We start from the raw sequence: 115,343 nt of genomic DNA on the forward strand, positions 1-115,343 counted from the left end.
CCCAGTCGACCAGCTCGCAAATCCGCCTCAGCACCGGGCTCCCTTTTCCTCGCCGCGACACCAGCGCGTCCGCAAAACTCGGTTGCCCAACCTGTCGATATGCCATCCCGAGCCCCCTCCGAACCTAGGCCCTATGGAATCGCTGATTCGCCTTTGTGCAAAGCTCTCGCTTGCGGGAGAGGTGAACAAATCAGCCCGCGAGCGCGCCTTGCACGGCGGCGATGATTCGTTCCTGGTCGGCTTCAGTCAAATAAGCGTGCATCGGCAGGCTGATGACGTCCTGCGACAGGCTCTCGCAAGCAGGCAATCCGCCCTCGGCGACCGGGTAGTGCTTGTAGGCGGTCTGCTGATGCATCGACTTGCCGTAATAGATCGCGGTCGGCACGCCCTGGGCCTTCAGCGCGGCGGCGAAGCCGTCGCGATCGGTGCCTTTGGGCAGGCGGATCGTGTACTGCGCCCAGACCGAGGTGTTGCCGGGCGCGAGGCGCGGCACGGTGACGACGTTGGACAGGCCGCGCGCGTAGCGCTCGGCCACCTTGTTGCGGGCGGCGATCTCGTCGTCAAAAATCTTCAGCTTCTCGATCAGGACCGCGGCCTGCATGGTGTCGAGCCGGCCGGTGAGGCCGAGGCGGACGTTGTCGTATTTGTCGACGCCCTGCCCGTGCACGCGGATGCTGCGCAGCGTGGCCGCGAGCTCGTCGTCATCGGTGAAGATTGCGCCGCCGTCGCCGAAGCAGCCGAGCGGCTTTGCCGGGAAGAAGCTGGTCGCCGTGGCGTGCCCAAGCGTGCCGAGCTTGCGGCCCTTGTAGCTCGCGCCAAACCCTTGCGCGGCGTCGTCGAGCACGAACAGGCCTTCGTCCCTGGCGATCTCGGCGATGGCGTCGTGATCGGCGGGCTGGCCGAACAAATCGACCGGAATCACCGCGACCGGCTTGAGGCCGGCCTTGCGGGCGGTCGCGATGCCGCGCCTCAGCGACTCCGGGCTCATGTTGAAGGTCGTCTCATCGACGTCGACATAGACAGGCGTCGCACCGGTCCGCGCCACCGGCGAGGCGGTCGCGATGAAGGTGAAGGACGGACACAGCACGGCATCGCCGGGCCCGACATTCTTCGCCATCATCACCATCAGGATAGCGTCGGTGCCGCTGGCGCAGCCGATGACGTGCTTGGCGCCAGCGTAGGCCGCCAGCTGCTTCTCGAGCTCGAAGACTTCGGGTCCATTGACGAACTGGCAATGGTCGAGCACGCGCTTGACGGCGGCATCGAGCGAGGCGCCGAGCCGGCGGCGCTGCGAGGCAACGTCGATGAAGGGAATGGGTTCGGAACGCAGATGCTGGTTCATAGTCTGGTTCTTGGCGCCTTCTTGAGTGGTCGGCATGGAAAAGAGATCAGCCGGCGACGCGGCGCGGAGCCTTGCGGGCGGGCGCCGCGGCGGCGGGGCGCGACGGCGTCTCCAGGCACTGCGTCGCGATCTCGAGGCTGGCGACGCCTTCGTCGCCGGTCACCGCCGGCGTCTCGCCGTTACGCACGGCCTTGAGGAACGCGATCAGCTCGGCGCGGAGCGGCTCGTCATGGCCGACCGGCAGATGCCGCATCGAATAGCTGCCATCCGGCTTGAAGCCGAAGCACTCGGTGACCTGGCGCGTGAGCAGGTCGCCCATCACGTATTTGTCGCGCGTGGCGACCGTGACGCTGCGCGCCTTGAACGGCGTCAGCCAATTGGTGTTGATGTGGGCAAGCACGCCGTTGGCGGTGCGGAACTGCAACAGCGCGATGTCCTCGCGCTCGGCCACCGCGCTCGACAATTGCGGCTGCACCTCGACGATGTCGGATTCGGTGAACCAGCGGATCAAATCGATATCGTGCACGGCGAGGTCGATGACGACGCCGACATTGGACATGCGCGGCGGGAACGGGCCGACGCGCGTGATCGCGATGGAGAGAATGTCCTCGCCCGCGATCGCCTGCTTGACCGCGGCGACCGCCGGATTGAAGCGCTCGACGTGGCCGATCATCAGCGTGACGCCGGCCTCTCGCGCAGCGGCGACGATCTCGTGCCCCTCCTCCACCGTCGAGGCAATCGGCTTCTCGACCAGCACGTGGATGTTCTTGGCGATGCAAGCGAGCGCGATCTCGTGATGCAGATGGGTCGGCGCAGCGATGGTGACGGCATCGACGCCCGCGGCGAAGAGCTGGTCGAGCGTCTCGAAGCTTTCGCAATCGGCGAGTTCCGTCGCCCGCGTGCGATGCGCCGGCGAGGGATCGACGACGCCAACGAGGTTGACGCCAGGCAGGCCGCTAAGCACGCGCGCATGGTTGCTGCCCATCACGCCGGCACCAATGACGCCGACGCGCAAGCCGGCCTTTGCCGGTGCAGACCCTTTGGAACTCATCTGAGCAAACCCCGATTCAACGCAAATCCCCGGGCCGCTTCTAGCACGGACGCCACATTTGTGGCGAATGCCGCCCTTGCGGGCCGGACACGATTTGATTCAAAAAGTTACACGTTCCCCGGGCCTTAAGCCGAAAAAGATACCGCTTCTCGGCCCGGATCGCGTGATTCGGAGTTTGCTGGTTACGACCTTTGATAGTCGTCTTCAATCCGGATGATGTCGTCTTCCCCGAGATAAGAGCCGGTCTGGACCTCGATCAGCTCCAGCTGGATCTTGCCGGGATTCTCCATCCGGTGGACGGCGCCCATCGGGATGTAGATGGACTCGTTCTCATGCACCGTTTTCACGGCCTCGTTGACGGTGACCTGGGCGGTGCCCCGCACCACGATCCAGTGCTCGGCACGATGGTGATGCTTCTGCAGCGACAGCCGGCCGCCCGGCTTCACCACGATGCGCTTGACCTGGTGACGCTCGCCATTGTCGACGGATTGATAACTGCCCCAGGGCCGGTGCACCTTCAAATGCTCCTCGGTGACCTTCGGCGCGACCGCCTTCAACTTCGTCACCAGACGCTTCAGCCCGTTGGCATCCTTCTGCCGCGAGACCAGGATCGCGTCCGCGGTGGCGACCACGACGAGATCGTCGACGCCTTCGAGCGCGACCAGCGCTGAATCGGTGGTGACGTTGCAGTTGCGGGAATCCTCGAACACGGCGGTGCCGTGTGCGGCGTTGCCGTGCGTGTCCTTCTCGGACAGCTCCCACACCGCGAGCCAGGAGCCGACATCGGACCAGCCGCACGACACCGGCACGACGGCGGCGCGCGCGGTCTTCTCCATCACGGCATAGTCGATCGAGATCGCCTTCGCCGCGCCGAACGCCTCGGGCTCCAGCGTGACGAAGCCGAGATCGCGGCCGGCATTGTTGACGGCGTTCGTGATGGCCTCGACGCTTCCCGCATCGACCCTGCGATATTCGTCGAGCAGCACGGCGGCCGGGAACATGAAGTTGCCGCTATTCCAGAGATAGCCCGAATTGACGTAGTCGGAGGCCTTCACCGCGTCCGGCTTCTCGACGAAGCGCGCCACCGCATGCACCTCGCCGGAAATCACCTCACCCGGATTGATGTAGCCGTATTCGGTCGCCGGCCGCTCCGGCTTGACGCCGAAGGTGACGATGCGCCCGGCATTCGCGGCCGCAAGGCCCTCGCGGCAGGCGGCGACGAAGGCGGCATTGTCCTGCACCACGTGATCGGCGGCGAGCGCGAGCACGATCGCTTCACTGGCGCGGTTCTGCGCGAACACTGCGCCTGCGGCGATCGCAGGGCCGGAATCGCGCCGCATCGGCTCGAGGATCACGTCGGCCTCGATGCCGATCTCGGCGAGCTGCTCCAGCACCATGAAGCGATAGGACGCATTGGTGATGATCACAGGTCGATCGAACAGTGAGGGATCGGACACGCGCAGCAGCGTGTCCTGGAAGGTCGAGCGCGTGCCGAACAGCGGCAGGAATTGCTTGGGGCGCACCTCGCGCGAGGCCGGCCACAGCCGCGTGCCGGCACCGCCGCACATGATCAGGGGGATTATGCGTTTGTCCATCGTGATCTCAAACCTTGAAGTAGTCCCGATACCAGGTGACGAAATTATGGACCCCATGCTCGATCGGCGTTGACGGTGCAAAGCCGGTGTCGCGCATCAAATCCTCGACATCCGCGAACGTTTCCAGCACATCTCCCGGCTGCATCGGCAGCAATTCTTTGATCGCCGTCCGGCCCAGCTCCCGCTCCAGAAGACCGACGACGTGCATCAGTTCCTCCGGATGATGATTGCCGACATTGTAGAGCTTAAACGGCGCATTTGCGGCAGACGGATCGTTCGCAGGCACGAGATCGATCAGCCTGGATACGACACGGGTCACATCATCGATATAGGTGAAGTCCCGGCGCATCTTGCCATGGTTAAAGAGCCGGATCGGCTTGCCCGCCATGATGGCGTTCACGAACAGGAACATGGCCATGTCGGGCCGGCCCCACGGGCCGTAAATGGTAAAGAAGCGCAGCCCCGTGACCGGCAGGCGATAGAGATGGCTGTAGGACTGCGCCATCACCTCGTTCGCCTTCTTGGTCGCTGCATAGAAGCTCACGGGATGATCGGTGCGGTCCGCAACCGCAAATGGCAGTTTTGTGTTGGCGCCGTAAACGGAGGATGACGAGGCGTAGACGAGATGACGACAGCCGTTGTTGCGGCAGCCCTCCAGCACGTTGAGAAAGCCCACAAGATTGGAATCGGCGTAGGCGTGCGGCTGCTCGATCGAGTAGCGCACGCCGGCTTGCGCCGCGAGATGCACGACTTTGGCAAAACGATGTCGCGCAAACAGCGCCGCCATCGTCCCGCGGTCGGCGAGATCGGCCTCGACGAAAGAGAAGCGGGGCTCGCCCCTGAGCAGCGCAAGGCGCGCTTTCTTCAGCGCCGGATCGTAATAGCTGTTGAGATTGTCGAGCCCGACGACGGCATGGCCTTCGCCCAGGAGCTGCCGGGCGACGTGAAAGCCGATGAAGCCGGCGGCACCCGTGACCAAAATCGCCTGATCCGTCATCCTGTTCCCCGGGATCCCTTGCCCGATCCTGTTTAGCCGCCAGCTTGATGGGGTCGCAATAGGCTCCCTGTTTCGCGCGGGGGCTTGTTCATGACGCCCTTAACGACGGCTATTGCAAGATCGGCGCCAAGACCATACCAAAGCGGCCGAATTCGGCGCCTCGCGTCGGGTTGCCTCAAATCTTCGCAAACCCTGTTCATGCGAGCGAGATGCGCCGAATCCTGCTGTCGACGGCCAAAATCCTGATTTCCGCGGCGCTGCTCTACCTGGCGCTGCGCAAGGTCGACCTGTCCGAACTGTTTTCGCGCTTCACCGTGACCAGCCTGTTCTGGATCGGCGTGGCGATCGCGGTCACGTTCCTGCAGATCTTCATCGGCGCGCTGCGCTGGCGCGAGATCAGCGCCGTCTGCGGCGCGCCGCTCGGGCTCGACCGCGCCATGCGCTACAACGTGATCGGCTCGTTCTTCAACCAGACCCTGCCGTCCGCGATCGGCGGCGATGCGGTCCGGCTGTGGCTGGTCGCGCGCGCCGGCGCCGGCTGGCGTGCGGCGACCTACTCGATCTTCGTCGACCGCGCGATCGGCCTCATCGCGCTCGCGATCGTGATCGTCGCGAGCCTGCCCTGGAGCTACACCCTCATCACCGATCCGCACGGGCGCTCGGCGCTGCTGCTCGTCGACCTCCTGGCGCTCGCCGGCGGCGTCGGCTTCCTGATTTTCGGCGCGCTGAAATGGCGCTGGCTGAAGACCTGGTGGGCGACGCATCACATTCACGCCTGCGCCGTCATCGCCAATCGCGTCATCTTCAGCCGCACCCGCGGCCCCGTCATCGCAATCCTGTCGATCCTCATTCACGTGCTGGCCGTCGTCATCGCCTGGTGCGTCGTGCAGTCGATTGCGGCACCGGTTCGCTTCAGCGACGTCTTTCTGCTCGTGCCGCCGGTGATGCTGATCACGATGATGCCGATCTCGATCGCCGGCTGGGGCGTGCGTGAGGCCACGATGGGCCTCGCGTTCGGTTTCGCCGGGCTTGCCGCCAACGAGGGCGTCAACGTCTCGCTGCTGTTCGGCGCCGTGTTCTTCATTGTCGGCGCATTCGGCGGCCTGGTCTGGATCCTCAGCGCGGAGAAAGCCGCGCAAGGGTCGGCCCCGATCGGAGTGCCGGAGTGAGCTCGGCCGCCGAGGCGCTCGCCGGCGCGCCCTTGCTGCTTGCCGCTGCGGTCGCCGCGCTGATCTCGGCGCTCGTCACCTGGACCAGCCGCCCCCTGCTCCAGCGCTACGCACTGGCGCGGCCGAATGCGCGGTCCTCACACCGCATCCCGACCCCGCAGGGCGCGGGCATCGCGGTGATCGCCGCGACTCTGCTCGTCGCCTCGTTCTGGGGGGCCTCGGCCAATGTCGCGATCCCGCCGGCGCTGGTCGCCGCGACGGTCGTGATCGCGCTGGTCGGCTTCGCCGACGACATCGTGTCGCTGCCGGTGCTGGTACGGCTGGTGCTTCAGGCAGCCTGCGTCGGCGCCGTGGTGTTCACCGCGCCCGAGACCGCGCGCATCGTGCCGGCGCTGCCGCTTGCGCTGGAGCGCGGCCTCATCATCCTTGCCGGAGTCTGGTTCGTGAACCTCGTCAATTTCATGGACGGGCTCGACCTGATGACGGTGGCGGAAGTCGTGCCGGTCACCGCTGCGCTGCTGCTGCTGGGAATGCTCGGGGATCTCCCATGGCCGGCCGTGCTGATCGCCGCCGCGCTGTGCGGCGCCATGCTCGGCTTTGCGCCGTTCAACCGTCCCGTCGCAAGAGTCTTCCTGGGCGATGTCGGCAGCCTGCCGATCGGCCTCCTGCTCGGCTGGTGCCTGCTGGAGCTCGCCTATCGGGGACAGCCGGCTGCGGCGCTGCTGTTGCCCGCCTATTATCTTGCAGATTCCACCATCACGCTGTTTCGGCGCATCATCAGGCGTGAACCGTTCTGGTCGGCACATCGCACCCACTTTTATCAGCGTGCAACCGACAACGGATTCACGGTCAAGCGGGTGGTCGGCGAGGCATTCGCGCTCAATCTCGTGCTGGCATTGCTCGCCATCGCCACCGTTCGCGCCGGGTCGATGACGATCACGATCGTCGCCTTGTTCGCTGGGGCGGGAGCGGTCGCCCTCGTGCTGCGGCGTTTCTCTCGCGCTCAGGCGTCCTGAGCCTCCAGCGCGCGCCGCAGCCCCTCGTCGAGCGAGACCTCCGGCTGCCAGCCGGTCGCGAGCGCCTTGGAGATGTTGAGCTCGAGCGAGCCGATCAGGCTGTCATGCGTATCCTGCCGGCCCATCACGCTGAGCAGCGTCGAGAGCAGGCCCGGCGGCATGCCGAACAGATGCGGGCTCTTGCCGGACGCAATGGCCAGGCGCCTGATGAATTCGGGCGTCGAGACCTGTTCCTTGTCGGCCACCAGGAAGATCTCGAAATTGCTGGCGGGATCGGGATGGCTGAGCCGGCGCAGGATGAACGACGTCAGGTTCTGCACGGCAAGGAAGGCGCGCTGATTGCTGATCGCCGCAAAGGGCAGCGGCAGCCCCAGGCTCACCGCGCGCGTCAGCAGCGCGAAATTGCCCTTGGCACCCGCGCCATAGACCAGCGGCGGCCTGATCACCGAGATCTTGATGTCGCTGTCGCGCGCCAGCGTCCTCAGGCCTGCCTCGGCCGCGGCCTTGGACATGCCGTAGAGGCCGCGCGGCGTCAGGATGTCGTTTTCGCTGAACGGCGCGCGGCCTTCATTGCTGCGGCCGTGAACGAGAACGGTGCTGATGAAGACGAATTGGCGCACGCCGGCCGTCGCCGCCGAGCGCGCCAGATGCAGCGTGCCGGCGATGTTGACGTTGCGGTAGAGCTGGACTGCGTGCTCCTCGTGCTTGTGGTGCACGCGCGCGGCGAGATGGACGACGGCGTCGACGCCTTCCAGCGCGGCCTGCCAGTCGGTCTCGGGACCGATCGTCTCGATCACGACCTCGCCGTCGACGCCTTCCGGGCTGCGGACCGCGCGGCGGACCGACCATCCCCCGCCCTCGAGCGCCGGCACGAGATGACGGCCGACGAAGCCGCTCGCTCCCGTCACCAGCACGACCGGTTTACGCTCGCTCATCGCTGCTCCGAAAGGTCCGGGTTGCGCAACAATTCGTCGATCAGCGCGGCATAGGCGTTCATCGCGGTCGTCCTGTCGAACCGCGACGCCGCCTTCACCGCACGCGCCGCGATGGTGTCGTCGTCGGAACGGAACGCGGCGCGGATCGCTTCGGCGAGCCGGTCGGCACGGCCCGGTGGCACGACCCAGCCGAGCCTGCTTTCCACGACCGTCAACGCGGCCTCGGCCTCCGGCTCGGACACCAGCACCACGGGACGGCCGACCGCCAGCAGATTATAGAACCGGCTCGGCACCGACACTCCCGCAACGTTCTTCCGGTACGGAATGATCCAGAGATCGGCGGAAGCCAGAAACGCTTCAAGCTCGGAATCCGCGACGCGGCCGACAAAGGAGACATTGGACAGGTTCGCCGCCGCCTGCAACTGCTTCAGCCGCTCGAAGCCGATGCCCCAGCCGGACAGCAGGAAGTGAATGTCCGCCTCGTCCTTCAGAAGCCGCGCCGCTTCGAACACGATCTCGGGATCATGGGTGAAGCCGAGATTGCCCGACAGGCCGACGATGAAGCGCGCGGGAATAGCCTTTCGGAACGGATTGTCCGACGTGACCGGCCGCGGCGCGGGCACGAGCGTGGCCCAGTTCGGGATGAAGCGGATCTTGCTCCGCCTCATCCCGGAATAGCTGAGCAGCGGCCGCTCCGCGTCTCGGCCGATGGTGATGACGGCATTGAGCGCGCGGAACATCAGGCTGTTGGCGGCGCGCATCATCAGCGTCACGAACGAGCCGGGCTTCAAGAGGCCCGCCATCACCAGCACGTCGGGAAAGAGGTCGTGCATGATCAGCGCCGAGCGCGCGCCCTTGACCCTGGCTGCCGCCGCCACCGCGTAGGGCAGCATGAACGGCGCGGTGACCGTGAGCACGACGTCCCCTCGCCTCAGCTCCCGCACCAATGCGAAGAACGTGCGCGCCGCGAACAGGAGCTCTGACGCGCCGCGCCGCACCAGCGCCGCCTTGCCCGCCATGCGGTTCCTGATCGCAACGACGCGCGGCTTGCCCGGACCGGTCTGCGCGGCCGGCAACGCGCCCGGCGAGCCCGAGAGCACGACGACCTCGTGCTCGGTGGCAAGACGGCAGGCGATCTCGGCCATGATCGCCGCCGTCGTGCTCGGGTCAGGCGGGTAATGCTGGCTCGCGACGACGATCTTGCCGGAAGGCTGCATGATCAGGCCGCGGTCGACCCGAATTCGGGCACCGCGTCTTTCAGGATGGTCCTGATGGTGGCGCGATCGTCGCGCGCGATCGCCTGCTCCAGCGCCGCGATCCATTTGCGCAGCGTCTGCATCGGCGGTTCGTTCGGCTGCGCGGCCATGATCCCGGCGACACCGATCTCGCGAGTCGGCTCCTCCGAGGCGAACAGGATCTCGTGCAGGCGTTCGCCCGGCCGCATGCCGGTGAACACGATCTCGATGTCGTAGCCGGGTTGCAGTCCGGACAAGCGGATCATGCGCTCGGCGAGATCGACGATCTTCACCGGCTGGCCCATGTTGAGCACGTAGACCGAGACGTCGGGACGCTGCGTTCCGAGCGCGTGCGTGGCCGCGGTGATGACGAGATCGCAGGCCTCGCGGATAGTCATGAAGTAGCGGACCATGTCGGGATGCGTCACGGTCACCGGGCCGCCGGCCTCGATCTGGGCCTTGAACTTCGGCACCACCGAGCCGTTCGAGGCCAGCACGTTGCCGAACCGGACCGAGATCAGCCGCATCGGCGGCTTGGCCCCGCGCGCCCCGGCGGCGAGGTCGTGATCCAGCGCCTGGCAGTACATCTCGGCGAAGCGCTTGGTCAGGCCGAGCATCGACACCGGCTCGATCGCCTTGTCGGTCGAGATCATCACCATCGCCTCGGCGCCGGCCGCCACGGCAGCATCCGCAACGTTGATCGAGCCGAAGATGTTGGTCTTGACGCCTTCGCTCCAGTCGCGCTCGAGGATCGGGACGTGCTTGAGCGCCGCGGCGTGGAACACGATGTCCGGCTTGAACTCCGCCATCAGGCGCGTGATGCGCTCGCGATCGCGAATGTCGGCGATCCGCCCTGCGATCTCGGCTGCCGCGCCCTGCGCGGCCAGCGCCTCCGTGACCGCGTAGAGCGCCGGCTCCGAGTTTTCCACGATCAGGAGCCGCGCGGCGCCGAAGGCGACGACGCGCTCGCAGATCTCCGAGCCGATCGAGCCGCCGCCACCGGTGACGATCACCGCCTTGCCGTTGATCAGCGCTTCCAGGCGCGCATAGTCGATCCTCTCGCTCGGCCGCAGCAGGAGGTCCTCGACCGCGACGGCCGTGAGCCGCGGCGTGTCGCCGCTCTCCAGCGAGGGCATCCGGTTGACGATCACGCCCAGCTTGCGCGCCCGCATCAGGATCGATTCCGGATGGGCTTCCGGCTCGAATGCCGACGGCGTCATGACGAGGCGCGCGATCGGCTTGTTGCGCTTGGCAAAGTCCGCGACGACGTCCTCGACGTCGTCGATGCCGCCCAGCACCGGCACGTTGCGGATGAACTGGCCGCGGTCGGAGCTCGACGGCGACAGCACGCCGACCGGCCAGATGCGCTTGATCGCCCCGCTCTCGATCCCGCGCAGCAGCACCTCGGCATCCGCGGCGCGGCCGATCAGCAGCGTCGGCGCGGCATGATCGGTCCTCGCATGACGGCGCACCCGCGTATAGCGGAAGTAGCGGTAGGCCATGCGCAGCGCGCTGAGGAAGGAGATCTCGAGGAACCAGTAGAGGACGATCGTCACCTTGCCGAGGAAAAAGGCGCCGCGGACGTTGGGGGCAACAAAGATGTAGTCGAGCACGAGCAGGGCGACCGTCAGCACGGTCGCGACGCGGATGATGTTCAGCGCGTCAGGCAGCGAGATGAAGCGCCATTTCGTCGTGGTCAGGTTAAAGACGAAGAACACCACCACGCTGAAGGCGAGGAAGTAGGGCAGGATCTGGAACAGCAGCGGCAGGCGGTCGTAGAAGTAGTCGCCACCCTCGAAGCGCAGATAGAAGGCGGCAAAAAGCGCTGCCGTGGTCGCCAGCAGGTCGTGGAGCGCGATCATCAAATTGCGCAAGGTGAGATGCGAAAGACGCGTCATCCGCCGACCGATGAAAACCCAGTTAGATGCAACCTGACCGCGCTGATAGCCCATCTGGACCAGACTTGCCAGCCGCGCGACCGCTCAGGAACCGGCTTCCCCCATCTTCGCCTCGACCTGTTGTGCCCGGATCACCATGCCGCCGGCGACGCCGACGCCGATGACGTACATCCAGCCCTCGTGGAAGTCGAACAGATGCGAGTTGAACAGCGAGGTGAAGACGTTCTGCACCACGACCAGGAGCCCGATCCAGTTGGCAAGCCCGTCGCCGCGAAACAACCGGAGATGCAATATCCAGATCGCGTAGAGAATGGCGATGCCGATCACGCCCCATTGCACGGCAACGTTCAGCGTCTGATTATGCGGATTGCCGATCACCTCGGCCGACGCCTGATACTGGCCGGCGGGCGTCGCGGCGCGTTCGAACAATCCGCGCGTCGAGCCGGTGCCGTGCCCCACGATCGGCGCCTCCGCGAAGAAGCCGAGCGACTTCCGCCAGAATTCGAGCCGCAGGCCCGCCGAGGTCGGCTCGCCCTTTTCCATGTAACGCGTGTAGTCGTCGGAGAACCTCTCGGCGGTATGGCGCAATTGCGGCGAGGCCTGCCAGGCGAGAACGGCGCCGACGAGCAAAGCAGCGGAGATGAGTGCGATACTGCGCCATTTGAGGTGAAGCAGCGCGAACACGCCGAACATGATCGGAACGGTGACGAGCGCGGTGCGTGACACCACCACGAACGCCATATTGATGAAGAAGCTCAGCGCCAGCGCCGCAAGCAGCCCGGCGAACCAGTAGCGCTTCTCGCGCACCAGCATCACGATCGGATAGGCAAGCGCGACCGCGCAAAGCGTGAATTCCTGGCTCTGGTCGATGTAGTTCTTGACGAAGATGCCGCGTTCGGCCGGATCGGTCTTGAGCGCGAGGTTCGGGTAGAAGGCGACCAGCCAGGACATCACCGACAACAGGGCGCAGGACACCAGGAAGGCGATGAATATCCAGTGGCCGCGCGGCGAGCGCTCGAAATGATAGAGCAGGACCGGCAGCACCAGCAGCTTGACGGTCGGATTGACCGCATAGAAGCGCGCGCCCCAGGCCGCATCCGACCAGAGTGTCCCCACCAGCGCGAGCAGGACCAGCGCGATGGGGGCCACACAGATCGGACGCTTCAATGATTGCAGGAACGCGCGGACGTCGAGGAACGGCACCATGCAGAGCAGCATCAGCGCGTTGAAGATCCCGGCAAGCGAGGTCGACCAGGGCAGCGAGGCCGCGGTCAGGACCGCGAATATATCGACGGTCTCGCGCCAGGCAGCGGGGCTGCGCAGACGGCGAAGCAACATTTCGCTGGCCGTTTCGCGTGCGAGCGCCGTCACTTGCTCCCTCCCCGCGCGCGATGCACCAGGGCCGTCGTGCTGAAGCCCTGCAGGATGTCGACCAGCACGACCACCCCGCCCGCGGCCTCGACCACCTCGTGGCCGACGACCTGTTCGCGGGTGTAGTCACCGCCCTTCACCAGCACGCCGGGCTTGATCCTGGTGATCAGGTCGATCGGCGTGTCTTCCGCGAAAATGACGACGAGATCGACGGCTTCCAGCGCGGCGAGCACCTCGGCACGCGCGCGCTCGTCCTGCACCGGACGATCGGCGCCCTTGAGGCGCCGCACCGAGGCGTCGCTGTTGAGCCCCACGATCAGGCGGTCGCAGGCGGCGCGCGCCGCGGTCAGCACCTTGACGTGGCCGGGATGGAGGATGTCGAAACAGCCATTGGTGAAGCCGACGCGGTGGCCCTGCCTCTTCCATTCGGCGAGCTGCGCATCGAGCGTATCAGGATCGAGCACGATCTTCTCCTCGGCCGCGAGAGTGGCATGCGGCAGGATCTTTCGTCGCAGCTCGGCCGCGCTGACGCTGGCGGTGCCCTGCTTGCCGACGGCGACGGCGGCGGCGGCATTGGCCACGCGCAGCGCCGTATCCCAGTCCGCGCCGGCCGCAAGCGATACCGCGAGGGCGGCGGCGACGGTGTCACCGGCGCCGGAGACGTCGCGCACCTTCACCGGGAAAGCCGGAACGTGAACGGCCCCGCCATTGCGCGGCACCAGCGTCATGCCGTGCTCGCCCTGCGTGACCAGGATCGCCTCGCAATCGGCGAGCCGCATCACGTCCTCGCTGGCCTCGACGATGCTCTGCACCGTCTCGGCGCGGCTGCGGGTCGATTCCGAAAATTCCTTGCGGTTGGGCGTGAGCAGCGTGGCGCCGCGATAGATCGCCCAGTTCAGGCTCTTGGGATCGACGATCACGGGCTTGCCGAGCTTTCGCGCGGCGTCGATGGTGTGGCGGATGACGCGCGCCGTCAGCACGCCCTTGGCGTAGTCGGACAGCAGCACGATGTCGGCGCGCGCGATCTGCGGCAGGATCGCGTCGATCAATTTCGTTTCGATGTCATCGGAAGCCTGCGCCGCCTGCTCCCAATCCGCGCGCAGCATGTGCGTGGAAAAATGCTCGGAGACGAAACGGACTTTTCGCGTGGTCGGCCGCGAGGGGTCGCACACCAGCACGCTTTCGACGCCGGCTTGCTCATCGAGCGCCGCCTTGAGCCGTGCACCGGCTTCGTCCTCGCCCACGAGGCCGACGAAGATGCAGCGTGCGCCGAGCGAAGCGACATTGCGCGCGACGTTGCCGGCGCCACCGATGTGTATCTCGCTGCGCTGGGCGGCGATAACAGGCGCCGGCGCTTCCGGCGAGATCCGCGACACCTCGCCATAGACGAACTCGTCCAACATGATGTCGCCGATGCAGAGTACCGTGCGGCCTGCGATCGTTTGCGCGAGGGCGTCGAAATCGAGAATGGGCGTCGGCATGGTCTGAAGGGCCTCAGCGAAAGCGATCGGGCCGGTCGAGATAATCCCCGACATAGGCCTTCACCGCGTCCTCGAGCGTCGTGAAGCCGCCGTTATAGCCGGCGCGGAGCGGACGATCGACCTCGCTCTGGGTGAAGTACTGGTAAGCGCCGCGAATGCTCTCGGGCATGTCGATGTATTCGATGTTGGGCCTGGTGCCGAGCGCGGCATAGGCGGCCAGCATGAGGTCCTTGAAGCTGCGCGCCTTGCCGGTGCCGACATTGAACAGGCCGGACACCGACGGCGTCGTCAAGAGCCACATGATGACGCGCACGACGTCGTCGACATAGATGAAATCGCGGCGCTGGTCGCCGTGGGCGATACCCTCGCGGTGCGACTTGAACAGCTGCACGACGCGGCCCGCTTTGACGTCGTCGAAGCGGCGCGCCAGCACGCTCATCATCGATCCCTTGTGGTATTCGTTCGGGCCGAACACGTTGAAGAATTTCAGGCCGACGCATTGCGGCGGGAGCGGATCGCCGTTCGCGACGCGCCCGGCGACCGCGAGATCGAACATGTGCTTGCTCCAGCCGTAGAGATTCATCGGCCGAAGTTTCTTCAATGCCGGCAGCGAACCGTCGTCGTCAAAGCCGGCCTCGCCGCCGCCATAGGTCGCCGCCGAGGAGGCGTAGATGAACGGCACGGCGCCCGCCGTGCACCAGTCCAGCAGGCGCGTCGACATGCGGAAGTTCGTCTCGAACACGAGGTCGCCGTCGGTCGCGGTGGTCGCGGAGATCGCCCCGAGATGGATCACCGCGTCGAGCTTGCGGCCCTTCAGCCAGTCGAGCAGCTCGGCCGGCGGGACGATATCCACAAGCTGACGCTTGGCCAGATTCCGCCACTTGCCGTCGTTGCCGAGCAGGTCGCAGACCACGACGTCGCTGCGGCCGGCCTCGTTCAGCGCGGCCACGACATTCGATCCGATAAAACCGGCCCCGCCGGTCACCAGCAACATTCCACCTACCTGCCCAATTTTCTTAAGGTCCGACCCTGCCGTAGCGCATCATCCGCGAAAGTGTAAGCATTTTGGCCAGGCGCTTTGGACTCGCGCACTGTCTGCTTTACGTCCCGGCCGGGAGCGGCTAACCGAACCGCCACATCAGCTCGCCTTCGGCCCTATTAACGAATGAACCAAGATTCGCAATTTAGTGGAGATGCAGATCGGGACGATACACGCCCGATTCTGATCATTCCCTACATGTGGATCGGCGATTTCGTCCGGAATCACACCGTGGTGCGGGTCCTGAAGGAGCGCTGGCCGAACCGGCCGGTCGATCTGCTGACCACGTCCTTGTGCGCCCCGCTGGTCGACTACATGCCCGGCGTGCGCGAGGGAATCATCTGGGACCTGCCGCGCGGCCGGCTGGCCGTGGGCCGGCAGCTCGGCCTGGCAAAGCTCCTTCGGGAACGGAACTACGGCACCGCCCTGGTGCTGCCCCGGACCTGGAAGGCGGCTATCGCGCCTGCGCTCGCCGGTATCCCCGAACGGGTCGGCTTCGTCGGCGAGTTCCGGTTCGGCCTGCTCAACCGCTGGCGCTGGGGCGAGAAGAAGCTGCCGCGCTTCATCGACAAGAATGCCGCCCTGGCCCAGCCCGACGGCGCGCCCCTGCCTCCGGAATGGCCGGTGCCGCAGCTGCGCGTCCCGGCCGAGGAGATCGCCGGCTGGCGCGAGGCCATTGGCCTCAGCGCCGGCGCCGCCGTGGCGCTCGCCCCCGGCTCGGTCGGCGTCTCCAAGCGCTGGACCTATTATCCCGAAGCCGCCCGCCTGCTGGTCGAGCGCGGGCTCGAGGTCTGGGTGGTCGGCGGCCCCGCCGAAAAGGGCCTTGCCCAGGAGATCGTCGCCGCCGGCGGCCCGGGGGTGCGCGATCTCACCGGCACCGATCTGCGCAACGGCGTGCTGGCCATGGCCGCGGCCGGCGTCGCGATCTCCAACGATTCCGGCCTGATGCACATCGCGGCCGCGCTCGGCACCCCCACCATGGGCATCTTCGGCCCGACCAGCCCGTACCTCTGGGCCCCCCTCAACGGCCTCGCTGCGACCGTGGTGCAGGACAAGAGCGTGCTCTCGTGCCAGCCCTGCCAGAGCACGATCTGCAAGATGAACGACCACCGCTGCATGCGGGATATTGCGGCGGCGGACGTGGTGGAGATTGCGCAGCGGGTGCTGAGGGAGGCGGAGGCAAGGGCGATGACGTGAACGGACGCTCAAAAATGCTTAGGCAGCCCAGCCTGTTTCAGGACTGCATTCGCTGTGTGCCGAGATTTGATGTTGTTATCGACCGTAAAGCGGATACCTGAAACGGGGCTTTCCTGAATCTCGTGATCGCCACGCCCATGTCGAACAAGGAAGCATCCTTCTCCAGAATTCGTTTCAATTCCGGAGTGAAGCTTTTCATGCGGCTTCTTTTGCGGAACCAATCTTGATCCGTTTGGAGAAGCTGGCAATCACTTCGACGGGGATTTCATATCCCTCGGCAGCAGCGTCATCTTCCAAGAGGTCGCGAATGAGGCCGGGCAGCTTGGCATCGAGCTCATCGAGGCTCGCGGCTTCTGTGACGAGCCCCGGAAGGTCCGAGCTCTCGGCAGTCCACACAGATGCTTCGCTATCCCAAGTCGCTCGAACGACGACGAGATGGCCCATTTTCGGCGTTCCCTTTGCGGCGATTTCCTTCATCAAACCAGTCCTCATCGGTCATAGCAACCGCATAGCAAACAGAGTGCCAGACAACGCATTAATCTCCAGTTAGTCTCGCCAGTGCTGGGAAAATCCGCTTTCATGACTTAATCAACTGATTGATATGCATTTTTTGCCGCACCCCAGTTGTGGAATTATGCCAAGGGTGACGGCTTCTCCCGCCCTGATGAGTTCTCTGAAGGTGGGGGCCGGCACAAACCTGGAGGACTTGCGACGGTGGATATCTAGACCTGTTTTGCCCGACGAGTCAAATTGATTTCGTAAAATCCGCAATGGATGAAGCTCTCCGCCAAGCCATTGATTTTTCTGTCCCCGTCTACTGTGCATGGGGTTGTTTTCGCACTTTTTGCTTGGCGGTCGCGAAAAGACCGCTTTAGAGCAGCGGCCGATAGACCTCGCCGATCCGCGCCGCTTCCGCATCGAGGCTGAACCGTTCGAGCACCCGCGCCCGCCCGCGCTCCCCCATCGCGGTCGCTGCCGCCACATCGCGCATCAGCGGCTCGAGCGCGGCGACCAGTGCCTCGGCATCACCCGTCGGGATCAGCATGCCGCTCACGCCATCCTCGACCACCAACTCGGCCGCGCCGGCACGTGCGGCGACGAGCGCGCTGCCCGCCGCCATCGCCTCGATCAGCGTCAGGCCAAATCCTTCGTTGCGCGAGGTGAAGGCGTAGATCGTCAGTCGCTGGTACCAGCGCTGCACCTGCTCGATCGGCAATTCGCCGGTGATGACGATGCGCGCTTGCAGGCCGGCAGCCTCGATGCGCTTCTTCAAGTCGTTGGCAAAGGGCGTCTGCTCGGGCGTGACCTGCCCGACGATGACGGCGGTGAACTCGGGATAGCGCGGCAGCAAGCGGCACATCGCATCGACGAACACATCGGTGCCCTTCTGCGCGCGCACGCGGCCGAAGCAGCCGATCGCGTAGCGGCCCGGCAGCGCGGCTTCCGCGAACGCCGCGGCGCGATCGGTCGGCGGCGCATAGACGTCGGTGTCGACGCCGTGCGGGATCACTGTCGCCTTCACCTTCAGGAACGAGGCCGAGAGATCTGACGTCGCGATGATCGCGTCCATGCGCCGGATCAGCCAGCGCGTGATCCAGCTGTGATGCCGCTGCGCCGCCGAGGTGAACACGAGTTTCAGCGGCCAGCCGAGCGCGCGCAGCACGACGCCCGCGATCATCTCGTTGTTGCGGCGCGCATGCCAGATCACGGGCCGCTTGCGGCCCCACAATTTCAGAAAATCGGCAACGCTCAGCCGCGCGATCCCCTCCGGCGCGTCCGAGCCGAACCAGGCGGCGCGATACAGCCTTGCCAGCCGCGGCGCCACCATCCGGTTGGTCGCGGTGACCCCGGAATAGCGCCTGTGCAGATTTGGCACGATCACGTCGAGATCGCCGGGGAAATTCGCCACGTCACACTCCGTTTCGCAAAGTCCCTATACGCAACATTAAGCATAGTGACCAGTTCAGCCGCGCCGATACCCCCTCTTCACCACGCAAGCGCTAGCTTGGCGCGTTGATCGCAGACGGGTGAGATCATGACTGTGCTAGTCACCGGCGGCGCCGGCTATATCGGAAGTCACACGGTCCTGGCGCTGGCGGAAGCCGGCGAGGACGTCGTCGTGATCGACGATCTCTCCACCGGCTTCTCCGCCTATCTGCCCGAAGGCGTGCCGCTGTTCATCGGCGATGCCGGCGATGAAAACCTGCTCGAAGGCGTGATCGCCCAGCACGACATCGAGAGCATCATCCATTTCGCGGGCTCGGTCGTCGTGCCGGATTCGATGCGCGATCCGCTCGGCTACTACCGCAACAATTTCATGACCGCGCGCAACCTGCTCAACGTGGCGGTCAAGCGCGGCATTGGCCGCTTCATCTTCTCCTCGACCGCCGCGGTCTACGGCAATCCGGACCAGGTGCCGGTGCCCGAGCACGCGCCGACGCGGCCGCTGTCGCCTTACGGCTCGTCGAAGCTGATGACCGAGATCATGCTGCACGACGTCGCCGCCGCCTACGGCATGCAGTACGTGACCTTGCGCTATTTCAACGTCGCCGGCGCCGATCCGCAGGCGCGCATCGGGCTCGCCACCGTCGGCGCCACGCATCTGCTCAAGATCGCGGTGGAGGCCGCCACCGGCCAGCGCGCCAAGATCGACGTGTTCGGCACCGACTACCCGACCCCCGACGGCAGCTGCATCCGCGACTTCATCCACGTCACGGACCTCTCGCAGGCGCATCGCTCGTCGCTGGCTTATTTGCGCAATGGCGGCGCCTCGACCACGCTCAATTGCGGCTATGGCCGCGGCTATTCGGTGCTGGAGACCATCGACGCCGTGCGCCGCGTGTCGGGCCGCAGCTTCGCCGTGCAATACGCCCCGCGCCGGCCCGGCGACATCATGACCATGGTCGCCGACACCAGCCGCATCCGCGGCCTGCTCGACTGGCGGCCGCAATACGAGGACCTCGAGACGATCGCGGCCCATGCGCTGGCCTGGGAGGACAAGCTGTTCCGCGAGCGCCACGGCGAGCTCCGCCACGCCGCCTCGGCCTAGAATCATCCCAAGCGCAAGCCCTTAATTGGGCTTGAAAAACCCGGCTTGAGCGGGCACAGAGGCCCATCGATCCCTGACGCGCGGGCAGGTTTTGTCCTGCGCCGTCAATGGACACCGGATGGCCCAGTTTCCAAAGAAAATCACCGACGATCCCTATGCGGCAGCGGTCCTGATTCGCCGCCTGATCACGGAACAGGGGATCGTCTACTGGCGGCGCTACCTCGTTGCCTTCGCGCTGATGGCACTCGCCGCCGGCGCGACCGCTGCTGCGACCTATGTGCTCGGGCAGGTCATCAACCAGGCCTATGTCGACAAGAACATCCCGGGCATCGCGATGTTCTCGGGCATCACGGTCGCCCTGCTGTTCATCAAGGGCGTGGCGACCTACGGCCACATGGTGATCCTGACCAAGATCTCGAACGCGATTCTCGCCACCAACCAGCGCCAGCTGTTCGCGAAACTAATGCGCGAAAGCGTCGGTTTCTTCTCCGAGCGGCATTCGTCCGAGTTCCTGGCGCGCCTGACGGCCGGCGCGAAATCCATCACCGACGTCCTCAACATGCTGGTCAACGCGATCGGGCGCGACCTGTTGATGCTGCTCGCCATGATCGGCGTGATGGTGTGGCAGGATCCGCTGATGTCGTTCATCGGCCTCGTCGCCGTGCCGCCGGCGATGCTGGTGCTGCGCAAGCTGGTGAAGCGCATCAAGGGCCTCGCCTTCAACCAGTTCACCGGCACCGCCGACATCATGGAGACGATGCAGGAATCGCTGCAAGGCATCCGCACGGTCAAGGCGTTCACGCTCGAAGACACCATGCAGAAGCGCATCGACGAGAACATCGCGATCGTCGAGCGCAACGCCAACAAGATGGCCCGCGTCGCCAACCGCTCCAACCCGCTGATGGAGATGCTCGGCGGCTTCGCCGTCGCCGGCTGCCTGATGTACGGCGGCTACGCAGTGGTCGCGCTCAACGCCACGCCGGGCGCGTTCTTCTCCTTCATGACCGCATTCCTGATGGCGACCGAGCCCGCCAAGCGGCTGGCACGGCTCAACATCGATTTGAACAGCCAGCTCGTCGGCGCGCGCATGCTGCTCGAGGTCGTCGACAGCCCCGCGAGCGAGCAGTCCGACGAGGACAAGCCGGCGCTGAAGCTCTCCGATGCCCGCATCGAGCTGCGTGACGTCAGCTTCGCCTATCGCTCGGGCGAGACCGTGCTCAATCGCATGAGCTTCACGGCCGAGCCGGGCAAAGTGACCGCACTGGTCGGCCCGTCCGGCGGCGGCAAGTCGACCGTGCTAGCGCTGCTCTTGCGCTTCTACGAGGTGACGCAGGGCGACATCGTCATCGACGGCCAGTCGATCTCCTCGGTCTCGCGCAAATCGCTGCGCGCGCAGACCGCCTATGTCGGCCAGGACGTCTATCTGTTCCGCGACACCATCCGCAGCAACATCGCCTTCGGCAAGCCGGGCGCGAGCGAGGACGAGATCATCGAGGCGGCGAAAGCAGCCTGCGCGCATGACTTCATCATGGGCTTCCCGCTCGGCTACGACACGCCCGTCGGCGAGCACGGCACGCAGCTCTCCGGCGGCCAGCGCCAGCGCATTGCGGTCGCGCGGGCGCTGCTCAAGAACGCGCCGATCATCCTGTTGGACGAAGCCACCGCCGCGCTCGATTCCGAATCCGAGCGGCAGGTGCAGGAGGCGATCGAGCATCTCTGCCAGAACCGCACCACCATCGTGATCGCGCATCGCCTGCACACCATCATGCACGCGGACAGCATCCTGGTGGTCGAGGGCGGCGAGATCGTCGAGCAGGGCCGGCATGACGAGCTCCTGCGCCGCGGCGGGCGCTATGCCTCGTTCTTCCGCCTGCAACATCACGATTCCGGCGCACTGGCGCCGATCAGCGCAACCGCATAGAGTTCGTTTCACCTCAAGAGCAGCCGAGACCTTACATGAACGCCGCCTCCTACGTCATCCCGCTTCCGCCCCAGGCTTCGCTTCCCGTCGTCGGCGAGAGCGGCCGTTACCCGGTGCGCCGCATCTGGTGCGTCGGTCGCAACTATCTCGAGCACATCCGCGAGATGGGCAATGACGAGCGCGCCCCGCCGTTCTTCTTCGCCAAGCACGCCGACATGCTGGTGCCCGATGGCGCCACCATCCCCTATCCGCCGCTGACCAAGGATTTGCATCACGAGGTCGAGCTGATCGTCGCGATGAAGAGCGGCGGCCTCAACATTCCCGCCGACAAGGCCCTCGATCACGTCTACGGCTACGCCGTCGGCATCGACCTCACCCGCCGCGACCTCCAGATCGCCTCGCGCAAGAAGGAGCGCCCGTGGGAGATCGGCAAGTCGTTCGACTATTCGGCGCCCTGCTCCGCGGTGCAGCCGGCTTCGAAGATCGGCCATCCCTCCAAGGGCAAGATCTGGCTGACGGTCAACGGCAAGGAAGCGCAGAAGGGCGACCTCACCGAACTGATCTGGAACGTGCCCGAGATCATCTGGCAGCTCTCGCAGCGGGTGAAGCTCGCCGCCGGCGACATCATCATGACGGGCACGCCCGCCGGCGTGTCGCAGCTCCAGGTGGGCGACAAGCTCGAATGCGGCGTCGATGGTGTCGGCGCGCTGAAGGTGAGCATCGGGCAGCCGGAATAAGCTGCAGGACATTTCCAAATCGAAGGGCCCCGGACATGTCCGGGGCCCTTGCATGTGGATGCGGAGCAAGCCGAGCTACCAGGCCTTCACCGGCCGGTTGGCATGGCTTGCCTGCGGCACGCCGCGATTGAGCGACATGTGCGAATGCACGCACAGCCATCCATCGCCATTTCTTGAAAACACCATCGTCGCCCGGCCCGGCCGCGGAAACGCGCTACCATCAGGGTGATAGCCCGTGCTCGTCCACGGCGCGATCACAGTCGCCATCGCGCCATCGGCGGACGCCAGAACGGAGGCCTGCTCGATGACGAAACGAAAGTCACTCGTCTTGGGCCAGACGTTGTCCCATTGCGTCGAGACCCATTGATCGAGGCCGGGGATGACGTCGTTGTGGGTGCCGAAGGCGAGCACCTCGGGGTGGAAAAGCGGCCGCGCCGAAGCGTAGTCGACCTCGCGGACATAACCCGCGAAGGTCTCCAGCCAGTTGCGGAAGAACTGCGTGATCTCCGCGTTAGCATTCGGCAGGGAAGCCATTGCCGGGATCATTCACCACAACGCCGACAGCACGATGAGGCCGAGGATCAGCGCCGTCAGCGAATATTTCAGCGTGTAGTAGACGTTGCGGTTCCATTCCTTGACCTTGCGGCTGGCGAGATGGATCTCGTAGAGCTTGCCGAACACCTTGTTGAGCACGCCGACATTCTCGCCGTCGACGTTCTGCGTCGCCGACGCCTTGACGATGTGATGACTGACCCAGCGATTGATCGCGGTCATGAAGCCGAACTTCATCGGGCGCTCGACGTCGCAGAACAGGATGATGCGGTTGACGTCGGTTGCGTTCTCGGCGCTGTGGATGAAGGTCTCGTCGAACATGAAGGCCTCGCCGTCGCGCCAGACGCATTCGACGCCGTCGACGAGAATCCGGCACTTGCTCGAATTCGGCGTGACGAGGCCGAGATGATAGCGCAACGAGCCCGCGAAGGGATCGCGATGCGCGCCCAGCTTGCCGCCCGGCGGCAGCATCGCGAACATCGCGCCGTGTACGCTGGGAATCGAATTGAGCAACTCCACCGTCTTCGGGCACAGCGTGCGCGCCGAGGGCAGGAAGTCGTCGTACCATTTCAGGTAAAAGCGCTTCCAGCCGCTCTTGAAGAAGGAATAGAAGCCCCAATCGTTGTTCTTCGCGGCCGCGCGGATGAAGCCTTCGTCGAACAGGCGCACCGCCTCGTCGCGGATGGTCTCCCAGTTCTCGCTGAGGGGCTTCAGCTCGGGGAACTGATCGACCGAGATCACCGGCCTGTTCGGCACGGCCGAGCCCGCATACATCAGCACGTTGTAGGGCGCGAGATAGGTCGAGTGATCGCCGAGCTGGCGCGCGAAGCGCAGCCGCTGCTTGCCGCGGAAGTGAACGTAAATCGTCGAGGCCGCCAGCACATAAAGAATGACAAGTTGCGGCGCAAAAAGCTGTTTCAACATTTCCCCAGTTCCCAAGTGACCCAGCCGGGGACGTCATCTACTCCGGCCCGGCCCGACCGACAAGATATTCACCGATGGGTTGCAATCACGCTGGGGAGAGCGCTCGGGAACCTGGGGCCGAAAGGGCTGAAACGGCCCGAATCAAGCCCGCGACAGCGCCTGCAGCCCCTTGAAGGTCAGGCGCTTGGGATCGGTGACGCCGGCGAGGTAGAGCCGGCGGATGAAGGCGATAACGGCGTTGCGGTCGCAATCGGTCAGCGCGACGACGGCGTCGACCGCGATCTTCTGGGCTTCCATTGGGCTCACCTCGGCCTTGCGAGTAACCCCGGCCGAGACAGGCTAGGACCCACTGGTTAATCTGGCATTAACCGCCCGGGCAGCGTGACCGGTTCAGCCCGCTGGCCGAACATGCAACCGACACCGGCGCCGGTGCGTACCACCCGCCCCGCTGTCGGCGATACCCGATTCCGACGCGCGCTATTCGGCACCGGACGTTCTCGCATTGCGTGTCAATGATTTCAGCAATTCGGCCTGCTGTCGCACCAACTCACACTGCTTTCGCGCATGTGAACTCGACAACTCGATCCACTGCGAGAGCGTTCTCACGCGGCTCAACTCGCGCGTATACTGCAGCGTCGCGCCTGCATTCACTTTCATCAATTCGAGCACGATAGCGTGGCACTCGGCGGCAGCTCCGTCCAGGACGTCACCCTCCGGCCCGGCAATATCCTTCGTAAATTCGAACGCTGTATGCACTCCTAACTTCATTGCCTCGAGAGCGCGCGCCTGCATCTCTCTGGCGATCTCCACGGCAAGAGCGGAGGTGCTGCCGGCACTTTGGAATTGCGTCGAAGGCAACTCCACCTTGGCAGACGGGCTGGTCCCGCCGCTGTCGATTACCGCGGAAATGGTCGTATCCGCAGGCATCTTTCGAGCCGGTGTCTTTCGAGCAGGCCTCTTGGCTGCCCGCTCGCTCCGGTGTCCTTCGCCCCCTGGGATGGCGACCGGATTCGGCGGCGTCTCCAAAAGGCTCTCGTCGATGGTACGGCTCACGACCGCGGTCAGATCCACCAGCGACCGACGTCTGGCGCGTACGCCATCAGCAGGCTGTCTCGACTGCGCCTTGCCCATGATGATTCGACTCCGTGAAGATGTGCTCCGAAATCCACCGCCACAGCCCAACGATCTCGTCCGAGGCTTTTCCCTCCGGTGCAAACTCGGTGACGCCCAAGCCTACCCCCAGCGCATCCTGGTGGTCGTTGCGCTGTCCAATGAAGGGGAGCGCAAGCACGCCAAGCGAGTTGAGAGACGTGGCAGCTTCACTCAGCCGGCACCCCCGTGTGGGCGTCTGATTGAGGATGAAGGCAAACCGGCGGTTACCCCTGCGAATGGCCAACAGCGTAGGGATGGCAGCTTCGATATCGGCCGGGCTCGGACGCGCCGGAATGAGACAGAGGTCGGCATTGCTGATGGCGCGCAGCGCCAAGGCATTATTCGTGGCGGCCGTGTCGATGATCGCGAGCCCAATCCCTTCAGCCTGGAGCCGAGATAGCACCGGCTCGATCTCCGCCGGATCCGCAACACACTCGACACGGGGAAAGCAATTCTCGCGACGCTGTTTCCATCTCGAGATGGTGCCCTGCGCGTCCGCCTCAATGAGAGCGACGCGCTCTTCGTGTTCCATTGCGGCCACTGCAAGCCCAACGGCCAGCGTACTCTTGCCGCTACCGCCTTTTTGCGTGACCAGAGCAAGCACGTGCACGTCCCGCGCTCCCATCAATGCCAGCGACGCGGAACTCAGGCGCTGTCGGAAGTAAATTGCATGCGACGCAATAATACTACTTCAAGTCGCGGCTCGCCTCAAGCGATCGGCGGGGTTCCTCCGGCAACATACGGAGATCAGGAATACTGCATCACGCCGTCGTCGATCCGGCCGAAGCGCAAGGAGACGATGTCGAGGGCATAGTTCTGGTGGAGCCGCCACGGCCGCCTCGACCCCTGTTTCGGCATCTTCGCGATCGAGCGCTGCACGTAGCCCGAGGTGAAATCGAGCGAGGGCTGGGCGGTGATCGTGGGATCGTCATTGTGCGGCATGCATTGCCGGAAGTTATGCCGGTCCATGTAGTTGATGAGCCGGCAGACATATTCACAGGTGAGATCGCATTTCAGCGTCCAGGAGGCGTTAGTGTAGCCGAAGGCGGAGGCCATGTTCGGCACGTCGGCATACATCATGCCCTTGTAGGTCAGCGTACTCGCGAAATCGACCGTGCGGCCGTCGACACTGACCTCAAGGCCGCCGACAACCTGGAGCACCAGCCCGGTCGCCGTCACGATGATGTCCGCGGCAAGCTCGCGGCCGTCCTTGAGGCGGATGCCGTCGCGGGTAAACCTATCGATCTCGCTGGTGACGACGGCGGCGCGTTGTTCGCGGATCGCCTTGAACAAATCGCCGTCCGGCACGAGGCACAGCCGCTGATCCCAGGGATTGTAACGCGGCGTGAAATGGGTGGCGACGTCGTAGTCGGGCCCGAGCGCGATCCTCACGCCTTTGAGAATGAGATCCTTCACCTTGGCCGGTCGGCGCCGGCTGAGCTGGAAGAAAAACATCCCCCACATCACGTTGCGCCAGCGGATCAGGTGATAGGCAAGGCGCGCCGGCAGATTGCGGCGCAATTTGTTGGCAACGTGATCCTGGGCCGGACGCGACACCACATAGGTCGGCGAGCGCTGCAGCATGGTGACCTGCGCCGCCTTCTTGGCGAGCTCCGGCACCAGCGTCACCGCAGTCGCGCCGGAGCCGATGACGACGACACGTTTGGCCACGTAGTCGATGTCCTCGGTCCACTTCTGCGGATGCACGATGCGGCCAGCGAAATCCGCCACGCCCTTGAACTCCGGCGTGTAGCCCGCCTCGTATTTGTAATAGCCCGAGCACAGAAATAAGAAATTGCAGGTGAACCGCACGAGGTCGATCGCACCCTCGCCCGTCATACGCTCGGCCTCGACGGTCCAGCGTGCATCAGGCGTCGACCACGATGCTCGCTTGACGCGATGATGATAGCGGATGTGCTTGTCGATGCCGTTCTCGGCTGCAGTCTCGCGCACATAGTTCAGGATCTGCGGCCCGTCGGCGATCGCCTTCGGATCGGTCCACGGCTTGAACGAATAGCCCAGCGTGAACATGTCGCTGTCGGAGCGGACACCGGGATAGCGGAACAGGTCCCAGGTGCCGCCGATGCAGTCGCGACCCTCCAGGATGACGTAGCTCTTGCCCGGGCACTTGGCCTGCAAATGATAACCCGCGCCAATGCCGGACAGGCCGGCACCGACGATCAGCACGTCGAAATGTTCTTGTTGCATGGTTTCCTCCCGCCACCGAGGATTGTCCGCTCGGTGGCGGCGCCAGTCAATCCATGAGGCATGCTCGCGCCGTTGAGTGCGGCGCGGCAAACATTTTGAGAGGGCCAGAACGTCCGCTGGCCGCGACAACGAGAGTCCGCGATTGCATCTGAGATTTAAATCTACTATAACGCGAACAATTTCAGGCTGCTTTTTCAGTTCATTCCGATTGAGGTTGTCATGGCAGATCATGGCGCTGAAGGCTCGTTCGACCAAAACGACGCCAAGGCTGAGTTGATCACACCTCCCGCCGTCCACACGATCAACCTAATGGGCGCACTCTACCTAACTATAACCGGCCTATTTTTCTATCTGCTCATCGCGACCTGGCCTGTCCTTGACGGACCCGCATTCAAGAGCTTCCACATCTTCTTCTCGCGCCATTCCTGGGAGCCCGACAAGCAGATGCTGTTCACGGTGATGGTCGCCGGGGCACTCGGCAGCCTCACGCACACCATGACGTCCTTCGGGGACTACGTCGGCAACCGCCAGCTCAGCACGAATTGGCTGTGGTTCATGATCTTGCGCGTGCCGATCGGAATGACGCTCGCCGTGCTGTTCTACTTCATCGTCCGAGGCGGTCTTCTACTTCCAACTCTTTCGGCCCCGCCCGCGGGTGGGTCAGCGCCGACCAATTCTACTCTGCAATTGAATCCCTATGGCATGGCCGCTTTCGCGGCATTGGCGGGGATGTTCTCCAAACAGGCAACGGACAAGCTTGCTGCAGTGTTCGATGCAGTCTTTGCGATGACGAAGCCTGTCGAGCGCGACAATCCTCTCAATGCGAAAGACGCCGAGCTCAAGGTTGCTCCCGCCAAGCTGACGCAAGGGAAGCTGGAAGAGTTGACTGTCACCGGAAGCGGCTTCCAAACGGAAACCAAGGCAACCGTCAACGGCAAGGACAGAGCTTTCAAGAAATCCAGCGCGACCGAGGGCAAGATCACCCTGCTCGAAGAAGACGTGCGCGGCGTCGGCGAACTCGCCATTGTTGTCGTCAATCCTAACAAGGACGTATTCAGGACGACGATCAAGGTGGTTGCCGCATAGTCTCCCGAGGGAGGCGGCCGTCGCGTACGCTATGGGTTCAACAACAAAGAAGCCCCGGATTGCTCCGGGGCTTCCTGCGTTTCTGACGGACGTTGTGTCTCAGTACCGGTAATGATCCGACTTGTACGGACCCTCCTGCTTGACTCCGATATAGTCCGCCTGGTCCTTGCGCAGCTCGGTGAGCTTGACGCCGATCTTGGCGAGGTGCAGGCGCGCGACCTTCTCGTCGAGCGTCTTGGGCAGCACGTAGACCTTCTTCTCGTACTTGCCGTCCTTGTTGTTGGCGAACAGCTCGATCTGCGCCAGCGTCTGGTTGGTGAAGGACGCCGACATCACGAAGGACGGATGGCCCATCGCGTTGCCGAGGTTCACGAGGCGGCCCTCCGACAGCATGATGATGCGGTGCTTGTCGGGGAATTCGATCTCGTCGACCTGCGGCTTGATGTTGGTCCACTTCAGATTGCGCAGAGCGGCGATCTGGATCTCGTTGTCGAAGTGACCGATGTTGCAGACGATGGCGCGATCCTTCATCGCGCGCATGTGCTCGATGGTGATGATGTCCTTGTTACCGGTCGCGGTGACGAAGATGTCGGCGCGGGGCGCGGCGTCTTCCATGGTCACGACCTCGTAGCCTTCCATCGCGGCCTGCAGCGCGCAGATCGGATCGACCTCCGAGACCATGACGCGGCAGCCGGCCTGGCGCAGCGAGGCGGCCGAGCCCTTGCCGACGTCGCCGAAGCCGGCGACCATCGCCACCTTGCCCGACAGCATCACGTCGGTGCCGCGGCGGATGCCGTCGACCAGCGATTCACGGCAGCCATAGAGGTTGTCGAATTTGGACTTGGTGACGCTGTCGTTGACGTTGATGGCGGGGAACAGGAGCGTGCCCTTGTTGGCCATCTCATAGAGACGGTGCACGCCCGTGGTGGTCTCTTCCGAGACGCCCTTGATGTTCTTGGCGATCTCGCCGAAGTAGCCCTTCGGCTTCTCCTTCAATAGGCGCTTGATCAGCGCGTAGAAGATCTCCTCTTCCTCGGAGCCCGGCTTGTCGAGGAAGGCGGTGTCGCCGTTCTCGGCGCGGACGCCGGCGTGCACCAGCATGGTGGCATCGCCGCCGTCATCGAGGATCATGTTCGGCGTGCCGCCGCCATGCCAGTCGAACAGCTTTGCGGTGTAATCCCAATATTCCGTCAGCGTCTCGCCCTTGACGGCGAAGACGGGAATGCCGGCGGCGGCGATCGCGGCCGCAGCGTGGTCCTGGGTCGAATAGATGTTGCAGGAGACCCAGCGGATATCGGCGCCGAGGGCCGCGAGCGTCTCGATCAGCACCGCGGTCTGGATCGTCATGTGCAGGGAGCCGGCGATGCGCGCGCCCTTCAGCGGCTGCTTCGGGCCGAACTCCTCGCGGGTGGCCATCAGGCCGGGCATTTCGGTCTCGGCGAGCGAGATCTCCTTGCGGCCGAAATCGGCCAGCGAAATGTCCTTGACGATGTAATCGGTGAAGCCGGGCTTCGCGTTCATGGGGGGTTCCTGTTTGTTGGATCGTCATTCCGGGGCGCTCGTGACACGAGCGAATCCGGAATTCGGAGGTTCGAGATTCCGGGTTCGCCGCCGTCGCGGCGCCCCGGAATGACGCAAGAGGGCTAGAGCGCGCGCTTGAGCTGCTCGACGAGGTCGGTCTTCTCCCAGGAGAAGCCGCCCTCATTGTCGGGCGTGCGGCCGAAATGGCCGTAGGCCGCGGTGCGCGCGTAGATCGGACGGTTGAGGTCGAGATGGGTGCGGATGCCGCGGGGCGTGAGATCCATCGCCTGCGCCGCCGCCTTCTCGAGCTGCTCCTCCGGCACCTTACCGGTGCCGTGGGTGTCGATGTAGATCGACAGCGGACGCGCGACGCCGATGGCGTAGGCAAGCTGCAGCGTGCAGCGGTCGGCGAGACCGGCGGCAACGATGTTCTTGGCGACGTAGCGCGCGGCATAGGCCGCGGAGCGGTCGACCTTGGTCGGGTCCTTGCCGGAGAACGCACCGCCGCCATGCGGCGCCGCGCCACCGTAGGTGTCGACGATGATCTTGCGACCGGTCAGGCCGGAGTCACCGTCGGGACCTCCGATGTAGAACTTGCCGGTCGGGTTGATGTGCCAGATCGTCTTCGGCGTGATCCAGTCCTTCGGCAGCGCCTCGCGCACATAGGGCTCGACGATGTCGCGCACCTGCTTGGAGGTGAGATCCTCGATCAGATGCTGGTGCGAAACCACGATCTCGCGCACGCCGACCGGCTTGCCGTTCTCGTACTGCACGGTGACCTGGCTCTTGGAATCCGGGCCGAGCACCTTCTCCTTGCCGGAGTGACGGGCTTCGGAGATCAGGCGCAGGATCTTGTGAGCATAGAAGATCGGCGCTGGCATCAAATCCGGAGTCTCGTTGGTGGCGTAGCCGAACATGATGCCCTGGTCGCCCGCGCCTTCTTCCTTGACCTCGCCCGGCTGCAGCGCATCGACGCCCTGGGCGATGTCGGCCGACTGCGGATGCAAGAGGATCTCGATGTCGCAGGTCTTCCAGTGGAAGCCCTCCTGCTCGTAGCCGATGTCCTTGATCGCGCCGCGCACGACGCTCTCGATCTGCTCGTTGGTCACCGACTTCGGACCGCGGGTCTCACCAGCGATCACCACCTTGTTGGTGGTGGCGAGCGTCTCGCAGGCGGCGCGAATCTGCCATGGATCGATGCCCGCCTTCGGCCCTTCACGATAGAACAGGTCGACGATCTCATCGGAGATCCGGTCACAGACCTTGTCCGGATGGCCCTCGGACACGGACTCGCTGGTGAAGAGATAGGACGCGCGCATCAGTAACCCCTTGTTCCGCCGCTAGCCGGCGGGCGTTTGCGATGTTTACTTTTGATGATGTCAATCACGCCGACGCGAGATGACGTAGGATTCGTCGAGAAACCAGAGCCCATTGTACTTTCGCAGCACGTCCCTGGCGGCATCCAGAGTGCGGCCGTTTTGAGTCATTTCTGTCAACCGGTCGTCCTCAATCTGAGCGACATACACCGCCGCATTCCACGCTGCAAAGGCCGTCGAGGTTCCGATGGTGCCGGTGACCTCGTTGGGCAGCGCTTCCATATCATACCTGAAGATCGAACGGTTATCCGCGTAGGCATTAAAATTTAAGTCGCGGCCCACCGATCCAAGTTCATACTTAACTGCACGCAGTAGCTCATGACGGCTGACTGAGAAAGGATTTTCTCCGGGCCAGATCGCCTGGATCATTTCCATGCCCGGATCCTGCCCGTGGGAGTGGATTCCGATCAGCCGGCCGCCCGGCCGAAGCGCCCGCGCCAGGGGTGCAATGATCCGCTTGGCCCGGAAATTGACCGAGGACAGGGCCCGGTAGGGCTGGGATGCGATGACGAGGTCGAAATTGGCCTCGGTCTGGCCCGGCCGCGGAATGGTCGAATCCAACAGGAATCTGTGGTCCTCGCGATAGAGCACGAGGACGACCGGCCGCTCGTAGAGCGGCATGGCCGTGCGTGGGCTGATCGCAGCGCGCCAGTTCTGCTCCAAGAACGGCCTCAGCTCCGCGATCTGCTGCTCGAATTCGCCCGATGAAGCGCCGCGGAGCGGCACCTCATGCCAGACCGTGGCGGCGGCCGCCGCAGGCGATGCCGGCGTAAGCCAGGGCGCCTCCGCGTAGAACATGTTGGTGAAGACGAACACCGACGCCGGATGCTCGAAAATGCGGTCCGGCACCTTCTCCAGGGTCAGGCGCAGGTCCTCGAGGCTGAGCTCCTTGCCCGCGACATAGAAAGGCATGTGTGGAAAGCGCTGGTGCGTCGCGCGCAGCACCCGCGCCAGCACCGTGCCGTCACCGACGCCCGCGTCGAACAGGCGCAGCGCCGGCGGGCGCGGATGGATGGAGCTCAGCTCCAAGGCAACCCTGTCTGCGATCACCCGCTTCTCGCTGCAGGTGTGGACGAACAGCAGGTATTTCTGGCGGTTCTCGAAGAAGCGGAAATTGCCGCGCGGATCGCGCTTTTCCGGCGGGACCTGAAGTCCCCGCGGCGGCGGCATGCCGCCGGCCATCGATGCGGCCATATAGGCCTGGATCCGCTCGAGCGTGTCGATGGTGATGCGCTTCCCCTCGCGCAGGCGCTGCACCAGCTTCCCATCATTCACCGCGCGCCGGCCGAAGGTCGATTCCGCCATGCCCGCCTTGCGGCAGAACTCGGTGATCTGGCTCAGGATTTCGTCGTTCTTCATGAGTGGGAAGCGGTGGGCAGTGGCGTTGGGTCCCACCTCTTAGCAGATCCTGCCCACTCAGGGAATAGCAGGATCGAGGCGCCGCGTTTCCCTGGGTGCGCCAGGGCGGAGCGGTGAACCCCTACGTCCTCTTGGGCAACAAACAAGCGCTTCTCCTCTCGGGACCATCGCCATGCGCCGCCTGCTCGTCGCGCTCTGCCTGCTCACCGTCACGCAATGGTCCGCGCCCGCGGTCGCGCAGGCACGCAATCAGCTCGGCCCGCTCTGCACCACCGAGACGACGCCGGCAGACAAGATGGTCGATGCCTGTACCAAGATCATCGCGCTGAAGGTCTTCAAGGGCGAGCAGCTCGCGACCGTCTATTTCTGGCGGGCCGTGGGCTGGAACAAAAAGGGCGACTACGCCAAGGTCATCGCTGATGCCACGGAGGCGATCCGGCTGCAGCCGAGCCAGGCGGTCTATAACCTCAGGGGCTCGGCCTATTACGACAAGGGCGACTACGACATCGCTATCGCCGATTTCGACGATGCGCTGAAGCTCGGCCCACCCAGCGGCATCATCTTCCACAATCGGGGCAACGCCTGGCGCGGCAAGCACGACTATGCCAAGGCCATTGCCGACTACGACATGTCGATCAAAGCCGATCCGAAATCGGTCTTCTCGTTCCAGAACCGCGGCATCTCGAAACAGGCGCTCGGCGATCTCGACGGCGCACTCGCCGACATCAACCAGGCGATCCGGCTTGATCCCTCGCTGCCGCAGCCACTGATCAACCGCACTGCGATCTGGCGCGCCAAGGGCGATCTCGATCGCGCCATCGCCGATGGCAGCGAAGCGATCCGGCTCGCCAAGGACAAGCCCCCGGTCAACATCATGACGCCGCCCAACAGCGTGCTGATCTCCGGTTACACCCATCGCGCGTTGGCCTATGAGGCCAAGGGCGATTACGCCCACGCCCGCGAGGACTACAAGGCGACGCTGGCGATCGTCGCCTCGGACGCCGGCAGCAAGGCCAACCAGGCCACCGCAAGAGTGCGCCTGTCGCTGGTGACGGACGCGAGCACACCGATCCCGCGCGATGCGCCGTCCCCTGCGACGCAGCCGGCGGCATCCCCTGCCCCGCAGCAGACCGGCTCAGCACCGACACCCTCGCCAGCCCCGACCGTCCGCGGCACGCGCATGGCGCTGATCATCGGCAACGGCGCCTATGCGCATGTCAAGGCGCTGCCCAATCCGGCCAACGACGCACGTGCCATTGCGAAGAGCCTGCGCGACATCGGCTTCAGCGTGTCCGAGGGCGTCGATCTCGATCGCGCCGCGATGCAGAAGATGACGCGCGACTTTTTGCGGGAGGCAGCGCGGGCGCAGGTGGCGGTGGTCTATTATGCCGGCCATGGCGTGCAGGTCGACGGCCGCAACTATCTCATTCCGGTCGACGTCGCACTCAAGCCTGGCGCGAGCATGACCGAGGCGATGATCGACATGGACACGATCATGGCCGGCCTCGACGACCAGGTCCGCACCAACATCCTGATCTTCGACGCCTGCCGCAACAACCCGATGGCGCAACAGGTGGCGAGCGCCGGCACCAATCGCGGCATCGAGGGGGCCTCGGGTCTCGCCGCACCCACGAGTCTCGGCACCGGTGCGACATTAGGGGCCGGCACGCTGATCGCATTCGCGACCGCGCCGGGCCAAGTGGCGCTCGACGGCGAAGGCGCGAACTCGCCGTTCTCCGCCGCACTGTCCCGCCATATCGGCACGCCCGGGCTGGAGGTGCAGCAGATGCTCACACGCGTACGGGCGGAGGTGGTCTCGAGCACGAAGAGCAAGCAGGTTCCGTGGTCGAACTCGTCGCTGCTGGGCGAGGTCTATCTGGCGGAGAAGTGAGGGTGGGATTGCGCGCTGCTTTTTTGACCGCCGCACTATTCGCCAACACTCAGGTGTCATCGCCCGGCTTGACCGGGCGATCCAGTACTCCGGGACAGCTGTGGTTAAATCGATGGGCCGCGGCGTACTGGATTCCCCGCTTTCGCGGGGAATGACAGCGAGAGTATGGGGAGGTCTTCCGACACTCACGCACCGGCGCGCGTGAGCCTCAATTACCCCAAACTTCCTTGGCAATCTCGACCGCAAGGCCGAGCTTGGCCCACTGCTCCTCTTCGGAGAGGATGTTGCCCTCTTCGGTCGAGGCGAAGCCGCATTGCGGGGACAGTGCGAGCTGCTCCAGCGGCGCGAACTTCGCGGCTTCTTGCAGGCGCCGCTTGATGTCGTCCTTCTTCTCGAGCTCGCCGAACTTCGAGGTGATGACTCCGACCACGACGACCTTGTTGCCCTTGGGCAGAAAGCGCAGCGGCTCGAAGCCACCGGCGCGGTCGCTGTCGTACTCCAGGAAGTAGCCGTCGTAATTGGTGCCGGCCAGCAGGGTCTCGGCCACCGGCTCGTAGCCGCCCGAGGAGATCCAGGTCGAGCGGAAATTGCCGCGGCAGACATGCGTCGTCACCACCATGTCGGCGGGCTTCTCGGCCAGCGCGTAGTTGATGATGCGGGCATAGATCTGCTGCAGGCCGTCCGGATTGTCGCCGCGCTCGCGCGCCTTCTGCAATTCGTCCTGCGAGCAGAGATAGGCCCAGACGGTGTCGTCGAACTGGAGATAGCGGCAGCCGGCGTCGTAGAACGCCTTCACGGCCTTGCGATAGGTCTTGCCCAGATCTTCGTAGAAGGCATCGAGATCGGGATAAACGTCCTTGGAGATCGACTTGCGGCCGCCGCGGAAGTGGAGCACCGCCGGCGATGGGATCGTCATCTTGGCGGTGACGTGGGCCTGGTCGGCGACTTTCTTCAGGAAGCGGAAGTGATCCAGCATCGGGTGGTCATCGGGAAAGTCGAGCTTGCCGATCACGCGGACCGCATCGTGACGGGTCTGCACGCCCGTGAACTGGATGCCGGTGTCGGGGTGGAACAGCTCGCAGCCGGTGAGCTTGGCCAGGAAGTCGAAATGCCACCAGGAGCGGCGAAATTCGCCATCGGTCGCAAGCTTCAGCCCGATCGAGGCCTGCTTGTGCACGACCTTCTCGATCTCCATGTCCTCGATCTTGCGCAGGTCGTCGGCCGAGATCTCGCCCTTCTCCAGACGGCTGCGGGCTTCCTTGATCTTGGCGGGACGCAGGAGGCTGCCGACCTCGTCGGCGCGGAAGGGGGCTTTGGTTCGCTGCATTCTTGTTTCTCCCGAATTTCAGTCGGCGCTCGTTGTACTCTCTCTCCCCGCAGGCGGGGAGAGGCGAAGATCAGTGGGCGGCCGCGCCTGCGACGCCGAGGTGGCGCTCCAGGACCGAGGGGTCGGCTTTCAGCGCGGCGCTCGGGGCGTCGTGGACGATCGTTCCACGCTCCAATATCACAACGCGGTCGGCGAGCCCCAGAATCTTTTGTGCATTCTGCTCGACGATGATGGAGCAGATGCCCCCCGCCCGGGTGATGGTCCCGATCGCCTTGAGCAGCTCCTCGACGATGATGGGGGCGAGGCCCTCGGTCGGCTCGTCCAGCAGCAGGACCTTCGGGTTGAGGGTCAGTGCGCGGCCGATCGCCAGCATCTGCTGCTCGCCGCCGGAGAGCTGGTTGCCGAAATTGCTCCGCCGCTCCTTCAGCCGCGGGAACATCTCGTAGACCTTCTCCACCGTCCACGGGCCCGGCTGGGCCACCGCGGTCATGTTCTCCTCGACCGTGAGCGAGCGGAAGATATTGCGCTCCTGCGGCACCCAGCCGATGCCGGCGCGCGCCCGCTGGTCGGGCCGCAAGGTGGTGACGTCGGCGCCGGCCAGCACGACGGTGCCGGAGAAGCGGCGGGTGACGCCGACGATGGAGTTGATCAGCGTGGTCTTGCCGGTGCCGTTGCGGCCGAGCAGCGCCAGCACCTGCCCCTCGGCGAGACGGAGCGACATCTTCGGCAGCACCACCGCCTCGCCATAGCCGGCGCGCAATGCATCGATTGCGAGGAGGTCAGACATTGACCGCCTCCTCGCCGAGATAGACCGCCTTCACCTGCGGATCGCGTGCGACCTGTTCGGGCGGGCCCTCGGTCAGCAGTGCGCCGGAGACCAGCACCGAGATGCGGTCGGCGAAGGAGAAGACGAGGTCCATGTCGTGTTCGATCAGCAGCACCGTGACGTCGCGCGGCAGCGCGCCGACAACGGCGAGAATGTCATGGCGCTCGCTCTCAGGCACGCCGGCCGCGGGCTCGTCCAGCAGCAGCACGCGCGGCTTGGCGGCGATCGCGACCGCGATCTCGAGCAGGCGCTGCTTGCCATAAGGAAGCGTCACGGTCTCTTCGTTCATGACGTCGAGCAGATGGAAGCGTGTCAGCAGCTCGGCGATCTCGCCGTTGACGTCGCCGCGCGTCCCCATCCGCCGCCACCAATCGCCGCCATGGCCGAGGCGCTCTGAGACCGCAAGGCCGATGGTCTCGAGCGGGGTCAGGTCGGGATAGAGCTGGTTGATCTGGAAGGTGCGCGACAGGCCGCGCAGCACGCGCTTGTGCACGGGCAGGTCGGTGATGTCCTGGCCTTCGAGCAGGATGCGGCCCGAGTTCGGCTTCAGCACGCCGGTGAGCTGGTTGATCACGGTGGTCTTGCCAGCGCCGTTAGGGCCGATCAGCGCATGGCGCGCGCCCTGCTCGACCTTCAGCGACAGGTCGCGGGTCACGCGCAGACCGCCAAATGTCTTTTCGAGATTCCGGGTTTCGAGCGCGATGGTCATGCGTCGCTCTCCGGCACGGCGACGACGGCCTTGCGGCCCGCGACCTGTCTGATGATCAGGTTGGGCACATACAGCACCCAGCGGTGCAGGCGCTGGCGGCCGACCAGCACGATCACGACCAGCACGAGGCCGATCCAGAACTGCCAGTATTGCGGCGTGATGGTGGAGAACAATTCCTGGAGCATGCGGAACACCACCGCACCGATCAGCCCGCCATAGAGATAGCCGGTGCCGCCGATCACGAGCACCAGCATCAGGTCGGCCGAGCGCTCGAAGGCGAACACGTCGAGCGAGGCGATCGCGGTGGTCTGGGTGAACAGCGCCCCCGCAATGCCGGCATAAAACGCCGCCAGCGTGTAGATCGCGATCAGGCGGCGGTTGACGGGAATGCCGATGGCGGCGGCGCGCAGCGGGTTGTTCTTGATGGCGCGCAGCGACAGGCCGAATGGCGAGTGCACGACGCGGCGGGCGAATAGGAACAGGACGAACAGCACAGCCAGTGAATAGAAGAAGCCGGCCTTGCCGAACATGTCGAAGGGGATCTGGCCGAAAATCGGCTGCATCTCGATGCCCTGCAGGCCGTCGGTGCCGCCGGTGATGTTGGAGAAGCGCTCGGCGAGCGCCTCCAGCAGCAGCGCAATGCCGAGCGTCACCATCAGACGGGTCAGGTCGACGCCGCGGATCACCAGGAAGCTGGTGGCAAAGCCCAGCACCATCGCAGCAAGGCCGGCGACGATCAGCGCGAGCACGGGCTCGTTGATGATCCCATGCAGGGCAAGAAGTCCCGCCGCGTAAGCGCCGACACCGAAGAAGGCGGCGTGGCCGAGCGAGACGATGCCGGCATAGCCGAGGATGAGATCGAGCGACATCGTGAACAGCGCCAGCCGCAGGATATCGGTCATGATCAGATAGCGCGACGGAAATACGAAACCGCAGGCCAGCACGATCAGCCAGAAGGCGATTTCGCCGTAGTGCCAGCGCGCCTGGCGCTGGGCGTGATAGCCGACGTCGGAAGCAGCGCCCATCGGTGAACTCAACGCGCGGCAGGGCGGCCGAACAGGCCGTTCGGACGCCAGATCAGGATGACGATCATCATGGTGTAGATCACGAAGGGGCCCATCTTCGGCACGTAATATTTGCCGGCGACGTCGCCGATGCCGAGCAGGAGCGAGGCCAGGAACGGACCTGTTATCGAGGAGGAGCCGCCGACGGTGACCACGATCAGGAAGTAGATCATGAATTTCAGCGGGAAATACGGATCGAGCCCAAGGATCTCGGCGCTCAGCGCGCCGCCGAGGCCGGCGAGCCCGCAGCCAAAGGCAAAGGTGAAGGCGAACACCTGCGGCACGTTGATGCCGAGGCCGCTGGCGGCACGCGGGTCGTCGACCGCGGCGCGCAGGCGGCTGCCGAAGCGCGTCTTGGCCAGCACCATCTGCAGGCCGACCGTGAGCAGGCCGCAGATCACGATGATCATCAGGCGGTAGCGGCCGATGCCGACGCCGAACAGGTCGAACTGGCCCTGGAGCGCGGCCGGCAGGTTGATGAACACGCGCGAGGAGCCCTGGATGTAGTCGACGGCCGCGACCGACATGAAGGTCAGGCCGATCGTGAACAGCACCTGGTCGAGATGGCTGCGCGTGTAGAGATGACGGTAAAGCGTGCGCTCGAGCGCAATGCCAATTGCGGCCGACGAGACGAAGGCAAGCGGCAGCGCGGCGAAAAACGGCCAACCCATCAGGTTGACCAGCACCATGCAGACATAGCCGCCGGCCATGGCGAAGGCGCCGTGGGCGAGATTGACGAAGTTCATCAGGCCGAGCGTGACCGCGAGCCCGCAGGCGAGCACGAACAGCAGCATGCCGTAGGCCACGCCATCGAACAGGTTGGTGAGGATTGCGGTCATCGAGGGTCTTGCATTGTCTCAGGTGTAGCAAAGGGCCGCGCTGCGCTCCCTCTCCCGCTTGCGGGAGAGGGCTGGGGAGAGGGTGTCTCCATAGAGAGACTCCCAATGAGGAGAGAGCCCTCACCCGGCGCTTTGCGCCGACCTCTCCCGCAAGCGGGAGAGGTGTGCAGAGAGCCCCGGGATGCCCCGCTTTCGCGGGTCACTTCTTGGTCTTGCCGAGATCCTTGACGGCTTGGAAGGTCGCGAACTCGACATTGTAGAGCTCGCCATCGACCTTCTCGACCTTGCGGATGTAGATGTTCTGCACGATGTCGCGGGTCTCGGGGTCGATCGAGATCGGGCCGCGCGGGCTCTCCCACTTCTGGCCTTTCATGGCCTCGATCAACTTGTCGCCATTGGTGTCGCCACCGGTCTTCTTCAGCGCCTCGTAGATCAGGTGGATGCCGTCATAGCCGCCCACGGCCATGAAGCCCGGACGGTTGCCGAAGGCCTTCTTGTAAGCGGCGACGAAATCCTTGTTCATCTGCGAGGGGTGCGCTGCGGAATAGAGATGCGCGGTGACGGTGCCGAGCACCGCGTCGCCCATGTTGTTGAGCAAATCGTCATCAGTGACGTCGCCGGGCCCGATCACCTTGATGCCGGCCTTGTCGAGGCCGCGCTCGGCATATTGCTTCATGAAGTTGCCGCCCTGGCCGGCCGGCACGAACACGAAGATCGCGTCCGGCTTGGCGTCCTTCATGCGCTGCAGGAACGGTGCGAAGTCGGGGTTTTGCAGGGGAACCTTGACCTCTTCGACCACCTCGCCGCCGCCCGCGGTGAAGTTCTGCTTGAAGAAGTTCAGCGCGTCATTGCCCGGCGCGTAGTCCGAGGTCAGCGTCGCCACCTTCTTGATGCCGTTCTTGACCGCCCAGTCGCCGATGATTGTCGAGGACTGCGCCAGCGTGAAGCTGGTGCGCACGATATAGGGGGATCGCTCGGTGATGATGGAGGTGCCGGCCGCCATCACGACTTCCGGAATCTTGGCTTGCGTTGCGAGCGGCGCGGCGGCGAGCGCGGCCGGCGTCACGCCGAAGCCGGCGATGAAGTTGACCTTGTCGTTGACGATCAGCTCCTGCGCGGCCGTCTTGGTCCTGTCCGGCACCGCGCCGTCGTCCTTGACGATGATCTCGACCTTCTTGCCGGCGACGGTGTCGCCCTTCTGCTGCATGTAAAGCTTGATCGCGTTCTCGATCTGCTTGCCGGTCGAGGCCTGGCCACCGGTCATCGGCAGGATCAGACCGACCTTGACGCTGTCTGCGGCCTCGGCGGGCGCGAGGCCGGCAAGGCCTGCAACGGCCGCAACGGCAGCGGCCCAAGTCGCCTTTAAAGTAGCCTTATGAGACAGTTTGCGTTCGAACATCAGATGTCCCTCCCCTTCATTCCTGACTCTTGTGCCCTGGACCGAGTGCCCGGCCCTTGCCTTCACTTTAGCCCGCGCGCGAGTGCTCTTGCGCGCCACATGGGCGTCTTTCGCGCCCTCCTTGTCAATCGGACGTTCGGCGCCCCTTCGGCGCAAGCCGAGCGTTCGAAGACCCATCAAGCGGGAGCGGTGCCGCGGTTACGTCGGGTAACCCGAGCAACTCGACCGTGACCACCTTCATTTGTACGAATGTACAAAGAAAATGGACTTGTCAACGAAAACCCCTGCCGCGCACCAAGCTATGTTGTCGCGAGCCTCAAGCCGAGTCTAGAAACGGGATGGAACGCGTAGATGGAGGATTTCGTCTTTCTTTTGCAGGATTTAAACATCCGCGCGCCTCACCCAGCCGCGACTCGGTAATAAATTACCTACCTCGAATAAGCCTATTTTACCTTGTTGAAGGCTACTCTTCGTCCTGCCGGCCCGAGCTGGCGTCCAACGACCGAACGCGCGCACCCACACAATGCCTAGGACTCTTCGTTCCGCCCTTACCCTCGTTGCGCTCGCAGCGGGGCTGTCCGGCTGTGGGACGGTCAACGAAAAACTCTCCGCTGGCATGGGCGACTATGTCCCGCAATGGGCCGGCGGCCTGCCCGCCGATGCTCCGCCACGACCGGGTACCCCGCAATACGATGCTTACATGAAGGAACGCGAACGCAAGCGGCTGCTGCCGGCGGCCGATCGCGAGAAGGAAGAGCAGGCCCAGAAGGGCGCGACGGGGACGACGTCGGCTGGCGCGGTGCGTTAAAGGGGCGCGCGCGCCCCCTCGCCCCGCTTGCGGGGGAGAGGGTTGGAGTGAGGGGAGTTTCCACAGGAACAGTGAGAGTTGGACTCGCGGAGAGCCCCCCTCACCCGAATTCGAGCTTTGCTCGAATTCGACCTCTCCCCGCACACGGGGAGAGGTGAACAACTCAATCCACGAACACCACCGTCTTGCGGCCGTTCAGGATGACGCGGTCGTCGAGATGGTAGCGGATGGCTCGCGCCAGCACGCGGCGCTCGATGTCACGGCCTTTGCGGACCAGATCTTCCGGCGTGTCGCGATGGCTGATGCGCTCGACGTCCTGGTCGATGATTGGGCCCTCGTCGAGGTCGCGCGTGACGTAATGCGCGGTGGCGCCGATCAGCTTGACCCCGCGTTCATGGGCCTGGTGATAGGGTTTTGCACCCTTGAAGCCCGGCAGGAACGAGTGGTGGATGTTGATGCAGCGCCCCGACAGCTTCGCCGAGAGATCGTCCGACAGGATCTGCATGTAGCGGGCGAGCACGACGAGATCGGTCCTCGTCTTGCCGACGAGGTCCATGATCTGCGCCTCCTGCTCGCGCTTGGTCTCCCTGGTGACAGGCAGGTGGTGGAAGGGGATGCCGCCGAAATCGAGCCCGGCATAGACCTCGCGCGGGTGGTTGGAGACGATCGCAGTCGGAACCATCGGCAATTCGCCGGTGCGCCAGCGATAGAGGATGTCGACCAGGCAGTGGTCCGACTTCGAAACCAGCAACATCACCTTGCGATGCGCGGCGCGGTCGCGCATCTGCCACTCCATGCCGAAACGCTCCGCGATCGCGGCAAAGCCGGTCTGGAGCGCCGACAGTTCCACGGCAAGATCGGCCGCTGTGAACACCACCCTCATGAAGAACTTCTCGGTCTCGACGTCGTCGAACTGCTGGGCGTCGAGGATGTTCTGCCCGTTGTGGGCGAGGAACGTCGACACTGCCGAGACGATGCCGGGGCGATCCGGACAGGACAGGGTCAGGACATATTGATGGTCGGGCATGTTGATGAACAGGCTTGGCTCTTGATGAAGGTTTGTGCAGCGGAACTATCCGCGATTTTCGCCCTGCTCTAGCACCGACCCCGTCCTTGCGCCAATCCCAAGACTTGCTTCAACATAAAGCGCGGAGTCAGGATGAACGGACGATTGCGATTGTCTGACCGGAGCACACCCATGGCCGACCGCCTGAACGGCTACCGCATCCTGATCCTGGAAACGCGGGAGGAGGCGCAGTTTTCGAAGCTTCTGGTCGAGCAAGGCGCCGAGGTCGTGCAATGCCCGATGTTCACTATCCATGATGCGCCGGACCCGGCTCCAGTCGAGGCCTGGATTCGCCGTGCCATCGACAAGCCCTTTGACGATCTCGTGCTGATGACAGGCGAAGGGCTGCGTCGCATCATGAAGCTTGCCGGCACCCGCGGGCTCGACGCCGCCCTTGTCGCGGCGCTCGCCAAAGCGCGCAAATTCACCCGCGGCCCGAAGCCGGGCAAGGCGCTGCGCGAGATCGGTCTCGAGGCGCAGCAGACCACGGAGAAGCCGACCACCGAAGGGGTGATCGAGATGCTGGCCAAGCTCGACCTGAAAGGACGACGTCTCGGTCTCCAGCTCTATCCGGACAAGGATCACGGCGCGCTGATCGGCGCGCTGGCCGCGCAAGGCGCCGCCGTCGATACCGTGCTGCCCTATGTCTACGATTCCAAGGCAGCGGATGCGAACATCGTTGCCGCCATTGACGACATGGCCTCGGGGCGGATCGATTCCGTCGCGCTAACCAATCTCGGCCAGGTCCGCCGCCTGATCGAGGCTGCAAGAGCACATGGCAGCGAAACGAAACTGCGTGCAGGCCTCGAACGGACGTTGATCGCCTCGGTGGGACCGGCGGTCTCCGGTGAGCTCGCCGCGCACGGTCTGCGCACGGACGTCTCGCCGGCGGAGGACGCGTATTTCATGCGACCGCTGATCTCGGCGATGGCGCTAGCCCTCGCGGAGAAGCGACCGCACGCGGCGGGTTCGTCGCCGGACGGCGACGCCTAGCCCGCCACCTGCGAGGCGGCCGACATCAGCTCCTGTGGGCTCGGCGCTCCGAACATGCGCTGGCCGCCGTCAGGGACCTCGGTAAACGACCAGCGCACGATCCCTTCCCGATCGAGCAGGAACTGGCCGAACAGCTGGCCTGTGCCGGCCGCCGCCATGCGCTGATCGGCTTCGGTCATCTCGTAACCGTCCTTGCTGTTGAGGTACTCGGCGGCCGCCGGCCGGTTCATCGGCCGAGGCAGTTCGCCGGGCATGTCGACGTTCATGCTCATGACCACGTCCATACCCACCTTGCGCGGCCACTCGGTCTCGTTCTCCGTGAACTCGATGTTGGGCAGGCCGAACGCGCGATGCGAGATCCGGTCGGGGTCGGACGCGGCAAGCAAATTGGGCAAGGGATGATAGCGGAAGTAGAGCCGCGCCCGGTCGATCGGCGTATTGACGACCGTGAGACTTTCGATGCCCTTCCCGCGCAACGCACCGTCGAGCTGCGCCTGCGCGGCGATATGACGCCGGCAAAACGGGCAGTGCAGGCCACGAAACAAGCCGACCAGTATCGGACTATGCCCGCGATAATCCTCGAGCGCGATCTTTCCTTCGCGCGTGATGGCGTCCAGCACGATGTTCGGTGCGCGATCGCCTGGCTGAAGTGGTGCATCGACGTGACGGTCTGACATGATTGATCTCCCTCACATTGTCTAGTCAAGAAATGGCAGTACGATCAGCCCTGCGGGATCGAGGTCGTGCCGGGCGCAGACATCATGGGCCAGCGCGAAATACCGCTCGGCCTCGGGCATGTCGCCTCGATCAAGGTTCAGCGTCGCAAGACCATCATAACACGGAAACAGCTGCTGCGGCTCGCCGGTCTCGGTCGCGACCTCGATGGCCTCGTCGTAGCAGCGCGCTGCGAGGTCAGGGCGGAAGTGGCATTGATGGATCTGCCCGAGCACGATCAGGGGCACCGGAAGATGCTCGCGCTGATCGAGCGCACGGTCGATCTCGATCGCCTTCTCGGCGGCCGGCACCCCTTCGTCGGTGCATCTATCCGTGAAGGTGCAACAGGCGACGGCGAAATTGGCCAGCAGGCGCGCCTGGAAGCCGAGGTCGCCGATACGGTGCGCGACATCGAGCCCGCGTCTGCAAACCTCCATCGCTTTCGCGGGGTCGACGATCGTGTAGAGCACGCCAAGGTTGGTGTAGCCGCGACACGCCACGTTGAGGAGGCCGGCGGCTTCGGCTGCCGCGACACTTTGCTCCACCTCGCGCACCGCCTCCTGGTGTCGCCCAAGCCGCGCCAGCGCAACCCCCTTGGTGTTGAGTGCCTCCGCAATGGCGCGCGCCGCCTCGCTCCCGGCCTGCTCGTCCGCGTTCGCCGGCGCGGACCGCGCGAAGCCGAGCGCCTCGTCTGCCCACTTTGCAGCGGCGATGTGATCCCCCACACGAAACGCGAGACGGCCGCGCTCCTGCAGGAGGTGGGCCCACTCGATCGGCGCGTCGGTCCCGCCCAGCCGCTCGGCCGCCTCGGCATAATGCGTCTCTGCGCTGGTGCGCTTGCCGGCGTCCCACAACAAGTGGCCGAGCTTGCGAAGAATTCGCGCTTCGCCGATCCGATCCCCGGCCGTGCGATGCTCCTCGAGGGCGCGTCGATAGTGCTCCTCGGCCGTGCTTCGGCGGCCAGCCACGCGACAGAGGTCCGCGATCCGCTCATAGAGGACCAGGCGTTCCGGGTCCCATTCGCCGCCGGCGAGCAGCACGGCGAGAGACTGCTGATAGAAGCGGATGGCATCGTCGTTGGCATAGCTCGCGCGTGCGCGATCGCCGGCCGCGCGCAGATAGCGCGCGCCTTTCGGCTTGCTTGCGCTGAGACTGAAATGGTGTCCAAGCAGGACGAGATCTTCGAGCCGCTCGGGCTCGTTGCCATAGAGCCGCTCCAGCGCGGCGCCAATCCGTCCGTGGAGCTCGATCCGGCGCTGCAGAAGCAGGTTCTGATAGATCACGTCCTGAAGCATGGTCTGCGTGAAGCGGTAGGTCCGCAGCGAAATCGAGTTCGAGCCTGCGACCTCCTCGACGATCTCGGCGTCGCACAGACGTTCGAGCCCCGGCTCGACCCTTGCCGGCTCGGTTGCCGCCGCACCGAGAACGGCCGCATCGAAGCGCGGGCCAATCACCGCGGCTTCTTGGGCCAGGCGCCGCACCTGATGCGGCAACCGATCCAGGCGCGCCAGCAACAACGCCTGAATGCTTGCCGGAATATCGGCGGCGGCTTCATCCGACGTCATCCGCCACTGCGCGCCGTCCCGCACGAGGGCGCCGGCTTCGATGAGGCCGCGGATGATCTCCTCGAGGAAAAGCGGATTGCCGCCGGCGCGCTCGAGGATACGGCTGAACAAATGTCCCGGCGGTTCACGCAGGCCGTGACTGAAGTACGCCGCGAGCAGCCTTTGTCCGTCAGCATCGCCTAGCGGAGGCAGCCGAAGAGTGGTGTGACTGATCCGGCTCGAACCGAACTGGTCCAGTTCCAGCATCGGCCGATGTGTGAACAGCAGCATCAGCCGCGCCCGCTCCAGCCGGTCCATCAGAAACCGCAAAGCTTCGAGCGACACCGCATCGGCCCAATGCAGATCCTCGACGATGATCAGCAGCGGCGACAACGCGAGCCGGCGTTCGAAGACGGTGCGGATCGCGAAAAAGATCTGGCGACGGAGCTGTTCGGGCTCGACGTGCCTGAGCACGGCGTCGCGGTCGCCGTGGCCAAGAACGTGCAGATAGAGAGGCATCAGGCGGTCGACCTCGTCAGTCGCGAGGCCAAGCTCCGACAGCGCTTCGGCAACCTTCGCCTCCGCCTCTGCGGCGCCGGCCTTCTGTGCGATGCCATAGGCGCTGCGCAGCACGGCGGCGAGTGTGCCGTAGGATTGTTCGCCGAGCGGCGAGCAGACCGCCTGCCGGATCGCCACGCCCGCGAAGCGATCCTCCTCGCCGATGCGGGCGACGAATTCGCTCACCAGGCGCGTCTTCCCGATGCCGGCCTCGCCGACCAGCCGCACCAGCTGAGCCGCGCCGCCGCACGCGCGATCGAGGCTGCCAATCACGCGCGCAAGCTCGGCGTCGCGTCCGATCAGCGGCGCATCGAGGCCCAGCGTGTCGAGGCCCCGTGCCGCACGGGGCGTCTCGAGCGGTCCCTTCAGACGATGGACCAGAACGCTGCCCATCTTGCCCTTGAGCGAGACCTCGCCAAGCGAATCATAGGCGAACGCATGCCGCGTCAGACGGTAGGTCAAAGGTCCGACCAGCACCTCGCCCGGAGGCGCCATCGACTGCAGGCGCTGGGCGGTATTCACGGTGTCGCCGGTCACCGAATAGGATTTGGCAACGCCTACGCCCAGCCCGCCCGCGACGACGTGTCCGGTGCAGATGCCGACATGGAGCAGCAGCGGCGAACCGGCATAGGCCTTCGCGCGCTCGCTAAGGCGCGCCGTCCGGGTGATCATGTCGAGGGCGGCGCGGACCGCCCGCTCCGGGTCGTCCTCGTGCGCGGCTGGCGCACCAAACAGTGCGAGCAGCGCATCGCCGATGAATTTGTCCACGAAGCCGCCAAAGCTCTGCACCGCGGCCGTCAGCTCCGCGAACAATTCGTTCTGAAGCGTCTGCATGACCTCGGGGTCGAGCCGCTCGCTCATCGCAGTGAAGCCGCTGAGGTCGGCAAACAGCACGGTGATGGTGCGGCGGTTCGCTTCGCTATCGATTTTGTCCGACGGCGGTCGAAATGCGTGTTGAGCCTCGGGCGTGAGCACGAGCGGTGACGAGGAGGAGCTCGATGGGGCTGCCGTCGAGGCCGTCGGCACCGCTGCCTGCCCGCCGCCTTTGGGGGCTGCAGCGACGAGAGTGCCGCATTTCGGGCAATACGCGAAATCAGGTGCGCATGGGAAGCCGCAGCCAGGGCACGCGCTCGGCTGCTTCGTGCCGCACTGCGGGCAGAAGGCAAAGCCGCTCTGAACCTCGAAACCGCAACCCGAGCAGTTCATGGCCCAAAACCTCGCGGGAGCCGCGATGGCGCTATCCGCTGGGCCCGACCTCATGGGCCCACGATGCGGACCAGAATGGGCCCGACGCACCGGAAGAGCAAGCGGCGGCGACTGGTCTACCCCTTCGTAGCGGATTGGACAGCGAAGCAATGCTGCGGGTGCACTGGCGGATCGAAGCCGGCCGCAGCGCGAATTGTCGGCAAGCATGGCGGCATGCCGTAGCGTCAATTGACACGCGCGTCGCCGGTACTACGCTCACGAACAGAAGAACGAATAATAAGGGCAGGGAATCGCCGTGAAACCCGTCATCGCATCTTGAGCACACGACCTTCCGCGCTCGCGCCATTCCGCATCCGCAACTATCGCTTCCAGTGGCCGTCCGACCTGCTCACCTCCTGGGCCTTCGAGGTCGAGACGCTGGTGCTCGGCTGGTACATCCTGGTCGAGACCGGCTCGGTGCTGCTGCTCACCGTGCTTGCATCGCTCCAGTTCGTCGGAACACTGGTCGCGCCCGTGTTCGGCATGATCGGCGACCGCATGGGTCATCGCGATCTCCTGATCGCGATGCGCCTTGCCTATACGGCGCTCTCGTCGACCATCATGGTCCTGGCACTGACCGGTCATTTGTCGCCACCGAGCGTCATGATCATCGTCGCGATCATGGGCCTGATTCGTCCCTCCGATCTCGGCGTCCGGGGCGCGCTGCTGGCCGAGATCATGCCGCCCGAGCAACTGGTCGGCGCCATCAGCGTGGCACGCACCACGCAGGACAGCGCCCGTATCGCCGGAGCGTTGACGGGCGCCGGGCTGTTTGCCGTCCTCGGCATCGGCCTCGTTTATGTGGCTATCGCCTGCCTCTACGTCGTGGCCGCGCTCCTCATGCTCTGCCTGACCCGGCCGAAAAGGACCGTCACTACGAGCGGCCTTCCGGCGAACACCCATGCCATTTCCCGCTTATTCGGTGACCTCAAGGAGGGGATTGTCTACGCCTGGAACGGCCCGGGAATGCGCGCGGCGCTCTGCGTCGCCTTCCTGGCCAATCTCACCGCATTTCCCTTCACGGGCGGATTGTTACCCTACATCGCGCGGGAGATCTTTCATACTGACCAGACCGGCCTCGGTTATCTCTCGGCGAGCTTCGCCGTCGGCTCGCTGATCGGCTCCATTACGCTCAGCCTGGTCAGTGGCGTGCGCATTGCCCGGCTCCTGATCGGCGCGACGCTGGCCTGGTACGCCATGCTGCTGGTGTTCGTCGAGGTCAGGACCTTACCGGTGGCGATGGCCTGCCTCGTTCTCGCCGGCATCGCCCAGAGCATGTCGATGATCTCGGCTGCCGTGATCCTGATGCGCACCGCGAGCGCACATCTGCGAGGCCGCGTCATGGGGGTACGCATGATGGTGATCTACGGCTTGCCGATCGGACTGCTCGCGGCCGGCAGCCTGATCGACATCATCGGCTATTCGGCGACGGGTTCGCTCTATGCCGTCGCCGGGTTCGTCGCGATGATGGCGATCGCAGTGCGCTGGCGCGCCGACCTCTGGCCGGTGCACGCGCCCGCCAACGCGCGCTAATCCCCATAGCCGCGCAGCCGCTCGACATTGAGGATGGTGACGCCGCCATATTCGAGCCGCAGCAATCCCTCTTTCTCCAGCCGGTTCAGCGCGCGATTGGCGTTCTGGCGGGACATGCCTGAGAGCGCGCCGATCTCCTCCTGGGTGATCTCCAGATGCGCGGTCGATTCCGGATAGAGGATCGGGTTGAACAGCGAGGCGATGCTGCGGGCGAGGCGCGCGGTGGCATCGAGCGTCCGGTTGACCTCGAGCATGCCGATGAACTGGCCGAGCCGTTCATTGAGCTGGCGCACCAGAAAGCGGTTGAAGCCGACGCTGTTCTCGAACAGCCACATGAAGGCGCTGCGTTCCATCAGCGCGACGCGGCTGTCGCGCAGCGCGACCACGTCATAACGGCGCGGCTCGTTCTTGAGCACGCTGCCCTCGCCGAACCAGGCCCCTGCCGTCAGCCCGGCAAGGCTGGTCTCCTTGCCGTCGCGCGAAACCCCGCCCATACGGGCAAGGCCGCTCACCATGCCGGCCCAATAGGCAAAAATATCGCCGCGCATGAACACGGTCTCGCCGGTGCCGTAGGACCGCTCCGTGATTCCGGCACGCGCGACCTCGATCTCCGCTTGTGTGAGCTCGCGCGACCAGGCGGCGACGCGCTTCAGATGATCTTCTGAAATCATGATCTCGCGGCCAGCCGCACCGTTTCGTCACTCCGCCTTCTGCTGCATTGCAACATGATGGTTTCGACCGCCATTCGACCAAAGATGAAAGCCGCCGCCGCCCGAAAAACTTTGTCGCAGAATTGTCAGCCGGGAGACATTTCAAAATAGCGCTTTCCCCTATTGAGGACCACCTTGGGCGATGCGGCTTTTGATCCCAAACGGGAGCGAGAGCGGCGCGGCTCCGGTCGAGACCATCTGCTGCATGGCCTCACCGCCACCGCCGTACTAGGATCGCCTGGCAGGAACGGACGAAGAGCGCCGCTAAAAAGCGCCATGACCGGGAGGGATTCGTTTGGTGGCTACCAGTCTCGAAGTGCGCGGCGTGTCCTTGCGATTCGGCGGCGTCCGTGCGCTGACCGATGTCAGCTTCGCCATCAGGGAAGGCGAGCTGTTCTCGATCATTGGCCCCAACGGCGCCGGCAAGACCTCGATCGTGAACTGTATTTCCGGTCGCTACAAGCCGACCGAAGGCCAGCTGTTCTATCAGGGCCGTGACATCACCGGCCTGACGCCGAACGCCCGCGCCACGCTGGGCATCGGCCGCACCTTCCAGAACCTGGCACTGTTCCACCACATGAGCGTGCTCGACAACATCATGGTCGGCCGCCATCACCTCTTGAAGAACAACTTCCTCACGGGCTCCCTGTACTGGCTCACCGGCGCGCGCAAGGAAGAGCTCGAGCACCGCCGCAAGGTGGAAGAGATCATCGACTTCCTCGACCTGCAGTCGGTGCGCAAGGCGACCGCCGGCACCCTCTCCTACGGCCTGCGCAAGCGCGTGGAGCTCGCCCGCGCCATGGCGCTGGAGCCGCGCCTCATCCTCCTCGACGAGCCGATGGCCGGCATGAATTTCGAGGAGAAGGAGGACATGGCCCGCTACATCGTCGACCTCAACGAGGAGTTCGGGATGACGGTGGTGATGATCGAGCACGACATGGGCGTGGTGATGGACATCTCCCATCGTGTCATGGTGCTGGATTTCGGCAAGAAGATCGCCGAGGGCGATCCGGCCACCGTGCTCGCCGATCCGCACGTCAAGCGTGCCTATCTCGGCGAAGAGGACGAGGTGCTGGTCGATCCCGACGACGCCGCGCCGGCACAGGAGAGCGCGGCATGATGGATTATGCAGGCCGCGTCGCGCGGGCCGACACCTATCCGAAGATGCTCCGGCTCAATGCCAAGGAGCACGGCAACGAGATAGCATTGCGCGAGAAGGATCTCGGGCTCTGGCGCATCTTCACCTGGAACGACTACCAGACACGGGTGCGCGATTTTGCGCTCGGCATTGTCGAACTCGGTCTTGGTCGCGGTGATGTCATCGGCATCATCGGCGACAACCGGCCGGACTGGATCGCGGCGGAGGTCGCAACCCACGCGATCGGCGGACTGAGCCTCGGGCTCTATCGCGACGTGCTGGACGAGGAGGCCTCCTATCTCCTCAATTATGGCGAGGCGCAGCTGGTCTTCGCCGAGGACGAGGAGCAGGTCGACAAGCTGCTCACCCTTGCCGAGCGCGTGCCGAAGCTGAAGCACATCATCTATTCCGATCCGCGCGGGATGCGGAAATATGACGATCCCAGACTGATGTCGGCGGAGAAGCTCGCCGAGCTCGGCCGCGCCCGCGCAGCGCGCGAGCCGGAGCTCTACGACAGGCTGGTCGATGCGACCAAGGGCGAGGACGTCGCGATCCTCTGCACCACCTCCGGCACCACCTCGCATCCAAAACTCGCGATGCTCGCCGCCGGCCGCGTGCTCGGCCATTGCGCGACCTATCTCGCCTTCGACCCCAAGGGGCCCGACGACGAATACGTCTCGGTGCTGCCGCTGCCATGGATCATGGAGCAGGTCTACGTGCTCGGCCAAGGCCTGCTTTGCCGGATGAAGATCAACTTCGTCGAAGAGCCCGACACGATGATGAACGATCTGCGCGAGATCGCGCCGACCTTCGTGCTCTTTGCTCCGCGGGTCTGGGAATCGATCGCCGCCGACGTCCGCGCCAAGGTGATGGATGCGACGCCCTTCAAGCAGCGCCTGTTCGACATCGGCATGAAGAGTGGCCTCGCCGCGCTCGAGCAGGGCAAGCGCCCCGCCTTTGCCGACGCGAGCCTGTTCCGCGCGCTGCGCGACCGCCTCGGCTTCACCCGCCTGCGCTCGGCCGCCACCGGCGGCGCGGCGCTGGGGCCCGATACCTTCAAATTCTTCCAGGCCTTGGGCGTGCCGCTGCGCACGCTCTACGGCCAGACCGAGCTGTTGGGCGCCTACACGCTGCATCCCGAGGGCAAGGTCGATCCTGACACGACCGGCGTGCCGATGGCCGACAGCGTCGAGATCCGCATCGACAATGCCGACGTCCACGGCGTCGGCGAGATCGTGGTGCGGCATCCCAACATGTTCCTCGGCTACTACAAGAATCCCGAGGCGAGCGTCGCCGACATCAAAGACGGCTGGATGTTGTCCGGCGATGCCGGCTATTTCAACGATCATGGGCAGCTCGTCGTCATCGACCGCATCAAGGATCTCGCCGAGACCTCCCGCGGCGAGCGCTTCTCGCCGCAATTCATCGAGAACAAGCTGAAGTTCTCACCCTATATCGCGGAAGCCGTGGTGCTTGGCGCCGGCCGTGACGCGCTCGCCGCGATGATCTGCATCCGCTATTCCATCATCTCGAAATGGGCGGAGAAGAACCGGCTCTCCTTCACCACCTACAGCGACCTCGCCTCGCGGCCCGAAGTCTATGCGCTGCTGCAGAAGGAGGTCGAGACCGTCAATGCCACGCTGCCGCCGGCCCAGCGCATCTCGCGCTTCCTCTTGCTCTACAAGGAGCTCGATGCCGACGACGGCGAGCTCACCCGGACGCGAAAGGTGCGCCGCGGTGTCATCAACGAGAAATACGAAGGCATCATCGATGCGATCTACCGCGGCGATGCCGACATCCCCGTCGACACCGTGATCCGCTTCCAGGATGGCACCACGCAGCGCGTCCGCACCACGCTGCGCGTGGTGGATCTGGGCGGACATAGGCACATGGCGGAGGCTGCGGAGTGAGCATCCTGTCGGCAACGAGCGCGACGCGCATTGCTGTGCCCTCTCCCCTTGTGGGAGAGGGCAGCTCCGCCGCCAACCACACCCTCACTCGGGTGAGGGGTCCTCTCGCCACACCGTCACTGCCGAGACAACCCCTCACCCGGCTTCGCTGCGCGAAGCCACCCTCTCCCACAAGGGGAGAGGGTGCACTGTCATCGCTTCTGCACTTTGCGCGGACATCGACATGAACACCGCCTTCCTCATCCAACTCCTGGTCAACGGCCTCGTGGTCGGCACGCTCTACGGCGTGGTCGCGATGTCGTTCGTGCTGATCTACAAGGCGACGCAGGTCGTCAATTTCGCGCAAGGCGAGCTGCTGCTGGTCGGCGCCTGGGTGTGCTGGGCGCTGCTGGCGAAATACCAGGTGCCGTTCTGGATCGGCATGCCGATCACGCTGGTGTTCATGTTCGTGTTCGGCATCGCGGTGCAGGTCCTGATCCTGCGGCCGATGATCGGCGAGCCCATCATCTCGGTGATCATGGTGACGATCGGTCTCTCCACCGTGCTGCAGGCGACGCTGAAATGGATGTTCGGCGTCAACCCGCAGCCGTTCCCACGGGTGTTCGAGAGCCAATCTGTCAGCCTGTTCGGCCTCCAGATCCAGACCGTCTATGTGATGAGCCTCGTCGTCTCGGTCGCGATGATGATCGGCATGGCCTGGTTCTTCCGCGCTTCGAAGTACGGCCTTGCGATGCGCGCCACCGCGTTCAACCAGCAGGTCGCACAGTCGCTCGGCATTTCCGTCAAGAGCGTGTTCGCGATGGCCTGGGCGATCTCGGCGACGGTGTCGGCGGTCGCCGGCGTTGTCGTCGCGGTCGTCAACGGCGTTTCTTCGGGCCTAGCCGCCTACGGCATCAAGGTGTTCCCGGCGGCGATCCTCGGCGGGCTTGATTCCGTCGGCGGCGCCGTGCTCGGCGGCATCATCATCGGGCTGCTCGAGAATGTCGCGCAATATGTCGACAGCGAGTATCTGCACTGGGGCAATCTCTACGAGATCGCGCCATTCTACGTCCTCATCATCGTGCTGATGATCAAGCCCTACGGCCTGTTCGGCACCCACGACATCGAGCGGATCTGATCCATGGCCGGCCCTGCACTCATCCCTGCTGGTGATTTCCGCACCTCCTACGCGGCCGACACCACGATCTTCCCGACCACCACCAGCCGCAATTTTGCGATCGCAGGCGTAGCGCTGCTCTGTCTCGCGCCGCAATTCTTCAGCGGCTACTGGCTCAGCATCCTGATCCAGATCGGCATCTTCTCGATCGCGGCGCTCGGCCTCAACATCCTGGTCGGCTTCACCGGGCAGATATCGATCGGGCACGCTGCCTTTTTCCTGCTCGGTGCCTTCACCTCGGCCTACATCTCCAACAATGCTCCGATCCCGGTGTTCTTCGCGATCCCGCTCGCCGGAATCATCACTGCGCTGGTCGGGCTGATCTTCGGCATCCCGGCGGCGCGGTTAAAAGGCCTCTATCTCGTCATCGCGACCCTTGCCGCACAATACATCCTCCTCGACTTCTTCTCCCGCGCCGAATGGTTCTCCGGCGGCTCGGTGCCGGCCAGCGCCAATCCGTTCTCTATCTTCGGCTACACGCTGCGCGGCGATAAGCAATATTTCTACGTCGTGCTGGCCTATGTGCTGGCGAGCTACATCCTCGTCACCAACTTGATGCGCACGCGCGACGGCCGCGCCCTGGTGGCGATCCGCGACCATTATCTTTCCGCGGAAATCATGGGCATCAACCTGACGAAATACCGCACGCTGTCGTTTGCGCTGGCCGCCTTCTTCGCCGGCATCGCCGGCGCGCTCTATGCGCATTACCAGCAGGTCGTCTCGCAGGAAGGCTTTGGCATCGAGCGATCGATCCTGTTCCTCGCCATGATCATCATCGGCGGTACCGGATCGATCATGGGCACGCTGATGGGCACCGCTTTCGTCGTGTTGCTGCCGGAGTCGATGGAATGGATCAGCCTCCAACTGAAGGGCGGCGTTATCGATCACGCGCTGTCGCTCAACACCAACATCACGTTCCTGCGCGAGATCGCGATCGGGCTCATCATCATCGCCTTCCTGATGTTCGAGCCGGACGGGCTTGTGCATCGCTGGCGGCAGATCAAAGCCTACTGGAAACTCTACCCGTTCTCGCACTGAGCGCGGGCAACTTCACTCGAACAATAACAGGAGGAACCAACCCATGAAGACAAAAGTCCTTTTGAGCACCGCTTCGCTCGCGCTTGCGGTCGCAACCTTCTCCGCGCCCGCCCAGGCGCAGATCGCACTCGGCCATCTCGCCGACTATTCCGGCGCGACCTCGGATGTCGGAACGCCCTATGGCCAAGCCGTGGCCGACACGTTTGCCTGGATCAACAAGAACGGCGGCATCGGCGGCAAGCAGGTCAATCTCGACAGCAACGACTATGGTTATCAGGTGCCGCGCGCAATTGCGCTGTACAAGAAGTGGTCCGGCGGCGACAAGGTCGCGGCGATCATGGGCTGGGGCACCGCGGACACCGAAGCGCTGACCGGCTTCGTCGCGCAGGACAAGATCCCCTATGTTTCCGCCTCCTATGCGGCAGCGTTGACCGATCCGGAAGGCGTCAGCGGAAAGGCCAAGCCGGCGCCGTATAACTTCTTTTATGGCCCGAGCTACTCGGACGCGATGCGGGCACTCGTGACCTGGGCCGCCGAAGACTGGAAGGCCAAGGGCAAGCCGGGCAAGCCCAAATTCGTCCACATGGGCGGCAATCATCCCTACCCGAACGCACCGAAGGCGGCCGGCGAGGCAATCGCCAACGAGCTCGGCTTCGAAGTGCTGCCGCCGATCGTGTTCGCGCTGACGCCGGGCGACTACTCGGCGCAGTGCCTGAGCCTGAAGAGCTCCGGCGCCAACTACGCCTATCTCGGCAACACCGCAGCCTCCAACATCTCAGTGCTGAAGGCCTGCAAGGCCGCCGGTGTCGACGTCCAGTTCCTCGGCAACGTCTGGGGCATGGACGAGAACGCCGCCAAGACCGCGGCCGACGCGGCCGACGGTGTCGTGTTCCCGTTGCGTACGGCGGTGACCTGGGGCGGTAACGCGCCGGGCATGAAGACGGTGATGGAAATTTCCAAGATGTCTGATGCCAGCGGCAAGGCGTATCGCCCCGTGCACTATATCGCCGGCGTCTGCAGCGCGCTGTACACCAAGGAAGCGCTCGACTGGGCCGTCAAGAACGGCGGTGCCACCGGCGAGAACGTCGCCAAGGGCTTCTACCAGAAGAAGGACTGGGTGCCGGCCGGCATGGAAGGCGTCTGCAACGCCTCGACCTGGACCGACAAGGACCATCGCGGCACGCTCAAGGTCGATCTCTATCGCACCAAGGTTTCGGGCGCGACCGACGGCAACCTCAACGACCTCATGACCAAGGGCACGATCAAGCTCGAAAAGGTCAAGACCGTCGAACTGCCGCGCAAGCCGGAATGGCTGGGGTGGTGAGCCCCGCCGTTTCCCCACACACAACGGTCATCCCCCGCCTCGTGCGCATTGCGCACTGGAGCGGGGGATCCAGTACGCCGCGGCTTCTCCGTGAATCTCAGGCGCCTCTGGAATACTGGGTCGCCCGGCCAAGCCGGGCGACGACAGCGGAGTAACAAAGCATGACCGAGACCGCAGAAGCCGTTCGTCCCTCCCCCAGCATCGTGCCCGCGCCGCCCCTCCTCGCCGTGCGCAACATCGAGGTCGTCTATGACGACGTCATCCTGGTGCTGCGCGGCCTCAGCCTCGACGTGCCCAAGGGTGCGATTGTGGCGCTCCTAGGCGCCAACGGCGCCGGCAAGTCAACGACGCTGAAGGCGATCTCCGGGTTGCTCAAGACCGAGGACGGCGAGGTGACGCGCGGCGAGATCCTGTTCGAAGGTGAGCGCATCAACGGCATCGACCCCGACAGGATCGTCCGCCGCGGCATCTTCCAGGTAATGGAGGGCCGGCGCATCGTCGCCGACATGACGTCGCTGGAGAACCTCAAGCTCGGCGCCTTCACCCGCAGGGACCGCGAGGTCGATTCCGATCTCGACATGGTCTTCAACTACTTCCCGCGCCTGAAGGAGCGAACCGGCCTTGCCGGCTATCTCTCCGGCGGCGAGCAGCAGATGCTCGCGATCGGCCGGGCGCTGATGGCGCGCCCAAAGATGATCTTGATGGACGAGCCGTCGATGGGCCTGTCGCCACTGCTGGTGAAGGAGGTGTTTTCCATCATCCAGAAGATCAACCGCGATCTCGGCGTCACCATCCTGTTGGTCGAGCAGAACGCACGCGCCGCGCTGTCGGTGGCGAGCCACGGCTACATCATGGAACAGGGCAAGGTCGTGCTCGACGGCAGCGCCGACGAATTGCGCGACAACGAGGACGTCAAGGAATTCTACCTCGGCGGCGCCGGCGACCAGCGCAAGAGCTTCAAGAATCTCAAGAGCTTCAAGCGGCGCAAGCGCTGGCTGTGATCCACAAAGAGCCTAGCCCAGCACCTGCTCCGCTTCGGTGATTGCGCAGAGAACATGATAGAACGACGACGCAGGAATGGTGTCGATCAGCGATTTGCCGTCGCGATCGAACTGGTCGTACCAGCCGCCCTTGACGGGATGGCTGAGATAATGCCGTTCGAGCCGCACCAGCGACGCGCGCGCCTCATCCGCTGCACCCGCCTCACCGGACTCGGCTTGCGCGATCCACGCCTTCGCGATCTCGGTCTGCGGCCACAGTCGGCGCGTGCTGCGGCGGATGTTGCCGCTCGCATCGCCCTCGTCGATCAGGCAGCCCGTCGCCTCATCGCGATAGCGCAGCGCCGTCGCCAGCAGCTCCGTGCGCCGCTGCCCGGTCGGACAACCCGTGATGCGCTCAAATCCCTTCAGCAGCCAGACCCATTCCGCCTGATGGCCCGGCTCGACGCTGACCGGCTCGATCTTCGACCAGTCCTCCTCGAAATACTCGGTCAGGATGCGCTTCTGCTTGTCGTAGAGATTGGCCAGGAACAGTGCGAAGAATTCTCCGGCACGGTTCTGGAACGACAGATCGTGGGTCGCCTCGAAGCACGCGATCATCGCCTCGAACAGATGCATGTGCGGGTTCTGCCGGCGCGGCAGCGAGACCGGAAGGCCTTCGTGAACGCCACCATGCGGCGAGCGCAGATGGCCGTCGAGGAAGGCGAGCAGCGCATCGATCTCGGCGCGGACCTGCGCATCCTGGTCGAGGGCATAGACGCTCGCGAGAGCAAACAGGATGAAGGCGTGGTCATAGGCATCGCGCCGCGCATCCAGCACCGATCCGTCCGGCGTCAGCCGGTGCACATAGCCGGGCCGGCCGTCGGGCGCCTTCGCTCTGGCCAGCAGATGCTCCAGCCCCTTCAGCGCGATGGCGCGCCCCTCAGGATACCAGCCCATCTGTGCAGCCTTGGCGTAGCACCAGATCTGGCGGGCCTGCACAAACACGCGCCGGGGCGCGGCCGCATCCGCCGCGCCATCGCGGTGCAGCCTGTCGATGAAGCCGCCCGAGGCGTGATCCCAGCCGACTGTCGACCACAGCGGCAGCGCCTCGTCGATCATGCGGCGCTTCAGGCGCGCGACGACGTTCGACGCCTCGTCCGCCGCAATGATTCCTTCGTCCGCCATCGGGTTCCTTTCAAGCCTCGCCAATGGCGGTCTGATAGCCATGACGGTGGCGGCGCGCAACGGATGCCAACACGGAAAGAACAGCCATGACCGCCCATTACGACGCCCGCGAGACGCGTGCGCAAGCCGCGCGCGAGGCCGACCTGTCCCCCCGCCTCCCGGAAGTGCTGCGAGCCGCGATGGCCGCCCCCGCCTATGCCGAGCGGCTCAAAGGGTTCGATCCGGCCACGGTGACCTCCAGGACGGCTCTTGCGGGCCTGCCGGTGTTGCGCAAATCGGAATTGCCCGCCCTGCACAAGGCCTCTGCGCCCTTCGGCGGCTTCGTGGCGGGGACCCCCGGCTCGTTCGCCCGCCTCTTCACCTCCCCCGGCCCGATCTTCGAGCCGGAGGGGCGGCAGGCCGACCCCTGGCGCGGCGCGAGGGCGCTGTTCGCAGCCGGGTTCCGTCCCGACGACATCGTCCTCAATACGTTCAGCTACCATCTCACCCCCGGGGGTTTTATCTTCGATGCGTCGGCGCGCGCGCTCGGCTGCGCGGTGATCCCGGCCGGGCCCGGCAATACAGAACAGCAATTCGAACTGATCGAGGCCTACCGGCCGGTTGGCTACAGCGGCACGCCGGATTTCTTGAAGATCCTGCTCGATGCCGCGGCAAGCGCCGGCCGTGACATCTCCTCGATCAAGCGCGCGCTGGTTTCGGGCGCCGCATTCCCGCCCTCGCTCCAGGCCGAGATCAAGACGCGCGGCATCGACGCCTACCAGGCCTTCGGCACCGCCGATCTCGGCCTCATCGCGTTCGAGACCGAGGCGCGCGAAGGCATGATCGTGAACGAGGACCTGATCCTGGAGATCGTCAAGCCCGGCACTGGGGATCCGGTAGCGCCGGGCGACGTCGGCGAGATCGTGGTGACTTCGCTCGACCCGCACCATCCCTGGATCCGGCTCGCGCTCGGCGACCTCACCGCGGCCTTGCCCGGCACGAGCCCATGCGGGCGCACCAATATGCGTATCAAGGGCTGGATGGGCCGCGCCGACCAGACCACCAAGATCAAGGGCATGTTCGTCCGTCCCGAGCAGGTCGCCGAGATCGGCAAGCGCCACGCTGCGCTCGGAAGACTACGCCTTGTCGTCACGCGCCAAGGCGAGACCGACGTAATGACGTTGAGGGCGGAAACGGCGGCCGCGAGCGAGGCGCTACGCGAAGAGATCGCCGGCACTTTGCGCGCCGTGACGAAGCTCGGCGGCACCGTCGAGCTGGTCGGCCCCGGCGCGCTGCCGAACGACGGCAAGGTGATCGCGGACGAGCGCTAGTCTCAGCTCGATTTCGATAGCCGGTAATTGCCGAGATAGAGCACGTCCAGGCCCGAGCAGAAATACGTGTGCAATGCCTCCAGCGGCGCGTTCACCGTCGGCTGCTCGTTGATGTTGAGGCTGGTGTTGATCAGAACCGGCAAAGAGGTCGCCTTCGCGAACTCGCCGATCAGGCGGCTATAAAGCGGATTGCTGTCCGCATGGACGCTCTGGATGCGTGCGGTGTTGTCGACATGGACCACCGCAGGCATGGTCTCGGCGACCTTCTCGTTGACTGGAAAAGTCACCACCATGAAGGGAGCATCGAACGTGTCCTCGAAATACTCGGCCTGGCGCTCGTAGAGGACCGACGGACAGAACGGGCGGAACTCCTCGCGGTATTTGATCGTGAGGTTGATGCGGTCTTTCATGCCCGCATGGCGCGGATCAGCCAGGATCGAGCGGTTGCCGAGCGCGCGGGGACCGTATTCCATCCGCCCCTGGAACCAGCCTACGGTCTTCTGGTCCGTCAGGTCAGTGACGCAGCGCGACACGGGATCTTCGAGCAGCTCGAACTTCGCGCCGATCTTGTCCAGCGTCTCCCGGATCGTGTCGTTGGAATATTCCGGTCCCCAGTAAGCGTGGGTCAGCGGTGCGATCGCGTGGCCCGCCTCGGAGCATTTCATCATCGCTGCTCCAAGCGCCACGCCGGCATCGTGCGGCACCGGAGGAACGTAGAAACGCTTCACGGACGGCTCCGCCGCGATCTCCATGTTCATCTTGCAGTTCAGCCCGACGCCGCCAGCGATGCAGACGTCGCCGCAGCCGGTCTCGGCAATCGCGGAGCGGATCACCTCGGTGGTGACGATCTCGAGCTGCTTCTGGCCGCTCGCGGCGATGTTGGTCAGGCGCTGGTCGAGCGGTTGGCCACGCAGCCGCCGCGGACCCAAAATCTCCTCCATCTTCTCGGTGAAGATGCGCTCCTGCCGCGTCGAGAAATCGCTGGTGAAGATGTCAGCGTCGCGCCGGCGCTTGTCGAGCTCGGGATCAAGCTCGTAGTTGATGCCGGCAGGACGCAAGAGCTGCGCGAACTTGTCGAGATAGTCCGCACTGCCATAGGACGAGAGGCCCATGACCTTGTACTCGTCATTGGTCATCTGATAACCGAGATACTGCGTCAGCATCCCGTAATAGAGACCAAGACTGTTGTGGCGACCAAATCGCGTCAGCACGCGGAAATCGTTGCCGCGTGCATGGGCAACGAGGCCGGAGCTGGAATCGCCCGAGAAATCGAAGCACGCCACGGTCGCCTCGGAAAAACCGGAGCCGTAGAACGAGCTCGCGGCATGACAGAGATGATGGTCGTAGAGCTCGATCCTCGGGCTGTGGCCGAACTGATACTTGAAATACTCGGTGAGGCGCTGCGCGTAATTCGTGTAGGTCTTCAGCGGCGAGCAGATCCAGTCGACCTCGCGCATGGTGATTCCGGCCTGCTTGAGGCAGAATCCGATCGCGCCACGCGGCAGCTCGCCGCGCGCATGTTTCGCCAGCGTGAAGCGCTCCTCCTCCGCGGCTGCGACCAACTCGCCATCGCGCAGCAGCACTGCCGCACCGTCGTGATGCCCGTGCTTGATCCCCGAGCTGATTCCGATCACATACATGTCGCGTAGACCCCTTGCGGAGCCTTCTATAGAAACCGCCGCTAATGTAAATCGGCTACGGGCCGACCGGAGTGCTTGACGGCAGCCATATTGGCCGCGATGCCCCCAGCGCAGGAACCTTGCATCGTCCCTGCGGCTCCCGTATTACCAATCCCTGCTACGATATGGCCTGGAATTGGCCCCTCCTGGACCCCAAAACGTGCTCGAACGAACCCTCGTCACCATCGCCGAGACCGAGACCATTGAGGAAGCCTTCCGGCGCCTGAATGCGAACATGCTCGGTATTCTGTTCGCGCAGGACGCGAGCGGACGAATCGTCGGCGCCGTGACGGACGGTGACATCCGCAGGCGCATGCTGACCGGCATCACGATCCAGGACCGGGTTGCGTCCTGCATCAATCGCAACTTCGTCTGGGCACCGACCGGCGGACCGCGCGAGCAGATCCTCAAGCTGCTTGATCAGCGCGTGCACGTGGTGCCGATCCTCGACAGCGAGGGACGGCTGGTCGACGTGTTCAGCCGCGAACTGTTCAACCTGTCCGAAGAGAGCGAGGTGTTCGCGCGCGCGCGCTCGCCGGTGCGGATCAGCTTCTCCGGCGGCGGCACCGATCTGACCCACTACTTCGTGGCGAATGACGGAGGCGCGGTCATCAGCGCCACGATCAAGATGTACGCTCACGCGACGCTGCGGCGCCGGAGCGATCCCAGCATCCGGATCTACTCGCACGATTTCCGCCGCACCGTCGAGGCCGACAATCTCGCAGAGCTCGGAACAGGCGGAGATCTCGCGCTGATCAAGTCGGTCGTGCGCCTGATCAAGCCGACTTACGGCTTCGAGCTCGAGGTGTCCGCCGACTTCCCGGTCGGCTCCGGCCTCGGCGGCTCCGCGGTGGTCTCGTCCGCGATCATCGGCTGCTTCAACGAATTCCGCGGGGATCAGTGGGACCGCCACGAGATCGCGGAGATGGCCTTCCAGGCCGAGCGGCTGATGCTCAACATTCCCGGCGGCTGGCAGGATCAGTACGCCACCGTGTTCGGCGGCTTCAATCACATGGAGTTCTTCTCCGACCAGAACACCATCGTGCCGCTTCGCCTCGATCCCAACATCATCGCCGAGCTCGAGGAGAGCCTGGTGCTCTGCTACACCGGCTCGGGGCGCGATTCCGGTGCCATTCACCGCGACCAGAAGGCTCAGCACGAGACCAGCGACGCCGTCGCCGCAGCTGCCAAGCAGAAGGAAGTGACGCGCGACATAAGGCGGCATCTGCTGCGCGGCCAGCTCCTGGAATGCGGCCGGTTGATCGACGCGGCCTGGCACGCCAAACGGAAGCTGAGCTCGAAGATCTCGTCGGACGCGATCGACGCGATCTACGATTTTGCCAAACAGCATGGCGCGGTTGGCGGCAAGCTGCTCGGCGCCGGCGGTGGCGGTTACTTCATGTTCTTCGTACGTCCGTTCGAGCGCTACCAGCTCATCGCGGCACTCGAACAGCAGGGGCATAGCTGCTCGCGCATCATGTTCGAGGAGAACGGTCTGCGGACGTGGAAGTCGCGCGTGCCCGCGCAGCTCGCCTGACGCATATGAGACGAGAATGTTGATGACATCGCCCAAACCGTCTGCTCCGGTCCGTATCGGCAACCGTCTTCTGGGCGATGGCGAACCCTGCTACGTCATCGCCGAAATCGGCAACAACCACAATGGCGATTTCGAGCGCGCCATTGCGCTGGTCGATGCCGCGATCGCGGCTGGAGCCGATTGCGCCAAATTCCAGATGCGCAAGCTCGACGAGGTCTATCGCGCCTCGAGCCTTTCGGGCAAGGACGACGACCTTGCCGTCGAATATACGCTCGATCTCCTGCGCCGCTTCGAGCTGCCCACCGCACAGCAGAAGAAGATCGCCGAGTACTGCGCAGCGAAGGGTATCCAGTACCTCTGCACGCCCTGGGACGCCAAGAGCGTCGCCGTGCTCGAAGGCTTCGGCGTAGAGGCCTACAAGGTCGCCTCGGCCGACCTCACCAACCTGCCGCTGCTCGCTCGCCTCGTCGCCACCGGCAAGACGCTGATCGTCTCCACCGGCATGAGCACGACGGACGAGATCAAGGCCGCGGCGAAATTCCTCGACGACCGCAATGCCAGCTACGTGCTCCTGCATTGCCAGAGCACCTACCCGGCCGCGCTCCACAACATCCATCTGCGTTTCATGGAGACGCTGCGCGAGATCCATCCGGTTGTCGGCTATTCCGGCCACGAGCGCGGCATTGCCGTTTCGACGGCCGCCGTTGCGCTTGGCGCCGTCATCATCGAACGCCACATCACGCTCGACCGCGAGATGGAAGGTCCAGACCATGCCGCGAGCCTGGAGCCGGAGGAATTCAAGGCACTCGTCTCCGGCATTCGCGAGGTCGAGGCGGCACGCGGCGAGAAGCTCGCGGAACGCGCACTGAGCCAGGGGGAGCTGATCAACCGCGAAAACCTCGCCAAGAGCCTGGTGGCCGCGCGCGACCTGCCGGCCGGCACCTTGATCTCCGAAACCGACATCGCCGTGAAGAGCCCGGGACAGGGCCTGTCACCGCTGAAGATGCCGGCGCTGCTCGGTCGCAAGCTGACGCGGACGATGGCGGCCGACGACTATTTCTTCCAGAGCGATCTCGACGAAGGCGCCGCGAAGGCACGGCGCTACCGCTTCGACCGCCCCTGGGGTGTGCCGGTACGCTATCACGACACCGCGCGCTTCCTGGAGATCTGCGCGCCCGACATCATCGAATTCCATCTCAGCTACAGCGACATGGAGCGCGATCCCGCAGCCTATCTGTCCGGCACCTATGATCTCGGCTTCGTCGTGCATGCGCCGGAGCTGTTTGCCGGCTCCAAGCTGATGGACCTCGCAACGCCCGACGAGGCGCTGCGGCGCTATTCGCTGGAGCAGACGCAGGCGGTGATCGACATCACCCGCGGCCTGAAGAAGTTCTTCCCCAAGACCAGGCGCCCGCCGATCGTCGCCAATATCGGCGGCTTCACCATGGACGCACCGCTGCCGCCGGAGGAGAAAGCCGAGCGCTACCGCATCTTTGCGCAGAGCTTGACCGAGCTCGACATGGACGGCGTCGAGCTGACGCCGCAGACGATGGCACCGTTCCCCTGGCATTTCGGCGGTCAGCGTCACCAGAACATCTTCATCTTCCCGGACGAATCGGCGGCGTTCTGCGCCAAGCATGGTTTGCGTATGTGCGTCGATATCTCCCACACCAAGCTCGCGGCCAATCATTTCGGCTTCGACTTCGCGCAAGGCCTTGCCCAGCTCGGGCCGCACACCGCGCATCTGCATTTCGGCGACGCCAAGGGACTCGACGGCGAAGGTCTCCAGATCGGCGAAGGCGAGATCGATTTCGACGAGATCGGACAGGTGCTGCGCAAGCATGCGCCGACGGCGTCGTTCATTCCCGAAATATGGCAGGGCCACAAGAACATGGGCGAAGGTTTCTGGACCGCGCTCGAGCGTCTCGAGGGACACATCTGATGGCGCGCAAGACGCTGGCCGTGATCGCCGCGCGCGGCGGCTCCAAGGGCATCCCGCACAAGAACCTGCTCGATCTCTGCGGCAAGCCGCTGATCGCTTGGACGGTCGAGCAGGCACGCGCCGCACGCGGCGTCGACGTGGTGGCGGTCTCGTCGGACAGCGACGCTATCCTCGCCGCGGCCGAGGCCGCCGGAGCCGTCGGCGTGCGGCGTCCGGACGACATTTCGGGTGACCTCGCCTCCTCCGAATCCGCCTGGCTGCATGCCCTCGATGCGACCGAGGCGCGAATGGGACGGTTCGAGCGCATCGTCGCGCTTCAGGCCACATCGCCGATCCGCGAGCCCGGCGACATCGAGAACGCGCTGGCAACCTTCGATCGCGACCATCTCGACAGCCTGCTCTCGGTCTGCGAGGTCGAGGATTACTTCAACTGGCGGATCGGCGCGAGCGGCCCGGAGCCGATCAACTACGACTATCGCAATCGCCGCATGCGGCAGCAGATCGAGAAGCGCTACCTCGAGAACGGCTCTTTCTACGTCCTGATCCCATCCCTCCTGCGTGAGCAGAACAATCGTCTCGGCGGCAAGATCGGCTTCCACGTGATGGAGCGTCACAAGATGTTCCAGATCGACCGTCCCGAGGACGTCAAGCTTTGCGCCGCCATCATGCGCAGTTACGGCTATGCCTGATCTCAGCGCCTTCTCTCTCGCAGGCAAGATCGCGGTGGTCACCGGCGCCTCGCGCGGCATTGGCGCGGCGATTGCGAGCGGCATGCAGGATGCAGGAGCCACCGTGTTCGGCCTCAGCCGGTCCGGGACCGCGCCGCAGGGCGTCATCGCGATTGCCTGCGATCTCTCCGACGACGGCGCGATCGAAAGCGCGTTCCGCACAATTGCGGCAAAAGGCGAGCGCATCGACGCACTGGTGAATGCCGCCGGCATCAGTCTTCCCGCTCAAAGCAGCGAAAGCGAGCTCGCGCGCTTCCGCGCCACGGTCGCAACCGATCTCACCGGCGTCTACGCCACCATCCTTGCCGCCCACCCGCTCCTGAAGAACGCGGGCTCGGCGGCGATCGTCAACGTCACCAGCATCAATTCCGTCCGCGGTTTTCCCGGCAATCCCGGCTACGTGGCGGCTAAGGCGGGGCTCGCCGGGCTGACGCGCGCGCTCGCCGCCGACTACGCACCCGAGGGCATCCGCGTCAACGCGCTTGCGCCGGGCTACGTCGCGACCGAGATGACCGCGAAGAGTTTTGCCGATCCCGTCATGCACGAGGCGAGGCGCCGCCACACCATGCTCGGCCGCTGGGGACAACCCGCCGACATGGTCGGTGCCGCCGTTTTTCTGGTGTCGGAAGCCTCCGCCTATGTGACCGGCCAGGAGATCTTCGTCGACGGCGGCTGGACCGCCAAGGGCCTCGCCATCAGCTCGGATAGCAAGTCGTGACCGCAACATTGCAACGCATCGGTTTCATGCAGGGACGCCTGTCGGCACTGGTCGACGGCAAGATCCAGGCGTTCCCGTGGAATGAATGGCGCGAGGAATTTCCCCGCGCCAAGGCGCTCGGCCTGACGCGGATGGAATGGACCATCGACCAGGAACGGCTCCGCGAGAACCCGCTGACGACCGAAGCCGGCCAGGCGGAGATCATCGCCCTGGCGCGCGAGAACGGCGTGCGCATCCCGAGCCTGACCGGCGACTGCTTCATGCAGGCTCCGTTCTGGAAGGTCGATGCCGTCGTGCGCGATGCTCTCGTCAACGATCTCGATCTCCTGATTGCCGCCTGCAGCCGGATCGGCATCGAGTTCATCGTGATTCCGCTGGTCGACAACGGCAAGATCGAGCGCGAGAGCGAGAGCGACACGCTCAAGCGGGTGCTGATCGCCCGCCGCGAACAGCTTGTTAGACACAACGTCAAGATCGTCTTCGAATCCGATCTGCCGCCGCGCGATCTCGCCCGCTTCATGGAGGCGTTTCCGGCCGACGTCTTCGGCATCAACTACGACAGCGGCAACAGCGCCTCGCTCGGCTATGACAGCAGCGAGGAGATCGAGGCCTACGCGCCCCGCATTCTCAATGTCCATGTGAAGGACCGCGTTCGCGGCGGCACCACCGTGCCGCTCGGCACCGGCAACGCCGATCTCGCCAAGACGATCCGGCTGATCGAGCGCTCCGGCTACAGCGGACAATACATCCTGCAAACCGCACGCGCCGCCGACGGCGACCATGCCGGCGCGCTTGCCCGATATCGCGACATGACGATCGGCTGGATCGAGGACGCGACGCGATGAAGCTCGAGCTGGAAGACCGTGTCGCGCTCGTCACCGGCGCCAGCCGCGGCATCGGCCTTGCCATTGCCGCTGCACTTGCCGCGGAAGGAGCGAAGGTCGCGCTGGCTGCACGCGGCTCGGATGCGCTGAACGCGGCGCGCGCGACCGTCGGCGGACAAAGCTCGATCCATATCGCCGATGTCACCGATGCGGCTGTCGCCGCGACGCTGGTGCACGAGGTCGAACGGCAGTGGGGGCGCCTCGACATTCTCGTCTGCAATGTCGGCAGCGGCGCTTCCGTACCGCCTGGGAAGGAAACCGCGGCGGAATGGTCGCGGATGATGGACCTCAATCTCTTCGCCACGACCAACATGATCGAGGTGGCGCGTCCGCTGATGGCGCGCGGCAGCGGCGACCGGGCCATCGTCTGCATCTCTTCGATCGCAGGCATGGCGGCGCTTGGCGCGCCCGTGACCTACTACGCCGCGAAAGCCGCGCTGAACGCGACCGTGCGCGGGCTGGCGCGGCCGCTGGCGCTCGACGGCATCCGCATCAATGCGGTCGCGCCTGGCAATATCCTCGCCGCCGACGGCACCTGGGCGCGCAAGCTCGCCGAGAACAGGGCCGCGGTCGAGGACATGCTTGCGCGGGAGGTGGCGCTGCGCCGGCTCGGCAAGCCGGAGGAGATCGCCGATCTCGTCGCATTCCTTGCCTCGCCTCGCGCCGCCTTCATCACCGGCAGCGTCATGGTCGCCGATGGCGGCCAGTTGCGCAGCTGAACAGGAGCTTTTCCATGGCAAGCCCGTCCTCACGCTATGACCTGACCGGCCGCACGGCTCTCGTGACCGGTGCAGGCGGCCTGCTCGGGCGGCAGCATGTCGCCGCGCTTTCCGAGGCCGGCGCGCGCGTCGTCGTCACCGACGTCGGGCTTGCGCAGGCCGAAGCCGCCGCTGCCGCGCTCAAGCAGAACGCGCCGTCCGCCGACCTGATCGCGCTTGCGATCGACGTCACCACGCTTGATTCGGTGCGCGCTGCACACGAGCAACTTTCCGGCCGCGGCGTCTCCGTCGACATCCTCGTCAACAACGCGGCGATCGACCCCAAGGTGACCTCCGCACCCGGCGTGATGCATTCCTCCCGCTTCGAGGCGTTTCCGGTGCCACAATGGCAGACCGAGATTGCCGTGGGCCTGACCGGCGCGATGCTGTGCGCGCAGGTGTTCGGCGGCGCGATGGCATCGCGTGGCCGCGGCGTGATTCTCAACATCGCCTCCGATCTCGGCGTGATCGCGCCGGACCAGCGGCTCTACCGCCAGCCGCAGGTGACGCGCGAGGAGGAACAGCCGGTGAAGCCGGTGACTTACTCCGTGATCAAGCACGGCTTGATCGGGCTGACGAAATATCTGGCGACGTACTGGGCCGATCACGGCGTCCGCGTCAACGCGATCTCGCCAGGCGGCGTCTTCAACAACCAGGATCCCGCCTTCGTCGAACGACTGACGCGCCTGATCCCGATGGGCCGCATGGCCGATGTCGACGAGTACCGTGCCGCCGTGCAGTTCCTGTGCTCGGATGCCTCGAGCTACATGACCGGGCAGAACCTCGTGATGGATGGGGGGCGCAGCGTCTGGTAACAGAACCAGGACCACGCACGACCGCTTCCTAGCCCGAACGCTTCGCTAATTGGAGCGCCTGATCACGATCCTCATGCCGGGGGCCCAAATCAGGCTTCTCAAGTGGATTATCGCCCCGAAACTGATGGCCTTAGTTTAACCGCCTCCAGTCTCTCAGCCGCTGTCTGCTTGCGTCTCTTTCTGTCCTTCGAGCAGCTTTCCAAGTCCTTCGCTAGCCACGAAGGCAAGCCCCGCCAGCGCGGGTACGATCAGTCGTGTCTCGGAAAAATCCGCGATCAGGAAGACAAGCCCCACATGAACCAAGCAAGCCGAACCGACCACGGCGATCGTCCGGGTCAACGCAAACGTCCTCACAATGACGATTGCAAGCACGGGGCTGGCGATTGCCACTACAAGCTTCATTGTCTGAAGATTGACGACGAGCTTGCTGAAGTCACCCTTCGTAACCAGGAACGACCCATAGTCGGTTGCGGGATGCATCCAGATAAGCATCTTCGGTACAGCCAGCGAAATGCCGATCAGCGCGGCGAACAGGCCCCACTCCTTCGCACTGGGCCAGCGTCGCTCGAACGCCGCTAGGCCCAACAGCGCGAAGGCAGGTGCGAACACGATGTCGGCGCGTGCAAAACTGATGATCAACCCTGAGATGATAGCGGCCGGATAGTGCCGGGACACGATCAAAAAGAGCTGCCAAAACAATCCGCCCGCGAGGAACACCGGGCCCATGCGTCCCGGATAGATCGCTGCCTGCGTGTAGAAGGCGAACAGGAAAAGGCAAAGCCACGCCGAGGTGCGCGACAGCAGGAGAGTTGCGAGCGCAAATACGGCTAGAAACGACAGGGAATCGAACATGTAGTTGATGGCTATATGCGTCCGGTAGGTCGATCCCCTGAGATGATCATCGCCAAGGATCTGAACGTAGACCTCCACGATCTTCGAGATCAGCGGCCGCATTACGCCCTCGACGAGATTCATGTGGGCGAACTCGCGCTCGTGATCGAGGCTATACTGCATCTGGTCGCGCAGCAGATTCGCCTCATGCCCAGTGATCGACGCCGCGAGGCAGCAGCTCACGAGCAGACCAAGGACGACCGGATTGAGGAAGCTTCGCCGGATGTGAAAGAGAATCGCGAGCGGAGCGAGCGCAACGATGACGTAAATCGCAATTCCGACGTAGCGCCACGCACCGGGCAGGTACCTGTCAGAAAGCTCGAGGCGCCACCAAATCACCACAAGGATGTTGGTGACGATCCAAAACCCCAGCACGAGCCGAAGCGGCGGCGTCGACATGTCGTCGTCGAACTTGATGAAACGGCTCAGCAGATCGGGCGGCGACGTCTGAGATTGGCGCGGTGACAACTGATGTGCCCGATCTAGTGCTGGAGGATGCCGGCGAGATTCATGTGCGCCGGACGCGAGTGCTCGATGCCCAGCAGCGTCCGTCGGTTATCGTTTGTTCGCTGCAAATGCAGGCTCGCGAGCGTGACCCCGGCGCAGGTAGTGACCGTTGTCCCGCGACCGCCGAACGGCTTGAGGAAATCGAACACGCGGCTGCCGAACATGTCGACGACCGACATCTCGCGCGCACCAAGCGGCGGTATCTCACCGAAATCGCCCTCGATCTGCTCGCCGTCCCCGCGGATCAGCTTCGACGTCGGCCGCGCCGCATGAGCATATTCGGGGTCGGACGAGTGATTGATCAGCAACAGGCTGCTGACGATGTCGGCGGTCGCAATGATCTTCGGATTGATCCCGGTGAAGCCGACATGCGCCTTCAGCCTACCCTCGTTCAAAGGCCGGGCGAACGCGCCGGTGCGATAGATCGCGACGTTGTCCTGATCGACATAGGTCATCGAATAGCTGGCAGGCGAAGAACGGAAGCCGTCCATGCGCCCACGCGACATCACGGCGATGACCAGATAATCGTCCTGGGGCAGTTTGAGCGAGGCGAAAAGACGGGACAGCTCGATCTCGACGGAGGCGCCCGGCGCATAGTTTTCCGGAAACTCGTAGGTCGCCCGGTACTCGCCGTCGCGCGACAGGATGAGTAGCTTGAATCTGAGCTTCTTGCTGAAGCCCGAAGCGACCAGACTGGCGAGCTCGGGAACGAGATCCTTGACCGTCTCGCGAAAGTTCTTGCGCAGGCTGCCGGCGACGAGGCTGCGGAGATACCTGATGTCGACCGGACGATACCAGGCAGGGATCGAGAAGCCCATGCGCGACTCGACGCCCGCAAAGGTCGGGAACATGAATCTCGGCTCGTAAGGCCTCCAAGGACTGGACGAGAAGCGTGCCACGGGCGTGGTCCCTAGAAATGATGCAAGCTGAACTTGCCGTTGGCGAATTCATAGTAGCTGAATGGACTCGCGATGTTGGTACCCTTGAATTCCAGGGCGAATCCCTCGCTCGCGCCGACCAGTCTTTCAGCATCGGGGAAAAGCTCCAGCGTGCTGATGCGAACGGCGCCCATCGGCGCGATTGTCGGAAGAGTGCGCTCGCCCAAGGCGGTGCCATCCAGGGCCATGAGGCGCGTTGTTCCCACCGAAGCACCATCGGACGCCATGCAGGAGTTCACGAGCACCACGCCGGACTCCTTCAGGAAGCGCGTGAGATAGGACTGCATCCAGGCGGAGGTCGGGAACGGCGCGGCTGCGACCGGCTCGCGCTCATGCGACAATGTCACCGCGCCGTGCTGCGAGAAATATTGCGCGTAATAGCCGGTGGTCACCTTCCGTCCGGGACGAAGCTTGGTCTCCTGTTTCGGTATAAGTGCCATCGCCACCGTCCCCGAAATGCGCGGACACAGCTCAGAAGTCTGCAACTGCAACTGTCCGTTGGCGCCGAGCTCCCTGTGGAAATATCCGGCCGGCTTACCTGCTCCATCGAAGAACCAGGCATGAGCATCCGCTTCCGGGTGATCCTTCATGAAAACCGAGAAGTAGTTGAATGCGCAGACTTCCGTCGTGACGGTGTCGTCGTTGCGCAGATAGAGCACGGCGGGCGGATAGCCCCTCGCGACAGCCTCTCCAATCGGCAGTTCACCGGACATTCAACAAGACTCGGCGGGGGAGCAAGGGATCGGCACGGACTGAACCGACTGGCGGCATTCTGCAAATCATACGCGATAGCCTCGCCGGCATGCTAAAATATCGACCTCGATTTCGAGGCTTGTTTACCCTCAACCGCAAGGGGAATCAACCGGCAGCGGCGCCGCGCGGAGCGATTCGGGATTGCCCAATCGCTAAGAACATCGCGATCATGCTCGACGGCAATGTGTCTGTAGTCGCATGGTTCGCCGGAAAGAAGATGCACGGTTCGGTTTTCGCTCCCTTTTGTACGCCGGTGGGTTCCTTTCTCGAGATCAACATCAGTTCGCGACTTCGATTTTGCAGCGCCGATCTCGCACCCGGGCTGATGGCGCCGGTCGGGATGACGTCCGGGATGCCCCGGGCCGATAGCGGTTTAGTCTTGGCGGCACGCGAAGGGTCGCCTGCCTCGGAATCCTTGCATTGCCGTTGCGGCTCCCGTATGACCGAAATCGGCTACGCGACTTGGCACCCGCCTGAAACAGGCCGGAACATCGGCCTTTCCTGGACCTACACCGTGCTTCACCGACTGCTCGTCAGCATCACTCCAATCGCGGCTACTCCAGCGCGGAAATGCTGACGTGCGCTGGCAAACAAAGGCGCGAGCGTTCTCGGTGTTGTCGAACATCCCCTGGGGAGAAGACCTGCACTACGCCCTGCAGCGCTACGTCACACGACGGCTGCCGCGCCCCGAAAAGCAGGTCAGGTCCATCTACACACTTGCACAGCGGCTGCTGGGCGTCCACGACATCTACAGCCTCCGTCCGTTGCGGGATTCGACTTGCTTCGAGTTCGGCGCCGGGCGCGATTTGATCATTCCGCTCGCCTTCAGTGCACGTGGGGCCCGGCGCTTCATCACCCTCGACATCGAGCGCTTGGCCAAGCTGGAGCTGATCCGCTCCAACGCAGCCGTCATTTCTCGGCTGAGCGAGACTAATCAGCCCGACATGAAGTCTCTGGAGGACCTCGATCGTTGCTGGCGGATCGACTACCGCGCACCGGCCGATGCCCGGACAACCGGCCTGCCGGCCGGTTCGATCGACTGCGCGGTCTCAGTCGAAACGCTCGAGCACATTCCCAAGAGCGACATCGCGGCAATCTTGAACGAGTTGCGGCGCATCATGCGCCCTGACGGGCTGGTCCTCATGCAAATCGACTACGGCGACCACTTCAAGAGCTTCGATCCGTCGATCAGCTCGTTCAACTTCCTGACTTATTCCGATGAGGATTGGGCGCCGTTCCAGTCTCGCTTCCAATACGTCAATCGTTTGCGCCACAGTGAATATCTGCAGCTGTTCAGAGAGGCCGGGTTTGAACTGCTCTGCGACCAACCAGACCGCCGGCCGCCGGAGCAGCAGATCCTGGAACGATTGGCACCGCGCTTCAAAAGCTTCTCCCCAGAGGATCTGTTCACACTCGGCTCCCTGATCGTTGGCCGCCCGGCCGACCCGTCGAAAGGAAATTGACGATCGCCAATTCTCGGCTGCTTCGTCGGCACCCACTCTAGAGATCTCGCGATGTGGACGACCACATTTGTCCTGACCTTCCTGTTCTTCCTGATCCAGCTCGGCACCGGGTTTTCGATTTTGGCCATTGCGCCAACGAAACTCGCCGCGGTGTGCCGACTCACGAAGGCTCAATTCATCGTTCTCGGGTTTACCGTCGGCGCCTCTGCAACGGGCATCCTGCTCGGAGGACTATCGCTATTCGTGAGCGATATTTGGCTTCAGTTCGCCACGATGGTTGTCGTATCATGCTTCGGACTTGCCTGGTCATGGCCCAACTGGGGCCCGGGCCGCGATGAGACGCGCACGGCTGCCACTTGGTGCATTCTGTCGTTACCGATTGCACTCCTGACATGGTGGTGGTCGTTCGGCGCATTTTCCAGCTTCCCTTTTGCTGACATCGGCGCGGATGTTCACTGGATGAAGACTGCGCAAGAGTACGCCGATGGTGGTGTCATCAATCCGTACGCGGCCCAGTCCTATGTCGACCTTCGTTCGGCAGTCGCAGGCGCCCTCGCTGGAACGCTTGGCCTGGATCTCCTGAGATTTAGCTGGACCTATCGCTTCCTTTCGATCCTGTTTTTCCTGTTGGCGTCCTACGCCTTCGTGCAGGGCGTCTATCCCACTTCGCCACGGAAATGGATCGCCTTCTTCTTCGCCGCGACCAGCAATGCCGTTTTCTTGATGACGAACGGCAGCCTGGCGGTCGCCAGCAGCGTCGTGTTTCTTGGCGTGCTGATAGGCAACGCGCGATGCGACGCAAACGGCCCGTCGGCCCGATCTGCCCTGCTACTGACCGTCAGCGCCGGCGTGACGCTGCTGCTCGCGTTCGCCTTCAACAACAACACGCTCGCGCTTGCGCTGCTGATGGCCGGGCTATTCCTGCTCAGGATTCCGAGCGGCACCGGAAGTTCTGGTGGGGTTTTGTTTCTTGGTTGCATCTGGCCAGCGACGCTACTGCTTGCACATCGTGGCTCCTACCTGTTCGTTCCGATCGTTCTGGCCAGCTGGCTTATGTATCTTGCCATCGCGCGGATGATTTCGGCCTGGCCGTCGCCCAGCATCGCGGTCCTGCGGCTTCTGTCCTTCGTGTTGCCCCCGATCATTCTCGGACTTGTCGTCTGCGTTGCGGGAATGCGCTTCGGCTACATTCCTTCAATGAGCGCCAACGATACTTTTTCCTCGATTACGGAGTTGATCCTGGGCAGAAGGATCGAAGGCGGCGAAGAGCTGTTCCTCGGCTCCGGACCGCTGGTCGCCACGATCGAACTTGGCCGGACGATAGGTCCGGTCTTCGCCATCTGCACCACGCTGGGCGTTGCATGGTGGTGGATGACCCGACCTGCCCTTCGTGCCTCCTCCGGTGCAATCGGTCGTCATGGCGACGGCTTCGTGACACTCGTGTGGTCCTGGATTGCTGGCTGCGGCCTGAGCCTTGCCGTACTCTCCGGCTTTCCGTTCCTGTATCGCATCAGCACGATCATACTGTCGTTGTTCACGATCACAGCCACTGAGGTGTTTTGTCAGTTATTGATCGATTCCGGTCCTTTCCCGCGCTATCGGCGGGCCCTAATTGCCACGGCCGTCACGCTGCTTGCGACCGCTCTTGTGGTTCTGGTCTATGCCTTTCCCTGGCGCACCGACCTGCCTTTTGCCCGCTATCAGGCAATCCTGCGGCCGGTGGAACTGGCAGGCATCGCGCTACTCGTGACGCTCGCGCTATTGACCCTGATCCAATCGCGACGGGTCTACACTTACGGTCTGGCCGGGATCGTGGGCTTGGGCGTGGCCGTCGATAAGGTTGGTCTGTCCGGCATTAACAGGAGCTTCAGTTACGGCGCCCTTCCCGACCACACGGCAGTCGTCTCACACTACAACGCCGACGAACTTGAATTGGCTCGTTGGCTCCGCGAAAATCTGCGAAAGGGAATCATCCTCTCGGACCCGTATACGCTAGGCATAGTCCGAGCAATCACCGGCGCGCCGGCCGCCTATCTGTTCTCCAATCTGGACACCGTGAACGAAACCGTCGCGAAGCGGGCGAAATCGGTCGTGCGCACGATTTTGCAGCCGGCCGAAGGAGATCAGCGACTTGCACATACTTGCAGCTTGATCGCGCCCCTGGTGGGGGCCATCAACTCGGAGACCTTCTTCCAGATGCGAAGGGCCGATGCTTTGGGCGGAATCATGCGATCGGTCCGTGATACGCCGGCACCGAGCCAGGAAGTGGCCCAGCCGCCTTCCGACGTAGCCGCGTCCGGAATCCCTGAAATTCCGCCTGAGGAGGCCAAGTCCACGATCCAGAACATTCTGGTGACGGGCGAAAACGCCTGGAACCTCGTCGCGATCATCACGCCCCGCACGGTCGAGTGGACCCATCTCGCAGCCGACCAACGCCTCAGCTATTTTCCTTCCGCAGCTCCGATGGAGCCGGCAATCATTGACGCCCTTCGCGCGGGCCCTTTTCCGGTCCTGTTCGCCAACAGGCAGACGGTCGTCGTTCGCATTCCCTGCTCGCGCTGATATGAAAGCAAGATGGAAATTGCCCTTCGCATTGTCGCAGATTGGCGTCACGTTCCATCGTTCACGCTGTCAGAAGGACATATCATGTTGAGACAGGCCGTCATCCTCGTCGGAGGGCTGGGCACGCGGCTTGGCGCGCGCACCAAGATGGCGCCGAAGCCGATGCTCGACATCGGCGGCCGACCGTTTCTCGACACGCTGATCGATGAACTCGCCCGCTATCACGTTTTCGACGAAATCCTCTTGCTTGCCGGCCACAAGGCCGACATCGTCGAGACCCACTATGCCGGTGCGGTCAGGGGCCAGACAAAGATCCTGGTGTCGCGCGAGACCGAGCCGCTCGGCACCGGCGGTGCGCTCGTGAACGCGCACGATCTGCTGCACGACCGGTTCCTGCTGCTCAACGGCGACTCGCTGTTCGACTTCAACCTGCTTGATCTGATCGCGCGCGCGCAGGGCGGTCGGGTCCACATGGCACTGCGCGACGGCGTGACCGGAGACCGCTACGGGCGCGTCGTGCTCGACGGCGACGTGGTGCGCGATTTCATCGCTCCGGGTGCGGGCGCCACCGGGCCGGTCAATGCCGGCATCTATGTCGTCGACAAATCCGTCGTTGCGGAGATCGCGAAGCTCCCCGCTTCGCTCGAGCAGGACGTATTCCCCGGCCTTGCCAAGTCCGGCGAGCTGCGCGGCACGGCCTATCGCGGCTATTTCATCGACATCGGCATCCCCGATGATTTCGCGCGCGCCGATCGCGAGCTGCGCAAGAAGCTGCGGCGTCCCGCCGTGTTCTTCGATCGCGACGGCGTGCTCAACCATGATTCAGGATACACTTTCGAGACGCACAAGCTCGAATGGGTCGAGGGCGCACGCGAGGCCGTGAAGGCCGTCAACGACGCCGGCTATTTTGCCTTCGTCATTACCAATCAATCCGGCGTCGCGCGCGGCTATTACGAGGAGCATCACGTGGTCGCGCTGCACCGCTGGATGGCGGACCAGATGGCGCTGATCGGTGCGCATATCGATGCATTCGAATATTGTCCCGATCACCCCGACGGAACCGTCGCCCGCTATTGCCGCATCAGCGACCGGCGCAAGCCGGCGCCGGGCATGATCACCGACCTCGCACAGCGCTTCCCGGTCGACATGACGCGCAGCATGGTGATCGGCGACAAGCCCAGCGACATCGAAGCCGCCCATGCAGCCGGCCTCCCCGGCCATTTGTTCGAAGGCGGCAATCTGGAGAGGTTCGTGAGGCAGCGCCTCACCCCGGCGGGCCAGACCTAGGCGCGCGTCACAAAAACTGCTGCATCCCCGGACATTTGGCGGCAACAGGGCGCTGCTCTGTTGCGCGCAACCGCCAGTGTGCTATAGCGCCATCTTGTTGCGAACACTGGCTTAATCGCCTTCTGGGGTCCGGCATGGCAGATCTGAGGGACGCCCGCGTCCTCGTTACCGGCAGCGACGGCTTCATCGGTTCGCATGTCGTCGAGGAGCTGGTGAAGGCCGGGGCCCGCGTCAAGGCGATCGTCTACTACAACTCCTTCAACTCCTGGGGCTGGCTGGACACGGTTCCCGCCGACATCATGAAGTCCGTGGAGGTCGTCGCCGGCGACATCCGCGATCCGCATTTCATGATCCAGACGACCGCCGGCTGCACCGACGTGCTGCACCTGGCGGCGCTGATCGCGATCCCCTTCTCCTACGCCGCACCCGATTCCTACGTCGAGACCAATGTGCGCGGCACCGTAAACGTGCTCCAGGCGGCGCGCATGGCCGGCGTGCGTCGCTTCGTGCAGACCTCGACCAGCGAGGTCTACGGCACGGCGCAGACCGTGCCGATCAAGGAGAGCCATCCGCTGGTTGGCCAATCGCCCTACTCGGCCTCGAAGATCGCATCCGACCAGATGGCGCTGTCGTTCCATGCGTCGTTCGACATGCCGGTCGTCGTGATCCGCCCGTTCAACACCTTCGGCCCGCGGCAGTCGGCGCGCGCGGTGATCCCTACCATCATCAGCCAGATCGCGACCGGCAAGCGCAAGATCCGTCTCGGCGCCGTCAGCCCGACCCGCGACTTCTCGTTCGTCACGGATACAGCGCGCGGCCTGATCGCGGGCCTCACGGCGCCGGCAGAGCAATGCGTCGGCCAGACCATCAATCTCGGCAACGGCTTCGAGATCTCGGTCGGCGCGACCGCGCAGATGATCGCCGACGTCATGGGGACCACGATCGAAATCGAGACCGACGAGGCGCGCCTGCGCCCAGCGAACAGTGAGGTCGAGCGGCTCTGGGCCGACAATTCCAAGGCACGCCAGCAGCTCGGCTGGAGCCCGGAGTTCGGCGGGATCGACGGCATGCGCCAGGGCATTGTGAAGACGGTGAACTGGTTCACCAATCCCATCAATCTCAGCCGCTACAAGGCGGACGTCTACAATGTCTGAGGCAAATGTGGGAACGACCGCGACCAGATCCGACATCTCCACGCGCACGTTCGATCCGAAGGCCGTGGTCGATGCTGTCCGGCGCGCCGCGGGCACACCGAACGGCATCCTCGGCCTGCATGAGCCGGTGTTCGCCGGCAACGAGGTCGCCTATCTCGAAGAGTGCATCAAGAGCACCTTCGTCTCCTCCGTCGGCCCCTTCGTCGACCGCTTCGAACGGATGCTGGAGGAGGTGACGGGCGCCAGGCGCGCGGTCGCCGTGGTCAACGGCACGGCGGCGCTGCACGCCTGCTTCAGGCTCGCCGGCGTCGAGCCCGGCGACGAGGTGATGTCGCCGGCGCTGACCTTCATCGCGACCACCAACGCGATCGCCTATTGTGGGGCGGTGCCGCATTTCATCGACAGTTCGCTCACGACGCTCGGCATGGACCCGCGCGCCCTCGCCGCGCGGCTCGAGGCGATTGCGGCGCGAACGCCTAAGGGCACGATCAATCGCGAGACCGGACGCCGCATCGCCGCGATCTCGCCGATGCACACCTTCGGGCATCCCGTCGAGCTCGACGAGATCGCCGCAATCGCAAGCGACTGGGGCATTGCGCTGGTGGAGGATGCCGCGGAGTCGCTCGGGTCGACCTACAAGGGCCACGCCGTCGGATCGCAGGCGCGGCTCGCGGCGCTGAGCTTCAACGGCAACAAGATCGTCACCACCGGCGGCGGCGGCGCCATCCTCACCAATGACGAGGAGCTGGGACGCCGCGCCAAGCACCTGACGACGACGGCAAAACTGCCGCATAAATGGGCCTTCGTGCACGACGAGGTCGGTTTCAACTATCGCCTGCCGAACTTGAACGCAGCGCTCGGTTGTGCCCAGCTCGAGCAGCTCGACGGCTTCCTGGCAAGCAAGCGGAAGTTAGCTGCAGCCTACCAGCGCGCCTTTGCCGACGTTCCCGGCGTCCACTTCTCGCACGAGCCGAAAGACACCACGAGCAATTACTGGCTGAATGCGATCCTGCTCGACGAGGCAAATGCCAATCGTCGCGACGAGCTCCTCGCCGCTCTCAACGACGCGGGCTTCGGCGCGCGCCCGGCCTGGACCTTGATGCATAGGCTGCCGATGTTTGCGCAAAACCCCCGCGGCGATCTTTCCACCGCGGAATCCATCGAGCGCCGGCTGATCAACCTGCCCAGCAGCGCCAGCATCAGAGCCCGCGATGAGTAGCGGCGCGCGCAAGGTCTGCTTCGTCACCGGCAGCCGCGCCGATTTCGGGCTGCTGGTCTGGCCGATGCGCGCGACACGCGAGACGCCTGGCCTGACGCTTCAGCTCGTCGCTACCGGAATGCATCTCGCACCTGAGTTCGGCTACACCTTCAACGCCATCCGCGAGGAGGGGTTTGAGGTCGACGAGCGCGTCGAGACGCTGCTGAGCAGCGACACCGGCGCCGGGGTCGCCAAATCGGTCGGACTCGGCGTGATCGGCTTTGCCGACGCTTTCACGCGGTTGCAACCCGATCTCGTCGTCGTGCTCGGCGACCGATTCGAGATGTTCGCGGCCGCTCAGGCCGCGATGTTCATGCGGCTGCCGATGGCGCATCTGTTCGGCGGCGACGTCACCGAAGGCGCGGTGGACGAATCCATCCGTCACGCCATCAGCAAGATGTCGCATCTGCATTTCACCAGCAATCAGGGCTCGACGCGGCGGTTGATGCAGCTCGGAGAGCACCCGTCCCGAATCCATACCATCGGCTCGGTTGGAATCGACGCGATCAAGCATCTCGATCTGATGAACCGCGACGACATAGGCAACGCGATCGGGATGCCGCTCGGCGAACGCAATGCGCTCATCACGTTCCACCCCGTCACGGTCGAAGCCGGGCGGTCGGTGGCCGAGCTGGACGAGCTGTTCGCAGCGCTGTCGACGCTCGATCCCGCCTTCCGTCTCATCTTCACGCTCGCCAATGCCGATGCCGAAGGGCGCGCGCTGAACGACCGGACCAAGGCCTTCGCGACAAGCCGGCCGAACACGATCGCTGTCGCCTCGCTCGGGCAGCTTCGCTATCTCAGCCTGATGAGCCAGGTGGACGTCGTGATCGGCAACTCGTCGAGCGGCATCCTCGAAGCGCCGTCATTCGGCGTTCCCACGGTCGACGTCGGCGACCGTCAGAAGGGACGCGAGCGCGCGGCTTCGGTGTTTCACGCCGCGCCCGAACGCGGGACGATCGGTGCGGCGATCTCGCAAGCGCTTCAGCGCGGCCGCAAGGACACCGTCAATCCCTATGGCGACGGCGAGTCCAGCCGGCGATTTGCCGGCATCATTGCCGGCATCCCGGATTTCGGCCAGCTCCTGAAGAAAAGTTTCTACGAACTTCCCGCAAGCGGAGCGTGGCCATGACGACGCACACGCTGATCATCGCGGAAGCCGGCGTCAACCACGACGGCAGCCTGGAAAAGGCACTGGCCCTGGTCGATGCGGCAGCCGATGCCGGCGCCGACATCGTCAAGTTCCAGACCTTCAATGCGAAGGCATTGGCGGGCGGCGCGGCGAAGAAGGCCGACTATCAGCAGCGCACCACCGATGCCGGCGAGAGCCAGCTTGCCATGCTGCAACGTCTCGAGCTGCCGCAGGCCGCGCACCATACGCTGATCGCGCGCGCCGCCGAACGCGGCATCGAATTCCTGTCGACGCCGTTCGACGACGCTTCGCTCGCCTTCCTGCTGTCACTCAAGCTGCCGCGCATCAAGATCGGATCGGGCGATCTCACCAATGCACCGCTGCTGCACGCGGCCGCAAAGGCCGGCGCGACGCTGATCCTGTCGACGGGCATGGCGACCCTCAGCGAGATCGAGGAAGCGCTGGGCGTGTTGGCCCACGGTTACGCGCAGCGTAACGATCCTGCCGGTATCGCCTCGTTCCGCGCGGCTTGGCGCGATCCGGCGGCACGGGCCGCGCTGGCGCGGCACGTCAGCCTGCTGCATTGCACGACCGAATATCCCTGTCCCGTCGCCGATGTGAACCTCGCCGCGATGACGACGATGCGATCGGCCTTCCAGCTTCCGGTCGGCTATTCCGACCACACTGACGGTTTCGAGATTTCGGTCGCAGCGGTCGCGCTCGGCGCAGGCATCATCGAGAAGCACCTGACGCTGGATCGCAATTCGCCCGGTCCCGATCACGCGGCCTCACTCGAGCCTAACGAATTCAAGCGGATGGTCAGCGCCATTCGCAACGTCGAGGCCGCGCTCGGCGATGGCGTGAAGACGCCGAAGGAGTCCGAGGTCAGGAATGTGCCGGTGGCGCGCAAGAGCATCGTGGCGGCGCGCGCTCTGAAGGCCGGCGAGATCATCGGCCCGGCCGACATCACCGCCAAGCGGCCGGGCGCAGGCCGGCCGCCGATCGAGTATTGGTCTCTGATCGGAACCGCGGCGCCGCGGCCGCTCGAACCCGACGATCCGGTTTAACGACGAGGCTTTGCAGGAATCCCGCGGAGCACAGATCCCGGCGGCCATGAACCCGTGACGACCGAGCCCATCGCGACCAGCGTATCGTTGCCGATGGAAATGTGATCGCGAACACGGCTGCCAAGCCCCACAAAGCAGTTGTCGCCGATCTCTGCACCACCCCCGACCACCGTTCCGGGGGACAGATGCGCGCAGTGCCCGACCCGCACATCGTGCTCGACGACCGCGCCGGAATTGATGATGCAGTGATGGCCGATCAGGCTTCGTGCATTGACGATCGCCCCCGGCATAATGACGCTGCCCGCGCCGATCGTGGCGGACGGCGAGACGAACGCGCGCGGATGAATGACCGACGCCCAGCGCTTGAGCTGCAGCCGGCCGACCATCTGCCGCCGCGCGGGCCCCGCCTGCATCGTTCCGATCCCGACCACGAAGGCGGCATCCGGATAGTTCGGCGCGACGTCATCGGTTCCGAGATAGCGCGCATCGCCCAGCGTTCCCGGCTGGCGATCGAGGAAACCGACGACGTTGAACTGGCCCGACAGAAGCGCCGCCTCATAGACCATGAAGGCGTGTTCGCCGCCGCCGATGATGATCAGATCGTCCATCGCGATTCCCTCAAGCCGCACCGATCTTAGCGACCGGGCCTGGGCACTTCAAACCGACGGACCGGGCCTGAAAACGCGTGAATTAACAAGGACAAGCCAGGATCCCCTGGCGGGGTTGACGCCGCCTCTCGCAGCCGCGATATAGCAGGCTCAGCCGTGGGCCGCCCCCAACATCTGGCGTATACGAGGCAGATTGCCATGAAATCCTGGCGCAAAGCCGTCGTCGGTACCCAGGCGACCGTGGGCGAGGCCATTGCCGCGATCGAGAGCGGGAGCATCCAGATTGCGCTGGTGCTCGATGACCAGAACCGCCTGCTCGGCGTGGTCACCGACGGCGACGTCAGACGCGGACTGCTGCGCGGCATCGCCCTCACCGGATTTGCGACCGACATCATGAACCGGACCCCGGTGTCGGCCCCTGCGACCTTGCCGCGTGAGGATCGACTGCATTTGATGCGGCAGAGGTCGATCAAGCAGCTGCCGCTTGTCGACGAGGGCGGCCATCTGGTCGTGGTCGAGACGCTCGATGAGCTGCTCGAACCGCGTCACTATCCGAACCCTGTGCTGATCATGGCGGGCGGCCTCGGCGAGCGCCTGGGCGCGCTCACGCGCGACGTGCCGAAGCCGATGCTCAATGTCGGCGGCCGGCCGCTGCTCGAGACGATCGTCCGCAACGTCGTGCAGCAGGGTTTTGGCAACATCTTCATTTCGGTCAACTACAAGGCCCAGACGATCAAAGACTACTTTGCCGATGGCGCCGCCTTCGGTGCCAGCATCCAGTACGTGCACGAGACCGAACGGCTGGGCACCGCCGGTGCGCTTGGGCTGTTTTCGACACCGCCGGATCTGCCGATGATCGTCACCAACGGCGACATTCTCACCACGATCAACTACGGAGCGCTTCTCGACTTCCACAACGGAACGCCGGCGGAAGCAACGATGGCCGTTCGTGAGCACAAGGTGCACGTCCCCTATGGCGTGGTCTCCACGTCGGAGGGCTTTCTCCATACGATTCGCGAGAAGCCGACCGAGAGCTGGTTCGTCAGTGCCGGCATCTACGTGATCGGCAGGTCCGTCTTCCGCCATGTCACCCCCCGCGTCAGCATCGATATGCCGACCGTGCTCGAGCGTGTGATCGCCGACAAGGGACGCGTCGCGGTCTATCCGATTCGCGAGTACTGGCTCGACATCGGCCGCCTGGAGGATTTCGAGCAGGCGCATGCGGAGTTTCACGAGGTCTTCCCGTGACCGCGACAACCGCCGTCGTCGTTGGCCTCGGCTCGATCGGCACGAGGCATGCGCGCGTCCTGCGCGAGCTCGGCCTTCGCGTCGCGACGGTCAGCCGGCGCGAGGGCGGCGACTACGGATCGATCGCGCAGGCCCTCGCGGCGGCGCATCCGGACTACGTAGTGATCGCCACCGAGACGGCGCGCCATGCGGATAATCTGCAAGAGCTCGCGCAGACCGGCTTCCAGGGCAAAGTCCTTGTCGAAAAGCCGCTATTCGCTACACCTGCATCACCCCCGAAATATCCGTTTGCCCATGTCAGCGTCGGATACAATCTGCGCTTTCACCCCGTGATGACGGCGCTGGCCGAAAGTCTGCGCGGGCGAGACGTGATCACGGTCGGCGCCTATGTCGGCCAGGACATCAGGGACTGGCGGCCGGACCGCGATCACCGCACAACCGCATCCGCCACGGCTGATGCCGGGGGCGGCGTGCTACGGGATCTCAGCCACGAACTGGACTACCTCTTATGGCTGTTCGGGCCGTGGCATCGCGTCGCAGCGCTCGGCGGCGCCTCCGGCGCCCGCCACATCGACGTTGACGACCACCTCGACCTGCTGCTCGATATGCAGCGGGCACCATCGGTCCACGTCCACATGGACTATCTCGACCGTCAGGGCGTCCGCCGCATTCGCGTCAATGTCGACGACGACACCATCGAAGCCGATCTCGTCGGCGGGCGTCTCACCGTCAACGGCAAGGCAACCGAGATCCCCAGCGAGCGCGACCAGACCTACCGCGACATGCATGTCGCGGCGATGCGTGGCGCGAGTCCGGCCTGCTCACTGCCCGAAGCCCTCGGCGTCATGCACCTGATCGACGCCAGCGAGCGCGCGCTGCGCAGCAAGACCTGGGTATCGCCATGAGTCTTGTCTGCACCATCTGCGCGCGAGGCGGCTCGAAGGGGGTGGTCGGCAAGAATGCGCGCGATCTCCTCGGCAAGCCCGTGCTCGCCTGGAGCATCGCGCAGGCGCGCGAGACCGGCCTGTTCGATGCGATCGCCTTTAGCAGCGATTCGGACGCCCTGCTCGAGGCAGCGCTGAAGGCCGGCGCCGACATCGCGGTCAAGCGTCCGGACGAGATGGCGACCGATACCGCGCCGAAGCTGCCGGCGATCCGTCATTGTCTCGAGCAGACCATGGCGCAAACAGGCAAGACGCCGGAGATATTCGTCGATCTCGACGTCACCTCCCCGCTCCGGCTCGCCTCCGACATCACCGGCGCGGTGGCACTGCTGCGCGAGAGCGGCGCCCGCAATGTCATTACAGGGGCGCCGGCGCGGCGCTCGCCCTATTTCAACCTCGTCGAGCAGCGCACCGATGGCAGCGTTGGCCTGTCCAAATCCGCCAACCCTCCGGTTACGCGGCGGCAGGATGCGCCGCGCTGCTTCGACATGAACGCGTCGATCTATGTCTGGCGCGTCGCGCCATTCCTGGAGCAGCCCGCGGTGTTCTATCCGGACACGCGTCTGTTCGAAATGCCGGAAGAGCGTTCGATCGACATCGATTCCGATCTCGATTTTACGTTGGTGGAGCTGTTGCTCCGCCAGCGACTGCCGGCCTGAGGAGGCGCAAGCGATGACCACGAGCTTCAAGGCTCTGTTCGATCTGACCGGGCGTACTGCCGTCGTCACCGGCGGGTGCGGCATCCTCGGTCGTCGCTTCGTCGAGGGGCTTGCCGAGTTCGGCGCCAACGTCGCCATCGTCGATCTCGATCAGGCCGCAACCGATGCGGCGGCCGCCGACGTCGCCTCACGCCATGCCGTCCGCGCCAGAGGCTACGGTTGCGATATCACCAATCCCGATGCGGTGCGCAACACGGCCGATGCGATCGAAGCCGACCTCGGACCGGTCTCGATCCTGCTCAACAACGCAGCGAGCAAGACCCGCGACGTCGACGCCTTCTTCGCACCCGTCGAGACGTTTTCGCAGGACACCTGGCGCGAGATCATGTCGGTCAATCTCGACGGCATGTTCACCGTCGCGCAGGTGTTCGGCGGCCGGATGGCCGAGCGCGGCTACGGAGCCATCGTGCAAACCGCCTCGATCTACGGACTGATGGCGCCCGACCAGCGCATCTACGAAGGCTCCGAATATCTCGGCCGCGCCATCAACACGCCCGCGGTCTACACGGCGTCCAAAGCCGGTGTCATCGGCCTGACCAAGCACCTCGCGACCTACTGGGCGGCGAAGGGCATTCGCGTCAATACACTCACCCCGGGCGGAGTGGAGAGCGGGCAGAACGAGACCTTCAAGGCGCGCTACGGTGCCCGCATTCCGCTCGGCCGCATGGCGCGTGCGGACGAGATGGTGGGAACCGTGCTGTTCCTGGTGTCCGATGCTGCCTCCTACGTGACTGGGCAGAACATCGCCGTCGACGGCGGACTAAGCGCCTGGTAACAAAACACCAATGATCAAGCGCCTGATCCAGAACACGGTGATTTCGGCGCTTGCCTTCGGCGTGGCCGCTTTGCTGGGCCTCGCGGTCATTCCGCTGATCATCGGAACCTGGGGGGTGACCGAGTTCGGCCTCATCGTCATCTCGCGGCTGCTGCTTCCCAGCGGCATGATGGCGGTGTTGGACCTCGGTCTGTCCGAGGTCGCCACCCAGGTCGTCGCCCGCGCGCGCGAGCACCGCAATTGGACGCAGGCCAGCCGCCAGATCGCCTTTTTGGGAGCGACCTCCATCGCTCTCGCCTTGATCCTGAGCGCCGCCATCTGGCTCGCGACGCCGCTCTTCGTCATCGTAATGAAGGTTGACGCCGCGCATCTGGAGACGTTCACCCGGATCATGCACTACACGGCGCTCGCGAATCTGATCCTCGTTCCGGCGCTGGTGTGGGAAGGGATTGTCAAAGGCTTCGAGCGGTACAACCTGCTCCGCGTCGCGGAGGTCACGTCGACGGCGGCCTATGTCGGCCTGACATTCGCGGCCTCGTGGGCGGCGGCAGGCTTTGAAGTGGTCGCCTACATCTATCTCGCCACGCTGGTCGCCCGCGCCGTCGTCATTGGAATTGCCGCATTCGTCGCCCTCAGGCACAAGCACGTGCGATTGTTGCCATGGACCCCGGACATCCGGCAGGACGTTCTGCATCGCTGCCTGCTGCTTCTGCAAGGCAAGCTGATGGGCGGCATTTCCGGGCCGCTTCAACCTTTCCTGATCGGATTGCTGTTCGGGCCCAAGGCTGTCGGCACCTACGATGCGCTGGTGCGATTGTCGCGGGTCTCCAAAGTCGTCGTCAGCCTCCTGACATCCGCTTTGCTTCCCGTTGCCAGCCGGCTCGACGAGCGCGGCAGCGCAGCATCATTCCAGCGCCTCGGCGACCTCGGCCTCGTCATGATGCCGATGTTCGTGGTGCCGCCGCTTGCCGCCACCGCGATTCTCTCGCCTGAGATCATGGACATCTGGATCGGCCCCCTTCTTGCCCCCTACGCGTTCTGGATGGGCCTGAGCTTCCTAGTTCCGATCTGCGCGCAATATGTGGCGATCGGCAGCCTGATCTTCCTGACGCGGCCCGAGGTGCAGGCCAAGCTCAACAGGCTGGTGGCCATTCAGCTTCTGATCTGGGCGGTGGTCTCCGCCGCGACGTTGCATTTGTTCGCGGAACGCGCCCTGATACTTGGCCAGGTCATCGGCAGTATCGCCGTGCTGCCCTTGCAGCTGAGGGAGTTGCGCACAGCACTTGAACTCGATCGCAATCAGTTCGCGAAGGTGATCGGAACCCAGCTCGCAATCCTTCTCCTGGCAAGCGTTTTTCTAGCAACAATTGCAGGTTACATTCGGTTCGACAGCGTGCTAAAGCTCGCGCTCGGTTCCATGGTTTTCTGTCTGGTGACTTGGGTGCTCCAGTACTTTCTGGTCCTCGAGAAGCGGCATCGGACTGTATTTCCCGCAGTCGGACAACTGATGGGACTGACATCCAAAAGCAGCTGAATGAACATCCACGCGACAAACACGAAAGCCGCCACCACAGGTTTCGCTCCGGCGCCGTTGTCGGACAAGGCCACAACCTATGCCATCGACGCGGCTAGGAGCATCGGCCGTCTCGTCATGCGCCGTGTGAAGCGCACTGCAGATGTCGTGGATTCCGAGTACAATCTGACGCATTGGCAGCGAATGCTGTCCGAAAAGACCTGGACGAAGGCCGCCAGCATCGACGAGTTCCTGATACCGAAGAATCCCGCGCGGGGTCTTCGCAAGGTGGACAATCAGATTTGCAGGGTCGCGGCCGACGACTACTACCGCTATCGTGCCAGAGCCCTCGGCGACCTGCTCGCGCGGCACACGGGTGGCACCACGGAGATCATCGAACTCGGCGCAGGCTGCGGCGTCAATCTGCTGTCGCTCTACCTCAACCATCCCGACTGGAAGCTGCGCGGGTTCGACATCGCGCCGAACGGAATCGCCGCGGGCCGCGAGATCGCAGCGCATTATGACCTGTCGGACCGGATATCGCTCGACCGGATCGACCTGACCGACGGCAACGACCCGAGCTATTCCGCCATCAGGGATCAGGTCGTTTTCACCTACTTCTGCATCGAGCAGATTCCTTATGACGTGCGCAAGGTGGTGGACAACATCATTGCAGCAAGGCCGAAGCGTGTCATCAACATCGAGCCGACGACGGAGTTGCTGAACCTCTCGAGTCCGCGAGATATCGTCAGCTTCCTCTATATCCGTTCGGTCGACTACCAGACGCAGCTGTTCTCGACGCTCGACGATTACGAGCGACAGCGGCGCATCCGCGTCCTGGCGCGCGAACGGATGCCGTTCGCGCCGACGATCCACAATGATGGTTTTTTGTATTGCTGGGAGCCCACATGACAACCATCAACACGACGGCTGATCAGTCAGCCCCGAAGAAGGCGAAGATCAGCCAGTTCCGCCGCCTGTTGTGGCACGTCAACCGCACCGACCTTGGATGGGCAGTGAAGGCGGGTCTGACCGCCCTGCAATTGCCCGCGCGCGCCAAACGCGTCGCGCTGCTGAAGCAGCTTCCAACGAAGCCCGAATGGACTGAGGCGAGCCGCAAGCTCGCCGAGGATGGTTACGTCGACGTGTCCGCGCTTGTGGATCGCAGCCTCGCGGAAGCGGTCGCCTCGTTCGCCGACGGCAAGGTGAAGCGCCTCAACGAGCTCGTCGGCCAGCAGAAGGAACGGCACAAATCATTCTGGGTCAGCCTGCTGGACGAAGATCTCGTCAACGGCTCCTTTGCCACCGACCATCCCTTCGTGCGCTACGCCCTGCAGCCCGCTGCGCTGCGCATCATTGGCGACTTCATGCACGATCTGCCGCAATTGTCGGACGTGGTGTTGACCTTGTCGCAACCGACTCCGAACCAGGCGCTGAGCTTCTCGCAGTTGTGGCATCTCGATCATGACGACAAGCGCGTCTGCAAGCTCTTCATCTATCTGACCGATGTTCAGGACACCGCGGACGGTCCGTTCACCTTCATTCCGGCCGGGCCGTCGAAGGCGTTCCGAAACTCGCTCAAAAGCCATATGAGCGACGCTCAGGTGTTCGCCAAGACCGGTCCGGAGGTGGTCAAGGAAATGATCGCGCCCCGCCTGTCTTCTTTCATCGTCAACACGGCCCGCTGCCTGCACATGGGAAGCCGGATCCAGTCGGATCACAGCCGCCTGCTGTACACGGCAACCTACATCCAGCAGCCGCGCATCTTTCCCGAGCCGCCGGCGCGCTTCCGCGCGGTCGGTGCCCTGACGGAGCTCGAGCGCACCGTGATGCGACTCTGACGCGGACCTGCCGGGAGCTCACATCTTGCGTATAGGCCTGGTGGTCGATCACCCCAAGCGTGACCTGCCGGGGGCAGTCATGCTCGGTTATCAGCTCGCGCGGCGTGGCGTATCCGTCATGCTGGTGCCGATGTACGAGCAGGCTGTCGATGTCCCGCGGCTCGGGCTGGACGCACTGGTCGTCAACTACGCACGTCCCGTCAATCTCGACCTGATGCGCAGCTTTGCCAGAGCTGGCCTGGCGCTGTACGTGCTCGATACCGAAGGCGGCGTGCTCGCCGAGAAGGGTGGCAACTCGCCACCGGCAATGGCGGCCCACATCAAGGGCAGCGGCTACGCCGACATCCTGACGGGCTATTTCTTCTGGGGCAGCCGGCTGCACGACGCCTTCCTCGCAGCCGGAACCATGAAGCCAGAGCAGCTTCACCTCACCGGCTGCCCACGCTTTGATTTTGCGGCCCCACGCTGGCGCACCCTGCTCGATGGCGAGCCGCGCGGCTATCTGCTCGTCAACGCCAACTTTCCGCTCGTCAATTCACGCTTCACCGGCAAGCCGGGCGGCGAGCGCGAAGCAATGGTGCGGGCCGGCTGGGATGGCGCCTATGTCGATCGCTTCATCGCGGACCTGAAGCAGGTCTTCACGAACTATCTCGCCGAGATCGCCCGGCTCGCCGCAGCGCGTCCCGACCGCAACATTCTCGTGCGTCCGCACCCCTTCGAGAGCGAGGACGTCTATCGCAATGCGCTCTCGCGCCACGCCAACGTCCTGATCGATGGCACCGGCAGCGTGCTCGATCGCATCCGCAATGCAGCCGCGGTCATTCATCTCAATTGCGGGACGGCCGTGGAATCGGTCCTGCTCGGGAAGCTTCCGCTCCAGCTCGAGTACCTGAACACGCCGACAACCGCCGGACATGCCGCGCTGCCCGCGCGCGTGAGCCGGCCGGTCGCCTCGTTCGAAGAGCTGCTCGGCGCGATCGACGACATCGAGCGCGAGACCGAGGCCTTCGATTTCGTCCGCATTCACGCCGCCGATATCGAGGCCTTCTTTCATCTCAACGACGGGCAGGCCGCCGAACGCATCGCCGATGTCCTAACCAGCGCAACGATCTCGCGCCGGCCATACATCTCGCTGGTTGCGACCGTGAAAGGCACGCGCGACAAGCCGAGTGTCGGTCAGATCGTCAAGGGCGCCGCCAGCGCCGCGCTCGGCTCAGCGGTCACCGAGCGGCTGCGCAGCCGGTTCAATCCGGCCCGCCGCGACAAGCGGATCGCTCCGTCCGCCGTCCAGCCCCTGCTTCAGCGTATCGCCGCGCATGATCAGGCGAGCCCGTCGCAGTTTACGGCAAGGCGCGCGCATTGCGCGATGACGGGCTTGCCGCTGGCAAGCATTGCGATCGAACACGCTCACTAGACCCATGACAACATCTGCAAAGACCATTCTCATCACCACGCTGGCCGAATACCAGACCCGGTTCTGGATTCCGGTCGCGCAGCGGTTGCGCGCGGCAGGCCATGACGTCGAGTTGCTTGCCTTCGACGATCGCAGTGCCGAGATGGCGGTCGCCGAAGGCGTGCCGGTCACGAACATGTATCGCGAGGGTCTCAAGGCCGGTCCCTCGCCCGAGGATCGCAAGGCCTTCGATGCGCGCGTCGCCGCCTACGGACTGGACGGGACCAACTTCCTGCTCAGCCATGAGCGCTTCACCTTCGGCATCCGTGATACTGCCGCCTTGCGCCGGCGCTTCATGATCTACGCCAACGCGATGGAGACGCTGCTCGACCGGCTGGAGCGGCAAGGCAAGCGCGCCGAGCTGGTGCAGGAGCTCGGCGGCTTTCTCTCGGTGATCGCGAGCTTCTACGCCGCAAGGCGCCGGAGTATCCGCAACTGGTTTATCGAGCCGTCGTTCTTTCGCGGCCGCATGTATTTCACGCCGGACAGCTTTGCCGCTCCCGATATGATGGCGCAACCCGCGGATGCTGTGTCCCCCGAGGTGCGCGCCTATCTCGACGACACGCTGACGCAGCGCGCGATCGTCATTCCCAAGAAGGATCAGCATCATTATTCGGCAGCCTTCAAGAAGGTCGTCAATTTGCGCAACGCCAACCGCCTCGTCGAGAAGCTCTGGGACCAGTTCGCGCTCGGCAAGCACCAGGAGTTCGGGCACAATCTGCGCCATGCCCAGGTCCACGCCGCGATGGCGCTCAATGCGACGCGGCTGCGCAAGCTCTACCGGCCGCTCCCCGAAACGTCGTTCGTCTACTATCCGTTCCACGTTCCGGCAGACATGGCGCTGACGCTGCGCTCGCCGGACTATCTCGACCAGGTCGCGACCGTCGACTTCCTGCTGCGTACGATCCCGGATTCGCACGTGCTCGTGGTGAAGGAGCATCCCGCCCAGATCGGCGCAATCTCGGCCGCCCGCCTGTTCGAGCTCGCGCGCCGGTTCGACAATTTCGTGCTGTTGCCGCCGCAGACCAACAATTACACCGTGCTCGATCGCGCCGATGCCGTCGTCTCCGTCAACAGCAAGTCGGGCGCCGAAGCGCTGCTGCTCGGTAAGCCGGTCGTGGTGATGGGCGATGCGTTCTACCGCTCCTGTCCGCTGGTCTATGCGGTCGATCGTCTGGCCGATGTGCCCGCACGGTTGCGCGAGGCCCTCTCCGCCGGGCCGTTCGATCCGGCCAAAGGGGCGCCCTATTTCGAGTCGGCCTGGCGGCGGTCTTATCCGGGCGAGCTCTATGTCAGCGATCCCAAACTGCTCGACACGTTTGCGGCCTCCTTGCGTGCCGCAATCGCCGAGCCGGCCCGTGTGAACTGAACGGACCCATCATGCCGCTCGTCTCGATCATCACACCGTCCTGGAACGTCGAAGGCCTGATCGAGGAGACGATCCGCTCGGTCCAGAGCCAGACATTCGCCGATTGGGAGCTCTTGATCGCCGACGACTGCTCGACCGATAGGACGCCGGCGATCATCGCGGACATCGGCGCGCGCGATCCACGCGTCAAGCTGATCCGGCAGGCCAGGAATGGCGGCCCGGCGCTCGCGCGCCAGGCGGCGATCGACGCCGCGCAGGGCCGCTATCTCGCCTTCCTCGACAGCGACGATCTCTGGCTGCCCGAGAAGCTGGAGCGCCAGCTCGCCTTCGCGAAGGCAAAGCAGGCCGCCCTCAGCTACACCGCCTTCCGCCGCATCAACGAGGTCAACACCGTCACCGGACGGCTGATCGAGGTGCCGGCCTCGCTCACCTATGGGCAGCTGCTGAAGAACACCGCGATCGCGACGCTGACCGCGATGGTCGACCGCGAGATCGCCGGCCCCATCGCGATGAAGAACGAGGGCTATGACGATTTCTGCCTGTGGCTCTCGATCCTCAAGCGCGGCCATACCGCATACGGCCTCAACGAGGATCTGGCGCGCTACCGCGTCAGGGGCTCCTCGGTCTCGAGCCGCCCGATGCGCTCGGCCAAATGGGTCTGGCAGATCTACCGCAATGTCGAACACCTCTCGCCGATCAGGTCGGCTTGGTGCTTTACCCATTGGGGAGCGCGGGCGTGGCTGAAGCGGCGGGAATTCTAGCGGCCCCGCGGTCTGTGTGCGCGCGACGCAGCTACCTGCAACGATCGGAAATGAACATTGCGACCTCGATCGGTTGTCTCTAGTCTGGCCGACACCGGAGGGGCTTCGGGTGCACAATCAAGGCGTTATACCACTGAAAGCGCGTCCCGTCGTCGACCGCCGAGTCTGGATAGGCTGGACGTTGTGCAGTCTGTTTCCCGCAGTTTTTCTGCTGTGTCTGTTTGCGCTCACGTCACTGAGTGCGCCCGAACATGACGATTTCTGCTTCGCGTTTCAGTACGCGCGGCACAATTTCCTCCAGACCGTCTCGATCTTCTATCATACGCAGTCAGGGCGGGTCCTGGCGCTGTGGCTGACACAGGTCCCATCGGCCCTCTCCACGGCGGCAGGTATCAGCCTTCTGTCGGCCTACTCACTGACCATGGCCGTGAGCGCAGGACTGTTCCTGGTCGGCGTGGCCCTCGCCACGATCCGTGCATGGCCCCGCACGGGCGCTCTTCAACTGACTTTCCTCACGCTCGCATTCGCAGGCACCGTGCTTGGTGCGGCGCCGAGCGTAAGGGACCTGCTCTATTGGCTGTCGGCCGTGACCTGTTACCTTCCGCCGGCCTTGGTTACCATTCTGATCCTCGGGGAGTGCATTCGGGCGATCGATCAGCAAACCAACTTTTCATGGCTGCTCAGTCTCGCAATGGCTCTGGGTGGATTCGCCGCTGCGCTATGCAACGAGTTCACCGGCGCCTGGCTCGTGCTGATCCTCCTGGCGTCATTGAGCGCGCGCTATCTTTACGGTCAGAAGCTCCAAATCGCACACCATGTCCTGATCGCAACAGCCATCGTCATCGGATGGCTCATCGTCGTCTCGGCCGACGGCAACAACGCGCGCATGACACAGCTCCCGAACGGCGGGCGTGTGGTCTGGTCGCTCTATGAAGGGGTTCTCGATGCGCTCGTCGGACTCGGGCGGTTCGCTCGAGAGCCCGCCACTATACTCTGGCTCGCTACGGCCGGCCTCTTTGCATTGGTCGAGGCTGACGCGACGTCCCCGACGCCGCAAAAACGCAAGCTGTTGGCTCTTGGCACGATCGCGATCAGCCTGGCGTGCTGCTATTTCGAATATTTCACTCATCGATATGCGACGGGGATGCGGCTCATCGAACGAGCACAGAACCAGGCGTTGATCCTGCTGCTGTTCGGATCGACGCTGGGTGTCAGGCTGCTCGTCAGCGCCTACCGCCCGCAGCTACGCGAGCGTCTTGCGGCGGGCATGTGTCGCGGCCTGCTGGATCCGGTCGGGATGCCCGCGAGCCTGACGCTCCTCACGGTCGCCTCGCTCTTTCTGAGTTCGACGGCGTTCGAGCTGCGCTCGCAGTGGCAAGACTTGTACCCGTACTGGCGGGAGAGTGCCGAACGGCACCGCCTCCTGACAACGAGCCCCGAACCGATCATCTACATTCCGCGACACAAATGGACGCCGTCCTTGCTGATGACCGCGGATGTGACGGCTGATGCCGAACGATTGCCGAACGACTGCATCGCCGCATATTACCATAAGTCCGCCGTCTACGCCGCCGACACACCGCGGTAGCCACTTGCCTTGCCCGAGAGAGACTAACGTGAAAACAATCAGCGTCATCACGCCCTGCTACAATGAAGAGCTGAACGTCAAGGATTGCTATGATGCGATCCGGCAGATCTTCGAGGGCGAGCTCAAGGGCTATCGGCGCGAGCACATCTTCTGCGACAACGCCTCCGACGACCGCACCGTGGAGATCCTGCGCAAGATTGCGGCGCATGATCCCGCGGTCAAGGTAATCATCAATGCGCGCAATTTCGGGCCGCTGCGCAACACCTACAACGGGGTGATGGCGAGCAGCGGTGACGCAGTTCTCCTGTTCATGCCGGCTGATCTCCAGGATCCACCCGAACTGCTTCCCCAATTCGTCCAGTTGTGGGAGGCCGGAAACGAGATCGTGTACGGAATACGCGCCGTTCGGGAAGAGAGCCGCCTGATGCGTGGGCTCCGCAACGCCTACTACCGCGTGCTGACCAGATTCTCCGAGCTCAAGGTCCCCCCGGGAGTCGGAGACTTCCAACTCGTCGATCGGCGCATTGTCGAAGCCATGCGTCACGTCCGTGACGCCTATCCGTTCATGCGAATGATGACGTTCGAATGCGGCGGGCGCATGGTCGGCGTGCCCTACACCTGGCGCGAGCGTAAGAAGGGATTTTCGAAGAACCGCGCCAGCGCGCTCATCGATCAGGGTCTCAACGGACTCGTGTCCTTTACCACGGCGCCGGTACGCTTCGGCCTGTTCGCGGGCTTTCTGATCTCGGCCGCGAGCATTGCCTACGCAATCCTCAACTTCATCATCGGTCTGGTGCTCTATCAGAAGCTCGCCGAGCCAGGCATCCTCACGCTGATCGTCGCCATGTTCTTCTTCGGCGGCGTGCAGCTGTTCTTCATGGGCATGATCGGCGAGTACGTCCTCGCGATCTACGGGCAGGTGCGGGAGAGGCCCGTGGTGTTCGAGCGCGAGCGCGTCAATTTCGACCCCTCTCCGCCATCCGGGGCGTGACGCGCAGACGGCGTCAGCGCTTCGCCAGTGATTGCTCGATCCGCGCGACGATCGCTGGAACCGAGAGGCCCGCGGCATCGAGCAGCGCCTCGCGCGATCCCGCATGCGAGGTCTTGCCGCCCTGCTCGGGAATGCCGATGCCCGCAATCGGCGGCCGGACTGCATCGCCGGCAAACACGCCCGCCACCAGGCCGAACAGGCCGCCGCGCAAAATGTGCTCTTCGAGCGTCACGATGAGCGAGGCGTCACGCACGGCGTCGCGGATCGCGGCCTCGTCGAGCGGTTTCAGGCAGGAGGCGCTGACCACACCGACGTCTCTGCCGCGCCCGGCGAGCTCGCCGGCGGCCTCCAGCGCGCGCGAGGCGATCGGTCCGGACGCGAGGATGACAATCTCCCGGCCCTCGCGCAGCACGCGCGGCTTGCGCGGGTCGGTCACGGCGGCGCCGAGGTTCGGCTCCCCTGCCCGGCTGAGCCGCAAGTACGACGGTTTGCCGCTTGCTGCGATCAGACGTGTCGCGGCGCGCACCTCCATGGGATCACAAGGCACGAACACCTCGATGCCCGGCAGCATCGACATGATGCCTGCGTCCTCCAGCGCGTGGTGGGTGTAGCCCTGGCTGCCATAAGCATAGCCGGCGCCCACCGCCACGACCTTGACGTCGGCACCGTGGTAGCAGACGTCGTTGCGAAGTTGCTCGAGGCAGCGCAAGGTCGGAAAGTTGCCGATCGAATAGATGAAGACCGTCTTGCCCGACAGCGCGATGCCGGCGGCGATCCCCGCCATGTTCTGCTCGGCCACGCCGACATTGAGGTATCGTTCGGGAAATTTCGCCGCGAACGGCTCCAGCACGGAGTAGCCGAGATCGCCGCAGAGCAGCCAGATGTCGGGATTCGCGCTTGCGGCTTGCGACAGGCTCTCGATGAACGTCGTCCTCATGCGCCGACCTCGGCCAGCGCCTGCGCGAGCAGCTCATCCGAAGGCGAGCGGTAGTGCCATTCGAGCTTGTTCTCCATAAAGCTCACGCCCTTGCCCTTCACGGTGTGGGCGATCACGACGGTCGGCCGGCCCGATGGTGCCGGCACGGCGCCCAGCACACGCTCGAGCGCGGCGAGGTCGTGACCGTCGATCTCCTCGACCTGCCAGCCGAACGATCGCCATTTCTCGGCGAAGGGATCGAGGTTGAGCACTTCGGCAACCGAGCCAAAACTCTGGATCTTGTTGAAGTCGACGATGACACAGAGGTTGTCGAGCTTGTGATGGGGCGCGAACAGGATGCCCTCCCAATTCGAGCCCTCGTCGCATTCGCCGTCGCTGAGCAGGCAGAACACGCGGCTGCCCGCACCTGCCGTCCGTGCGGCCAGCGCCATGCCGATTGCAATCGGCAGGCCATGGCCGAGCGAACCGGTCGAGACCTCGACGCCGGGCACGGCATGGCTGACATGTCCGGTGAAGATCGCGCCGTCGCGGCAATAGGTGTCGAGCTCGGCCAGGGAAAAGAAGCCGCATTCGGCGAGGGTCGCGTACATGATCGCCGTGGCGTGACCCTTGCTGAGCACAAAGCGATCGCGGCTTGGGCTTTGCGGATCGGCAGGATCGACGCGCAGAACCCGCGTGTACAGCACCGCCAGGATGTCCGCCATCGACAGGCAGCCGCCGATATGGGAAGCCTTCGCGGCATGCACCATGCGCAAGGCGTGCGCACGGATCCGTCGCGCGAATTCTTTCGGCTCAGGAAGATTTGGTCGCGTCATGCCAGTCTACCGTCTCGCGTAGTCCCTCATCCAACGGCACTTCGGGATTCCAGCCCAGGGCGAGCATGCGCGAAACGTCCGCAGCCAGGATCATAACCTGATCGGGCCGATACGCCAACTCGCCGAAGCCGAGCGCGGCGCCGGGGTCGACGAGATCGCGGAGCCGCGTCACCGTCTCACGCAGCGGCGGCGCGTCCGCACTGCCGACGTTGAAGATGCCGCTCGCCGCTTCATGCGTGATCGCCAGGCGGAAAGCGCTCGCAGCATCGCGCGCGTGCAGAAACCCCCAGCGCTGCTCGCAAGCCGTCAGGGCCATGTATTGGCCGGAGCGCAAGTTCCGGATCATGCTCGGGATCAGCCAGTGGTCGGCATCCTTCGGGCCGTAAGTCGAGAAGATCCTGAGCCAAGCGGCGCGCAGCCCGCGCTCTTGGCACAGGCGCATCGCCATCGATCCGGCCGCGAGCTTGGCCATGCCGTACAACGTCGTCGGCCGCGGCGCGTCGTCCTCCCGGATTGCGCGATCGTAGGGTCCGTATTCCGCCTGCGATCCGGCGCCGACGAAGATCCTGGCGCCAGCCTCGGCTGCGAGTTCGGCGAGGCCCACTGTGTCGGCCACATTGACGGCCTGAACCGGGCTGTTGCGCTCGCTACCCGCTACGCCGCGCCAGGCCATGTGCACAACCGCCTCTGGGGCGAAGGCCGTCAGCGCCCTGCGCAGCCCGTCCAGCTGCTCCAGAGCGCCGGGAATCACGTGCAGACGGTCATGCACCTCCCTGAGGCGCCAGGCGGCGCCTGCCGGCCGCAGCAGGACGGCGACCTCGTGCCCCCGCGCCACGAGGTCCGCAACGAGATAGGAGCCCAGAAAGCCGCTCGCGCCGGTCACAAAAATACGCATGCGCCCCCCGGGTAGATCAGCAACCGGGGCCCGTCAATGCTGGGGTGCGGAGGGTTCGCCGGGGCCAGGAGCCGCGCTCCAGGCCCATGGGACCGATCCGACTTGATTATCCGGCCCACGCCGCTAAACGGGGGCCAGGATTGAAGTTCGACGACACAGGGGTAGATGCATGAGCGATTTCAGGCTGGCTATGGTCTCCGCAGGCTTCGAGCACGGCGGAAACGTCACCCATCGTCACTTCGACGGGCATCCCGACCTGCTCGTCTATCCCTTCGAGTCGCAGCTCGGCAACCGCAACTTCAACGACTTCCTGTCCTCGGTCGAGCGCGTCCAGTACCGCTATCCCGAATTTCCGGAGGGACTGACGGCGGTCGAGCTCTACGAGCAGATGATCGACGAGGAGCTGAAGACCTTCCTGCGCAAGCGCAACGGCTCCAAGTTCCGCGATGCGGACTGCGTGATGGACGAGAAGAAGCGCGTCGCCGAGTTCGCCCGGATCGTCGGTCAGCCGCCAATCTTCCGCCGCCAGGTGATCGAGGCCTTCTTTCGTGCGACCTTCGCGGCCTGGGAGAACTACTACACCAAGCCGCGCCCGGGCATGGTCCATGTCGGCTACTCGCCCGCCATCGGGATCGATGCAGACCGCATGGTGCGCGATTTCCCTGACATCCGCATCCTGCACATCGTGCGCAATCCGTTCTCGGCCTATCGCGACACCAAGCGCCGCCCTTTCCCGCAGCCGCTGACGAAATATCTGATCACCTGGAACATCTATCACTCCACCGTCGAGATGTTCGCCAGGATGTATCCGGACAACGTGCGCATCTTCCGCTACGAGGATCTCGTCGCCGACAAGCGCAAGTTCATGACCGAGGCAGCCGAATTCATCGGCGTGCCCTTCGCCGACACCATGCTCTATCCGAGCTGGAACGGCGTCGAGATCAAGGACTCCATCGCGCCCTGGGGAACCGTGCTCAAGAGCACCAAGGACTACAACCAGACCATCATCGGGGAGCTCTCGGACGAGGAGCGCAAGCAAATCGCGCAGGGCACCGCGGCACTCGCCCGTCATTTCGGCTACGATCGGATCGACTATCTGAGCCCACTCTATCGTGCTGAGTAAGATCGCCTTCTTCGAAACCGGCGACCCCCCCGACATCGCCGCCGACCGCGCGCGCCTCCTGCCCGCGCTGCGTCGGCATCTGCAATCCTTCGGCCACAACGTCACCGTCACGCCGGCGCCCGGCGGGACGCTTGGTGCCTGCTACGATGCGAATGTCTCCAGCGAAAAGCGCTTCCTAAAGACCCATCTCCCGGGCCCGAACGCGCTCGCCAGCCTCGCCAAGGAAGCCGACATCCTCCAGCAGCTCTACGGCAGCACCATCGTGCTCGACCGTTTCGAAATCCCGCTCGCGGATGGGACGATGCGGCTCTGCCTGATGATGCCCATGCTCGTACCGCTGGCCGCCCCGATGCCGCCCGCTGATGCCGCCGCGATGGCGGGCGCGTTTAGCGAGCGGCTCAAGGACTGGCGGCCGGGTCACCTTTCCTCGTTTGAGCAGTATCTGGCATCTGCGGAGCAGGCCCTGAAAACGCTGTCGGACCGCGGTCTGCTAGAGCGGACCAGCGCAGCCGAGGTGCGCCGATTGATCGTGCTGCTCGGAGACCGTCTCCCGGACCTGCCCGTAGCGCTCTGCCATGGCGATTTCGGCCCCAAGAACATCATGCTCCAGGGTACCACGCCGCGCGCAATCGATTGGGAAGACGCGTTCCGCGGTATCGCCGGGTACGACTATCTCTACTGGCTGACCTTCATGGAGAACCGGCCGTTCCTGCAAACGGCTGCCTTCGGCCGAACCGGCCTATCGCCGGACGTCGAGCGCGCCATCCTCGTGCTCGTCGTCCTGCTCAAATCCTATCTGGCGGTCTTGTCGGGCGCGCATCTGACGCACGCAGTGTCGGCCAAGGACCGCATCGCCGAGATTCTCGATCTGCCGCGCTGATCAAGCTTGCGCAGTGTCAGCTACCTGGTCGAGCTGATCGAGCGAGAACTTGCGCAGGTCGCGCCCCTCGCGCAGCGCCTTGTACCAGTCGACGGTGAGACGAAGGCCCTCGGCCAGATCGAGCCGCGGCGTCCAGCCGAGTTCGCTCCTTGCCTTCGCGCAGTCGAGCCTGAGATAGGCGGCTTCGTGCGGATGCGGGCCGGCGTCCGCCGTCCACCGCGCGCCGTCACCCCACAGCGCGATCAAATGATCGACCACCGTCCCGACCGGCACCTCGCTGGCGGTATCTGGCCCGAAATTCCAGCCGCCGACGAAACGTTCATCGCTTGCCAGCCGCTCGACCAGCGAGAGATAGCCGAGTACGGGATCGAGCGCGTGCTGCCAGGGCCGCACCGAATTGGGATTGCGGATGCGGAGCGCCTCACCCGCCAGGAACGCCTGCATCGCATCGGGCACCAGGCGGTCGCGCGCCCAGTCGCCGCCACCGAACACGTTGCCGGCACGCGCGGTCGCAACGCGCGCCGCGCCTCTCCCGTTGAAGAAGCTGTGGCGGTAGGAATGCGTGACGAGCTCGGCGCAGGCCTTGCTGTTGCTGTAGGGATCGTCGCCGCCGAGCCGGTCGCCCTCGCCGAAGGCGGAGCCCATGCCGTTGTTCTCATAGCACTTGTCGCTGGTGACGTTCAGGATCACCCGCACCGATCGCAGATGCCGTGCCGCCTCCAGCACATGCACCGTGCCCATCACGTTGGTCGCAAAGGTCTCGACCGGCTCCTCGTAAGAGGGCCGCACCAGCGCTTGCGCCGCCATGTGGATGACGATGTCGGGCTCGGCCTCCGCCATCGCAGCGCGCAAGGTCGGGAGATCGCGAATATCAGCGAGGCGGTGCTTGATGCCTTCGGCGATGCGCGCCGTGACGAACAGCGCGGATTGGTGTGTCGGCGGCAGCGCATAGCCGTAGACGTCAGCTCCGAGACGGCGCAGCAGCAGCGAGGCCCACGCGCCCTTGAAGCCGGTATGACCGGTGAGAAAGACCTTCTTGCCGCGCCAGAATGCGGGATCCGTCACCAGATCCTCCACTTGGCGCGGTTACCCGCCCACTCACCCTCGAGGAAATTGCGATCGCGCAGCGAATCCATCGGATGCCAGAAGCCGGGATGCACATAGGCGCGCAGATCGTCGCCGCGCGCGAGCTGCTCCATCGGCTCGCGCTCCCAGATCGTCTTGTCGCCGGCAATCAGGTCGCCGACCGACGGCGACAGCAGGAAGAAGCCGCCATTGATCCAGCCGCCATCGTCATTCGGCTTCTCCTCGAAATTGACGACCCGGTCGCCCTCGATCGCGACCGCACCGAAGCGCTTGGCCGGGCGCACCACCGAGACGGTGGCGCGGCGCCCATGCGCCTTGTGGAAGGCGATCTCAGCGGCGAGGTCGATGTCGGCGACACCGTCGCCATAGGTCAGCGCAAAAAAAGGCTCGTCCTTGACGTAAGGAAGCACGCGCTTCAGCCGGCCGCCGGTCTGGGTGTCCTCGCCGGTATCCACCAGCGTGACCCGCCATGGTTCGGCGGTCTCGCGATGCACTTCCATGCGGTTCTCGGCGAGGTGAAACGTCACGTCGGACATGTGCAGGAAGTAGTTCGCGAAATACTCCTTGATCATGTAGCCCTTGTAGCCGAGGCAAATCACGAAGTCGTTGAAGCCGTAATGGCTGTAGATCTTCATGATGTGCCAAAGAATGGGGCGCCCGCCGATCTCCACCATCGGCTTCGGCCGCGTGCTGGTTTCCTCCGCGATTCGGGTGCCCAGGCCTCCCGCTAGAATTACGACTTTCATTCACCTGCTCCGAACGGGGCACGCTTCCCGCGTATTTCAGACGGCTTCTATACGAAGTGGCGCGACCTGGAAAATCTTCGAGCCGCAAAGCTTTCGAGGCATATAGGTATCATATTACCCAAATGCAAAGCTATTGGCCTTTCCGCCCGTAGCCGATACCACTCTGCCCGCCGCATCTGGACGAGCCCCTCCCGAGACCCCCGCTGGAACCGATCATGCCGTTTGAAAACTACAGGAACAGCCGCATCCTCGTGACCGGGGGCGCCGGGTTCATTGGATCGCACCTCTGCGAGCGACTGCTCGATGCCGGCGCCGAGGTGGTGTCCGCGGACAATTATTTCACCGGCAGCCGGCGCAACATTGCCCATCTGATTGCAAATCCGCTGTTCGAAGCCGTCCGGCACGACGTCACCTTCCCGCTCTACATCGAGGTCGACGCGATCTTCAACCTGGCCTGCCCGGCCTCGCCGATCCACTACCAGCGCGATCCCGTGCAGACCACCAAGACATCGGTGCACGGCGCCATCAACATGCTGGGGCTGGCCAAGCGGCTCAAGGCGCGCATCTTCCAGGCTTCGACCAGCGAGGTCTATGGCGATCCGCTGATCCATCCGCAGACCGAGGATTACTGGGGCAACGTCAACCCGATCGGCATCCGTTCCTGCTACGACGAGGGCAAGCGCTGCGCCGAGACGCTGTTCTTCGACTATTGGCGCCAGCACGGCCTGCCGATCAAGGTCGCGCGCATCTTCAACACCTACGGCCCGCGCATGCAGCCAAATGACGGTCGCGTGGTGTCGTCCTTCATCGTCCAGGCGCTCAAGGGCGAGCCGATCACGGTGTTCGGCGACGGCGGTCAGACCCGCTCGTTCTGCTATGTCGACGATCTCGTCGAGGCCATCATGCGGTTGATGGTGACTGCGGAAGACATCACCGGCCCGATCAATCTCGGCAACAATTCCGAGTTCACGATTCGCGAGCTCGCCGAGAAGGTCATCAAGCTCACGGGCTCGCGCTCCAAGCTGGAGTTCAAGCCGCTGCCGCAGGACGACCCGCGTCAGCGCCAGCCCGACCTCACCAAGGCGAAGGCGGTGCTGAACTGGGAGCCGAAGGTTGCGCTCGAGGACGGGCTGAAGGAGACGATCGCCTACTTCAAGCACTCGCTCGAAATCGCCTGATCCCGCTCGCAACCTTCCGCGTCCGCAGCGAGCTTCGGCAATGAGCGCACCGCCCGGCATCATCAGCGATTTGCGCGCCTACCTGGACTCGAAGGCCGGGCTGAGGACCATGGTGCTGCTGCACAGCGCGGTCACCTGCCTGTCGCTGATCGAGGTCGCGACCTTCCAGCTCTCCATCGACTTCAACCCGAGGCGGCTGTGGATCGCGGTCATCGTTGCGATCGGCTTCTCCGCCGTCTCGCTGCTGTTCGTCTCTGCCCGCTTCTGCTTCGGCTATTTCGTCGGATTCTACTTCTACACGATGATCCTGGGCTTCCTGTGGATCGACGTTTTCTCCGAGTACAGCTATCCGCATCTGCTCGCCGGGGGTTCGGCGGCGGTGTCGCTGCTGCTGCTCCTGATGCCCGTGCTGTTGATCAGGGCGCCGCTGCGGCCATTGGTGATCCTGTCCAACGACCGCTTCGAGCAGCTGCTCACCTTCATTCTGGCGATCTCTGTGGCCGTCATTGCGGTGGCCGCGACCTACAATTTCAGGCTGGTCTCGATCGCAAACATCTATGACTACCGTGACATCCTCGATTTTCCAGGACCGCTGCGATATCTCATCGGCTGGGTTTCCAGCACGCTGCTGCCGTTCGCCTTCGCCTGCTACTGGCTGCTCGGCTATGACTGGCGCGCCGCCCTGGTCCTAGTCCTGCTGCTGTTGTTCTATCCCATCACGCTGACGAAGTTCGCGTTCTTCACGCCGGCCTGGTTGATCACGCTGGCCGTGCTGTCGCGGCTTCTGGAGGCGAGAGCAGCGGCCATCGTCTCGATTTTCGGCCCGATGCTGATCGGGCTGCTGGTGATCTGGTTGACAGAGGCAAGTCTGAGGAGCATTCCCGGCAGATATTTCGACATCGTCAACATCCGGATGATCGCGACGGCGTCGGGCGCGCTCGACATCTACAATCATTTCTTCGCCAGCCATCCGCTGACCTGGTTCTGCCAGATCTCCGTGCTCAAGCCGCTGATGCATTGCCCTTACGAGGAGCCGCTCGCGGTGGTGATGCAGAACACCTACGACTTCGGCAATTTGAATGCGTCGCTGTTTGCGACGGAGGGTATCGCGTCCGTCGGCCCCTGGCTCGCACCGCTGACCGCGCTCGCGGCTGGGCTCGTGCTGGCACTCGGCAACCGCGCCTCCGCAGGGCTCCCGCCCCGCTTCGTCCTGATGTCATCAGGCGTGCTGCCGCACGTCCTGCTTAACGTGCCGCTCTCGGTCGCCATGCTCACCCATGGCACCGCCATCCTGTTCCTGCTCTGGTACGTGATGCCCCGCAGCCTGTTCGAACGCAAGCCGTGACGCCGTGCGCATCCTGATCCTCAACGCCGACTATCCGCGTTTCCTCTCCTGGCTCTACCGGCGGCGGCCCGGCCTCGAGACCGAGACTTACGCGGCGCAGATGGCGGCACGGAACGCCAGCCTGTTCGGCGTCGCCGATTTCTACTCGCGCAATTTCGCCGGACTCGGGCACGTCGCCGCCGATATCCACGTCAACAATCCCTGGATGCGGGCAGCCTGGGCACGCGAGCACGGCCTTGCCGTCAGCGAACCGCCACCGCCCGGCGCGGCGGCGGCGCGCGATGCCGTTCCCGGCTGGTTGCAACGCGCAGTCGCGCCGTTCAAGCCGGTGCTGCGACCGCTCGCGCGCAAGGTCGGCCTCAGCCCACGCCTCGACGCCGAAGCGGAAGAGATCCTGCTGGCGCAGATCGAGGACTTCAAGCCCGATCTCGTGCTCAACCAGGATCTGTTTCACGTCGACACGCGCCTCGCGCGCCGGATCAAAGGGATCGGCCGCCCGATCCTGATCGGCCAGATCGGCATCTCGCCCTCACGCGGCGAGGACTGGTCGGTCTACGATCTCATGATCTCGCAGATGGCTGCGGTAGTGGACTTCTTCCGTGCCCACGGAGCGCGCAGCGAAGTGGTCCATCTCGCCTTCGAGCCAGGCATCCTCGACGTCCTGCCTCCACCGCCCTCGCAAGAATTCGATGTCACTTTCGTCGGAGCGGTGTCGGCGGATCACCAGCTGCGCGTGGCGCAGCTGGAGGCGGTGGCGCGGCGCTACGATCTCAAACTATTCGGCAGCGGCCTGCAGTCCCTTCCCGCCTCCTCGCCGCTGCACCGCTGTTACCAGGGCGAGGTGTGGGGGGTGGAGATGTATCAGGCGCTTCGCGCCTCGCGCATCACCCTCAACTCGCACATCGACATGGCCGGTCGCGAGGCCGGCAATGCACGTCTGTTCGAAGCAACCGGCGTCGGCGCATTCCTGCTCACCGACTTCAAGGACAATCTCAACACGCTGTTCGCTCCCGACCGTGAGGTCGTCGCGTGGCGCAACGTCGAGGACTCCATCGCAATGATCGGTCGATATCTCACCGACAACGCGGCGCGCCAGTCCATTGCCAAGGCGGGACAGGCGAGGAACTTTGCCGCGCACACTTTCCGCCGGCGTGTCGAGGAGATCCTCGCTCACCTCGGCTGAATTCCCGTCGGCGGGCGCAGCAACCATCATATTCCGCGCGCCCTTGACGGTCCCGGCCAAAATGGCCAAAGTGCGCAGCGGCATAGCTATCTCACTCTAATTGCAGCGATTTTTTCGAGGCTCACGATGCAACACGTCGAACATGTTCGATTCGGCGACCAGCTCTACGCGATCATCGTGCGGGCCTCGTTTCGCGAGCCCGGCATCCACTTCTTTTCGACGCCGGAGCTGTCGCAGCAGCTCGCCTTCATGAGCCATCCGCAAGGCAAGACCATCGAGCCTCATCGCCACAACAAGGTGACGCGGGAGGTGCACTACACCCAGGAGGTCCTCCTGATCCAGAAGGGCAAGCTCCAGGTCGACTTCTACACAGTCGAGGAGAAATATCTCGAGAGCCGCGTGCTCGGTGCCGGCGATATCATCCTGTTGTGCAGCGGTGCCCACGGCTTCCACGTGCTCGAACCGCTCGAAATGTTCGAGGTGAAGCAAGGGCCCTATTCCGGCGAGAACGACAAGACCCGCTTCCCCGAAGCCTCCCCGTCCGAAATCCGGATCAAGGGTCCGGGCCTGTGACCGCACCATTCATTCCCGTCAACACGCCGCTGCTCGACGCCAACGAGGCCGACTACCTCGCCGAATGCATCCGGACCGGGTGGATCTCGTCGGAGGGACCGTTCATCAAGCGCTTCGAGCAGTCAATGGCCGCGGCCGCCGGACGGCGGCACGGCATCGCGGTCACCAACGGCTCGGTCGCGCTCGACATCGCGGTGCATGCGCTCGGACTCGAGACGGGCTCCGAGATCATCATCCCGACCTTCACGATCATCAGTTGCGCCGCCGCCTTGGTGCGGGCGGGCCTCGTGCCGGTCGGGGTCGATTGCGATCCCGCGACCTGGAACATGACGGCGGAGGGCGTGGAAGCCGCGATCACGCCGCGCACGCGCGCGATCATGCTGGTCCACATCTACGGCCTGCCGGTCGATCTCGATCCGATCCTGGCGCTTGCCCGCAAGCACGGTCTGAGGGTGATCGAGGACGCCGCCGAGATGCACGGCCAGACCTATCGCGGCGCGCCTTGCGGCAGCTTCGGCGAGGTCTCGACCTTCAGCTTCTATCCCAACAAGCATGTGACGACCGGTGAAGGCGGCATGATCCTCACCGACGACGACGCGCTCGCCGATCGCCTGCAGTCCTATCGCAATCTCTGCTTCCAGCCGCAGCAACGTTTCGTCCACGAGGAGCTCGGCTGGAACGCGCGCATGACCAACCTGCAGGCTGCGCTTGGCGTCGCCCAGGTCGAGCGCCTGCCGCGCACCGTCGAGATCAAGCGCCGGATCGGCCGGCTCTACGACGAACATCTCGCAGGGCTCAACCTCATCCGCCGCCCGGTCGCCCGCACCTCGTATGCCGACAACATCTATTGGGTCTACGGCGTCGTGCTGAACGAGGACGTGCCGTTCGACGCCAAGGAGGCGATGCGGCGTCTCGGTGAAAAGGGCATCGGGACGCGGCCGTTCTTCTGGTGCATGCACGAGCAGCCGGTGCTGCGCCGGATGGGCCTGATGCTCGACGAAAGCCATCCGAACGCGGAATACATCGCCCGCCGCGGTTTTTACCTGCCGAGCGGGCTTGCCCTGACCGACGACGAGATCGCGCGCTCGGCTGAGGCGCTCAAGGAGATCCTGGCGTGACGGTGTTCGCCGACTACGCGCCCTGGTATGATCTTCTCTATCAGGACAAGGATTACGCGGAGGAGACGGCATTCGTCGAAGCGCGGCTGCGCGATCACGGCGTTGCTCCAGGCAGGCTGCTCGATCTCGGCTGCGGCACCGGCCTGCATGCACTTGCCTTCGCCCGCCGGGGATGGAACGTCGCCGGCATCGATCTCAGCCATGAGATGATCGCGCGCGCCAAAGCACGGGCCGAGCAGGCCGGGCTGTCGATTCCATTCCGGCAGGGCGATGCCCGGGAGGCAGGTCCCGAGCGCGACTTCGACGCGGTGGTGTCGCTGTTCCACGTCGCGAGCTATCAGACCAGCCGCGATGCGCTGGCGGCCATGTTCCGCACGGCCCATGCGGCGCTGAAGCCGGGCGGCGTGTTCTTCTTCGACTATTGGTACGGCGGCGCCGTGCTGGCGCAGGGCGTCGAGACGCGCGTCAAGGTGATCGAGCAGAAGCCGCTGCGCCTCACCCGCATTGCGCAATCCGATCATGACGAACAGGCCGCGACCGTCACCGTGAACTACACGTTGTTCTGCGAGGACATGGACCGCGGCACGATCCGGCGCGTCGACGAAGCGCATCACATGCGCTACTGGTTTCCGTTCGAGATCGACGCCGCGCTTGCCGCGAGCGGCTTCCAGCCCGCAGCTCACGCGGCATGGCTGACGCAGGACGCGCCGAACTCGAAGAGCTGGGCGGCCTATGCAGTCGCCAGAAAGAGCGTCACGCCGTGAGACCACTGCGGCTCGCCGTGATGCTGGAACAAGCACTGGAGGTCGGCGGCGGCTTCCAGCAGCCGCTCAACGACCTGCTCTGGCTGCGCGACTGGGCGGACGGTTCTGGCAACGAGATCGTGGTGTACTCGCCCTATCCGAAGACGTTGGACATCCTGAAGGAGTTCGGCGTCGTGGCCCGCCTCCTCAAATTCGGCCCGCTCGACCACATCTTCCTGTTTCTGAAATATTGCCGGCCGTTCGATCTCGTCCAGATCGCGCTGAAGCTGAAATCGTCGTTCGAGCGCGCGCTGATCCGCGACGGCATCGACGTCGTGCACTTCACCTCGACCTCGAAGCGGCACCTCTTGCTCTACGAGCTGCCCTTCATCATCACGATCTTCGACGGCTGCCATCGCGACGCGCCGGAGTTTCCGGAGGTCAGGACGTTCGGAGAATTCGAGCGCCGAGAGATCCTGTTCGGCCTCGCCAGCACCAAGGCGGCCGTCGTGATCGTCAATGCGCCGGAGCTGGTCGACGACCTCAGCCGCCGTTACGCCATGGAAAGAGCGCGCGCGGTGTGCATCCCGTTCTCGCCCTCCACCTATGTCGGCCAATCCACGTCCGACGCCGCCGACGATGGAGCGGTGCTGGCAAGATACCGGCTCGAGCCCGGCTATCTGTTCTATCCGGCGCAGTTCTGGCCGCACAAGAATCACATGACGCTGCTCGCTGCGCTCGCAAGCTTGCGCGAGCGGGGGATCACGGAGCGGCTGGGGCTGTGCGGATCGGATCGCGGGGGCCGCGACAAGATCGATGCAGCGATCCACAGCTACGGCTTGTCGGATCAGATCTCCATCATCGGCTTCGTCGAGTCCGCCGAACTCGGCGCGCTCTACCGCGGCGCCGCGGCGCTGGTGATGCCGAGCTATTTCGGTCCGACCAATCTTCCACCCTTGGAAGCCTGGGCGGTCGGCACGCCGGTGATCTACCCCGAGGCCTTCAAGGCCCAGGCCGGCGATGCCGCGATCCTGTTCGACTATGACGACCCGCGCTCCCTTGCGGATGCGATCGTCGCCCTCCGTACCGACGGCACGCGCGAACGGCTGCGCGCGGCGGGTCATCTCAGGCTCGCGCAGTTTGCGGCGGAAACCGAAGCCGGTCATCAGCAGTTCGCCCGTCACCTCGAACGGCTGAAGCACCGTCTGGCATTGACGGCGCGTTGAATAGCAACAGCTAGGCCGGAATCAGCGCCCGCAACCGCTCGCGCAGAGTTGTGCTCAGCAGCGGGCTTGCGAGCCCGCCGACCGCGACCAGCCAGATCGCGCATTCCACGACGAAGTGCACGAGGCCGCTGCCCGGCAGCAGCGCGATGATCGCCTGCCCGATCAGCCACCCCGATGCCACGATGCCGACGGCCATGACCATCAGGAAGGCGATATGCCTTCCCGGATGATGCAGGGTCTGGCGCATGACCATCAGCGCGAGCAGTCCGAACTGGACGAGAATGTCGCTTGCGACCACGGCGAGCGCAGCACCCAGCGGCCCCAGCCGCGGAATCAGGACGAAGGACAGCACCAGGAAGACCACGAGCTGAAGGCCCTTGGTTCGGATCAGGAGTTCGCCGCGATTGCTGTGATTGGCAAAGACCAGCGCCAGCAGTGACGGTGCGACGACCGCCGAGCCGAGCAGCAGCGTCACCGTGAGCGGCGCATCATAGGGGATGCTGCCATGGGTCCATAACGCGAAGAAGTCCGGCCAGAACGGCAGCAGGCCCGCGACGATCAGGCAGGCAAGTCCCGTCACGAACACCGAGCCGTGGGCGTAGAGCCGGCGCAGCCGATCCTTGTCGCCGATCGCATGGTCATGGCCGAGCTCGGCGGCGAGCGGCAGCGTCACCTGAAGGCACAGGCCGCGCACCAGGCTCGCGATCACGCGGGTCAAGCCCCATTGCGCCACCGCGACGCGGTTCGTGACCAGCGCGGAGACCAGCAGCACCGGGACGTTGACGAGCGCAAGCTCGGTGATGTTGGCGACCGCGAAAGGCACCGCACGGCCGAACTGCCCGACGCTCCAGCGCAGGGATGGCGACACCAACGGCGGCTTGCCGGCACGGCGAAGGAACGGAAACAGTCGCGGCGCATCGAACGCAGCGAGCACGATCGCGAACAGGAGCTGCGTCGACACGAAGGCAATCGCAACCGCAAGCAGGCTGCCGAACGATGCGAGCGCCGCAAGCTGGGCGATCTGTCCGAGCAGCAGCGCGGCGTTTTGCAGCCAGACCGTCCGGCCATAGCGGCCGCGCACGCGATAGAGGCCGGAGACGAGGTTGGCGGGCAGAGTCATAAGCATGCCCAGGATCATCACCAGCATCGCTGCATCGAATGTCGGCGTCGCGTGAAAGCCGAGCACGATCGACGGCGGTGCCAGGGCCACGGCCACGCACAACAGGACACCGAGCACCGCGATGATGATGAAATAGATCCGCAGCAGGGCTGAATAGAAGTTCGCCGTGCGACCGTCGCAATCGGCACAGGCTTTGAACGCGAGAAAGCGGTTGATCGCGCGAAGCTGCAATCCGGCGTCCGCGACGACGACGAGGCTGCCCGCCGCATAGATCGCGAGCCAGGCCGCGAGCATCTCGCCGGTCCAGACATGCAGGAAGGCCGGGATGAGCAGAAGCTGCTGCGACAGCCCCAGCGCCATCTGGACCAGGTTCGCGGACCAGCCCTGCAAGAGGCGGCGGGCGCGGCCGACGCCGGGTCCGCTCGAACCGTCGGCCGGTCCCACGTCAATTTGCTTGTCGGTCAAGCCGCGTCCTTCCCGTCAAGCAATTGGCCCGGCACGCCGCCAGTGCTCAGAGCCCATCCGACTCGCCGTTCTTCGGCGTCGAACGCGGCACGAACGGTGAGAATGACGGATCGGCCGGACTCGGCATCGCCAGCTTGCCCCCGACATCCGCCGGCGGGCTCGCGGGAACGGCTGCGTCCGGCCGCTGCAGCGCCAGCACCTCGCTGCGTTCACCCTGCTTGAACGTCACTTCGCGCGGCTGCACCGAAATCAGCGACCAGCCGCCGAGCGACTCGCCCTGCCGCAGGCGCACGACCTTCTGATCGGTGCGGTTGACGAGAATCGCAATGGCATCGCCCTCACCCACGACGGCCCCGACCAGCAACAACGGCGGCGGTGCCTCGACCGGCTTTGGCGGCGGCGCATAGACCTCTTCGACCGGCGTTGCGGCGACCGCTCGCGCCGGCGGCCGGCGCATGGCCGAGAAGATCGGGCGTTCCTGGGTCGCGGTCAGCGCCGAGAGCGGCACCGACCACAACGGATTGCCGCGAGGAATGGGCTTGCTCGGCGCCTGTTGCGCCGGACGCGCGATCGGCCTGATCGTTCCGACATCGACACTTTCGCCGGGACTGCCTGCGGCGTCATCGGTCAGGACGTCCACGCGTGAAGAGGTGGCCGCCATGGTCCCGGCGGTGCCGAGAACCACGCACAATACGGCCAATCCTGTCGGCCTGAGCCACCCGTACATCGATATTCCCCTACGACCGCCGGCCGCGCCACGACGACGGCGAGGCGTCCGCGCCAAACTAGTTCCGATCCGGTGCGTCATCAACCCACGCCGTCTCGCTGAATTCGCCGGGTCCGGGCATTGTCGTGCGTGCATGTTGCAATGCGCGGATATGTTGCCGGATCGCCACGATCTCCAAAAAATGCAGGACGGAACGCCCTGGAACACGGCGTAAATGGATACCCGTTCATTGCGGGCTGCTGCAACGCCATGAGATCATGGCACGGGTGCCTCACTACGCGCCCCGGTTGCATGCTGATTTCTTTGCTGATTTGAGAAGATCTGATGGGTGGACCTCCGATGGCAGGTGGGCGGATCGGGTACGGACTGCGATCCGTCGTGCGCCACTCCCTGGCCACACTCCTCGCCACCACGGCGCTGGGCGTTGTCGCCGCTCACGCCGTAGACGGCACATGGGTTGGCGGCAGCAGCGATTGGACAGATCCCACCAACTGGTCTTCCAACCCGAGCGTGCCGGACGGCACCGCAACCTTCTCCAACACCGGAAGCACGGCGGTCGACAACAACAACGGCGTCACCAGCATCGGCACGGTCGAGTTCACGAGCACCTCGCAAGCCTACTCGGTCACGATCGGCAACCCGTTCATCGTCAACGGAACGGGCATCATCAACAACGACATCGTCAATACGCAGAATTTCGAGGTCACCTCCGGCAACAATCTGGTGTTTCAGAACAGCAGCACCGCAAGTGGCGGCGCCGGGGCGGTGACCATCACGAACGATGCCGGCGGCAACGTCAACTTCATCCAGAACAGCACGGCGGGAACGGCAAGCCTCGTCAACAGCGGCTTCATCACGTTCGAGGATTCCAGCTCTGCGGGCAGCGCCCAGATCACCAACAACCTCAACGGTCAGATCGATTTCTTCACCAGCGCCTCGGCCGGCACCGCCACGATCAACAACGCCGCGGGAGCGTCGCTGAATTTCCACAACAGCACCACCGCCGCCACGTCGTCCATCATCAACAACGGAGCGGTGAATTTCGACGGCTCCGCCACTGCCGGCAGCGCCACGATCACCACCAACAACGGCGGCACCACGAATTTTGCCGGCACCAGCACCGGCGGCAGCGCACGCTTCATCACCAATGCCGGCGGCACCGTCGACATCTCCGGCCTGACCAGCGGCGGGATGACGGCCGGATCGATCGAAGGCGCGGGCAATTATGCTCTCGGCGCCAATACGCTCACGACCGGCAGCCTCAACACCTCGACCCAGGTCGACGGCGTGATTTCCGGCATTGGCGGCGGCTTGACCAAAGTCGGCACCGGCACGCTGACGCTCACCGGCATCAACGGTTACACCGGCGCGACGACCGTCTCGGCCGGAACGCTGGCATTATCCGGCGGCGGCAGCATCGCGAGTTCCAGTGTCGTGACCGTGAATGGGACATTCGACATCTCTGCGGCCTCGTTCCCGATCATCGCCGTCACGACGCTCGCAGGCAGTTCGAGCGGCGTCGTCAACATGGGCGCCCACGGGCTGTTCATCAGCAACGGCTCGACCGAATTCGCGGGTGTCATTCAAGGCACTGGCGGATTTGAAGTCGGCAGCGGCACTCAGACGCTCTCGGGCGTGAACACCTACACCAACGTCACCCAGATCGACGGGGGCGCGACGCTCGCGTTGAAGGGCGGTGGATCGGTCGCGAACTCGCTCTATGTCGCCCTCGCGGGCGGAGGCGCAACGCTCGATATTTCCCAGACCAGCTCAGGTGCTTCGGTTCGGGGGATCTTGTCCATGAGCACCGCCGGCGTTGTCTCGCTGGGATCGAAGACACTGACGATCACGAACGGCAGCTTCTATGGCGGCGTCATCCAGGACGGCGGCATCGGCGGCGGCACCGGCGGCAACCTCGTGATCGCGAACGGCGCGACGCAGCAGCTGTTCGGCACCAACACCTATACCGGCACCACAAACATTGCGGCCGGCGGCGAACTCGATCTCATCGATTTCGGCGGCCTCAGCGGCAGCATCGCGACCTCCAGCAACGTCATCGCCAACGGCCTCTTCGACATCTCGGGCCTGCTCAACGGCGGCACCTCGATCAAGTCGCTGTCAGGCTCGGGCACCGTCAATCTCGGCTTCAACACGCTGACGATCACGAGCGGCAACGGCACCTTCGCCGGCGTCATCGACGATGCCGGCTTCGGCGGCGGCCTGACCATCGCCGGCGGCACGCAGACGCTAACTGGCGCCAACACCTACACGGGCGCCACCACCGTGAATGGCGGCACGCTTGTCGTGGACGGCTCGATCCTGAACAGTCCAGCCTTCGTCAATGCCGGCGGCACGCTCGCCGGCAGCGGCACGGTCGCCGGCGTCCAGGTCAACGGCGGCACATTAGCGCCGGGCAGTACGGCGAACCCGTTCGGCCCGCTGACGGTGACCGGCAGCCTGATCTTCACCGCCGCCTCGACCTATCTGGTGCAGGTCTCCTCCTCCAATGCCAGCCTCACCCAGGTCACGGGCGCGACCGACCTTGGCGGTGCGACGGTGCGAGCGAATTTCAGCTCGGGCACGGTCAAGAAGCAGTACACGATCCTGACCGCGGCCGGCCCCCTCGTCGGCAGCACCTTCAATCCGAACGTCGTCTCCAACATGCCGACGCTCCATGCGACGCTGAGCTACGACCCCAGCACCGTGTTCCTCAACGTCAACGTCAATTTCGCGCAAGGCGGCGGGCTCACCGTCAACCAGCAGAACGTCGCCAATACGCTGACCAACTTCTTCACCACGACGGGCGGCATTCCCGCCGCCTTTGCCGCGCTGACACCGGCGGGACTGACAACCGCCTCAGGTGAGCTCGGCACCGGCATCATCCAGTCCGCGATCAACGCCGATGGGCAGTTCCTGAACCTGATGCTCGACCCGACCGTCGTCGGACGCAGCGGCGGCTTCGCCAAGGCAGGTAGCGTCGCTCAGTTTGCCGAGAGCGATAACGCAGCCGCCTATGCCTCGATGCGGCCCGCGACCGCGCGCGAACGCGAGGCCTATGCGATGGCGACCAAAGCGCCTCTGCTCTCTTCGCAGCCGAGCAGCCGCTGGAGCGTCTGGGCAGCCGGCTATGGCGGTTCGGCCGCGGTCGGCGGCAACGCGCTGGTCGGCTCGCAGGATCTGACCGCGCGCGTCTGGGGCGGCGCGGCCGGCGCCGATTATCGCGTGTCGGTGGATACGCTGGCTGGCTTCGCGCTCGGCGGCGGCGGGCTGAACTACTCGCTCGCCAATGCGATGGGCTCGGGCTCGGCCGACCTGTTCCAGGCCGGCGTCTATGGCCGGCACAATTTCGGACCGGCCTATGTCTCGGCTGCGCTCGCCTATGGCTGGCACGACGTCACCACCAACCGCACCGTGGCCCTCGCCGGCGCCGACCAGCTCCAGGGCCGCTTCAAGGCCGACACGTTCTCGGCCCGGTTCGAGGGCGGCTATCGCTTCGCGACGCCGCTGATCGGCATCACGCCCTACGCGGCAGTGCAGGTGACGAACTTCAACCTGCCCAACTACTCCGAAGTCAGCCTCAACGGCGGCGGCCTGTTCGGGCTGAACTACACCGCTCAATCCCTCACCGACACCCGTTCCGAGCTCGGCCTGCGCACCGACAAGTCCTACGCCATGCAGAACGGCGTGCTGACGCTGCGCGGCCGCGCCGCCTGGGCGCACGACTACAATCCGAGGCGCGCCGTCACCGCGCTGTTCCAGACCTTGCCGGGCACCAGCTTCGTCGTGAACGGCGCCAGGGTCGACGCCGACTCCGCGCTCGTG

The 115,343-nt window shown here is 64.4% G+C and carries 99 protein-coding genes and 1 pseudogene (1 of these 100 running past the window's edge); 55 read left to right on the plus strand and 45 right to left on the minus strand.

Going from position 1 to position 115,343, the window contains the following annotated elements; all coding sequences use genetic code 11:
- Positions 1–190 precede the first annotated feature (190 nt).
- The 4 genes from CVM73_RS21165 to CVM73_RS21180 form a co-directional block, all read right to left on the minus strand.
- Positions 191–1,378: a DegT/DnrJ/EryC1/StrS family aminotransferase gene (locus tag CVM73_RS21165; RefSeq protein ID WP_283809934.1), complete on the minus strand. Its 1,188-nt coding sequence runs from the start codon at positions 1,376–1,378 to the stop codon at positions 191–193.
- A 10-nt stretch (positions 1,379–1,388) separates the two neighbouring features.
- Positions 1,389–2,393 carry a Gfo/Idh/MocA family protein gene (locus CVM73_RS21170; RefSeq protein WP_100233813.1) on the minus strand — a complete coding sequence of 335 codons (1,005 nt, stop codon included), beginning with the start codon at positions 2,391–2,393 and terminating at the stop codon, positions 1,389–1,391.
- A 182-nt stretch (positions 2,394–2,575) separates the two neighbouring features.
- Positions 2,576–3,988, minus strand: a complete 1,413-nt coding sequence (locus CVM73_RS21175) for a mannose-1-phosphate guanylyltransferase/mannose-6-phosphate isomerase (protein WP_167406964.1) — start codon at positions 3,986–3,988, stop codon at positions 2,576–2,578.
- Between the two features lie 7 nt (positions 3,989–3,995).
- A complete protein-coding gene (locus CVM73_RS21180) occupies positions 3,996–4,985 on the minus strand; it encodes an NAD-dependent epimerase (protein WP_100233814.1) in 990 nt (329 codons plus the stop codon).
- Positions 4,986–5,194: 209 nt separating this feature from the next.
- Here CVM73_RS21180 and CVM73_RS21185 point away from each other — a divergent pair, with 209 nt between their 5' ends.
- Positions 5,195–6,154 carry a lysylphosphatidylglycerol synthase transmembrane domain-containing protein gene (locus CVM73_RS21185; protein ID WP_100233815.1) on the plus strand — a complete coding sequence of 320 codons (960 nt, stop codon included), beginning with the start codon at positions 5,195–5,197 and terminating at the stop codon, positions 6,152–6,154.
- Positions 6,151–7,170 carry an MraY family glycosyltransferase gene (locus tag CVM73_RS21190; protein ID WP_100233816.1) on the plus strand — a complete coding sequence of 340 codons (1,020 nt, stop codon included), beginning with the start codon at positions 6,151–6,153 and terminating at the stop codon, positions 7,168–7,170. Before CVM73_RS21185 ends, CVM73_RS21190 begins: the two co-directional genes overlap by 4 nt.
- Here CVM73_RS21190 and CVM73_RS21195 read toward each other — a convergent pair.
- From CVM73_RS21195 to rfaD, 6 genes are all read right to left on the minus strand, one after another.
- On the minus strand, positions 7,158–8,105 hold the full coding sequence (locus CVM73_RS21195; protein ID WP_100233817.1) for an NAD-dependent epimerase/dehydratase family protein: 948 nt from the start codon (positions 8,103–8,105) through the stop codon (positions 7,158–7,160). The two genes, CVM73_RS21190 and CVM73_RS21195, sit on opposite strands and share 13 nt — an antisense overlap.
- Complete coding sequence (locus CVM73_RS21200) at positions 8,102–9,322, minus strand: glycosyltransferase family 4 protein (RefSeq protein ID WP_167406965.1); 1,221 nt, start codon at positions 9,320–9,322, stop codon at positions 8,102–8,104. Before CVM73_RS21200 ends, CVM73_RS21195 begins: the two co-directional genes overlap by 4 nt.
- Before the next feature lie 2 nt (positions 9,323–9,324).
- Complete coding sequence (locus tag CVM73_RS21205) at positions 9,325–11,238, minus strand: SDR family NAD(P)-dependent oxidoreductase (RefSeq protein WP_167406966.1); 1,914 nt, start codon at positions 11,236–11,238, stop codon at positions 9,325–9,327.
- An 84-nt stretch (positions 11,239–11,322) separates the two neighbouring features.
- Positions 11,323–12,609, minus strand: coding sequence for an O-antigen ligase family protein (locus CVM73_RS21210; RefSeq protein ID WP_100233820.1), 1,287 nt, complete (start codon positions 12,607–12,609; stop codon positions 11,323–11,325).
- Positions 12,606–14,090 carry a D-glycero-beta-D-manno-heptose-7-phosphate kinase gene (rfaE1, locus tag CVM73_RS21215; protein WP_100233821.1) on the minus strand — a complete coding sequence of 495 codons (1,485 nt, stop codon included), beginning with the start codon at positions 14,088–14,090 and terminating at the stop codon, positions 12,606–12,608. The genes CVM73_RS21210 and rfaE1 overlap by 4 nt, the downstream gene beginning before the upstream one ends.
- 13 nt (positions 14,091–14,103) lie before the next feature.
- Positions 14,104–15,084, minus strand: coding sequence for an ADP-glyceromanno-heptose 6-epimerase (rfaD, locus tag CVM73_RS21220; RefSeq protein WP_100233822.1), 981 nt, complete (start codon positions 15,082–15,084; stop codon positions 14,104–14,106).
- A 171-nt stretch (positions 15,085–15,255) separates the two neighbouring features.
- Here rfaD and waaF point away from each other — a divergent pair, with 171 nt between their 5' ends.
- Positions 15,256–16,326, plus strand: a complete 1,071-nt coding sequence (gene waaF / locus CVM73_RS21225; protein WP_100233823.1) for a lipopolysaccharide heptosyltransferase II — start codon at positions 15,256–15,258, stop codon at positions 16,324–16,326.
- An 8-nt stretch (positions 16,327–16,334) separates the two neighbouring features.
- Here waaF and CVM73_RS41130 read toward each other — a convergent pair.
- From CVM73_RS41130 to CVM73_RS21240, 3 genes and pseudogenes are all read right to left on the minus strand, one after another.
- Positions 16,335–16,525, minus strand: a pseudogene (locus tag CVM73_RS41130) (type II toxin-antitoxin system HicA family toxin).
- A complete protein-coding gene (locus tag CVM73_RS21235; protein ID WP_100233922.1) occupies positions 16,522–16,803 on the minus strand; it encodes a DUF1902 domain-containing protein in 282 nt (93 codons plus the stop codon). Before CVM73_RS21235 ends, CVM73_RS41130 begins: the two are co-directional and overlap by 4 nt.
- Before the next feature lie 394 nt (positions 16,804–17,197).
- A complete protein-coding gene (locus CVM73_RS21240; protein ID WP_100233824.1) occupies positions 17,198–18,235 on the minus strand; it encodes a glycosyltransferase family 4 protein in 1,038 nt (345 codons plus the stop codon).
- Between the two features lie 126 nt (positions 18,236–18,361).
- Between CVM73_RS21240 and galE the strand changes: the two genes are divergently transcribed.
- From galE to CVM73_RS21255, 3 genes are all read left to right on the plus strand, one after another.
- Positions 18,362–19,375, plus strand: coding sequence for a UDP-glucose 4-epimerase GalE (galE, locus tag CVM73_RS21245; protein ID WP_100233825.1), 1,014 nt, complete (start codon positions 18,362–18,364; stop codon positions 19,373–19,375).
- Positions 19,376–19,493: 118 nt separating this feature from the next.
- Positions 19,494–21,296 carry an ABC transporter ATP-binding protein gene (locus CVM73_RS21250; RefSeq protein WP_100233826.1) on the plus strand — a complete coding sequence of 601 codons (1,803 nt, stop codon included), beginning with the start codon at positions 19,494–19,496 and terminating at the stop codon, positions 21,294–21,296.
- 35 nt (positions 21,297–21,331) lie between these two features.
- A complete protein-coding gene (locus CVM73_RS21255; protein WP_100233827.1) occupies positions 21,332–22,033 on the plus strand; it encodes a fumarylacetoacetate hydrolase family protein in 702 nt (233 codons plus the stop codon).
- Positions 22,034–22,108: 75 nt separating this feature from the next.
- Here CVM73_RS21255 and CVM73_RS21260 read toward each other — a convergent pair whose 3' ends face one another.
- The 6 genes from CVM73_RS21260 to CVM73_RS21280 form a co-directional block, all read right to left on the minus strand.
- Positions 22,109–22,567, minus strand: a complete 459-nt coding sequence (locus tag CVM73_RS21260; RefSeq protein ID WP_100233923.1) for a YybH family protein — start codon at positions 22,565–22,567, stop codon at positions 22,109–22,111.
- Positions 22,568–22,579: 12 nt separating this feature from the next.
- Positions 22,580–23,509 (minus strand): aspartyl/asparaginyl beta-hydroxylase domain-containing protein, encoded by a 930-nt coding sequence (locus CVM73_RS21265; protein WP_100233828.1) that lies wholly within the window; start codon positions 23,507–23,509, stop codon positions 22,580–22,582.
- 141 nt (positions 23,510–23,650) lie between these two features.
- Positions 23,651–23,806, minus strand: a complete 156-nt coding sequence (locus CVM73_RS40425; protein ID WP_167406967.1) for a hypothetical protein — start codon at positions 23,804–23,806, stop codon at positions 23,651–23,653.
- A gap of 180 nt (positions 23,807–23,986) precedes the next feature.
- Positions 23,987–24,640, minus strand: a complete 654-nt coding sequence (locus CVM73_RS21270; protein WP_245452389.1) for a hypothetical protein — start codon at positions 24,638–24,640, stop codon at positions 23,987–23,989.
- Positions 24,609–25,265: a nucleotide-binding protein gene (locus CVM73_RS21275; RefSeq protein ID WP_245452390.1), complete on the minus strand. Its 657-nt coding sequence runs from the start codon at positions 25,263–25,265 to the stop codon at positions 24,609–24,611. The genes CVM73_RS21270 and CVM73_RS21275 overlap by 32 nt, the downstream gene beginning before the upstream one ends.
- A gap of 143 nt (positions 25,266–25,408) precedes the next feature.
- Entirely contained in the window at positions 25,409–26,869 is a 1,461-nt protein-coding gene (locus CVM73_RS21280) for a flavin-containing monooxygenase (protein WP_100233829.1), read from the minus strand.
- A gap of 219 nt (positions 26,870–27,088) precedes the next feature.
- On the opposite strand from CVM73_RS21280, the gene CVM73_RS21285 reads away from it, so the two are divergent.
- Positions 27,089–27,955 carry a hypothetical protein gene (locus CVM73_RS21285; RefSeq protein ID WP_100233830.1) on the plus strand — a complete coding sequence of 289 codons (867 nt, stop codon included), beginning with the start codon at positions 27,089–27,091 and terminating at the stop codon, positions 27,953–27,955.
- 99 nt (positions 27,956–28,054) lie between these two features.
- On the opposite strand, the gene ahcY is transcribed toward CVM73_RS21285, so the two are convergent.
- The 3 genes from ahcY to CVM73_RS21300 form a co-directional block, all read right to left on the minus strand.
- A complete protein-coding gene (gene ahcY, locus CVM73_RS21290; protein WP_100233831.1) occupies positions 28,055–29,476 on the minus strand; it encodes an adenosylhomocysteinase in 1,422 nt (473 codons plus the stop codon).
- Between the two features lie 122 nt (positions 29,477–29,598).
- A complete protein-coding gene (gene metK, locus CVM73_RS21295) occupies positions 29,599–30,795 on the minus strand; it encodes a methionine adenosyltransferase (RefSeq protein ID WP_100233832.1) in 1,197 nt (398 codons plus the stop codon).
- 60 nt (positions 30,796–30,855) lie between these two features.
- A complete protein-coding gene (locus CVM73_RS21300) occupies positions 30,856–32,211 on the minus strand; it encodes a hypothetical protein (protein ID WP_100233833.1) in 1,356 nt (451 codons plus the stop codon).
- 172 nt (positions 32,212–32,383) lie between these two features.
- Here CVM73_RS21300 and CVM73_RS21305 point away from each other — a divergent pair, with 172 nt between their 5' ends.
- Positions 32,384–34,102 carry a caspase family protein gene (locus CVM73_RS21305; protein ID WP_100233834.1) on the plus strand — a complete coding sequence of 573 codons (1,719 nt, stop codon included), beginning with the start codon at positions 32,384–32,386 and terminating at the stop codon, positions 34,100–34,102.
- A gap of 208 nt (positions 34,103–34,310) precedes the next feature.
- Here CVM73_RS21305 and CVM73_RS21310 read toward each other — a convergent pair whose 3' ends face one another.
- The 6 genes from CVM73_RS21310 to CVM73_RS21335 all read right to left on the minus strand — a co-directional run bounded on the left by CVM73_RS21310 (position 34,311) and on the right by CVM73_RS21335 (position 40,266).
- The gene (locus CVM73_RS21310; RefSeq protein WP_100233835.1) at positions 34,311–35,429 is read right to left on the minus strand and encodes a cobalamin-independent methionine synthase II family protein; all 1,119 of its coding nucleotides are present in this window, start codon (positions 35,427–35,429) and stop codon (positions 34,311–34,313) included.
- A 70-nt stretch (positions 35,430–35,499) separates the two neighbouring features.
- Positions 35,500–36,216 carry an ABC transporter ATP-binding protein gene (locus tag CVM73_RS21315; protein WP_100233836.1) on the minus strand — a complete coding sequence of 239 codons (717 nt, stop codon included), beginning with the start codon at positions 36,214–36,216 and terminating at the stop codon, positions 35,500–35,502.
- Positions 36,209–36,964 (minus strand): ABC transporter ATP-binding protein, encoded by a 756-nt coding sequence (locus CVM73_RS21320; protein ID WP_100233837.1) that lies wholly within the window; start codon positions 36,962–36,964, stop codon positions 36,209–36,211. The genes CVM73_RS21315 and CVM73_RS21320 overlap by 8 nt, the downstream gene beginning before the upstream one ends.
- On the minus strand, positions 36,961–37,989 hold the full coding sequence (locus CVM73_RS21325; protein WP_100233838.1) for a branched-chain amino acid ABC transporter permease: 1,029 nt from the start codon (positions 37,987–37,989) through the stop codon (positions 36,961–36,963). The genes CVM73_RS21320 and CVM73_RS21325 overlap by 4 nt, the downstream gene beginning before the upstream one ends.
- Before the next feature lie 8 nt (positions 37,990–37,997).
- Complete coding sequence (locus tag CVM73_RS21330; protein ID WP_100233839.1) at positions 37,998–38,867, minus strand: branched-chain amino acid ABC transporter permease; 870 nt, start codon at positions 38,865–38,867, stop codon at positions 37,998–38,000.
- A 199-nt stretch (positions 38,868–39,066) separates the two neighbouring features.
- On the minus strand, positions 39,067–40,266 hold the full coding sequence (locus CVM73_RS21335; protein WP_100233840.1) for an ABC transporter substrate-binding protein: 1,200 nt from the start codon (positions 40,264–40,266) through the stop codon (positions 39,067–39,069).
- 523 nt (positions 40,267–40,789) lie between these two features.
- Between CVM73_RS21335 and CVM73_RS21340 the strand changes: the two genes are divergently transcribed.
- Positions 40,790–41,074: a hypothetical protein gene (locus CVM73_RS21340; protein WP_100233841.1), complete on the plus strand. Its 285-nt coding sequence runs from the start codon at positions 40,790–40,792 to the stop codon at positions 41,072–41,074.
- Positions 41,075–41,237: 163 nt separating this feature from the next.
- Here CVM73_RS21340 and purU read toward each other — a convergent pair whose 3' ends face one another.
- The gene (purU, locus tag CVM73_RS21345; protein ID WP_100233842.1) at positions 41,238–42,101 is read right to left on the minus strand and encodes a formyltetrahydrofolate deformylase; all 864 of its coding nucleotides are present in this window, start codon (positions 42,099–42,101) and stop codon (positions 41,238–41,240) included.
- Positions 42,102–42,272: 171 nt separating this feature from the next.
- On the opposite strand from purU, the gene CVM73_RS21350 reads away from it, so the two are divergent.
- Positions 42,273–43,133, plus strand: a complete 861-nt coding sequence (locus CVM73_RS21350) for a uroporphyrinogen-III synthase (RefSeq protein WP_100233843.1) — start codon at positions 42,273–42,275, stop codon at positions 43,131–43,133.
- Here the strand turns inward: CVM73_RS21350 and CVM73_RS21355 are convergent.
- Together CVM73_RS21355 and CVM73_RS21360 are read right to left on the minus strand one after the other, a co-directional pair.
- Positions 43,130–43,810 (minus strand): redoxin domain-containing protein, encoded by a 681-nt coding sequence (locus CVM73_RS21355; protein WP_100233844.1) that lies wholly within the window; start codon positions 43,808–43,810, stop codon positions 43,130–43,132. The two genes, CVM73_RS21350 and CVM73_RS21355, sit on opposite strands and share 4 nt — an antisense overlap.
- A gap of 21 nt (positions 43,811–43,831) precedes the next feature.
- The gene (locus tag CVM73_RS21360) at positions 43,832–47,155 is read right to left on the minus strand and encodes an adenylate/guanylate cyclase domain-containing protein (protein ID WP_100233845.1); all 3,324 of its coding nucleotides are present in this window, start codon (positions 47,153–47,155) and stop codon (positions 43,832–43,834) included.
- A gap of 315 nt (positions 47,156–47,470) precedes the next feature.
- Between CVM73_RS21360 and CVM73_RS21370 the strand changes: the two genes are divergently transcribed.
- Positions 47,471–48,727 carry an MFS transporter gene (locus tag CVM73_RS21370; protein WP_100233846.1) on the plus strand — a complete coding sequence of 419 codons (1,257 nt, stop codon included), beginning with the start codon at positions 47,471–47,473 and terminating at the stop codon, positions 48,725–48,727.
- On the opposite strand, the gene CVM73_RS21375 is transcribed toward CVM73_RS21370, so the two are convergent.
- Positions 48,724–49,398, minus strand: coding sequence for a Crp/Fnr family transcriptional regulator (locus CVM73_RS21375; RefSeq protein ID WP_100233847.1), 675 nt, complete (start codon positions 49,396–49,398; stop codon positions 48,724–48,726). The two genes, CVM73_RS21370 and CVM73_RS21375, sit on opposite strands and share 4 nt — an antisense overlap.
- 337 nt (positions 49,399–49,735) lie before the next feature.
- Between CVM73_RS21375 and CVM73_RS21380 the strand changes: the two genes are divergently transcribed.
- From CVM73_RS21380 to CVM73_RS21405, 6 genes are all read left to right on the plus strand, one after another.
- On the plus strand, positions 49,736–50,557 hold the full coding sequence (locus CVM73_RS21380; RefSeq protein ID WP_100233926.1) for an ABC transporter ATP-binding protein: 822 nt from the start codon (positions 49,736–49,738) through the stop codon (positions 50,555–50,557).
- Complete coding sequence (locus CVM73_RS21385; protein WP_100233848.1) at positions 50,554–52,485, plus strand: long-chain fatty acid--CoA ligase; 1,932 nt, start codon at positions 50,554–50,556, stop codon at positions 52,483–52,485. Before CVM73_RS21380 ends, CVM73_RS21385 begins: the two co-directional genes overlap by 4 nt.
- 223 nt (positions 52,486–52,708) lie before the next feature.
- The gene (locus tag CVM73_RS21390; RefSeq protein WP_018643253.1) at positions 52,709–53,602 is read left to right on the plus strand and encodes a branched-chain amino acid ABC transporter permease; all 894 of its coding nucleotides are present in this window, start codon (positions 52,709–52,711) and stop codon (positions 53,600–53,602) included.
- Between the two features lie 3 nt (positions 53,603–53,605).
- Positions 53,606–54,679 carry a branched-chain amino acid ABC transporter permease gene (locus CVM73_RS21395; RefSeq protein ID WP_100233849.1) on the plus strand — a complete coding sequence of 358 codons (1,074 nt, stop codon included), beginning with the start codon at positions 53,606–53,608 and terminating at the stop codon, positions 54,677–54,679.
- Positions 54,680–54,722: 43 nt separating this feature from the next.
- Positions 54,723–56,003 (plus strand): ABC transporter substrate-binding protein, encoded by a 1,281-nt coding sequence (locus tag CVM73_RS21400; RefSeq protein ID WP_100233850.1) that lies wholly within the window; start codon positions 54,723–54,725, stop codon positions 56,001–56,003.
- 161 nt (positions 56,004–56,164) lie between these two features.
- Positions 56,165–57,004, plus strand: a complete 840-nt coding sequence (locus tag CVM73_RS21405; RefSeq protein WP_100233851.1) for an ABC transporter ATP-binding protein — start codon at positions 56,165–56,167, stop codon at positions 57,002–57,004.
- A gap of 12 nt (positions 57,005–57,016) precedes the next feature.
- Here the strand turns inward: CVM73_RS21405 and CVM73_RS21410 are convergent, their stop codons facing one another.
- Positions 57,017–58,168: an AGE family epimerase/isomerase gene (locus tag CVM73_RS21410; RefSeq protein WP_100233852.1), complete on the minus strand. Its 1,152-nt coding sequence runs from the start codon at positions 58,166–58,168 to the stop codon at positions 57,017–57,019.
- A gap of 86 nt (positions 58,169–58,254) precedes the next feature.
- Here CVM73_RS21410 and CVM73_RS21415 point away from each other — a divergent pair, with 86 nt between their 5' ends.
- Positions 58,255–59,478 (plus strand): phenylacetate--CoA ligase family protein, encoded by a 1,224-nt coding sequence (locus CVM73_RS21415; protein ID WP_100233853.1) that lies wholly within the window; start codon positions 58,255–58,257, stop codon positions 59,476–59,478.
- A 2-nt stretch (positions 59,479–59,480) separates the two neighbouring features.
- On the opposite strand, the gene CVM73_RS21420 is transcribed toward CVM73_RS21415, so the two are convergent.
- Positions 59,481–61,118 carry a carbamoyltransferase family protein gene (locus tag CVM73_RS21420; protein ID WP_100233854.1) on the minus strand — a complete coding sequence of 546 codons (1,638 nt, stop codon included), beginning with the start codon at positions 61,116–61,118 and terminating at the stop codon, positions 59,481–59,483.
- 199 nt (positions 61,119–61,317) lie between these two features.
- Here CVM73_RS21420 and CVM73_RS21425 point away from each other — a divergent pair, with 199 nt between their 5' ends.
- From CVM73_RS21425 to CVM73_RS21455, 7 genes are read left to right on the plus strand one after another with little or no spacing between them, the layout of a single operon-like run.
- Positions 61,318–62,694, plus strand: a complete 1,377-nt coding sequence (locus CVM73_RS21425; RefSeq protein WP_100233855.1) for a GHMP family kinase ATP-binding protein — start codon at positions 61,318–61,320, stop codon at positions 62,692–62,694.
- Between the two features lie 22 nt (positions 62,695–62,716).
- Positions 62,717–64,636 carry an N-acetylneuraminate synthase family protein gene (locus CVM73_RS21430; protein ID WP_245452392.1) on the plus strand — a complete coding sequence of 640 codons (1,920 nt, stop codon included), beginning with the start codon at positions 62,717–62,719 and terminating at the stop codon, positions 64,634–64,636.
- On the plus strand, positions 64,636–65,325 hold the full coding sequence (locus CVM73_RS21435) for an acylneuraminate cytidylyltransferase family protein (protein ID WP_100233857.1): 690 nt from the start codon (positions 64,636–64,638) through the stop codon (positions 65,323–65,325). Before CVM73_RS21430 ends, CVM73_RS21435 begins: the two co-directional genes overlap by 1 nt.
- Positions 65,318–66,082: an SDR family oxidoreductase gene (locus CVM73_RS21440; RefSeq protein WP_100233858.1), complete on the plus strand. Its 765-nt coding sequence runs from the start codon at positions 65,318–65,320 to the stop codon at positions 66,080–66,082. The genes CVM73_RS21435 and CVM73_RS21440 overlap by 8 nt, the downstream gene beginning before the upstream one ends.
- A complete protein-coding gene (locus CVM73_RS21445) occupies positions 66,079–66,927 on the plus strand; it encodes a sugar phosphate isomerase/epimerase family protein (protein WP_100233859.1) in 849 nt (282 codons plus the stop codon). The genes CVM73_RS21440 and CVM73_RS21445 overlap by 4 nt, the downstream gene beginning before the upstream one ends.
- Positions 66,924–67,685 carry an SDR family NAD(P)-dependent oxidoreductase gene (locus CVM73_RS21450; protein WP_100233860.1) on the plus strand — a complete coding sequence of 254 codons (762 nt, stop codon included), beginning with the start codon at positions 66,924–66,926 and terminating at the stop codon, positions 67,683–67,685. Before CVM73_RS21445 ends, CVM73_RS21450 begins: the two co-directional genes overlap by 4 nt.
- 14 nt (positions 67,686–67,699) lie before the next feature.
- Complete coding sequence (locus CVM73_RS21455; protein WP_100233861.1) at positions 67,700–68,539, plus strand: SDR family oxidoreductase; 840 nt, start codon at positions 67,700–67,702, stop codon at positions 68,537–68,539.
- Between the two features lie 153 nt (positions 68,540–68,692).
- Here the strand turns inward: CVM73_RS21455 and CVM73_RS21460 are convergent, their stop codons facing one another.
- Genes CVM73_RS21460 through CVM73_RS21470 form a run of 3 tightly spaced genes read right to left on the minus strand, consistent with a single transcriptional unit; the run spans position 68,693 to position 71,588 of the window.
- On the minus strand, positions 68,693–69,898 hold the full coding sequence (locus CVM73_RS21460) for a hypothetical protein (protein WP_167406968.1): 1,206 nt from the start codon (positions 69,896–69,898) through the stop codon (positions 68,693–68,695).
- A 14-nt stretch (positions 69,899–69,912) separates the two neighbouring features.
- On the minus strand, positions 69,913–70,788 hold the full coding sequence (locus tag CVM73_RS21465) for a hypothetical protein (protein WP_167406969.1): 876 nt from the start codon (positions 70,786–70,788) through the stop codon (positions 69,913–69,915).
- A gap of 59 nt (positions 70,789–70,847) precedes the next feature.
- A complete protein-coding gene (locus CVM73_RS21470) occupies positions 70,848–71,588 on the minus strand; it encodes a hypothetical protein (protein WP_100233863.1) in 741 nt (246 codons plus the stop codon).
- A gap of 119 nt (positions 71,589–71,707) precedes the next feature.
- Here CVM73_RS21470 and CVM73_RS40430 point away from each other — a divergent pair, with 119 nt between their 5' ends.
- From CVM73_RS40430 to neuB, 8 genes are all read left to right on the plus strand, one after another.
- Positions 71,708–72,205, plus strand: coding sequence for a hypothetical protein (locus CVM73_RS40430; protein ID WP_167406970.1), 498 nt, complete (start codon positions 71,708–71,710; stop codon positions 72,203–72,205).
- Between the two features lies 1 nt (position 72,206).
- Positions 72,207–73,091, plus strand: coding sequence for a class I SAM-dependent methyltransferase (locus CVM73_RS21480; protein WP_167406971.1), 885 nt, complete (start codon positions 72,207–72,209; stop codon positions 73,089–73,091).
- A 51-nt stretch (positions 73,092–73,142) separates the two neighbouring features.
- Positions 73,143–75,653 carry a hypothetical protein gene (locus CVM73_RS21485; RefSeq protein ID WP_100233864.1) on the plus strand — a complete coding sequence of 837 codons (2,511 nt, stop codon included), beginning with the start codon at positions 73,143–73,145 and terminating at the stop codon, positions 75,651–75,653.
- 84 nt (positions 75,654–75,737) lie between these two features.
- Positions 75,738–76,940: an HAD-IIIA family hydrolase gene (locus CVM73_RS21490; RefSeq protein WP_100233865.1), complete on the plus strand. Its 1,203-nt coding sequence runs from the start codon at positions 75,738–75,740 to the stop codon at positions 76,938–76,940.
- Positions 76,941–77,074: 134 nt separating this feature from the next.
- Complete coding sequence (locus CVM73_RS21495) at positions 77,075–78,094, plus strand: NAD-dependent 4,6-dehydratase LegB (protein ID WP_100233866.1); 1,020 nt, start codon at positions 77,075–77,077, stop codon at positions 78,092–78,094.
- Entirely contained in the window at positions 78,087–79,313 is a 1,227-nt protein-coding gene (locus CVM73_RS21500; RefSeq protein WP_100233867.1) for a LegC family aminotransferase, read from the plus strand. The genes CVM73_RS21495 and CVM73_RS21500 overlap by 8 nt, the downstream gene beginning before the upstream one ends.
- Positions 79,306–80,484 carry a UDP-N-acetylglucosamine 2-epimerase gene (neuC, locus tag CVM73_RS21505; protein ID WP_100233868.1) on the plus strand — a complete coding sequence of 393 codons (1,179 nt, stop codon included), beginning with the start codon at positions 79,306–79,308 and terminating at the stop codon, positions 80,482–80,484. The genes CVM73_RS21500 and neuC overlap by 8 nt, the downstream gene beginning before the upstream one ends.
- Positions 80,481–81,551: an N-acetylneuraminate synthase gene (gene neuB, locus CVM73_RS21510; RefSeq protein ID WP_100233869.1), complete on the plus strand. Its 1,071-nt coding sequence runs from the start codon at positions 80,481–80,483 to the stop codon at positions 81,549–81,551. The genes neuC and neuB overlap by 4 nt, the downstream gene beginning before the upstream one ends.
- On the opposite strand, the gene CVM73_RS21515 is transcribed toward neuB, so the two are convergent.
- Positions 81,548–82,159 (minus strand): acetyltransferase, encoded by a 612-nt coding sequence (locus CVM73_RS21515; RefSeq protein WP_100233870.1) that lies wholly within the window; start codon positions 82,157–82,159, stop codon positions 81,548–81,550. The two genes, neuB and CVM73_RS21515, sit on opposite strands and share 4 nt — an antisense overlap.
- 198 nt (positions 82,160–82,357) lie before the next feature.
- Here CVM73_RS21515 and CVM73_RS21520 point away from each other — a divergent pair, with 198 nt between their 5' ends.
- The 12 genes from CVM73_RS21520 (at position 82,358) to CVM73_RS21575 (ending at position 95,361) form a co-directional block, all read left to right on the plus strand.
- Positions 82,358–83,407 carry a nucleotidyltransferase family protein gene (locus CVM73_RS21520; RefSeq protein ID WP_167406972.1) on the plus strand — a complete coding sequence of 350 codons (1,050 nt, stop codon included), beginning with the start codon at positions 82,358–82,360 and terminating at the stop codon, positions 83,405–83,407.
- The gene (locus CVM73_RS21525) at positions 83,404–84,312 is read left to right on the plus strand and encodes a Gfo/Idh/MocA family protein (RefSeq protein ID WP_100233872.1); all 909 of its coding nucleotides are present in this window, start codon (positions 83,404–83,406) and stop codon (positions 84,310–84,312) included. The genes CVM73_RS21520 and CVM73_RS21525 overlap by 4 nt, the downstream gene beginning before the upstream one ends.
- Positions 84,309–85,010 carry an acylneuraminate cytidylyltransferase family protein gene (locus tag CVM73_RS21530; RefSeq protein ID WP_100233873.1) on the plus strand — a complete coding sequence of 234 codons (702 nt, stop codon included), beginning with the start codon at positions 84,309–84,311 and terminating at the stop codon, positions 85,008–85,010. The genes CVM73_RS21525 and CVM73_RS21530 overlap by 4 nt, the downstream gene beginning before the upstream one ends.
- Before the next feature lie 13 nt (positions 85,011–85,023).
- Positions 85,024–85,845, plus strand: coding sequence for an SDR family oxidoreductase (locus tag CVM73_RS21535; RefSeq protein ID WP_100233874.1), 822 nt, complete (start codon positions 85,024–85,026; stop codon positions 85,843–85,845).
- Positions 85,846–85,855: 10 nt separating this feature from the next.
- Positions 85,856–87,379 carry an MATE family efflux transporter gene (locus CVM73_RS21540; protein ID WP_100233875.1) on the plus strand — a complete coding sequence of 508 codons (1,524 nt, stop codon included), beginning with the start codon at positions 85,856–85,858 and terminating at the stop codon, positions 87,377–87,379.
- Positions 87,380–88,270 (plus strand): class I SAM-dependent methyltransferase, encoded by an 891-nt coding sequence (locus CVM73_RS21545; protein ID WP_100233876.1) that lies wholly within the window; start codon positions 87,380–87,382, stop codon positions 88,268–88,270.
- The gene (locus tag CVM73_RS21550; RefSeq protein WP_100233877.1) at positions 88,267–89,199 is read left to right on the plus strand and encodes a hypothetical protein; all 933 of its coding nucleotides are present in this window, start codon (positions 88,267–88,269) and stop codon (positions 89,197–89,199) included. Before CVM73_RS21545 ends, CVM73_RS21550 begins: the two co-directional genes overlap by 4 nt.
- 25 nt (positions 89,200–89,224) lie before the next feature.
- Positions 89,225–90,613: a surface carbohydrate biosynthesis protein gene (locus CVM73_RS21555; protein ID WP_167406973.1), complete on the plus strand. Its 1,389-nt coding sequence runs from the start codon at positions 89,225–89,227 to the stop codon at positions 90,611–90,613.
- Positions 90,614–90,617: 4 nt separating this feature from the next.
- Entirely contained in the window at positions 90,618–92,021 is a 1,404-nt protein-coding gene (locus CVM73_RS21560; RefSeq protein WP_100233879.1) for a capsular polysaccharide export protein, LipB/KpsS family, read from the plus strand.
- Positions 92,022–92,032: 11 nt separating this feature from the next.
- Positions 92,033–92,782: a glycosyltransferase family 2 protein gene (locus CVM73_RS21565; protein WP_100233880.1), complete on the plus strand. Its 750-nt coding sequence runs from the start codon at positions 92,033–92,035 to the stop codon at positions 92,780–92,782.
- A 181-nt stretch (positions 92,783–92,963) separates the two neighbouring features.
- A complete protein-coding gene (locus tag CVM73_RS21570; protein WP_245452393.1) occupies positions 92,964–94,370 on the plus strand; it encodes a DUF6056 family protein in 1,407 nt (468 codons plus the stop codon).
- Between the two features lie 28 nt (positions 94,371–94,398).
- Entirely contained in the window at positions 94,399–95,361 is a 963-nt protein-coding gene (locus CVM73_RS21575; RefSeq protein WP_100233881.1) for a glycosyltransferase family 2 protein, read from the plus strand.
- A gap of 13 nt (positions 95,362–95,374) precedes the next feature.
- On the opposite strand, the gene CVM73_RS21580 is transcribed toward CVM73_RS21575, so the two are convergent.
- Genes CVM73_RS21580 through CVM73_RS21590 form a run of 3 tightly spaced genes read right to left on the minus strand, consistent with a single transcriptional unit; the run spans position 95,375 to position 97,996 of the window.
- The gene (locus CVM73_RS21580) at positions 95,375–96,298 is read right to left on the minus strand and encodes a transketolase family protein (protein ID WP_100233882.1); all 924 of its coding nucleotides are present in this window, start codon (positions 96,296–96,298) and stop codon (positions 95,375–95,377) included.
- Positions 96,295–97,113, minus strand: coding sequence for a transketolase (locus tag CVM73_RS21585; protein WP_100233883.1), 819 nt, complete (start codon positions 97,111–97,113; stop codon positions 96,295–96,297). Before CVM73_RS21585 ends, CVM73_RS21580 begins: the two co-directional genes overlap by 4 nt.
- On the minus strand, positions 97,091–97,996 hold the full coding sequence (locus CVM73_RS21590) for an NAD-dependent epimerase/dehydratase family protein (protein ID WP_245452394.1): 906 nt from the start codon (positions 97,994–97,996) through the stop codon (positions 97,091–97,093). Before CVM73_RS21590 ends, CVM73_RS21585 begins: the two co-directional genes overlap by 23 nt.
- Positions 97,997–98,177: 181 nt before the next feature.
- Here CVM73_RS21590 and CVM73_RS21595 point away from each other — a divergent pair, with 181 nt between their 5' ends.
- Both CVM73_RS21595 and CVM73_RS21600 read left to right on the plus strand, forming a co-directional pair.
- The gene (locus CVM73_RS21595; protein WP_100233885.1) at positions 98,178–99,131 is read left to right on the plus strand and encodes a sulfotransferase family protein; all 954 of its coding nucleotides are present in this window, start codon (positions 98,178–98,180) and stop codon (positions 99,129–99,131) included.
- A complete protein-coding gene (locus CVM73_RS21600) occupies positions 99,121–100,011 on the plus strand; it encodes a phosphotransferase (RefSeq protein WP_100233886.1) in 891 nt (296 codons plus the stop codon). Before CVM73_RS21595 ends, CVM73_RS21600 begins: the two co-directional genes overlap by 11 nt.
- Here CVM73_RS21600 and rfbG read toward each other — a convergent pair whose 3' ends face one another.
- Both rfbG and rfbF read right to left on the minus strand, forming a co-directional pair.
- Positions 100,012–101,076, minus strand: coding sequence for a CDP-glucose 4,6-dehydratase (gene rfbG / locus CVM73_RS21605; protein WP_100233930.1), 1,065 nt, complete (start codon positions 101,074–101,076; stop codon positions 100,012–100,014). It abuts the gene before it with no gap.
- A complete protein-coding gene (gene rfbF, locus CVM73_RS21610; protein ID WP_100233887.1) occupies positions 101,073–101,843 on the minus strand; it encodes a glucose-1-phosphate cytidylyltransferase in 771 nt (256 codons plus the stop codon). The genes rfbG and rfbF overlap by 4 nt, the downstream gene beginning before the upstream one ends.
- A gap of 215 nt (positions 101,844–102,058) precedes the next feature.
- On the opposite strand from rfbF, the gene CVM73_RS21615 reads away from it, so the two are divergent.
- The 7 genes from CVM73_RS21615 to CVM73_RS21645 all read left to right on the plus strand — a co-directional run bounded on the left by CVM73_RS21615 (position 102,059) and on the right by CVM73_RS21645 (position 109,209).
- Positions 102,059–103,021 (plus strand): UDP-glucuronic acid decarboxylase family protein, encoded by a 963-nt coding sequence (locus CVM73_RS21615; RefSeq protein WP_100233888.1) that lies wholly within the window; start codon positions 102,059–102,061, stop codon positions 103,019–103,021.
- A 40-nt stretch (positions 103,022–103,061) separates the two neighbouring features.
- Complete coding sequence (locus tag CVM73_RS21620; protein ID WP_100233889.1) at positions 103,062–104,366, plus strand: hypothetical protein; 1,305 nt, start codon at positions 103,062–103,064, stop codon at positions 104,364–104,366.
- A 4-nt stretch (positions 104,367–104,370) separates the two neighbouring features.
- A complete protein-coding gene (locus CVM73_RS21625) occupies positions 104,371–105,549 on the plus strand; it encodes a CgeB family protein (protein WP_100233890.1) in 1,179 nt (392 codons plus the stop codon).
- Between the two features lie 126 nt (positions 105,550–105,675).
- Positions 105,676–106,122: a cupin domain-containing protein gene (locus CVM73_RS21630; RefSeq protein ID WP_100233891.1), complete on the plus strand. Its 447-nt coding sequence runs from the start codon at positions 105,676–105,678 to the stop codon at positions 106,120–106,122.
- The gene (locus tag CVM73_RS21635) at positions 106,119–107,240 is read left to right on the plus strand and encodes a DegT/DnrJ/EryC1/StrS family aminotransferase (protein ID WP_100233892.1); all 1,122 of its coding nucleotides are present in this window, start codon (positions 106,119–106,121) and stop codon (positions 107,238–107,240) included. The genes CVM73_RS21630 and CVM73_RS21635 overlap by 4 nt, the downstream gene beginning before the upstream one ends.
- The gene (locus CVM73_RS21640; RefSeq protein ID WP_100233893.1) at positions 107,237–108,004 is read left to right on the plus strand and encodes a class I SAM-dependent DNA methyltransferase; all 768 of its coding nucleotides are present in this window, start codon (positions 107,237–107,239) and stop codon (positions 108,002–108,004) included. Before CVM73_RS21635 ends, CVM73_RS21640 begins: the two co-directional genes overlap by 4 nt.
- Positions 108,001–109,209, plus strand: coding sequence for a glycosyltransferase (locus CVM73_RS21645; protein WP_100233894.1), 1,209 nt, complete (start codon positions 108,001–108,003; stop codon positions 109,207–109,209). Before CVM73_RS21640 ends, CVM73_RS21645 begins: the two co-directional genes overlap by 4 nt.
- A 10-nt stretch (positions 109,210–109,219) precedes the next feature.
- Here CVM73_RS21645 and CVM73_RS21650 read toward each other — a convergent pair whose 3' ends face one another.
- On the minus strand, positions 109,220–110,794 hold the full coding sequence (locus CVM73_RS21650) for a lipopolysaccharide biosynthesis protein (protein WP_100233895.1): 1,575 nt from the start codon (positions 110,792–110,794) through the stop codon (positions 109,220–109,222).
- A gap of 46 nt (positions 110,795–110,840) precedes the next feature.
- Positions 110,841–111,521 carry a hypothetical protein gene (locus CVM73_RS21655; RefSeq protein ID WP_100233896.1) on the minus strand — a complete coding sequence of 227 codons (681 nt, stop codon included), beginning with the start codon at positions 111,519–111,521 and terminating at the stop codon, positions 110,841–110,843.
- Between the two features lie 339 nt (positions 111,522–111,860).
- Here CVM73_RS21655 and CVM73_RS21660 point away from each other — a divergent pair, with 339 nt between their 5' ends.
- A protein-coding gene (locus CVM73_RS21660; RefSeq protein ID WP_167406976.1) for an autotransporter domain-containing protein crosses the window boundary here: on the plus strand, positions 111,861–115,343 show its 5' portion. The gene runs 120 nt beyond the window's last position; only the first 3,483 of its 3,603 coding nucleotides appear in the window; the start codon lies at positions 111,861–111,863; its stop codon lies off the right edge, out of view.

The organism is Bradyrhizobium forestalis (assembly GCF_002795245.1).
Classification (GTDB): Bacteria; Pseudomonadota; Alphaproteobacteria; order Rhizobiales; family Xanthobacteraceae; genus Bradyrhizobium; species Bradyrhizobium forestalis.

Excerpts from the sequence above, each read along its gene's own strand:
- CVM73_RS21165 (WP_283809934.1), bottom strand. The coding sequence starts at position 1,378 with ATGCCGACCACTCAAGAAGGCGCCAAGAACCAGACTATGAACCAGCAT.
- CVM73_RS21170 (WP_100233813.1), bottom strand. The coding sequence starts at position 2,393 with ATGAGTTCCAAAGGGTCTGCACCGGCAAAGGCCGGCTTGCGCGTCGGC.
- CVM73_RS21175 (WP_167406964.1), bottom strand. The coding sequence starts at position 3,988 with ATGGACAAACGCATAATCCCCCTGATCATGTGCGGCGGTGCCGGCACG.
- CVM73_RS21180 (WP_100233814.1), bottom strand. The coding sequence starts at position 4,985 with ATGACGGATCAGGCGATTTTGGTCACGGGTGCCGCCGGCTTCATCGGC.
- CVM73_RS21185 (WP_100233815.1), top strand. The coding sequence starts at position 5,195 with ATGCGCCGAATCCTGCTGTCGACGGCCAAAATCCTGATTTCCGCGGCG.
- CVM73_RS21195 (WP_100233817.1), bottom strand. The coding sequence starts at position 8,105 with ATGAGCGAGCGTAAACCGGTCGTGCTGGTGACGGGAGCGAGCGGCTTC.
- CVM73_RS21200 (WP_167406965.1), bottom strand. The coding sequence starts at position 9,322 with ATGCAGCCTTCCGGCAAGATCGTCGTCGCGAGCCAGCATTACCCGCCT.
- CVM73_RS21205 (WP_167406966.1), bottom strand. The coding sequence starts at position 11,238 with ATGACGCGTCTTTCGCATCTCACCTTGCGCAATTTGATGATCGCGCTC.
- rfaE1 (WP_100233821.1), bottom strand. The coding sequence starts at position 14,090 with ATGCCGACGCCCATTCTCGATTTCGACGCCCTCGCGCAAACGATCGCA.
- rfaD (WP_100233822.1), bottom strand. The coding sequence starts at position 15,084 with ATGTTGCTGGTGACCGGCGGGGCCGGTTTTATCGGATCGAATGTCGTG.
- waaF (WP_100233823.1), top strand. The coding sequence starts at position 15,256 with ATGAACCAAGATTCGCAATTTAGTGGAGATGCAGATCGGGACGATACA.
- CVM73_RS21235 (WP_100233922.1), bottom strand. The coding sequence starts at position 16,803 with ATGAAGGAAATCGCCGCAAAGGGAACGCCGAAAATGGGCCATCTCGTC.
- galE (WP_100233825.1), top strand. The coding sequence starts at position 18,362 with ATGACTGTGCTAGTCACCGGCGGCGCCGGCTATATCGGAAGTCACACG.
- CVM73_RS21250 (WP_100233826.1), top strand. The coding sequence starts at position 19,494 with ATGGCCCAGTTTCCAAAGAAAATCACCGACGATCCCTATGCGGCAGCG.
- CVM73_RS21255 (WP_100233827.1), top strand. The coding sequence starts at position 21,332 with ATGAACGCCGCCTCCTACGTCATCCCGCTTCCGCCCCAGGCTTCGCTT.
- CVM73_RS21260 (WP_100233923.1), bottom strand. The coding sequence starts at position 22,567 with ATGGCTTCCCTGCCGAATGCTAACGCGGAGATCACGCAGTTCTTCCGC.
- CVM73_RS21265 (WP_100233828.1), bottom strand. The coding sequence starts at position 23,509 with ATGTTGAAACAGCTTTTTGCGCCGCAACTTGTCATTCTTTATGTGCTG.
- CVM73_RS40425 (WP_167406967.1), bottom strand. The coding sequence starts at position 23,806 with ATGGAAGCCCAGAAGATCGCGGTCGACGCCGTCGTCGCGCTGACCGAT.
- CVM73_RS21270 (WP_245452389.1), bottom strand. The coding sequence starts at position 24,640 with ATGGGCAAGGCGCAGTCGAGACAGCCTGCTGATGGCGTACGCGCCAGA.
- CVM73_RS21280 (WP_100233829.1), bottom strand. The coding sequence starts at position 26,869 with ATGCAACAAGAACATTTCGACGTGCTGATCGTCGGTGCCGGCCTGTCC.
- CVM73_RS21285 (WP_100233830.1), top strand. The coding sequence starts at position 27,089 with ATGGCAGATCATGGCGCTGAAGGCTCGTTCGACCAAAACGACGCCAAG.
- ahcY (WP_100233831.1), bottom strand. The coding sequence starts at position 29,476 with ATGAACGCGAAGCCCGGCTTCACCGATTACATCGTCAAGGACATTTCG.
- metK (WP_100233832.1), bottom strand. The coding sequence starts at position 30,795 with ATGCGCGCGTCCTATCTCTTCACCAGCGAGTCCGTGTCCGAGGGCCAT.
- CVM73_RS21300 (WP_100233833.1), bottom strand. The coding sequence starts at position 32,211 with ATGAAGAACGACGAAATCCTGAGCCAGATCACCGAGTTCTGCCGCAAG.
- CVM73_RS21305 (WP_100233834.1), top strand. The coding sequence starts at position 32,384 with ATGCGCCGCCTGCTCGTCGCGCTCTGCCTGCTCACCGTCACGCAATGG.
- CVM73_RS21310 (WP_100233835.1), bottom strand. The coding sequence starts at position 35,429 with ATGCAGCGAACCAAAGCCCCCTTCCGCGCCGACGAGGTCGGCAGCCTC.
- CVM73_RS21315 (WP_100233836.1), bottom strand. The coding sequence starts at position 36,216 with ATGTCTGACCTCCTCGCAATCGATGCATTGCGCGCCGGCTATGGCGAG.
- CVM73_RS21320 (WP_100233837.1), bottom strand. The coding sequence starts at position 36,964 with ATGACCATCGCGCTCGAAACCCGGAATCTCGAAAAGACATTTGGCGGT.
- CVM73_RS21325 (WP_100233838.1), bottom strand. The coding sequence starts at position 37,989 with ATGGGCGCTGCTTCCGACGTCGGCTATCACGCCCAGCGCCAGGCGCGC.
- CVM73_RS21330 (WP_100233839.1), bottom strand. The coding sequence starts at position 38,867 with ATGACCGCAATCCTCACCAACCTGTTCGATGGCGTGGCCTACGGCATG.
- CVM73_RS21335 (WP_100233840.1), bottom strand. The coding sequence starts at position 40,266 with ATGTTCGAACGCAAACTGTCTCATAAGGCTACTTTAAAGGCGACTTGG.
- CVM73_RS21340 (WP_100233841.1), top strand. The coding sequence starts at position 40,790 with ATGCCTAGGACTCTTCGTTCCGCCCTTACCCTCGTTGCGCTCGCAGCG.
- purU (WP_100233842.1), bottom strand. The coding sequence starts at position 42,101 with ATGCCCGACCATCAATATGTCCTGACCCTGTCCTGTCCGGATCGCCCC.
- CVM73_RS21350 (WP_100233843.1), top strand. The coding sequence starts at position 42,273 with ATGGCCGACCGCCTGAACGGCTACCGCATCCTGATCCTGGAAACGCGG.
- CVM73_RS21355 (WP_100233844.1), bottom strand. The coding sequence starts at position 43,810 with ATGTCAGACCGTCACGTCGATGCACCACTTCAGCCAGGCGATCGCGCA.
- CVM73_RS21360 (WP_100233845.1), bottom strand. The coding sequence starts at position 47,155 with ATGAACTGCTCGGGTTGCGGTTTCGAGGTTCAGAGCGGCTTTGCCTTC.
- CVM73_RS21375 (WP_100233847.1), bottom strand. The coding sequence starts at position 49,398 with ATGATTTCAGAAGATCATCTGAAGCGCGTCGCCGCCTGGTCGCGCGAG.
- CVM73_RS21385 (WP_100233848.1), top strand. The coding sequence starts at position 50,554 with ATGATGGATTATGCAGGCCGCGTCGCGCGGGCCGACACCTATCCGAAG.
- CVM73_RS21390 (WP_018643253.1), top strand. The coding sequence starts at position 52,709 with ATGAACACCGCCTTCCTCATCCAACTCCTGGTCAACGGCCTCGTGGTC.
- CVM73_RS21395 (WP_100233849.1), top strand. The coding sequence starts at position 53,606 with ATGGCCGGCCCTGCACTCATCCCTGCTGGTGATTTCCGCACCTCCTAC.
- CVM73_RS21400 (WP_100233850.1), top strand. The coding sequence starts at position 54,723 with ATGAAGACAAAAGTCCTTTTGAGCACCGCTTCGCTCGCGCTTGCGGTC.
- CVM73_RS21405 (WP_100233851.1), top strand. The coding sequence starts at position 56,165 with ATGACCGAGACCGCAGAAGCCGTTCGTCCCTCCCCCAGCATCGTGCCC.
- CVM73_RS21410 (WP_100233852.1), bottom strand. The coding sequence starts at position 58,168 with ATGGCGGACGAAGGAATCATTGCGGCGGACGAGGCGTCGAACGTCGTC.
- CVM73_RS21415 (WP_100233853.1), top strand. The coding sequence starts at position 58,255 with ATGACCGCCCATTACGACGCCCGCGAGACGCGTGCGCAAGCCGCGCGC.
- CVM73_RS21420 (WP_100233854.1), bottom strand. The coding sequence starts at position 61,118 with ATGTATGTGATCGGAATCAGCTCGGGGATCAAGCACGGGCATCACGAC.
- CVM73_RS21430 (WP_245452392.1), top strand. The coding sequence starts at position 62,717 with ATGACATCGCCCAAACCGTCTGCTCCGGTCCGTATCGGCAACCGTCTT.
- CVM73_RS21435 (WP_100233857.1), top strand. The coding sequence starts at position 64,636 with ATGGCGCGCAAGACGCTGGCCGTGATCGCCGCGCGCGGCGGCTCCAAG.
- CVM73_RS21440 (WP_100233858.1), top strand. The coding sequence starts at position 65,318 with ATGCCTGATCTCAGCGCCTTCTCTCTCGCAGGCAAGATCGCGGTGGTC.
- CVM73_RS21450 (WP_100233860.1), top strand. The coding sequence starts at position 66,924 with ATGAAGCTCGAGCTGGAAGACCGTGTCGCGCTCGTCACCGGCGCCAGC.
- CVM73_RS21455 (WP_100233861.1), top strand. The coding sequence starts at position 67,700 with ATGGCAAGCCCGTCCTCACGCTATGACCTGACCGGCCGCACGGCTCTC.
- CVM73_RS21465 (WP_167406969.1), bottom strand. The coding sequence starts at position 70,788 with ATGTTCCCGACCTTTGCGGGCGTCGAGTCGCGCATGGGCTTCTCGATC.
- CVM73_RS21470 (WP_100233863.1), bottom strand. The coding sequence starts at position 71,588 with ATGTCCGGTGAACTGCCGATTGGAGAGGCTGTCGCGAGGGGCTATCCG.
- CVM73_RS21485 (WP_100233864.1), top strand. The coding sequence starts at position 73,143 with ATGTGGACGACCACATTTGTCCTGACCTTCCTGTTCTTCCTGATCCAG.
- CVM73_RS21490 (WP_100233865.1), top strand. The coding sequence starts at position 75,738 with ATGTTGAGACAGGCCGTCATCCTCGTCGGAGGGCTGGGCACGCGGCTT.
- CVM73_RS21495 (WP_100233866.1), top strand. The coding sequence starts at position 77,075 with ATGGCAGATCTGAGGGACGCCCGCGTCCTCGTTACCGGCAGCGACGGC.
- CVM73_RS21500 (WP_100233867.1), top strand. The coding sequence starts at position 78,087 with ATGTCTGAGGCAAATGTGGGAACGACCGCGACCAGATCCGACATCTCC.
- neuC (WP_100233868.1), top strand. The coding sequence starts at position 79,306 with ATGAGTAGCGGCGCGCGCAAGGTCTGCTTCGTCACCGGCAGCCGCGCC.
- neuB (WP_100233869.1), top strand. The coding sequence starts at position 80,481 with ATGACGACGCACACGCTGATCATCGCGGAAGCCGGCGTCAACCACGAC.
- CVM73_RS21515 (WP_100233870.1), bottom strand. The coding sequence starts at position 82,159 with ATGGACGATCTGATCATCATCGGCGGCGGCGAACACGCCTTCATGGTC.
- CVM73_RS21520 (WP_167406972.1), top strand. The coding sequence starts at position 82,358 with ATGAAATCCTGGCGCAAAGCCGTCGTCGGTACCCAGGCGACCGTGGGC.
- CVM73_RS21530 (WP_100233873.1), top strand. The coding sequence starts at position 84,309 with ATGAGTCTTGTCTGCACCATCTGCGCGCGAGGCGGCTCGAAGGGGGTG.
- CVM73_RS21535 (WP_100233874.1), top strand. The coding sequence starts at position 85,024 with ATGACCACGAGCTTCAAGGCTCTGTTCGATCTGACCGGGCGTACTGCC.
- CVM73_RS21540 (WP_100233875.1), top strand. The coding sequence starts at position 85,856 with ATGATCAAGCGCCTGATCCAGAACACGGTGATTTCGGCGCTTGCCTTC.
- CVM73_RS21545 (WP_100233876.1), top strand. The coding sequence starts at position 87,380 with ATGAACATCCACGCGACAAACACGAAAGCCGCCACCACAGGTTTCGCT.
- CVM73_RS21550 (WP_100233877.1), top strand. The coding sequence starts at position 88,267 with ATGACAACCATCAACACGACGGCTGATCAGTCAGCCCCGAAGAAGGCG.
- CVM73_RS21560 (WP_100233879.1), top strand. The coding sequence starts at position 90,618 with ATGACAACATCTGCAAAGACCATTCTCATCACCACGCTGGCCGAATAC.
- CVM73_RS21565 (WP_100233880.1), top strand. The coding sequence starts at position 92,033 with ATGCCGCTCGTCTCGATCATCACACCGTCCTGGAACGTCGAAGGCCTG.
- CVM73_RS21580 (WP_100233882.1), bottom strand. The coding sequence starts at position 96,298 with ATGAGGACGACGTTCATCGAGAGCCTGTCGCAAGCCGCAAGCGCGAAT.
- CVM73_RS21585 (WP_100233883.1), bottom strand. The coding sequence starts at position 97,113 with ATGACGCGACCAAATCTTCCTGAGCCGAAAGAATTCGCGCGACGGATC.
- CVM73_RS21595 (WP_100233885.1), top strand. The coding sequence starts at position 98,178 with ATGAGCGATTTCAGGCTGGCTATGGTCTCCGCAGGCTTCGAGCACGGC.
- rfbF (WP_100233887.1), bottom strand. The coding sequence starts at position 101,843 with ATGAAAGTCGTAATTCTAGCGGGAGGCCTGGGCACCCGAATCGCGGAG.
- CVM73_RS21615 (WP_100233888.1), top strand. The coding sequence starts at position 102,059 with ATGCCGTTTGAAAACTACAGGAACAGCCGCATCCTCGTGACCGGGGGC.
- CVM73_RS21620 (WP_100233889.1), top strand. The coding sequence starts at position 103,062 with ATGAGCGCACCGCCCGGCATCATCAGCGATTTGCGCGCCTACCTGGAC.
- CVM73_RS21630 (WP_100233891.1), top strand. The coding sequence starts at position 105,676 with ATGCAACACGTCGAACATGTTCGATTCGGCGACCAGCTCTACGCGATC.
- CVM73_RS21655 (WP_100233896.1), bottom strand. The coding sequence starts at position 111,521 with ATGTACGGGTGGCTCAGGCCGACAGGATTGGCCGTATTGTGCGTGGTT.